Origin of the sequence: Streptomyces sp. GESEQ-4 (assembly GCF_017948455.1) — a bacterium.
Lineage (GTDB): Bacteria > Actinomycetota > Actinomycetes > Streptomycetales > Streptomycetaceae > Streptomyces.
Genome location: NZ_JAFFSU010000026.1, coordinates 1 through 112,539 on the forward strand (window position 1 = coordinate 1; position 112,539 = coordinate 112,539).

A 112,539-nucleotide genomic window follows, 5' to 3' on the forward strand; every position below is an offset into this window, starting at 1 on the left:
GGGGTCGGGGACGCGGGCGTGGGTGGTCGCCCGGCGGGGGGGGGGGCGGGGCGGGGCGGGCGGGGGGGGGGTGGGGGGCGGGGGGGTCGGTCGGCGGTGAGTCCGGTCCGGCGGGCGCTGTCATGGGGGGTGCATGCTGGGTCCGGGGGCGCGGCGGCGCTGCGGAACCGTTCACCCTCACCGAGGGTGACATCCCCTTGTCGGCGCACGTCACCGGGCTGATACCGTCCCCGCCAACGGCCGATTTCTCTCCTGGTCCGCCAATTTTGTTCCGTCGCTGAGAGGTTGGAGCATGCCGGACGACGTCGCAGCACGAGCCGCCGCCGAAGAGGAGTCGGCCTTCTCGCACCCGCCCGTCGACCCCGACGCCACCGCGGCCTACGGCGACCACCCCGACCAGGTGATCGACTTCTACGCCCCGCGCACACCCGAACCGGCCATCCCGGGCGTCCTCGCGCCGCTGATCGTCATCCTGCACGGCGGCGCCTGGCGGGCACCCTACGACCGCCGCCACATGACCCCGTTCGCGGACTTCCTGACCCACCGGGGCTTCGCCGTGGCCAATGTCGAGTACCGGCGCGGAGGGCGGGAGACGGAGGGGGGCGCCGATGCGGGCGCGGGCGTGCAGGGCGGTCAGGTCGCGGGGGAGCCGGGGGGCCCCGTCGCGGGTCGCTGGCCGGAGACCTTCGACGACGTGGCGGCCGCGGTGGACGCGCTCCCCGCGCTCGTACGGGAGATCCTCCCGCAGGCCGACGCGCGCCGCATGGTCGTCACGGGTCATTCCGCGGGCGGTCACCTGGCCCTGTGGGTGGCGGCCCGTCACCTCCTGCCGACTGACGCCCCCTGGTACACGGCCCGCCCCGCGCCGCTGCGCGGTGTCGTCGCCCTCGCCCCGATCGCCGACTTCGCGGTCGCCGAGAAGCTGGACGTCTGCGGTGGGGCGGTACGTCAACTCCTGGGCGACGAGGAAGAGTTCGCGACCCGCCAGCCATACGCCGACCCGGCGCTCCTCCTCCCCACCGGCATCGCCACCACCCTCGTCCAGGGCCGTACCGACATCGACGTCCCGCAGGCGGTCGCCGAGTCCTACGCGGACGCGGCGGCGAAGGCGGGCGAGGTGGTGGGCCTGACGCTCCTCGAGGACGTCGGCCACTTCCCCCTGATCGACCCGGCGGCGGACGCGTGCGCGGTGGTGGCGGAGGAGATCGCGCAACTGGCCTGGTGACACCAGCCTTTCGGGGCCGCGGAAGTCCGAGTCTGAGCGAGCACTGCGTGCCTACGGTGCCTACGGTGCCTACGGCACCCACGCGAAGCGCCGCGTGGCCGGCGGCCCCTTCATACCCGTAATACCTGAGAGCTACGTCGCAGGTGAGCTCCCTGGTGTGACGCGGACGACAACCTCTGATCCGTAACTTCCCATCCAGACAGGCCCGATGGCCGGGCGGAACTGGAAGGGGAGTCGACCATGGGGCGGGACGAGAGGGCGGCGACGGAGAGCGGCCGCAGCGGTTCAGGGGACCGGCGGCCCCGCACTCGGCGGCACCTCGTCCTCAGATGGCGTCGCGCCGTCCTGGCCGCTCTCATCACCGCCGCCGTGGTCTTCCCCCTCTCCGGCGCCGCGCAACCCGAGATCCCCGCGCCGCGGCCCGCGGCCATCGCCTCGGTGACCGCGGGCACGCTGGGCGAGGTGTACGGGGCGAACCGGGCGAACGCGGTGGAGGCGTCCCGGATGGCGGCCGCCCACGGGGACACCGGTCGCGCCGCGGCGGACCGCTCCCTCGCCGCCCCCTCCCGCCACCTCCTCGCCTTCGACGGCCGTGGGGCGGGCCGGGCGACGGAGGTCTTCGGCGACCTGGCCCACGCCGACCGCATAGCGGTGCTGGTCCCGGGCTCGGACACCTCCCTCGACACTTACGGCCGCTTCCGCGCGACGGCCCTCGCGCTGCGGCACCGACTCGCCCAGGACGCCCCGACCGGCCCCCGCACCGCGGTCGTGGCCTGGCTCGGCTACGAGACGCCCGGCACGGTGAGCGCGACGGTCGCCACGACCGGCCGAGCCGAGGAAGCGGCCCCGGAACTGCGGGAGTTCATACGGCAGTTGCGCGGCGTCGTCGGTCGTGACGCGCAGGTGTCCCTGGTCTGCCACTCGTACGGCTCCGTGGTCTGCGGCCGGGCCGCCGCCGGCCTGGACGTCGACGACATCGCCCTCGTCGGCAGCCCGGGTACGGGCGCCGGCACCGCCGCCGACCTGCGCACACGCGCCCGTGTGTGGGCGGCGCGCGGCGCGGACGACTGGGTGGCGAACGTTCCGCACGTCAGCACTGACCTGTTCGGCACCACCGTCGGCTTCGGCACCGACCCGGTGTCCCCGGCCTTCGGCGCCCGTGTCTTCGCGGCGGGCGACGGCGGCCACAGCGACTACTTCGCACCGGGCTCGGCCTCCCTGGCCAACCTGGCCCGGATCGTCCTCGGAGAGGCTTCGGAGGTGACCCGTGCGTGAGCTGAAGCTGCGCGGCCCGGGCGAGCGCATACGCAAGGACATCGAGCGCATACGCGCGGATATAGGGACGAACATACGCACGGATAAAGGGACGGACGGAGGCACGGACATACGCACGGCCATAGGGACGGACATGTGGAAGGAGATGCACAAGGGCGCCGCCCAAGTCGACGCCGCGACCCCCGCGGACCGGGACCGCGCGGTCGACGCCCTGCGCGCCTTCGCGATCCTCGGCATAGTGCTCGGCCACTGGCTGGTGACGGCCCTGGTCGCGCACGACGGCTCGCTGCGCGCCGCCAGCCCGCTGCAGCACATGCCCTGGCTGGCCCCGATCTCCTGGGCCTTCCAGACGCTCGCCGTGTTCTTCCTGGTCGGCGGTCATGTGGCGACCCGTGGCTACGCCTCGGCACGCGCCCGCGGTACGACCTACGGACAGTGGCTGAGCGCCCGACTGTCCCGGCTGTTCAAACCGGTGGCGGCCGTCCTCACCCTGTGGACGGTGGCCGCGGTCGCCCTCCTCCTGACGGGCGCGGAGTTCGGGACGGTCCGCACGCTGGTCAAGTTGGCGCTGTCCCCGCTGTGGTTCCTGGTGGTCTTCGCGGTGCTGACTGCGGCGACACCTCTGCTGACGCGGCTCAACCCGCTCTGGCCGCTGGCCGTCGTCCTCCATGTGGACCTACTGCGCTTCGGCCTCGGCGGCCCGTCCTGGCTCGGCTGGGTGAACGTGGCGGCGGGCTGGCTCGTCCCGTACACCCTGGGCGCCGCCTGGACCCGAGGCGAGCTGGACCGTCGCCGGGCCGGCTGGATCCTCCTCACCGGCGGCGCGGCGGCGACGGCGGCGCTCATCGCCTGGGCGGGCTACCCGGCGTCGATGGTGGGCGTGCCGGGAGCCGGCATCTCGAACCTCAACCCGCCCACCCTGGCCGCCGTCACCTTCGGCCTGGCCCAGTGCGGCCTGGCCCTGCTCCTGCGCGACCCGCTGCGCCGCACGATGCGCCGCCCCCTGACCTGGGCAGCCGTGGCCCTGGTCAACCTCTCCGCCATGACGATCTTCCTCTGGCACCAGACGGCCCTCATGGCGACCACTGCCACGACCCTCCTGGCCGGCCACCTCCCCGGCCTCCACACCCGCCCCGACAACCTGACCTGGATCGCCTACCGTTGCGCCTGGCTCCCCGTCTTCGCCCTGGCCCTGACCGCTTGCTGGACGGCCTTCCGCGCGTACGAACAGCCCTCGGGCCGCCGACGCCGCCCCCGACCCCGCCCGTCCCGAGTGATCCGTTCCCACCGCCACTCCCGGACCCCGCAAACAAAGGCCCCTCACCGTGCCTAGGGTTGACGACGTGAACGGCGAGGAGAACGACCCACTGACAAAGGAGCCACAGCACTCACCCGAACCCGTCCCCGCACCCACCCGCGTGCACCGCCTCCGCAAAGCCCTAGGCACGTCCCCCTCCCGGACTTCCCCCCACCTGCCCAAGTACCGCTGGCTGCGCTGGCTCACCTACCTCCTCGTCTTCTGGATCGCTCTGGGTATCTCCCTGGCCGGCGGCGCCGATATCAGCGACAACTACGGCCTGTCCACGGGACAGGGACTGGTGCTCGGCCTCACGCAAGGCGCGGCAGTCGTACTGGCCTTGTGGCGCCCGACGCCCGCCTGGGCCCTGTCCCTCGCCGCCACCGTCACCACCGCCCTGACCGTCGGCCCGCACCTGGCCGATGCCAAAGGCCCTGACCCCAGCTGGCCGTGGAGCACCCCCGCTGTCCTCGCCCACTCCCTCGTGTTCCTCCTGCTCGCTCTGCGCGTACCCGCGCGCAAGGTGATCGCGGCCCTGGTGGTGACGGGCCTGGCCACCGTGGTTCTCCAGCTGGGCGTGTGGCGCGTCGACGCGACCGCCGGGTACTCCAGCACGGGCACGGTGGCGATCGCGCTCTTCGCCGTGGCCGTCGTGGTCGGCATGGCGCTGCGCGGCAGGCGCGAGGCCCGCACCCGACTCGTGGAGCAGGAGACGAGAACCGCGGAGGAGCGGGCCCGCCGCACGCTGCTGGAGGAGCGCAGCCGTATCGCCCGTGAACTGCACGACGTGGTCGCGCACCACATGTCGGTGATCTCCATCCAGGCCCAGGTCGCCCCGCACCTCGTCGAGAACCCGTCCGAGGAGCTGAAGGAGAACCTCGACGGCATCCGGCACAACGCCCTGGAGGCCCTCACCGAACTCCGCCGAGTCCTGGGCGTCCTGCGCTCCGAGAACCCCGACGACCCCTACGGCCTGGGCGAACCCGGCACCGGCTCGGCCCCGCAGTCCCCGCAGCCCACGCTCGACCGCCTGGACGCCCTGATCGAGAACACACGTGCCGCCGGGCTGAGGGTCGCCACCGACATCAGGGGCACGGCACCTCCGTATCCGCCCGGCGTGGAGCTGTCGGCGTACCGGATCATCCAGGAGGCGCTGAGCAACGCGTTGCGGCACGCCCCGGGCTCGGCGGTGCGCGTCGAGATCACCCACTTCCCCCGCGGCCTGTACCTCGGTGTGATCAACTCCCGTCCGGAGCACCCGGTCCCGCCCTCACCGGGCACGGGCCACGGCTTGCTCGGCATGCGTGAGCGCGCCACGATGCTCGGCGGCCACGTCACCGCCACCCCGACCCTGCACGGCGGTTTCTCGGTCTCGGCGTTCCTCCCGAGAGACGGCACCGCGGACCCCGACGACAGGGAGCCCGTCGAGCCGGACGGCTCCGTCACGCCTGTGTTCGGCCCCGGCGTCTTCGAGACCGAGGCACCCAGACCCACGACCGGAGAAGAGAACCCATGACGAGCGGCACCATCCGCGTACTCATCGCCGACGACCAGCAGATGGTCCGGCAGGGCTTCACCGTGCTGCTCAACACCCAGCCCGACATCGACGTCATCGGGCAGGCGGTGGACGGCATGGACGCGGTCGCCAAGGTCGCCGAACTCGCCCCGGACGTCGTCCTCATGGACATCCGCATGCCCGAACTGAGCGGCATCGAGGCCACCCGCCGCATCGTCGGCGTGACCCCGCACATCAAGGTGCTCGTGCTGACCACCTTCGACCTGGACGAGTACGTGTACGAGGCGCTGCGTGCCGGCGCGTCCGGGTTCCTGCTGAAGGACGCCTCCGCCGACAAGCTCGCCGAGGCGATCCGGGTGGTGGCGGCCGGCGACGCGCTGCTCGCGCCCGGTATCACCCGGCGGCTGATCGCCGAGTTCTCCCGTCTCGGCGACAAGCCGCGCGCCCCGCTCAAGACCCGCGTCGGCGAGCTGACCGAGCGGGAGACGGAAGTGCTGGCGCTGATCGCGCAGGGTCTGTCGAACGCGGAGATCGCCGAGCGCCTGGTCGTCGCCGAGCAGACCGTGAAGACCCACGTTGGCCGCATCCTGGTGAAGCTGGGACTGCGCGACCGTACGCAGGCGGCCGTGTTCGCGTACGAGTCGGGGCTGGTGAGGCCCTCGGGGTACTGACCGACGTCCGCCGGCCGCTACACCCCCCGGAACTGGGCGTACCCGTAATACCTGAGATGGACGCCGAAGGACCCCTCTCACTGGTGACGCCCGAGACCCCCGTTGACCTCTACCGTCTTATACGTGACCGAGACGACCCAGACACCGACGCCGCCGGGCGGCGAGTTCGATGCGTACAAGGCCCGCAGCCCGGAGTTCCGACTGGCCGTGGACGCCCTGCGCGGGCTGCGCCAGGATCTGATTCACGACGCGTTCGCCTACCGCCCACTGCCCCGCAGGAGCGAGGGCGGCCCGATCGTCCGGCGACTGCCCGGCCGTATGCGGGAGTACGCGGGCTGGCTGCCGCACGCCCTGATCACCGGCGCCGGGCTGATAGCAATGCTCGTCGGCACGGCCGACAGCAACCCGCTCGTGGGCCTGTGCGTGCTGGCCCCGGTCCTGCTGACCATGGCCCGGCCGGTCGGCGCGTTCTGGCTGTCCATGGCCGTGACCCCGGTCACCGCCGTGCTCGGCCAGACCGGGGACGGCTGGCCGTGGCAGCCCGGCAGCTTCATCTGCCATGTCGTGGTGCTGTACGTCGTCGCGTTGCGCACCCGGCCGCGTACGGCCGCCTGGATGTGGCTGCTGACCGCCCTGTACGGGCTGATGGCGGAGAGCGTCGGCGGCGGGCCATACGGATACAGCGGCTCGGACCTCATGCCGATGCTGTTCTTCACCGCCCTGCTCCTGCTGGGCGTCACCGTCTGGCACATCCGCCGTGAGGCCCGTCAGGAGGTGACCGCCCAGCAGACGGTGACCGCGCACGAGCGCTCCAAGCGCACGCTGCTGGAGGAGCGCACGACGATCGCCCGCGAGCTGCACGACGTGGTCGCCCACCACATGTCCGTCGTCGCCATCCAGGCGGAGGCCGCCCCCTACCGGGTGGAGAACCCGCCGCCGGAGCTGGAGCGCGCCTTCGCCACCATCAGGGAGAACGCGGTGGCGGCCCTCACCGAACTCCGCCGCGTCCTGGGCGTCGTCCGGGCGGAGGGCTACGAGGCCCCGGACGCCCCGCAGCCCACCCTCGGCGACCTCGACGCACTGCTGGCGAACGTGCGGGACACGGGCCTGAGCGTGGAGAAGACGGTGATCGGCGCGGTGCGCGAACTCCCGCAGGGCGTCGAGTTGTCGGCGTACCGAATAGTCCAGGAGGCGCTGAGCAACTCACTCAGACACGCCCCCGGCGCGAGCGCCCGCGTAGAGATCGCCTACGTCCTCGGTGGCCTGGGCCTGCGCATAGTCAACGGTCCCCCGCCGGCCCCCGCCCTCGTCAAGCCCTCACCCGGCGCCGGCCACGGCATCACCGGGATGCGGGAGCGCGTCTCCATGCTGAACGGCGAGATGACGGCGAGCAGCACGGACGACGGCGGCTATGAGGTGTCGGTGTTCCTGCCGGTCACCGCGGTGATCGAAGGTGACGCATGACCATCCGCGTGCTGATCGCGGACGACCAGATGATGGTCCGCGAGGGCTTCTCGGTCCTGCTGAACGCGATGCCGGACATCGAGGTCGTCGGCGAGGCCGTCAACGGCAGGGAGGCGGTGGACCGCGTCCGCGAACTGTCCCCGGACGTCGTGCTGATGGACATCCGCATGCCCGAGCTGAACGGCATCGAGGCGACCCGGGAGATCGTCGCGGCGGACGACGCGGCCAAGGTCCTGGTGCTGACCACCTTCGACCTGGACGAATACGTCTACCAGGCGCTGCGCGCAGGAGCCTCCGGCTTCCTCCTCAAGGACGCCTCGGCCCGCCAACTCGCCGATGGCGTACGGGTGGTGGCGTCCGGTGAGGCGCTCCTCGCCCCCTCCGTCACCAAGCGCCTGATCACCGAGTTCTCGAAGCTGTCGGAGGCCCCGCGCGCCATGTCCACCGCCCACGCGGCGTACGGCGAACTGACCGAACGGGAGACGGAGGTCCTGGTCCTGATCGCACAGGGCCTGTCCAACGCGGAGATCGCCGAGCGCCTGGTGGTGGCTGAGTCGACCATAAAGACCCACGTCAGCCGAATCCTGGTGAAGCTCGGCCTCAGGGACCGCACACAGGCAGCGGTGTTCGCGTACGAGGCACGCCTGGTGACGCCGGGCTAGGCAGCGCGCCCCGAAGGGGCGCGGGGCTGTATCGATATGCGGCTCCGCCGCGTGGGCGCGACCAGCCACGACGAAGCCGCACACGAACGACGGCCCATCCCGGCACTTCAAGCGGCGGAGCGCCCCGCGTCAGCCCGTGTACTGATACGCCGGGTAGGTCAGGTAACCCGAGTCACCACCCTGGTAGAACGTGCCTTCGTCGACGGGGGCGATCGGGAGCCCCGTGCGGAGGCGTTCGACCAGGTCGGGGTTGGCGATGAAAGCGCGGCCGAAGCTGATGAGTTCGGCTCCCAGCCCGAGCCAGCGGTCGGCCTCGGCCCGGCCGGTCTGCTTCGGTCCCATCGGAAGCACCGGATTCATGATGAGGGTGCCGGGCCACGCGCGGCGCAGTGCGACCAGTACGTCTTCATCGGCGGTGGCCTCGAGATGGATGTAGGCCAGCTCCAGGCGGGCCAGCTCGGGCAGCAACTCGGCGTAGAGATCGGCGACATCGGTCTCCTCGACTCCCCAGAAGGTCCCGCCCGGGGAGAGACGGATGCCGGTCCTGGCCGCGCCGACGGCCTCGACGGTCGCCGATACCGCCTCGACGGCGAACCGGATCCGGTTGGCAGTCGAGCCTCCGTAGCGGTCCGTGCGCAGGTTGGCGTTGGTGGAGAGGAACTGCGAGATCAGGTAGCCGTTGGCGCCGTGCAGCTCGACGCCGTCGAAGCCGGCGTCGATGGCGCGGCGAGCGGCCTGGGCGTACGACTGGGCGTGCTCGGGCACCTCGGCGGTCGTCAAGGCACGCGGTATCGGCGCGGGCTGGGGCCCGGTCGGGGTGAACACGTCGCCGACGGCGGGGACGGCCGAGGGCCCGACGGGCTGCATCCCGGTGGTGTCGGGATGGGAGACCCGTCCGCCGTGCATGAGCTGGGCGAAGAGCCGTCCGCCGTTGGCATGCACGGCGGCGGTCACCTGGCGCCACGCGGTGACCTGTTCATCGGTGTGCAGTCCCGGGGTGCCCGGATTGGACTGTCCGATCAGGCTCGGCTGCACGCCCTCGGTCACGATCAGTCCGGCCGTCGCACGCTGGGCGTAGTAGGACGCCATCGAGGGCGTCGCCAGACCGTCGGCAGCGGCGCGGACCCGCGTCATCGGGGCCATCACCACCCGGTTGGGCAGCGTCAGGTCACCGAGCTGATGGCTGTCGAAAAGGGTCGTCACGTCGGGACTCCATCGTGATCTGCGGTACCCGGGTCTCGGGCACGGCAGTTACGCTAAAACCTCACATCCATGTGAGAGGCAAGGGCTGTGTCGCAGGTCACAGCGGGGAGGGCGGCATGCGCATCGGTGAGCTCGCGTCACGGGCCGGAGTCAGCGTCCGGTCCCTGCGGTACTACGAAGAACAGGGACTGCTCGCCAGCGTCCGCAGCCCCAGCGGGCAGCGGCACTACACCGAGGATCACGTCGATCGGGTCATGTTCATCCAGCGGTTGTACGCCGCGGGCCTGTCCAGCCGCACCATCGCGGAACTGCTGCCGTGCCGCTATGCGCCCAGCGAGAAGAACTCCGACGCCGCACTGGAGCGGATGGCCCAGGAGCGCGACCGGCTCTCCGAGCACATCGCCGACCTCGTCCGCACCCGGGACGCACTGGACGGGCTGATCGTCACCGCCCGAGCGCATCGAGAGAGACTGCGGGCACCCTTGGCCGGCTGAACGTACCGTGAGGGCATGGAACAGCGCATCACGTTGATCACGCTGGGTGTTTCCGATCTCCCACGGGCCAAGGCCTTCTACGAGGCGCTGGGCTGGCGGGGCCAAGAGGTCGAGGAGACGGTCTTCTTCCAGGCCGGCGGCCTCGGGCTGGTCCTGTGGGACCGGGACAAACTGGCGCGGGACTGCGGGTTGGAGCCGGGACCGAGCACCGGATTCGGCGGCATCGCGCTCGCGCACAACGTCCGCTCCGACGCGGAGGTCGACACGCTGCTCGGACTCGTGGAGCGATCCGGCGGCACGATCACCAAGCCCGCCGCCATGAACCCCATCGGCTTCTACTCCGGCGCCTTCACCGACCCGGACGGCCACGCCTGGGAAGTAGCCCACAACCCCGCGTTCCCCTTGGCCGAGGACGGCTCGCTCACCATCCCGGACTTCGGCGGTAAGTGAGAGCGCCCCAAAGGGGCGCGGGGAACTGCGCGACCAGCCACAACGCACCCGCAGACAAAACACGACCTGTTGCGGCCCGCCCCGCAGAGCGCTTAGCGTCCGCTCATGCCAGCTGCCTCCGACCTCCCCTTCGACCCATGGGACCCGGCGTTCCTAGCCGACCCGTACCCCGCCTACGCCGACCTGCGTGCGCGGGGCCGGGTGGTCCGTTACGAGCCCACCGACCAGTGGCTGGTCCCGCACCACGCGGACGTCAGCGCGCTGCTGCGGGACCGGCGGCTGGGCCGCACGTACCAGCACCGCTTCACGCACGAGGACTTCGGGCGGACGGCACCGCCGCCGGAGCACGAGCCGTTCCATGTGCTGAACGACCACGGGATGCTGGACCTCGAACCCCCGGACCACACCCGGATCCGGCGCCTGGTGTCGAAGGCGTTCACACCACGTACGGTCGAGCAGCTCAAGCCGTATGTGGCCAACCTCGCCGGGGAGTTGGTCGACGCGCTGGTGGAGCGCGGCGGCGGTGATCTGCTCGCGGATGTGGCCGAGCCGCTCCCCGTGGCCGTCATCGCCGAGATGCTGGGCATCCCGGAGCCGGACCGCGCCCCGCTGCGCCCCTGGTCGGCGGACATCTGCGGGATGTACGAGCTGAACCCGTCCCAGGAGACGGCGGCGAAGGCGGTCCGGGCGTCGGTCGAGTTCACGGAGTACCTGCGCGAACTGATCGCGGCCCGCCGCAAGGAGCCCCGCGACGACCTCATCTCCGGCCTCATCGAAGCCCACGACGAGGGCGACCGGCTCACCGAACAGGAGATGATCTCGACCGCCGTCCTCCTCCTGAACGCCGGCCACGAGGCGACGGTGAACGCCACGGTCAACGGCTGGTGGGCCCTGTTCCGCAACCCCGGCCAGCTGGCGGCCCTCCGAGCCGACCACTCCCTCGTCCCGACGGCCGTCGAAGAACTGATGCGCTACGACACCCCGCTCCAGCTCTTCGAACGCTGGGTCCTGGACGAGATCGAGATCGACGGCACGACGATCCCCAGGGGCGCGGAGATCGCCATGCTCTTCGGCTCCGCCAACCACGACCCCGAGGTGTTCGCGGACCCCGACCGCCTGGACCTCACCCGCAAGGACAACCCCCACATCTCCTTCAGCGCCGGCATCCACTACTGCATCGGCGCGCCCCTGGCCCGTATCGAACTGGCCGCATCCATGACGGCACTGCTGGAGAAGGCCCCGACGCTGCGTCTCGCGGCGGAGCCGGAGCGGAAGCCGAACTTTGTGATCCGGGGGTTGGAGGGGCTGAGCGTGGAGGTGGGCTGATCACCCGTTCGGATGATCATCGAGTGAAGCCCGTCGGTGGTCGCGAGCCAGCGGTCACGCTGGTGTCTGCCTGCGAAGGGAGGCACCATGACGGTTATGGCAGAGCGCGCGTTGCAGACGCCCCAGATGTCGGTGGAAGAGTTCGAGAGGATCGCCGCGTTCGCGGCCAAGGAGACCGACGACACCGTCAGGTTGGAGTTCATCAACGGACGGATCGGGGTCAAGATGTCGGGCGATGGCGATCACAACAGCGTTGTCGCGTGGCTGAGCAAGCGCTGCATGCGGGCGAGGCCTGATCTGGATGTGTACCAAGGGCAAGGGCTGATCGTGGAGCAGTACCGCGAGGGCCGGGCCATTCCCGATGCGGTGATCGCGCCCGAGGGCCACTTCGCCGGGCATGGTCAGTGGGCCGATGTGAGCGGTGTGCTCCTGGTACTGGAGGTCACGTCCTACGACTCCGACACCGACCGGCGCGACCGCCAGGAGAAGCCCGATGCGTACGGTGCCGCAGGCATCCCGTTCTACCTGTTGATCGACCGGGACGCGGGCACGGTCAAACTCTTCAGCGATCCGGAACAGGTCGGGTACGGCAACTGCCGCAGAGTACATTTCGGGAACCCGCTTGTACTCCCCGAGCCCCTCGGCATCGAACTCGACACCGAGAAGCTCAAGCAGTACGTCGACTGACTCCCACCGTCACGTACTCATGTCCCGCCTCCGCAACCCCACCAGCCCCGCGACCACCAGCACCCCCGCGACCCCCGCAAGAACCCCCACCGGCCCCCAGGCCATCTCCCCACCCGGCAACTTCGGTAGATGTCCGAACGGTGACACGTCCAGCACGGCCTGCGGGAGGTCGAGCGCAGGGCCGATCCACCCCAGGAAGAGCACGACCCCCGCCGCACCCCACGCGGCCGGAGCGACCTGCGGGGACAGCCCGTACAGCAGGACCGTCAGTCCGCCCAGTGCCCAGACGGCCGGTACCTGGACCAGACAGGCTCCGAGGATCGGGCCGAAGTCGGCGCCGTAGCCGAGGGCCAGGCCCACCGCCGCCAGGAGCATCAGCAGCACCGTCCCGCCGAACGCGACCACCAGGTGCCCGGCGGCCCACCGCAGCCGTCCGACCGCGCCCGCCAGCACCGGCTCGGCCCGCTGGGAGGTCTCCTCGCCGTGCAGGCGTAGCACGGAGGAGACGATGTACAGCGCGGCGACCAGGCCGAACATGCCGACCATGGTGGACAGGAACGCGTCCGTGATGCCGGACTGGCCGCCCATCCGCTCGATGATCTCGCGGGTGTTGTCGTTGTCGCCGACCAGGTCCGCCGCTCCCTTGGTGACCCCGCCGAACGCGGCCCCGCCCGCGAGGAACCCGAGCCCCCAGCCGAGCACGCTGCCCCGCTGCAGCCGCCAGGCCAGCGCGCCCGCCGTGCCCAGCCGCCCCTCGGCCGGCCCGGGCCGGGTCGGTACGAAGCCGCTGCCGACGTCACGCCGCCCGGCGAGCTCGTAGGCCACGGCCCCCTGGATCACCGTCGCGGCGGCGAACAGGAGCAGCACCCACCACCGTTCGTCGGCGAAGGCCCGCAGGTTCTCCAGCCAGCCGATCGGGGAGATCCAGGTGAGCGCCGAAGACCCGTCCGTGGTGGCCGAGTCGCCCGCCGCCCGCAGCACGAACGCCGCCCCGATCAGCCCGCCGGTCAGCCCCTTCGCGAGCCGCCCGCTCTCGGTGAGCTGCGCGACGATCGCGGCCATCGTGGCGAACACCATCCCGACGCCCGCGATACCGAGCCCGAACGCCAGCGCCCCGGATGCGCCCTGTCCGGCGAGGCCGCCCGCGACCAGCAGCGCGACCACGCCGTTGGCGACGAGGGCCGTCAGCAGGGCCGCCGTCAGCGGGGCACGCCGGCCCACCATCGCCGACGAGACGATCTCCTGACGCCCGCTCTCCTCCTCGTCACGGGTGTGCCGTACGACGATGATCAGGCTCATGATCCCGGCGAGTACGGCTGCGTAGACGCCGATGCGCCAGGCGGTGAGGCCGCCGAGCGAGTCGTCGAAGAGCGGGCCGTACATCGCGCGCAGCGAGTTGTTCGTCAGCAACTGCTGGGCGATGTCGGCGCGTTCGGCGGGCGTGGAGTAGACGGCCTTGAGCGAGTTCGGCATGGAGACGACCATCAACGCCGTCACGGCCACCCAGAGCGGGACGGTGACGCGGTCGCGCCGCAGGTTGAAGCGCAACAGGGCGCCGGTGCCCGCCAGTTGACGTTTTCCGCCGACCCGCGGCGCGAAGCGGCGGCGGTCGGCCACGAGCGTGGTCATCGGGCCACCGCCTCCTCACCTGCGAGGTCCTCCTGGTAGTGGCGGAGGAACAGCTCCTCCAGCGTGGGCGGTGTCGAGGTCAGGGACCGTACGCCCGACTCGCTCAGCGAGCGCAGTACGGCGTCCAGCTTGTCGGTGTCGACCTGGAGCCTGACCCGCCGTCCCTGTACGTCGAGGTCGTGGACGCCGGGGAGGTGGGACAACCCGTTGGGGGCGTCCGCGAGTTCGGCCGTCACGCTCGTCCGTGTCAGATGCCGCAGATCGGCGAGCGAGCCGCTCTCCACGGTCTGTCCCTTGCGGATGATGCTCACCCGGTCACACAGCTCCTCGACCTCGCTCAGGATGTGCGAGGACAGCAGGACGGTCCGGCCGCGCTCCCGCTCCTCCTCCACACACCGCTGGAAGACCTCCTCCATCAGCGGGTCCAGTCCGGAGGTCGGCTCGTCCAGGATCAGGAGGTCCACGTCGGAAGCGAACGCGGCGACCAGGGCGACCTTCTGCCGATTGCCCTTCGAGTACGTCCGTCCCTTCTTCGTCGGATCCAGTTCGAACCGTTCGATCAGGTCGGCGCGGCGCTTCTTGTCGAGGCCTCCGCGGAGCTTGCCGTAGAGGTCGATGACCTCGCCGCCGGAGAGGTTGCGCCACAGGGTCACGTCGCCGGGGACGTACGCGATCCGGCCGTGCACCTCGACCGCGTCCGTCCACGGATCGCGGCCGAGCACCTGCGCGGCGCCCGCTTCGGCGCGCAGCAGGCCGAGCAGGACGCGGATGGTGGTGGACTTGCCGGCGCCGTTGGGGCCGAGGAAGCCGTGGACCTCACCGGTCTCGACGTCCAGGTCGAGACCGTCGAGCGCATGGGTCTTGCCGAACGACTTGTGCAGTCCGGAGACGGTGATTGCCTTCGTCATGCTTCAGAACGTACGCTTTCTTCAGAAATTTGTGAAGTTAAGGAAGCGTCAAAACCGCCTCCGATAGGATGTTGACCATGACGGAATCAACGGAACCAGTGGAGGGTGGTCGCGACGCGGAAGCCGTGTCGAAGTTCGTCGAGTCCTTCGCGGCGCAGCTCGTCGAGGCCGGGATGCAGCGCATGGCCGCCCGGGTCTTCGCGGCGCTGCTCTCCTCCGACTCCGGGGTGATGACCTCCGCCGAACTGAGCGAGCAGCTGCAGATCAGCCCCGCCGCGGTCTCCGGCGCGGTGCGCTACCTGGCCCAGACGCACATGGTGTCGCGCGAGCGGGAGCCCGGTTCGCGCCGGGAGCGCTACCGGGTGCACGGCGACCAGTGGTACGAGGCCCTCACCAACCGCGAGGCCATCATCAAGCGCTGGGAAGGCGCCCTCCGCGAAGGCGTCGACAGCCTCGGCGCCGACACCCCGGCCGGCCGCCGCATGGCCGAGACGCTGGCCTTCTTCGAGTTCATCGAGGGCGAGATCCTGAGCATGATGGAACGCTGGCGGGAGCACCGCGAGAAGACGTTCGGCCCGGGGTGACACACGGCGCGCGCCGAGGTTCGGGGAGCGCGCGCATCGCCTCTGTTCCCCGCGAGCAGACCCCTCGTACACTCGGAGTGCGTGCTCAACTCCGTTGCGGGACAGGGGGATTCGTGCCGGACAGCAGTGCGGGGCCCATCGCGGCGACCACCTCGGCCGACGCGCGGCTGGCAGCCCTGTGTGCCGAGGTGGACAAGGTCATCAGCGAGGCGCAGATCGGGGCCCGGCGCGCGCAGCGCCGCGCCAAGCTGTGGCATGCGACGTACCTCGGCCTCGGCTTTCCCGGAGCCGTGCTGGCCGGCATCTCGGGCTCCGTCGGGCTCGCCTCCGCCGGCGCGCGCGTGCCGGCGGCGGTCCTCGCCCTGCTGGCGGCCGGTTTCTCGGCGGGTTCGACGTTCCTGCGCGCCGACGCACGGCACTCGACGAACCTGCGCAGGCGGTACGCCTGGCAGAACCTCGAGTGGCGAGCGCGGCTGGTCAAGGCGTACGACGCGCACGAGAGCGCGGAGCGCCTGTATGCCGCGATCCTGGAGCTCTACGAACTCCGGGCGGCCGTACCCTCCAGCGCGCTGGTCCTGGTGGAGTCACAGCCGTCGCCCGCCTTCCAGCCGCCGGTCCCCCCGGCGGGCCAGCCGCCCATGATCCAGCCCGCACCGGCTCCCGCCGATCCCGGCGCCTGACCCGAAGCGGTGCCGCTCCGCCGGATCCGCGGTTCGTTCGCTGCGGGCCGGTGGGGGCTGGTCGCGCCCACGCGGCGGCAGCCGCAAATCGACACAGCCCCGCGCCCCTTTGGGGCTGCCGTTACCGCTCCTTTGTCTCCTCCAGCACCGTCCGCCCGAGAAGCGCGTACCGCGCGGGATCCCGCCGCTTGAGGTACTGCGCGTACCCGATGCCCGCCGCCGCGATCAGCGCGACGATCCACGGGGTCCCCTTCAGCACCAGCGAACCGGACTCGGTGCCGGCCGCCACGCCCATGTTGGACACCAGCAGGACGACCACCGCGAGCATGGCCAGCCCACCGACCAGCGGGGCGGTGAAGGTCTTGAACCAGTGCCGGCTCTCGGGGTGGTGGGTGCGGAAGTAGGCCAGCACCGCGAACGAACACACGGCCTGGACGACGAGGATCGACATCGTGCCGAGGATGGCGAGAAGGACGTACAGACCGGCGTACGGGTCCTTGCCCGCGATCCAGAACGCGGCGATCAGCACCGCGCTGACGATGGTCTGGACGAGGCCCGCGATGTGCGGGGAGCCGTGCCGCTCGTGGGTGCGGCCGACCGTGTTCTTCAGGGACGGCAGGACGCCCTCGCGGCCGAGCGCGTACATGTAACGGGCGGCGCAGTTGTGGAAGGCCATGCCGCAGGCGAGCGAGCCGGTGATCATCAGCCACTGCATGACCACGACCGCCCAGTGGCCGACGTACTGCTCGGTGGGGTTGAAGAACAGGGCGAGGGGGTTCGCGGAGGAGGCCGCCGCCACGGCTTCCTTCTCGCCGTTGCCGGTGATGGCCATCCAGGAGACGAAGACGTAGAAGACGCCGACGCCGAGGACCGAGATCATCGTCGCCTTGGGGATGATCTTCTTCGGGTCGCGGGACTCCTCGCCGTACATCGCGGTCGACTCGAAGCCGACCCACGACCAGAAGGCGAAGAAGAGACCGAGCCCGGCGCTGGTGCCCTGGAAGGCGTTGACCGGGTTGACCGGGCCGAAGGTGAAGCCGTCGGGGCCGCCGCCGTGCAGGGCGACCGAGATCGCCATCGCGGCGAGGATCGTCACCTCGGTGGCCAGGAGGACCACGAGCAGCTTCTCGGCGACCGACACACCGAACCAGGTGCCCATCGCGTTGACGGCGAGCATCAGGACCGCGAAGCCCCACCACGGGATGTGAAGTCCCGTCTGGTCCTCGAGAGTTGTCGTCGCGAAGACCGAGAAGATGCCGATGAGGGCCGGCTCGAAGACGACGTACGCGAAGGTGGCGAGGAGCCCGGAGGCGAGGCCGACCGAGCGTCCGAGGCCGTACGAGATGAAGCCGTAGAAGGCGCCGGTGGACGTGATGTGCTTCGCCATCGACGTGAAGCCGACGGAAAAGATTGCCAGTACGACCATTGCGACGAGGTAGCTCGCCGGGGCGCCGATGCCATTGCCGGACGACACCATGAAGGGCACGTTGCCCGTCATCGCGGTGATCGGCGCGGCGGTCGCGACGGCCATGAAGACCACGCCGAGCAGGCCGATGGCGTTGGGCTTCAGCCGGTGAACCGTGCCGTCTTCGCTTGCTTTCGCCGCTGGGGCGACTCCCTCGTCCACTGCCATCGGGCTGGCCCCTCTCCTGCTGTTCGGCTGGTGCGCTGGACCGGAACTCTGCAGCTCGAATGAGTCGGGCAAGGATGTCGGGATGTTAAATACTTGTCAATCAGACCTTTAGAAATCTGGCGGCAACAAGTGGCTCGTACGGTCGACCGCCATGAGCGCCTACACCTCCACCCGCAGCGGCGAGCGCTACCGCTTCGACTCCCTCGCCCGCCTCCTCGCCGCCGCGAGCCCCGAGCGCTCCGGCGACCGGCTGGCCGGTCTCGCCGCCCGGAGCGCCCAGGAGCGGGTGGCGGCGCGCTGGGCGCTGGCGGATGTGCCGCTCGCGGAGTTTCTCGCCGAGCCGGTGATTCCGTACGAGACCGATGACGTCACCCGGCTGATCATGGACGGCCACGACGCCGCGGCCTTCGCGCCGGTGGCCGGCCTGACGGTCGGCGAGTTCCGGGAGTGGCTGCTGTCCCAGGCGGCGGACGCGGGGACGCTGGCCGCGCTGGCGCCCGGGCTGACACCGGAGATGGTCGCGGCCGTGTCCAAGCTCATGGGCAACGCCGACCTGGTCGCGGTGGCCAGGAAGGTGCGGGTGGTGACGGCGTTCCGGTCGACGATCGGGCTGCCGGGACGCCTGGCGACCCGTCTCCAGCCCAACCACCCCACCGACGACCCGGCCGGTGTCGCCGCCGCCCTCCTCGACGGCCTGCTCCTCGGCTCCGGCGACGCGGTGATCGGCATCAACCCCGCGACGGACAGCCCGAAGGCGGTACGGGACCTGCTGGAGCTGCTCGACTCAGTGATCGGCCGGTACGCCATCCCCACCCAGTCGTGCGTGCTCTGCCACGTCACCACCAGCGTGGACCTGATGGAGCGCGGCGCCCCGGTCGACCTGGTCTTCCAGTCCATCGCGGGGACACAGGCGGCGAACGCGTCCTTCGGTGTGACGCTCGGCCTGCTGGACGAGGCGCATGAGGCGGCGCGGGCACTGGACCGGGGCACGGTCGGCCGGAACGTCATGTACTTCGAGACGGGCCAGGGCAGCGCCCTCTCCGCAGACGCGCACCACGGTGTCGACCAGCAGACGGTGGAGGCCAGGGCCTACGCGGTGGCCCGCCGCTACGACCCGCTCCTGGTGAACACGGTGGTCGGCTTCATCGGCCCGGAGTACCTGTACGACGGCCGGCAGATCCTCCGTGCCGCCCTGGAGGACCACTTCTGCGGCAAGCTGCTCGGCCTGCCGATGGGTCTGGACATCTGCTACACGAACCACGCGGACGCGGACGACGACGATGTGGCGACCATGCTCACGATGCTGGGCGTGGCCGGGGCGTCCTTCGTGATCTGCACGCCCGGCGGCGACGACATCATGCTCAACTACCAATCGGCCTCGTACCACGACGCGTTGTACCTGCGCGAGGTGCTGGGACTGCGCCCGGCGCCGGAGTTCGAGGCCTGGCTCGGATCGATCGGTCTGCTGGACGAACGCGGCGCGATCCGGGACGTGTCCGGTACGGGACACCCGCTGACGGCCATCGGAAGGGAACTGGCGGCATGACGGACGGTCAGATACAGCCGCCGACAGGCGACTTGGCCTTGTGGTCGGCGCTACGACGCCACACCCAGGCCCGCATCGGCCTCGGCCGCTCGGGCTCCGCACTGCCGACCCGCCACCGCCTGGAACTCCAGTCCGCGCACGCGGCGGCCCGGGACGCGGTGCACTCGCCGTTCGACCCGGGGGCGGTGGCGGCACAGCTGCTGGGCATGGAGACGGTACGGGTGCGCAGCGCGGCCCCCGACCGGCTGACGTACCTCCAGCGACCGGACCTGGGACGACAGCTGGACGCGACGGACCGGGCGCACCTTCCGGTGGGGGAGTGGGACGTGGTGTTCGTCGTGGCGGACGGGCTGTCCAGCCGGGCGGTGCACGAGCATGCGGCGGCGGTGGTGCGGGAGACGGTGGTGCGTGTGCCCACCTTCCGGATCGCTCCCGTCATCCTCGCCGAACAGGCTCGTGTCGCCCTGGGCGACGACATCGCGGCGGCCATCGGCGCGTCGATGGTGGTCGTCCTGGTGGGAGAACGCCCGGGGATGTCGGCCGCCGATTCCCTCGGCGCGTACCTGACGTACCGCCCCAAGCCGGGCGTCACGACAGACGCCGACCGCAACTGCCTCTCCAACATCCGGCCACCGCTGGGGCAGACGTACGAGGGAGCGGCGGGGAAGCTGGCGGGACTGATGGGGAGGGCGCGGGAGCTGGGGCTGACGGGGGTGGGGCTGAAGGACGAGTCGGACGCGTTGCCCAGGTAGGGATCAGCGGGCCATGGCTCGCTCCAGCTCCCGGGCCCGTACGCGAGCCGCTCCCGCCCAGTCCTGCTGCGGGGGCGCCGGCACCTGGATGTCCGTCCGGCCCTCGAGGCCGACGCGGGGTTCCGGCCACGGCCGGTGGCAGATTAGCCGCGGCGTCGAGGGGCAGGCACCCGGATTATCCGCGGCACTCGGATTACCCGCGACCCGTCCCCCTCCCCGTCACCGGCAGCGTCAGCCCCCAAGCCCCCTCCAGCACCGTCCACGTCCGTGTCCGTACCGGGCCGCTCACCACCGCGTCCGCCCGGTAGCGGAAATCCGGCCCGGACACGGTCACCGCGCGCCCGGCCGCACGCAACGGTGACGCCTCCGCGCCCACCGAGGCGGGACGTACCTCCACCTCGGCCGAACCCGCGCGGCCCGGCATGACGGAGACGGCCTCCACCGGCTGGTCGAGATCGACCAGCGTGACCCCGTCGACCTCCACGCGCAGCCGCGCGGGCCCGGCGGTGGGGGCGGACGGGATCGTCCGGCCCGGGCGGGTGGCCAGGGTCCGTACGAAGGACTGGCAGGTCCGCAGCCAGGGATGCGCGGAGGACACGGCGGACGCCCCCGTCGAATGCTCCCGGGGATCGCGGGGCTCCCGCAGGGCCAGCGGCGGGATCCGCAGCGTGCCGAGCACCACCCCGTCGCTGTCGTCGACGAGCAGATCCAGCCGCCGCTCCGCCCCGTCCAGCACGGCCCGCGCCGCCGCCACCGCCCCCGTGGGCACTCCGAGCGACCGGGCCAGCGACAGCCCACCGCCCACCGGAACCACCGACAGCGCACATCCGCCCAGCTCCCGCTGCCGGTGCAGCAGGGACACCGTCCGCAGCAGCGCCCGGTCGTCCCCGACGACCACGAGCCGCCGCGACCCCCGCCGCGCCATCGCCCGGGCGAATTCCTCCGGCCCCTCCGGCAGACACACCTTGGTCGTGGCACCCGCGCTGAGCACGTCTTTCGCGATCCGTACGGACTCTCCGTCCGTCCGACGGGCGATCGGGTCGACCACCACCAGCAGCTGTGCGGACGTCGGAGAAGTCGCCACCTCGGTCATGCCTCGCTTCCTCGGGTAGCATCTTTGTGCAAGAGCCCCTTGCGCTATTGCGCCAGGGGCTTCGTCTATTCCGGGGCATCCGGTCCGACGGGTCGCGGCCAACGAAGGCCGCCGGTGTACGAAACAGGCTGTGCGACGCACAGTCAATGTCGCGTACGCCTCTGACCTTGGACATGCCCCGCCCGGAAGGGGTGTACGCGCGTGCCCGCACTTGTGCTGCTCGGTGCTCAGTGGGGTGACGAAGGCAAGGGAAAGGCGACGGACCTGCTAGGCGGGTCGGTCGACTACGTAGTGCGCTACCAAGGCGGCAACAACGCCGGCCACACGGTAGTCGTGGGCGACCAGAAGTACGCCCTGCACCTCCTACCTTCCGGAATCCTGTCCCCGGGGTGCACCCCGGTCATCGGCAACGGCGTCGTCGTCGACCCGTCGGTCCTGCTCTCCGAGCTGAGCGGGCTGAACGAGCGAGGCGTCGACACGTCCAAGCTCCTGCTCAGCGGCAACGCTCACATCATCACGCCGTACAACGTCACCGTCGACAAGGTGACGGAACGCTTCCTCGGCAAGCGGAAGATCGGCACCACCGGCCGCGGCATCGGCCCCACCTACGCCGACAAGATCAACCGCGTCGGCATCCGCGTCCAGGACCTCTACGACGAGTCGATCCTCACCCAGAAGGTCGAAGCGGCCCTCGACGTCAAGAACCAGATCCTCACCAAGCTGTACAACCGGCGCGCGATCGCCGTCGACCAGGTGGTCGAGGAGCTGCTGACCTACGCCGACAAGCTCGCGCCGTACGTCACCGACACGGTCCTGGTCCTCAACCAGGCCCTTGAGGACGACAAGGTCGTCCTCTTCGAGGGCGGCCAGGGCACGCTGCTGGACATCGACCACGGCACGTACCCCTTCGTCACCTCGTCCAACCCGACCGCGGGCGGCGCCTGCACGGGCGCCGGCGTCGGCCCGACGAAGATCAGCCGCGTCATCGGCATCCTGAAGGCGTACACGACCCGCGTCGGCGCGGGCCCGTTCCCGACCGAGCTCTTCGACGAGGACGGCGAGGCGCTGCGCCGCATCGGCGGCGAGCGGGGCGTCACGACCGGCCGTGACCGCCGCTGCGGCTGGTTCGACGCGGTGATCGCCCGCTACGCCACCCGCGTCAACGGCCTGACGGACTTCTTCCTCACCAAGCTGGACGTCCTCACCGGCTGGGAGCAGATCCCCGTCTGCGTGGCGTACGAGATCGACGGCCGCCGCGTCGAGGAACTCCCGTACTCCCAGTCCGACTTCCACCACGCCAAACCCGTCTACGAAATGCTGCCCGGCTGGTCGGAGGACATCTCCAAGGCCAAGACCTTCGCCGACCTCCCGAAGAACGCGCAGGACTACGTCAAGGCCCTGGAGGAGATGTCCGGCGCCCCGATCTCCGCGATCGGCGTGGGCCCGGGCCGCGACGAGACGATCGAGATCAACTCGTTCCTGTAGACCGGCCCTTCCCTACCCGTGAGCCCCGGCCCGACGGCGGCTCACGGGTAGCAGTCGCCTGTCTGCCCGACATCGGAGGAAGTCCGTGGACCCGATTGCACCTGCACTACTGATGGCCCTCGCGGGGGGTACCGCAGGGGCGGCGGGACAGCAGATCTGGGTGTCCCTGAGGGAGTTGGTCGGACGTCGGCCACAGGGTGAAGCACCAGTCGGCGAAGGCGAGTTGACAGCCCTGGCCGAAGCGTCGGACGACGAGCGCCGGGCCAGAGAACTGGCCGAGGCATTCGTGCTGCGCGCCCGCCAGGACCCGGCGTTCGCGCAAGCGCTTGAGTCCTGGCGGCGGAAGGCCGAGGCGCTGGACCGCACACCAACCGGCTCGGGTGACGTCCACAACGAGATCTCAGGTGGGACGGTCCACGGCAACGTCGTCCAGGCGCGGGACATCCACGGGTCCATCCACTTCGGGAATTAGGGATCCCCCATGATTCAGGCGACCGTTCGCGAATGGGACGACGAACAGGGCCGCATTACTCCGCCGTGGAGATGCCGGGGGCCGATGCGGTATACCGCAGGTATACTGCCGTCATGGCTGACACCACCGTCAAGGTCGACCCCGCTGTCCGCGACCGCCTCATGGTGCTCGCCCGCGAGCGGGGGATGACCATGCGTGATCTGATCGCCGAGCTGGCGGGGGCCACCCCCACCAAGGAGGAGCTGCGCAAGCGGTACGAGGAGACGAAGGCGTACTGCGAGACGCATTTCGGCGTGACGTTTACTGACGAGGATCACGACCGGGTCGAGAAGGTCTGGCGGGACCTCGAGGCCGGCCGACCGGTGGAGAGCCTGTGAGCGCCATGGCGGCCGGTTCCACCGGCGTCGTCTTCGATGAGTCGGCCTTGCTCGCGCTGGGTTCGGGGAACTCGCTCGCCTCGCAGTTCGTGGCGAACACCGAGCACGGGCCGACGCGGCATGTGTACGTTCCCGCGCTCTGCCTGGCCGCCGCCGACGGTATGCGCAAGGGGCTCGCCGAGCACGTCGGCGCCCTCCCTGCCGTCGAGATCGTCGAGTTGGACTTCCCGGGTGCGTGCAGTGTGGGCTCGCTGCTGCGTGACGGGGTGGAATGGCGGCTCGGTCAGGCCGTTCATCTGTCCAGGCCGACGCCCGACTGGCCGGACGGTCGCCACGTCGTGACCGTAGACCCGGACCTGTACGCGGACATGCCTCTCGTCCGCACGATCAGGCTGCCGCGTCAGCGCTGATGCTCTCCGGCCGGGGTCGGTACGAACAACTGCCGCCCCGGCCGATCCGCCCCAGCCGATCCACCCGGCAGCCCGGAATGCGGCATATAGGCATATTCTGAGGCGGGGGCCGTTCAGAAGAAGGTGAGTGCGATGCGCGTTCTGTTCAAGGCACGACTCGACACGGAGCGGTCGAACGAGGCCATCCGGAACGGGACCCTGTCGAAGCTGGTCCAGTCGTCGATGGAGCAGGTCAAGCCGGAGGCGGCCTACTTCACCACGGACAACGGCCACCGCACCTGCTACATGGTGTTCGACATGAAGGACAGCTCGGAGATGCCGTCGATCGCCGAGCCGTTCTTCCTGGAGCTCGGTGCCGACGTCACGTACACGCCGGTGATGAACCCCGAGGACCTGCAGAAGGGGCTGTCCGCGCTGGGGCGCTGACGCCGGCGCTCAGCTGAAGACGATCATCGAGCCCTGCGCCAGACTCCGTGTCGCCGCCGCGTGCAGGCCGAGCCAGACGTGCCGCTCGCGGGCGAAGGGGCTGGGGTCGTAGGGGGCGGGGACCGCGGGTTCCTCCAGCTCGGTGGGGGCCAGTGGGGGCTGAGGTGGTGCCGGGGGGTTGGCCGGGTCGATGCCGATCACCGGCGCTACGAGTTCCAGCTCGCGCAGAAGGGCCTGCGAGGAGCCCAACGGGCCGCCTCCGGCGAGGAGTTCGTCGTTGGCGAGGGGGTGCGGGAAGTCCACTGGGACGTATGCGCCCGCATGGTCGTAGTGCCAGACCAGGTGTGACTGCTGGGCCGTCGTCTCGAACATCTCCAGGAGTTGTTCGTAGTCGCCGCCGAGTGCGTCGACCGGCGTCACCGGCAGACCGCAGACCTGGAGCAGGTACGCGCGGCGCAGGAAGTGCAGCGCGTCGTAGTCGAAGCCGGCCACCGGGGCCACGTCGCCGGACAGGCCCGGCATGTACTGGTACACCGGCACCGGGGGCAGCCCGGCCTCGGCCAGCACCTTGTTGTATTGCGCGAGTTCCTCGGCGAACGGGTTGTCGGGCGTGTGGCACAACACGTCGACGAGCGGTACCAGCCACAGGTCACAGGCCAAAAGAGGTCTCCTCGTCACGACTAGAAACGACCAGAACTGAGTAACTAGCGACTTCTGAAACGACTAGGACAGTAGTCGGTGTGGTGCCCATCAGCTCCCCGCGTGCAGATCCCATACCCACACCCCGCCGGTCCATTTACCAGGGCTGCCCACCAGCTTCTCCACCGTCTCGCGCAGCTTGTCGTCGTTCTGCTGCGGCGCCAGGACCAGCACACCCGCCTTCCAGAAGGCGAGGTCGTGCCGGGCCAGCGTCCGCCAGTTCGCACCGATCTCCGGAATCTTGCCCGTATAGCGCACCTCCCGCAGGAGGTTGGAGGTGTCGCGGGGGGAGGCGCCGTAGATGCCGACGCGCTCCTCGCCGTAGGGGCCGTTGAAGTAGCCGCCGGGGAGCTTGAAGCCCATGCCGGCCTCCGTCTGCCAGTGCAGGGCCTCCGCGTCGCCGGGGTCCGGCAGCGGGACCGGGACGAGCGACTCGCCCTTTCCGACGTACGACTTCCAGCTCCCGTCCGCGATGAACGCGGGTACCTCCGCGCGGTCCACCGCCTTCAGCGGGGCGGGGACGAGGGGGAGCAGGGCGAGGCAGATGCCGAGGAAGCCGGCGAACTGCGTGCCCACGGAGCGGGTGGCGGCCAGCCGGTCCACCGCCAGCGCCACCAGCATGCCCAGCGCCGGTGCGCACACCATCGCCACGCGGCTCTCGATGACCGACTCGAACAACGGCTTCTCGGCGAGCAGCGCCCAGGGGCCGGGGAGGACGACATCCGTCAGCGGGATGCGGAACTCCGGGCCCAGGGAGAGGAAGGCCGCCGCGACCGCCGTGAACGCCAGCGCCTTGACCAGGGCGTGCTCCCACAGCCGTATGACGATCGCGAAGGCGAGGGCGACCAGGGGCCAGCCGTAGAAGGCGTTCTGTTCGGTGGGGTTGAGGGAGAGGGCGTTCGCGGTGTCCGCGTCGCCCGCGATGAGTGAGCGTTCGGCGAAGGAGAGCAGGGCCAGCGGGCTGTTGCCGGCGTTGTCGCCGTGCAGGACGCTGTGGTAGCTCTGCGGGCCGTAGAACTGCCAGGCCAGGGCGTAGACGACCAGGGGGAGGCAGGTCGCGGCGCCGATCAGCACGCCCTTGCCGAGCGGGCGCCAGGACGCCTTCGCCACATCCCGTCGTACGACTCCATAGGCGGCGGCGAACAGCAGCATCCCCATCGCCGCGAGGAGGAGAGGCTCCTCGCCGAGGTAGATCTGGTACGCCGCCATCAGGCCCAGCACGATGCCGTCCCGGGTGACCCGGGTGCCGGCGCAGAGCCGCAGCGCGCGGTCGATGATCAGCGGGATCATGAACAGGATGATGAAGTTCGGGTGCGCGTGGGCGTGGCTGACCATCGGCGGGGCGAAGGCCGCGAGGGACGCGCCGACGAAGGCCGCGGCGCGCTGCCGTACGACCCGTTTCACGATCAGCCAGTACCAGGCGGCGGCGGTGGCCGCGAGGCCCAGCGTCATGACGACGCTCAGGGAGATCGCCGGGCCCGCGAGCAGGGTCAGCGGCGTGAAGGGGACGGACAGGCCGAGCATGACCGTGTTGGCCATGAGGTTCACGCCGTCGGGGAAGCCCTGGAGGTCGGTGAAGAGGGGGTTGCGGAGGTGGGCGACGTTGTCGGCCGTCACCGCGAAGAACCACTCCCACTGGTTCTGGTCCCGGAGCGAATCCGGCAGATAGCGGTTGCTCGGGTCGATCAGGCGGCCCGAGTAGAGGGCGACCGACATGAGGAGGAAGAGGGCGACGGCCAGGAGGTCCGCCGGGCGCAGCGCGCGGGCCTTGAGGCGGGCGAGTTCGGCGAGGACGCGGCCGTAGTCGAGGGGGCCGACCTTCGAGCCGCTCTGGTGCGACCAGCGGACCGGGACCTCGGCGAGCGGCCAGTCGGCGCGGCGGAAGTGCTGGAGGACCTCGACGTCGATGCCCCAGCCGTCGAGGCGGGAGTCGGCGAAGGCCTCGCGGGCGCGGTCGCCGTCGAAGAGCTTGAAGCCGCACTGGGTGTCGCGGATGCCGGGGACAGCGGTCCTGCGTATGAGGACGTTGCCCGCGCGGCCGAGCAGTTCGCGTACCGGGTGCTGGCGGTCGCCGATCGTCGCGCCGGGCACGGAACGGGAGCCGATCGCGGCGGCATATCCCTCGCTGAGCGCCTTGTCGAGCCGCTCCAACTCCTCGATGGGCGCGGCCAGATCGGCGTCGGTGACCAGCACCCGGCGGCCACGGGTGGCGGCGACGCCGAGGCGGAGGGCGGCGCCCTTGCCGCGGTTGCGGTCGGCGGTGACGAGGCGGATGCGGGTGTCGCGCGCGTCGGTCCCCGCGGTCTTCTCGGTCTTTTCGGCGCCCGCGGTCTTTTCGGCGCGCTCGGTCCGTTCGGTGACGAGGTCGCGGGTGCCGTCGGTGGAGCCGTCGTCGGCGACGATTATCTCCCAGTCGCCCCAGCGGCCCTCGTCCTCGCCGAGATAGTCGGCGATGGCGTCGAGGGTGGGGCCGAGACGCCCTTCTTCGTTGTAGGCGGGGATGACGACGGAGAGGTCCACGGCCGTTTCAGGGCCCTTCATCCGGCCGCCAGGCGTTCGATGAGGGCCAGGGAGTCAGCGTTGTACGAGGCGACGATCGCGCGTGCCTCCGTCGTGTCGCGTCGGGCCAGTGCGTCGACCAACTCGGTGTGGCAGGACCAGAGGTGGCCGCGCAGGTCGGTCACCCGGCGCAGGTGCTGGACCGCGCAGACCCAGGACTGGACGCGCAGCCGGTGCAGGAAGTCGGCGAGGTAGGGGTTGCCGAAGAGGTTGCCGAGTTCCTTCCAGAAGCGCAGGTCGTAGCCGATCAGGACGGTGAGGTCGCCCGCGGCTGCCGCGCGCTGTGCCTCCTCGCCGCGGCGGCGCACTCCGGCGAGGCCGGCGGCGAAACGGGCGTCCGTGGGGTTCTGGTAGCCGCGGTGATTGCCGTCCAGTGCCTGGAACATGCCCGCGATGACCAGGCTGCGGGCCTCCAGGATGCGGCGGTAGTCCGCTACGGAGTACTCGTGGACGTGGAAGCCGCGGTGCTGGTCGGCGTCGAGGAGGCCCTGCGCGGAGAGATCGACCAGGGCCTCGCGTACGGGGGTGGCGGAGACGCCGTACTGCTCGGCGATCTCCTTCACCGTGAACTCCTGACCCGGCTGCAGCCGTCCCGCCAGCACCTCGTCGCGAAGCGCTTCGGCGATCTGCTGCCGCAGGGTGCTGCGGGTCACGGCGCCGTTGCCGCTGGTGCCGGGCATGGTCGGGGCGTCTCCCTACGTCGCGATGGGGTGGCGTGCTCGCATATGTCTACGAGCACGCCACCTTACGCGTTCGGCTTGCAGGGGTCGCCGTCCCGGCGGGGGAGCGGGAAGGCGGTTGTTCTCGCCCCCGCCGCCCCTACCCGTCCCATCCTGAAGGGGCTCCGCCCCTTCGACCCCGTTCCGGGGGCCAGCCCCCGGACCCCCGCTCCTCAAACGCCGGAGGGGCTGAATTGTGCGGACCGGCGCCGTAGCCTGCGGGCATGCGTGCCGCCTGGGGCGGCACGGGTGGGCGCAGGCGGCACCCCGCCAGCGCCGGGCTGCGCGGCCAACCCCCCCCCCGCAGCTACTCCGCGAACTCGTCAGCCACGGTCAGCGCGGCGTCCAATGCCGCGAGCCCCTCCTTCAGTTCCGCCTCCGTGACGTTGCACGGCGGGACGACATGTGTCCGGTTCATGTTGATGAACGGCCAGATGCCGTTGGCCTTCGCGGCGGAGCCGAGCGCGGTCATGGGGGCGTTCGCAGGGCCGGACGCGTTGTACGGGACCAGCGGCTCGCGGGTCTCCTTGTTCTTGACCAGCTCGAGCGCCCAGAACATGCCGACGCCCCGCACCTCGCCGACGCACGCGTGCCGCTCGGCCAGCTCTCGCAGCGCCGGTTCCACCACCTCCGCGCCGAGCCTCGCCGCGTTCTCGACGATGCCCTCCTCGGCCATGACGTTGATCGTCGCGACGGCGGCGGCGCAGGCCAGGGGATGGCCGGAGTAGGTCAGTCCGCCCGGATAGGCCCGCTGAGCGAACGTCTCCGCGATCGCCCCGGAGATCGCGACCCCGCCCAGCGGCACATACCCGGAGTTCACGCCCTTCGCGAAGGTCAGCAGGTCCGGTACGACGCCGAACAGGTCCGCCGCGAACCACTCGCCCGTCCGCCCGAACCCGGCCATGACCTCGTCCAGCACGAAGACGATCCCGTACTTGTCGCAGATCTCACGGACGCCCGCCAGATAGCCCGGCGGCGGCACCATGATCCCCGCGGTCCCCGGAATCGTCTCGAGAACGATCGCGGCGACGGTCGACGGCCCCTCGAAGGCGATCGTCGTCTCCAGGTGCTCGAGAGCCCGCGCACACTCCTGCTCCTCCGTCTCCGCGTAGAAGCGGGAGCGGTAGAGGAAGGGTGCCCAGAAGTGCACCACACCGGCGGAACCGCTGTCCGATGCCCAGCGGCGCGGGTCACCCGTGATGTTCACCGCCTGCTGCGTACCACCGTGGTAGGAGCGGTACGCCGACAGCACCTTCGGCCGGCCCGTGTGCAGCCGCGCCATCCGCGCCGCGTGCTCGACCGCGTCCGCCCCGCCGTTGGTGAAGAAGATCTTGTCCAGGTCACCCGGCGTCCGCTCGGCGATCAGCCGCGCCGCCTCCGACCGCGCCTCGATCGCGAACGCGGGCGCGAAGGTCGTCATCCTCCCGGCCTGCTCCTGGATCGCGGCGACGACCTTCGGGTGCTGGTAGCCGATGTTCGTGTAGACGAGCCCGCTGGTGAAGTCGAGGTAGCGCTTGCCGTCGTAGTCCCAGAAGTACGACCCCTCCGCGCCGGCGACGGCGAGCGGGTCGATGAGCTCCTGCGCGGACCAGGAGTGGAACACATGCGCACGGTCCGCGGCCTTCACGGCGGCGCCGACCTCGGGATCTGGCTGAGGGGTCATGCGGGCGAGCGTAAGTGTCCGCGATACGGAAGCGGTATCGGCGTCCTGTCTGTGGGACGACGCTTTCCGCGACAGGTTGTCGACAGCCAGGGATCCCGCTCTGATCCCGCCCAAGATATTGACAGCATGCTGTCGTGAATGACAGGATGCTGTCATCGCTTCGAAGGGTCCAGGAGGAGCCAGCCATGAACCACAAGCCCGTACACCTCGCCGTCTACAACACCCTCGCCGACTGGGAGACCGGTCACGCGACCGCCCATCTCGCCCGCGCCGGGTACCCGATCCGCACCGCCGGCCCCACCCGCGACCCCGTCACCAGCATCGGCGGGCTCCGCATCCAGCCCGACCTCGCCCTGGACGACGTACGCCCCGAAGACAGCTCGCTGCTGATCCTGCCGGGCGCCGACCTGTGGGACACGAGCGACGATCTCGCGCCGTTCGCCCGCAAGGCGCGGGAGTTCCTCGACGTCGGCGTCCCCGTCGCCGCGATCTGCGGAGCCACCGCGGGACTCGCCCGCGAGGGACTGCTCGACGACCGCGACCACACCAGCGCCGTCTCCTTCTATCTCGCGGCCACCGGATACAAGGGCGGTGACCGGTACGTCGACGCGGACGCCGTGACCGACGGCAACCTCGTCACCGCCGGCCCCACCGAGCCCGTCGCCTTCGCGCGGGAGATCTTCCGGCTGCTCGGGGTGTACGAGGGCGAGGTGCTCGACGCCTGGTACCGGCTGTTCCACGACTCGGACGCGGAGGCGTACGCCGTCCTTCAGGGGGCGGCCAAGTGAGCGGGGAGCGTCAGGATCTGCTCAGCCGCAGCGCCCTCGGAGTCTTCCGGCTGAACGGCCAATTCCTCGCCGTGGCAGAGGAGTTGGCGCGGCCTGCCGGACTCACCGCCGCCTGGTGGCAGGTGCTCGGCGCCGTGCTGCGGGAGCCGTTGCCGGTCTCCGGGATCGCGCGGGAGATGGGCATCACGCGGCAGAGCGTCCAGCGGATCGCCGATCTGCTGGTGGAGCGCGGACTCGCCGAGTACCGCCCCAACCCCGCCCACCGCCGCGCCAAACTCCTCGCACCGACGGAGGAGGGGCTCGCGGCGGTCCGCCGGATCAATCCCGGGCACACCGTCTTCGCGGACCGGCTCGCGGAGGCCTTCGGGGAGGACGAACTCGCGGACGCCGTGCGGCTCCTGGAACGGCTGTCGAAGGTACTCGAGCAAGTGGGCCCACCTGTTACGGAACCTTGAAGTGCTCTGTCAGGGATCGTCGGGGCTGCTCGCGAGGGATCCGCCTATCCAGAAGGGCAGTGCCTTTTGGTCTTTGCTCAGTGACCGTCGTATGGCGTTGACCAACTGCATCTGCGCTTGGGCGGGTGCTCTACTGGCCTGGGCGAACTCCTCCGCGCTCAACGGATTGTGCAACGGGTCGCGTGCCGGGTCACGCGCGACCTGGTCCAGGAACACGCCGATGGCCTTACCGAAGTTGTCGATCTCCGCCGCGACGGCGGCGGGGGCGACCAGACTGGCACGGGTCAGGGCCGCGCTCCACTCGCTCCAGTCGTAGTCCCATCCCTGTCGGCCGGCATGGGCACGGCTGATGGTCATCGTGAACTTGGCGTAGTGGCTGATCAGTTCCTGGTAGGCGATCAGTTGCTTGTCCCGCAGCCACTGACGGTCCTGGGCACGGTGGGTGACGATGCCCCCGACCAGGACCCCGATCGTGGCGGCCAGCGCCCCCGCGGCCGTTGTCACCAGTGTGTCCAGCAGTGCCACCCGAGGCCCCGCATCCCCTGTCGCTCGAACGCCAGCGGCTCGAACCTACTGGTGACCAGCCTCCGGTGACAATGCTCAACTGCCGTGGCACAGGCAGCCGTCGCGGCGCGCCTTTTGATCTTTTGGGGACGGGCTCGTGTCCGATGCACCGGAGTTCGGATCTCCGGTTCGGGGCCACCGCGCTCACCTCCCCCTTCCCCGCCGTATCCTCGATCCATTGCACAGCGCGTATCGGGGGAGGGCGGCGCGGCGATGGAGAAACTGGGGGCCGGGGATCCACCGCGGATCGGGGCGTATCGGCTGCTGGCGCGGCTGGGTGCGGGTGGGATGGGGCAGGTGTTCGTGGCCCGGTCCGACCGGGGGCGGACCGTCGCGGTCAAGCTGGTGCGGGAGGAGCTGGCCGCGCAGGAGGAGTTCCGGGCGCGGTTCCGGCAGGAGGTGCAGGCCGCACGGCAGGTCGGCGGGGACTGGACCGCGCCGGTGCTGGACGCCGACACCGAGGCCGCCGTGCCCTGGGTCGCCACCGGGTATGTCGCCGGGCCCAGCCTGCAGCAGGTCGTCGGCCGTGATCACGGGGCGTTGCCCGAGCGGTCGGTGCGCATTCTCGCGGCCGGGCTCGCGTATGCGCTGAAGGACATTCACGCGGCCGGGATCATCCACCGGGATCTGAAGCCGTCCAATGTGCTGGTCACCATCGACGGGCCCCGGGTCATCGACTTCGGGATCGCCCGTGCCCTGGAGACCGTGACCGACGGCGGGCTCACCCGCACCGGCGCGCTGGTCGGCTCGCCCGGCTTCATGGCGCCCGAGCAGGTGCGCGGCGACCGGATCACCCCGGCGTGCGACGTCTTCTGCCTCGGCTCCGTCCTCGCCTACGCCGCCACCGGCAACCTCCCCTTCGGCGCGACCAACAGCGGGGTCCACGCCCTGATGTTCCGCATCGCCCAGGAGGAACCCGACCTGGAGGGCGTGCCGGAGGGGGTCGCCGACCTCGTACGGCACTGTCTGCGCAAGGACCCGGCGGCGCGGCCGACGCTCGACGAGATCCTGGAGCGTACGGGCGCCGACGCGACCGTCTCGGACGGGCGCTCCCGGGATCCGTGGCTGCCCGGCACGCTGGTGGCCCAACTCGGGCGGCACGCCGTGCAGTTGCTGGAGACGGAAGACCCTGAGGACGCAGCGGCCGTCGAGGCGTCCCCGGAGCATGCGCCGGTCGCGGACGACGACGCTCCTACGGCCGTACAGGCGCCGGTGCCTCCTCCGCCCGGACAGCCGGGTGGCGGCGCCCCCTTGAACCATCTGCCCACCATGATCTCGGGCCAAGGCCCCCAGGCCCCGCCGCCCGCCCCGGCGCCGCACCCGGCGTACGGCTATCCCCAGCAGCACCCGCAGCCCGCGGGGTACGGGTACCCGCAGCAGCCGGGTGCAGGGGCGCCGCCGCCGTACGGCCAGCCGTACAACCCGAACCCGTACGGCAGCCTCGGTGCGACCCCGCCGTACGGGCCCGGCGCTCCCCAGGAGCCGCCGCGCCAGAGCGGCCGTTCCACGGTGCTGCTCGTCGTGATCGCGCTGGTCGTGGCGCTGGCCGCCGGCGGTTCGGTGTACGCGCTCATGAACGGCTCGGGGGACGAGAAGAACGACGGCAAGGGTGACGGCACGTCCACCGCGTCGCCGAGCGCGAGCGCCCCCGCCACGTCCGGGCCGACGACGGCGCCGGAGTCGTCCCCGGCCACCTCGGCGCCCGCCGGCGGTGCCATTCCGACGTCGTTCCTGGGCACGTGGTCCGCGACCATCTCCAACGACGCCGGGAGCCACAGCCGTCGACTCACCCTCCAGCAGGGCGAGGTGGGTGACACGGTGCTCTCGCTCGTGGCCGACGGCCCGGACTACCACTGTGTGTTCCAGGCGCAGCTGGCCGAAGAGCCGGGCACGGAGGGCCCGTTGAAGATCGGCCCGTCTACCGTGACCGTAGGCGAGCCGGCCTCCTCCTGTACGCCGGGCGCCGCCACCGAGCTGACACTGCTGCCGGACGGCAGTCTGGAGCGGGTGAACGCGAGCAGCGGGGAGAAGCTGGCCTACACCCGGCAGTGACCAAGTCCCCCTGTGTGCACGCCGGTTGAAGACCCCGCGCGGCAGTTGAATCTCAAGCGAACATCTGCGGACGGAAACGGAGTATCACAGCCCGCGACCCTAAAGTGACCGGACACTATCGGGTTCTGGGAGTTGCGGGGGCACCCAGTGGAGTGGCTGAGCGCTGAGAACGTCATCGCCGTCGCGACGGCGTCCATCGGCATCGCGGCCTCGGTCGCCATGGTGTGGTACGAGCGCCACATTCCGCGGCGTAAGCGGATCGGTTACCGCGTCCAGATGGACAACCCGATAGGAGACGACGTCCAGTCGGGCCGCCCGAACGTCCGGCTCGGTTCGTTCGACGCGCCCAACATGGCCAACGGGACGCTCGTCCTGCTGCGCATCGAGAACGACGGCTCGGAGAGCATCGGCCTCGACGACTACACGAGCCGTGAACTCAACGGTCTCACCGTGGAGTTCACCGACCGGACCATCCACGGTGTGTCGGTCACCCAGCCGCAAGGCACCGACCACCTGATGAGCCACTTCACCCCGCACTCGGGCTTCGGCTACGACGACGACGGCAACAAGCTGCGCCTCCCGCGCGTCCCGCTCAACCGCGGTGAGTACTTCAAGCTGCTGGTGCTGCTGTCCGGCGGTGACGTGGGCCGTGAGATCAAGCTCGTCGGCGGCATCCGGGACGGCGTGGTGCGTCCCAACCGCGGCGCGCTGCCGGACGACAAGCCGCCGCTGTTCAGCCGGGCGGCCCGGGTGATCACCATCGTGCTCACCGCCTCCGTCCTCACCCTCGCCACCATCATCATCGCCCGCGACGACAATCCGCCCCCGCTGGGCTGCGAGAAGGGCAAGCTCACGGTCACCGGCTCCACCGCCTTCGCGCCCGTGGTGCGGGACCTGGCGAAGGAGTACGAGAAGGACTGCGAGGGCTCCGACATCGTGGTGGACGCCCGGGGCAGTACGGCGGGTGTCGGCGAACTGGCCGATCTGAAGGGCGAGTCGGCGAAGTCCAGGGCGTCCATGATCGCCTTCTCCGACGGCCGCAGCACCCGCGCCGACGCCGCACTGGAGGCCGAGTCCGTCGCCCTGTCCGTCTTCACGCTGGTCGCCAACAGCGGCCTCGACCTCCCGCAGGGCCTGACCCTCACCCAGGTCCGCCGCCTCTACTCCGGGGAGATCGGGCACTGGGACGAGCTCGACCCGTCCCTCCCGCACCGGCGGGTCGTCCTGGTCAGCCGGGACGCCGACTCCGGTACCCGGCAGGTCTTCCAGGACCGGGTGCTCGACGGGAGGTGGGAGGGCGTGCCCAGCACCTCACTGGACTGCGATCTCGCGGTCGACAGGTCCGCCCCGGTGCGCTGCGAGCTCAACTCCACGGAGGACGTGCTGAAGAAGGTCGCCTCGACCCCGGGCGCCATCGGCTTCAGCGAACTCAACCAGGCGAACGGCGAGAAGGGCGTCAAGCTCGTCGCCCTCAACGGCGACATCGCCGACGTCGACGCCATCGAGAACGACGGCAACCCCTACCCGTACCGCGGCGTGGAGTACGCCTACACCTACGGCGCCCCGCCCGCCGGCTCCCTCGCCGGGAGCTTCCTCGACTACATCCGGAACAACGGCCAGAACGTCATCCGCAGCCACGGCCATGTGCCGTGCTCGACGGAGGCGGGGGGCCAGCTCTGCCGCGACGACGACTGAAGCGCTCTCAACTCCACGTATCGCAGGACCCCTTGCGCTGATCTTGACGCGTCCACAACCATGGGTGACGGTTCGTTCGAATCGGCCACGGGAGACGACATGCGCCCCAGCCCCTCCAGAAGAACGGTCCTCACCGCTACGGCGGCGAGCGCGGCGGTGGTGGGGACGGGGGCCGGAGCGGACGCGGCGACGACAGGGGAAGAGCGCGGCCCGGCGACGGCCCAGCGCCCGAGCCGCGAACTGCGTGCCCTGCTACGGGAGATATCCGAGTCCCGCATCGAGGCGACGGTCCGCAAACTGGTGTCCTTCGGCACCCGCCACACCCTCTCCACCCAGGACGACCCGAATCGCGGCATCGGCGCCGCCCGGGACTGGATCGCGGCTCAGCTGCGCACGTACGCCGAGACGTCGGGCGGCCGTATGACCGTGGAGCTGCAGTCGTACGTCCAGGAACCGGCATCCCGCATCCCGGTCGCGACCCGCATCACCAACGTGGTGGCGACGCTGCGCGGCTCGGTGACGCCGGAGCGCGTGTACGTCGTCTCCGGCCACTACGACTCCCGCGTCACGGACGTCATGGACGCCACCTCGGACTCGCCGGGCGCGGACGACGACGCGTCGGGTGTCGCGGTGGCGATGGAACTGGCCCGGGTGATGGCGAAGCGCAGGCCCGCCGCGACGATCGCGTTCGCCGCGGTGGCGGGGGAGGAGCAGGGGCTGTACGGGGCGGCGCACATGGCGCAGCGGTACCGGGCGGCCGGGACGGATGTGCAGGGCATGTTCACCAACGACATCGTCGGCAGCCCCAAGGCGGACGACGGCACGGTGGACCCGTACACCATCCGCCTCTTCGCGGAGGGCGTGCCGTCCTCGGAGACGCCGGAACAGGCGGCGACACGGCGCTCGGTGGGCGGCGAGAACGACTCCGCGACCCGTCAGCTGGCCCGCTTCGTGCGGGACGTGGCGCAGAACGACGCGACGGGCATGCGGGTCCGCGTCATCTACCGCCGGGACCGCTACCGCCGCGGCGGCGACCACATCCCCTTCCTCGAACGCGCCTATCCCGCCGCCCGCTTCACCGAACCGACCGAGGACTACGCCCATCAGCACCAGGACGTACGCATCGACGAAACAGGCAAGCAGTACGGCGACCTGCCCGAGTTCTGCGACTTCCCCTTCATCACGAGGGTGGCCAAGGTGAACGCGGCGACCCTCTGGACCCTGGCCCAGGCCCCGGGCACCCCCCGAGACGCCAAGATCATCACCTCCACCCTGACCAACTCGACCGAGCTTGTGTGGACGAAGGGCCCAGAACCCGACCTCGCCGGCTACGAGATCGTCTGGCGCGAGACGACCTCCCCGGAGTGGACCCACGTGATCCCGGTCGGCGACGTGACGACCTACGAGGTCGACCTGTCGAAGGACAACGTGTTCTTCGGGGTGAGAGCGGTGAACAGAGCGGGGCTCCGGAGCCCGGTGGCATTCCCGGCCCCGCAGGCCTAGCCGCTCAGCTGCGGGCATGCGTGCCGCGAGGGCGGCGCCCACCCAGCAGGCGGCGGCCACCGTCCCGCCCAAGCTGCGGGCATGCGTGCCGCCTGGGGCGGCACGGGTGGGCGCAGGCGGCACCCCGTCAGCGCCGGGCTGCGCGACCCACCCCACCCCAGCCCCAATCCCGGGTCACCTTGGCTCCGGCGGCCGCTGCCGAGGCATGTTCGGCCGCGCACCACCAGCCCCCGGCGACATAGGAAACCGCCCCTGCACCACAGCCCCCTCCCCCCGCGTCCCTCCAGCAACAGCCGACTGAATCCCCATCGGCGCGGACCCCGTCCGGAACTCCACCATCCAGTCCGCCGTCTCCGCCCGCACCAACTCCGTCACGTCCTCGGAGAACCTCCGCAGCACCCCCAGACACCGCTCCGCAGCCTCACTCGCCGTCCCCTCCGCAGGACCCAGCACCTCCCGCACACTCTCCGAGGCCCAGTCGAACTGCAGCACCTGAAGCCGCCGCTGCACAGCCTGCGCGGTCGCGACGTCCCTTATCCACCCGGACGTCACCCCGAAGCACCGGTCGACCGCCACACACGCCGCCCCGAGCAACAGCGCCAGATACCCCCACGCGGCCGCCCCGACCAGCACCCCCGTCAGATCCAGCAACGGCAGCGCACCCCCCGCCCCCGCCCCCCCCGCCGCCCCCGCCCCCCGCCCCCCCCCCCCCCGCCGCTTCCACACCCGGTCGGCGAGATACCAGGACGCGGTGTCCAGCGCCCCGCGCTCCACCCACCGGTACAGCTCGTTCAGCCGCTCCGCCGGCTCCGCCCAGTCCCCGAGCGGAAACGTCCGCCCGGCCAGATCGCCCGGCCGCAGCCCGGCGGCCTCCTTGCCGCGCCCGTCCTGAGGCCGACCCTCGGGCTGCATCTCCGGCTGACCCACCCGGCACTCCCTACTGATCACGGTGCGTGACGCCTGCCTGGCGCTCACGTGAGACCTGATGCTGACGCGCCGCATCCTTCCTACCGCCCAATGGGTGGCGAAGACCCGGTTTTCGTCTCTTTTCCGCCCGGAAGTGGGCCTTGATCAGGTATAGGACTCACGACCGCCTCACTCGAAAGAGTGCTGGGGCGACGGCTGCGCGGACCACGTAGGCTCGTGCCGAGCGGGAAAAACGAGCGGGAGAAACCCGTACCCGAAGAGGAGCTGATCGTGATCCCCGGTGGTGGCCAGCCCAATATGCAGCAGCTGCTGCAGCAGGCCCAGAAGATGCAGCAGGACCTGGCGCAGGCGCAGGAAGAACTGGCGCAGACGGAGGTCGACGGCCAGGCCGGCGGCGGCCTGGTGACGGCCACTGTCACCGGCGCCGGTGAGCTGCGCGCCCTCAAGATCGACCCGAAGGCGGTGGACCCCGAAGACACCGAGACGCTCGCCGACCTGGTCATCGCGGCCGTCCACGCGGCCAACGAGAACGCGCAGACGCTCCAGCAGCAGAAGCTGGGTCCGCTGGCGCAGGGTCTGGGCGGCGGCAGCGGTATCCCCGGCCTGCCGTTCTGACACCTGTTCTGTGACCGGCCCTGTCTTACTGCGGCGGGCGTCCGGCAACTACCGTACGAAACGAGAGAACACCAGGAAGGCGGGCAGTCCGTGTACGAAGGCGTGGTCCAGGACCTCATCGACGAACTGGGGCGGCTCCCCGGCGTCGGTCCCAAGAGCGCGCAGCGGATCGCCTTCCACATCCTCCAGGCCGAACCGACCGATGTCCGGCGCCTTGCGCAGGCCCTCATGGAGGTCAAGGCCAAGGTCCGCTTCTGCGCGATCTGCGGGAACGTCGCGCAGGAGGAGAACTGCAACATCTGCCGCGACACCCGCCGCGACCCCGCCGTCATCTGCGTGGTCGAGGAGCCGAAGGACGTCGTCGCGATCGAGCGCACGCGCGAGTTCCGCGGCCGCTACCACGTCCTCGGCGGCGCGATCAGCCCGATCGAGGGTGTCGGTCCGGACGACCTGCGTATACGAGAACTTCTCGCGCGGTTGGCCGACGGGTCGGTGACGGAACTGATCCTGGCCACGGACCCGAATCTGGAAGGCGAGGCCACGGCCACGTACCTCGCCCGCATGATCAAGCCCATGGGCCTCAAGGTCACCCGCCTGGCCAGCGGCCTCCCGGTGGGTGGCGACCTGGAATACGCGGACGAGGTGACCCTCGGCCGCGCCTTCGAGGGGAGACGACTCCTAGATGTCTGACGCCACGCTGCACGCGACCACACAGGACCCGGACGACTTCGCGGTCCAGATCGCGGACCAGGTAGAGAGCTTCCTCGTTGCGGTCACCGAGGTGGCGAAGGGCGACGAGCCGGAATCGGCGATCCCCTTCCTCCTGCTGGAGGTCTCCCAGCTGCTGCTCGCCGGGGGCCGCCTCGGCGCGCACGAGGACCTGGTGCCCGAGGATCGCTACGAGCCCGACCCCGGCCCCGAGCCGGACGTGGACGACCTTCGCGAGAACCTCGCCCGGCTTCTCGAACCGGTCGACGTCTACTCGGAGGTCTTCGACCCGTACGAGCCCCGCAAGGCGCCGGTGCCCGCGCGTATCTCCGACGACCTCACCGACGTCATCACCGACCTCCGCCACGGCATGGCCCACTACCGCGCGGGCCGCACCACCGAGGCCATGTGGTGGTGGCAGTTCTCCTACTTCTCCAACTGGGGCGCCACGGCTTCGGCGACCCTGCGGGCCCTGCAGTCCGTCCTGGCACACGTGCGCTTGAACCAGCCCCTCGAGGAACTCGACGGCCTCGACACGGACCAGGCCATGGGCGACGAAACGCTCGAGTTCGAGGCCGGGAAGGTCATGGCGGAGGAGATCGCGGGCCCGCTGGGCCTGAGTTCGACCAAGGCCAAGTCCGAGTCGAACTCCCAGTAGCGGGCCTCACCTCACTGCTGGGCGGGGATGCGTACGGCGGCACCGGTGACGCCGATGCCGCTGCCGGGGGCGTCCGGCACCGACACCCAGATCGTGCTCGGCCGCCCCATGTCCACACCCTGGTGGATCGTCAAGGCGGCCGGTACGGCGATGAGTTGCAGCTCCCTGAGATACCCGCCGAACGCGGCAGCGGCCGCCCCGGTGGCGGGGTCCTCGACGACACCGCCCGGCGGGAAGGGATTGCGGGCGTGGAACACCGTGGGCGACTCGCGCCAGACCAGGTCCACGGTGGTCCAGTCCTTCCGGCGCATGAGCGCGCCGAGCGCGGACATGTCGTAGTCCAGCTCGGCCAGCCGGCTCCGGGCACCGGCCGCGATCACCGGATGCCAGGCCCCGGCATAGGCCACCCGCGGCGGCAGCGCCGGATCGAGATCCTCGGCCGACCAGCGCAGGGCGTCGAGCAGTTCGGCCCGATCGGCGTCGGACAAGTCCGCCGTACGAGGCGCAACACTGGTCAGCGAGGCGACGACAGAACCGGCTTCCCCCCGTTCCGCCGTGACAGGCACCGCCCCCGCCTTGGTGCGCAACACCAAGGACCCCGGCCCATGCCGCTCCGCATACGCGACCGCCGTCGCGATCGTCGCATGCCCGCAGAACGGCACCTCGGCGAGCGGACTGAAGTACCGCACATCCAGCCCACCATCGCCGTCCGGCACCACGAACGCCGTCTCCGAATACCCCACTTCAGCCGCCACCGCCAGCATCGTCGCGTCGTCGACCCCGGTGGCATCGAGGACGACACCGGCGGGGTTGCCGCCGGTCGGGTCGGTGGTGAACGCGGTATAACGCAAGATCTCCATTTGGCCGACCGTAACGAGACGCGCTACCGAAGGCCACCCCCGAGTACGCTGCGGCACGACGTGTGTGCAGGGATGAGGGGGTGCGTGCCCGGTGGCGGACGAGGCATGGGTGGGGCTGGCCGAGGCGATCGGAGCGATCCGGGCGGAGCTTCAGCAGGCGATGCGGGACGGAGCGGGACAGGAGATCCAGTTCCGGACGGGTGCGGTCGAGGTCGAGTTCTCCGTGGACGTGAGGAAGGACGGAGAGGCGCGGGCGAAAGTGCTGGTGCTGCCGTTCAGTGCCGAGGCGAAGGCCGCCCGGTCCAAGGGCACGACGAACCGCGTGACGATCACGCTCCAGCCGGTCGACGCCGAGGGCACGGATCTGCGTATCACGGATGAGTCCGGCGAACGTCCCAAGTAACTGGGAGCACGGGGGTGTTGGCCTGTGGATGTGCGGCGGGTCGTCGAGGTGTGGAACCCGGTCGGGAAGTGTTCCGGCACCGGATATCTGGTCGCGGAGCGACTGGTCCTGACGGCACTTCACAATGTCCTGGGCTGTGGCGGGTTGGAAGTCCGGCAGCTCGGTGCGCAGCAGCCGAAGTGGATCGCCGCCGAGGTGCTGTGGCCGCAGGTGCCGCCCGATCTGGAGCGGGAGCCGCAGGCGGACGGCGCGTTGGTCAGGATCACGGATCCCGGCTGGGTGCCGCCGACGGGCGCCGAACCCGTCCGATGGGGCCGGATCGACGCGCCGGTGGTCCGGGAGGAGCGGCTCGGGTGCGTGGCGGTCGGGTTTCCCCGGTCGGAGGTGCGCGACGGCGGCCGCGACACGAAGGAGATCCGCGGCCACATCGAGACGCTGACCGGGCTCAGGTCCCAGGGACTGATCACGGCGTACGTCGACCAGGTCGCCGTTCCCAGCAAGCCGGACGAGAAGTCGCGGTGGGCGGGGGCGTCGGGGGCGGCGTTGTTCGTACGGGGGCGGCTGGTCGGGGTCGTGACGACGGACCGGCAACGGGATTACCACGGGGATCAGTTGACGGCGGTCTCGGTGGTATCGCTGGCGGCGCGTCCCGGGTTCGCCACCGCCGTAGGGGAGCTGGTCCCGGAGGACGTCACGGCCGCTGACCGTGGAGGGGTGCCGAGTACGGCGTACGACGTCGAAGTGCCGCCGGGCATGAACAACTTGCCGGAGCTGCCGTCGCCGATCTTCGTCGGCAGGACGGAGGTGATGGCCGAGCTGGAGCGGGCCCTCTCGGCGGAGTCCCAGACGATCACGCAGACGCTGCACGGGCTGGGCGGTGTCGGGAAGACGACGCTGGCCCTGCACTACGCGCATGACCATGCCAGGGCGTACCGGCTGGTGTGGTGGATCCGCTCGGACACCCCTGAGCTGATCGAGGCGGGCTTAGCGGCCCTCACCGTCCGCCTGCGGGGCGAAGAGGCATCCGGCCTCACCACCGCTCAGGCCGCCGAGTGGGCAGTGGGGTGGTTGCAGACGCACCCCGGGTGGCTCCTCGTCTTCGACAACGCGGAGAAGCCGGAGGACGTACATGCCTGGACGGGCCAACTCCGCTCGTCCGGACGCCTCTTGATCACCAGCCGCTACCGGCGCGGCTGGATCTGCGACCCGATCGCGCTGCCCGTACTGGACGACGACGCCTCGCTGGCCCTGCTGTCGAGCCTTGTCGGTGACGGCGACGCGGCCGAGGCCCACGCACTGGCGGACGACCTCGGCCATCTGCCTCTCGCCCTGGAACAGGCGGGGGCCTTCATCGCGCAGACCGGGATCACGATCGCCGAGTACCAGGCCTTGTGGCGGCAGTATCCGGAACGCGCCACGGATGCGGCGCCGGGTGGTTCGGACCCCACACGGACGGTCGCGCGGATCTGGCGCATCACGCTGGACGCCCTCCAGGAGCGGGATCCCAGGGCTGTGGACCTCCTGCGGATCGCCGCCTGGTACGCCCCGACGGGCATCCCACGCTCCCTGTTCGCGCCGCTGGCCGACGATCCGGTCGACCTTGCCCAGCTCTTGGGTCTTCTGGCCGACTACAACATGATCACGCTCGACCGGGAGGGGATCGGCGTCCACCGTCTGGTGCAGAGGGTGGCACGTACGCCGTCGGCGGAGGACCCGCATCGCGATCAGGCGCGTGTCGGGGAGGCGCGTGACCGTGCTGTGAAGTTGATGCTCGACGAGCTTCCCGCTAGGCCTATTGAGAACGTTGCGGGCTGGCCCACGTGGAGAGTTCTGATCCCACACGTCGAAGCCCTCCGCAGGGCGTGCGATCCGGTTGAGCACACCGCTGACTTCAGCCGGGTCCTCAATATGGCAGGGCAGTTCTTGGAAGAGCAAGGACAGCTGAGTCAGGCCACCGGTTACTTCGAGCACTGTCTCGCAAGGGATGTCCGGCTGTTCGGCGAGGATCATCCGTACACGCTGGCGACGTGGAACAACCTGGCTCACGTGTACAAGTCGGCGGGGGATCTGGAGCGGGCGATCCCGTTGTACGAGCGGGCGTTGGAAGGTCGTGTGCGGGTGTCGGGTGAGGACCACCCGTCAACGCTGACGGCGCGGAACAACCTGGCTCGCGGGTATGACTCGGCGGGAGATCTGGAGCGGGCGATCCCGTTGTACGAGCGGACGTTGGAGGATCGTGTGCGGGTGTTGGGTGAGGATCACCCGCACACGCTGGTGTCGCGGAACAACCTGGCTCACGCGTACAGGGCGGCCGGGGATTTCGGGCGGGCGATCCCGTTGTACGAGCGGACGTTGGAGGATCGCGTGCGGGTGTTGGGTGAGGACCACCCGAACACGCTGTTGTCGAGAAACAACCTGGCTGCCGTGTACGAGCGGGCGGGAGATTCTGGGCGGGCGGTCCCGTTGTTCGAGCGGGCGTTGGAGGATCGTGTGCGTGTGTTGGGTGAGGATCACCCGGACACGCTGATGTCGCGGAACAACCTGGCTTGCGCGTACGGGTCTGCGGGGGATTTGGAGCGGGCAGTCCCGTTGTACGAGCAGGCGCTGTCCGGTCTCCGTCGGGTACTGGGCGAGGACCACCCGACGACAAAGCTCGTCCGCGGGAACCTGTCCGCCGCCCGTGCCCAAGAGCCCCGACCTACACCCCCGCCACCAACCGCCCCGCCTCCACAAACGGCGCCGTAGCCGTCGGCTCGCTGTACCAGCGCAGTGGCCAGGTGTTCCCGTCCAGTGCCGGGATGCCGATGTACGTGATGGCGAGCGTGCTCTTCCCGCCGAACTGCTGCACGCCGAGCGGCCAGTCGTGCTTGCGGACCTCGCCGGGGGCCAGCAGGAAGTACATCCACCGGAAGCCGATGGCCTCGCACACGATGGGCCCCGCGTCCCCGTCCGTGGCCTCGATGAGCTGCGTGGCGACGACCTCCCCACGGCCTCCTTCGATGCGTACGACGTCGAAGTGCACGCCGGCCACCCGGAGTTGATTTCCCGAGGCCGGGATCCAGTCGGGGCGGTGAATTGCGTTCGTCATGGTCACACAGTGGCTCCCACCCGGCTACGCTCGGTAGTGACTGAGGTGATACACGCCGGGCTGTATCCATCGGAGGTGCGCGCTGTGTCGGGCCAGTACAACTCCAACTCCCAGCCCCCTGTGGCCTGGCGTTACAGCGGCAACCAGATGAAGCGCTGGCGCACAAAGGCGAACGTCAGTCGCGAGGAGCTCGCCGCCGCCTCCAACTACTCGCCTGACACGATCAAGTCCATGGAGCAGGGCGTACGGATGCCGACGCCGCGTGCGCTCGATGTGGCGGACGAGTTGTGCCGGGCGGAGGGGTTGCTGAGCGCGGCCAAGGAGTACTTGCGGCGGGAGAAGTTTCCTGCGCGGGCGCAGGACTTCATGGAGCGGGAGAGGGAGGCGATCAGCCACCTGTCGTACGAAGTCACGTTGATCCCCGGGCTGTTGCAGACGAAGCAGTACGCACGGCAGCTGATCGAGAACCGCGTTCCGCCCCTGGATGAGGAGACGGTGGAGGAGCGGATCGCGGCACGTATGGAACGGCAGGCCATTCTCACGGACCGCAAGCCGCCGGTGGCCTTGAGCTTCGTGCTCCACGAGGCGGCGTTGCGCAGCCCTCAGGTGGACGCTGAGCAGTTGCACCGGTTGCTGGAGGTGTCCCGCCTGCGGAACGTCACGCTGCAAGTACTCCCTTTCGAACGGGCCATCCCCGCTGCACTCATGGGGCCGATGGTGCTGTTGGAGACGCGCGATCACGAGCGGCTCGCTTTCACGGAAGGGCCGTTCGCGAGCGAGCTGTCGGCCGGTCCGGAGGTTGTCAGCCGCGTGACCGAGCGGCTTAGCTTGATCCGTGCGCAGGCGCTCAGCCCTGCCGAGTCGGCCCGTTTCATCGAGCGGATGGTGGATCAGCCATGAGCGACCAGCTGAAGTGGTTCAAGTCGAGTTACAGCGACGACGAGGGCGGCAACTGCGTCGAAGTAGCCCTCTCCACCACCATCCACATCCGCGATTCCAAGGTCCCCGCCAGCCCCCACCTCCACCTCACCGCCCCCGCCTGGACGGCATTTCTCTCCGCCGTTTCCGCGGAAAGGTAGGCGTGACCGGGCGGTGACCCTGCGTAGGTTGCACGGGTCTTGGTCGTCCCCTGTACGTCGGCTGCATGGGTGCTAACCGGCGGAAAGCGAGTCTGGAGTCACTTCCACCGCGGCGAACGCGGAGGGAGGCACAAGGCCCCTGACACGCACTGGAGTTGCGATGACCCGCAAGACCCGTATACGCGCCGCCGTCGTCACTGCCGCCGCTGTCGTCGCCGCAGGCACCTTCGCCGCCGGCGCCGCGACGGCCGGGCCCGCGCAGGCCGGCAAGCCCAGCAAGGCGCAGGTCGCCTCGCTGTTCGACACGTGGAACGCCGCGCTGCAGACCGGTGACGCGCAGAAGGTCGCCGACCTGTACGCCGAGGACGCCGTCCTGCTCCCCACCGTCTCCAACAAGATCCGTATCGACCGGGAAGGCCGCGTCGACTACTTCGAGCACTTCCTGGAGAACAAGCCGGTCGGCACGAAGATCCAGACCGTGGTCAACGTCCTCGACGCCAACTCGGCGATTGACACCGGGACTTACAAGTTCGACCTGACCGACCCCGAGACCGGTGAGAAGCGTGTCGTCGAGGCCCGCTACACGTACGAGTACGAGAAGCGCAACGGCGAGTGGAAGATCGTCAACCACCACTCTTCTGCGATGCCCGAAGGCTGATCTCGACGCTCAGCCCGCCCCCGGGCGCGTCCTTCAGGGTCACCGTGCCGCCGTCGTCCGTCACCAGTTGTTTGACGACGGCGAGGCCGAGGCCCGACCCCGCGCGCCCGGTGAGGCCCTGGCCCCGCCAGAAGCGGTCGAAGGCGCGGGACTTCTCCGCGTCCGACATGCCGGGGCCCTCGTCCGACACGGACAGCACCACTTCGTCGCCCCGCTGCTCCACCCGTACGGTGATCGTGCCGCCGTCCGGTGAGACCTCCAGGGCGTTCGAGAGCACGTTGTCCAGGACCTGGTCCAGATGGCCGGGACTGGACAGGACGAGCAGCCGGTCGTCGGCACTCCCCCTGAGCGCGATGGTGACTCCGCGCTCGTCGGCGGCCGGCCTCCACACCGAGAGGCGTTCCCGGACGATGTCCCACAGGGGCAGCGGTTCGGCCGCCGACACCTTCGCCTCAGCCCGGGCCAGGACCAGCAGGCCGTTCACCAGGCGGCTCATGCGGACGACTTCGGCGGTGGCCTGCTCCACGTCCTCCCTTACGAAGTCGTCGTCCACGCCGTCCGCGATGTTGTCCAGGGACAGGCGCAAGGCCGTGAGGGGGGTGCGGAGTTGGTGGGAGGCGTCGGCCACGAAGATGCGTTGCGAGGCGATGAGGGTGTCGAGGCGCTCACCTGCCTGATTGAGGGTGCGCGCCAGTGTCTGTGTCTCCGACGGGCCCGTCACCGTCGACCGCGCCGTCAGGTCGCCGTCGCTGAACTTGCGCGCCATGTCGTTGAGTTGGCGCAGGGGGCGGGTGATGCGCCGTGCCGCCGCGGCGCCGATCACGGCCGCCACGACGAGGACGGCGACCGCGAGGCCCGCGCGGAAGCCCCAGATCTGCCACAGGCGACTGGTCAGGGAGTCGGTCTGGTACACGATGCGTACGGCGCCGATGACCTCGCCCCTGTTGCGCCCGTCACCGGGCACCGCGCTCTCCTGCGCGGGCACCGTGATCACCAGCTCCGGGCCCCAGATGAAGGAGGAGCCCCAGTTGGTCGCGGGCTCGCCCGTCTTCAGGACCTTGGCCAGGTTCGCGTCCCGGGCCGGTTTCGGCAGACCCGTCTCGGCGCAGCTCCCGGTCACCTCGACCTCGCCGTCGGTCTGGCCGGCGTACGCCGCCGCCATCTCGCCCAGTGCCGCGCACGACGGGGCGTCTCCGTTGCCGAGCAGCAGGGCCATGGTGTCGGCCTCACGCCGGACCGAGTCGGCGGTGTCGCCCCGCAGCTGGTCCGTGAGCGTGAAGGCCACCGGCACGGTGAACAGGGCGATGGCGACGGCGGTGAGACCGACGTAACTGCGGATGAGCTGACGGATCATGGTGCGCTGGTACCGCCGTCCACGATCTCCAGCCGGAAGCCGACGCCCCGTACCGCCTCGATCGTGATCGCGCCCGCGAGTTTCCGCCGCAGCGCCGCCACATGCACGTCGAGTGTCTTGGTCGGGCCGAACCAGTTCGCGTCCCAGACGGCCTCCATGATCTGCTCGCGCGACATCAGCGCGCCCGGTTCTTCGGTGAGAAAGGCCAGCAGGTCGTACTCCTTGGGGGCGAGGGGCACCTCCTCGCCGTCCAGCCGGACGCGGGCGGCCTTGCGGTCGATCGTCAGGCGCGGGCCGTAGCGGTCGGGGCCGGACTCCGCGGCCGTACGGGGCTGGAAGCGCCGCATGACCGCTCGTATCCGCGCGATGACCTCCCGTACCCCGAACGGCTTGGACACATAGTCGTCGGCGCCCAGTTCCAGGCCGACCACGCGGTCCGTCTCGTCGCTGCGTGCGCTGATCACGATGATCGGCACGTCGCCGCGCTCGCGGAGCGCCTTGCAGACGTCGAGGCCGTCGGTGTCGGGCAGACCGAGGTCGAGGAGGACGACGTCGTACGGCCCCTCGTACGCGAGTGCCGCGCCGCCCGTGGTCACCCACTCCACTTCGAAGCCGTAGCGGATCAGGCCGCGCCGGAGGGACTCGGCCACCGGCTCATCGTCTTCCACCAGAAGTACGTGCACAGGCGGAACCTTAGTGCTTGAAAATTGATGCACAGCGGTCGCTGAGCGGTCGCTTGTGACCCGTGGCACTTTTCCGCGTGCGTGCGCCGTATGCAGGGCATGTGCAGTCCGAGAAGGAGCGCCCGGAGATCTCACCATGCGGTATTCCGGAGGGGAAATTCGGACGCTCGGTAAACTGAGCCGACACACACGGACTGAGCGAGGAGCGCACGTGGGCCTTGTCGTGCAGAAGTACGGAGGCTCCTCCGTAGCCGATGCCGAGGGCATCAAGCGCGTCGCCAAGCGGATCGTGGAAGCGAAGAAGAACGGCCACCAGGTGGTCGTCGTCGTTTCCGCGATGGGCGACACGACGGACGAGCTGATCGATCTCGCCGGAGAGGTATCACCGATGCCTGCCGGGCGTGAGTTCGACATGCTGCTGACCGCCGGAGAGCGGATCTCCATGGCACTGCTGGCCATGGCGATCAAAAACCTGGGGCACGAGGCCCAGTCGTTCACCGGCAGCCAGGCAGGCGTCATCACCGACTCGGTCCACAACAAAGCCCGGATCATCGACGTCACGCCGGGCCGTATCCGGACCGCGCTGGACGAGGGCAACATCGCCATCGTGGCCGGGTTCCAGGGTGTCTCCCAGGACAAGAAGGACATCACCACGCTGGGCCGCGGTGGGTCCGACACGACGGCCGTCGCCCTCGCCGCCGCCCTCGACGCCGAGGTGTGCGAGATCTACACCGACGTCGACGGCGTGTTCACCGCCGACCCGCGCGTGGTGAAGAAGGCGAAGAAGATCGACTGGATCTCCTTCGAGGACATGCTGGAGCTGGCCGCGTCCGGCTCGAAGGTGCTGCTCCACCGCTGTGTGGAGTACGCCCGCCGCTACAACATCCCGATCCATGTCCGGTCCAGCTTCAGCGGACTGCAGGGCACGTGGGTCAGCAGCGAGCCGATCAATCAAGGGGACAAAAAGGTGGAGCAGGCCATCATCTCCGGTGTCGCACACGACACCTCCGAGGCCAAGATCACGGTGGTCGGCGTGCCGGACAAGCCGGGTGAGGCCGCCGCGATCTTCCGCACGATCTCGGACGCCGAGATCAACATCGACATGATCGTGCAGAACGTGTCCGCGGCCTCCACCGGCCTGACGGACATCTCGTTCACGCTCCCCAAGACCGACGGCCGCAAGGCCATCGACGCCCTGGAGAAGAACAAGCACGGCATCGGCTACGAATCGCTGCGCTACGACGACCAGATCGGCAAGATCTCGCTCGTCGGCGCCGGCATGAAGACCAACCCGGGCGTCACGGCCGACTTCTTCACCGCCCTGTCCGACGCCGGCGTGAACATCGAGCTGATCTCGACCTCCGAGATCCGTATCTCGGTGGTCACCCGCGCCGACGACGTCAAGGAGGCCGTGACCGCCGTGCACACCGCCTTCGGGCTCGACTCCGACAGCGACGAGGCCGTCGTCTACGGAGGCACCGGCCGATGACCGTACGACCGACGCTCGCGGTCGTGGGTGCGACCGGAGCCGTCGGCACGGTCATGCTCAAGATCCTGTCCCAGCACGCGGACATCTGGGGCGAGATCCGTCTGATCGCCTCGCCGCGCTCGGCCGGCCGCAAGCTGGCCGTGCGCGGCGAGGAGGTCGAGGTGGTGGCGCTCACCGAGGAGGCCTTCGACGGCGTCGACGTCGCCATGTTCGATGTACCGGACGAGGTCGCGGCGCAGTGGGCTCCCGTCGCCGCCGCCAAGGGCGCCGTGGTGGTGGACAATTCGGGCGCCTTCCGGATGGACCCCGATGTGCCGCTCGTCGTGCCCGAGGTCAATCCGCACGCGGCGCGGGTCCGGCCGCGCGGGATCATCGCCAACCCGAACTGCACGACGCTGTCGATGATCGTGGCCCTGGGCGCGCTGCATGCCGAGTACGGGCTGCGCGAGCTGGTGGTGTCGTCGTACCAGGCCGTCAGCGGGGCCGGGCGGACCGGCGTCGAGACGCTGCGCCGGCAGCTGTCCCTGGTGGCGGGTACGGAGCTGGGGACCAGCCCCGGTGATGTACGGCGGGCCGTCGGCGACGACACCGGGCCGTTCCCGGAGCCGGTCGCGCTGAACGTCGTACCGTGGGCCGGGTCGCTGCGTGAGGACGGCTGGTCGTCGGAGGAGATGAAGGTGCGGGACGAGTCCCGCAAGATCCTCGGACTGCCGCGGCTGCCCGTCGCCGTGACCTGCGTCCGGGTGCCGGTGATCACCACGCACGCCCTGACCGTGCACGCCCGCTTCGAGGGCGAGGTCACCGTCGAGGGCGTCCGCGAGCTTCTGGCCACGGCGCCCGGTGTCGTGCTCTTCGACAACCCGGCCGCGGGGGAGTTCCCCACGCCCGCCGATGTGGTCGGCACCGATCCGACCTGGGTGGGGCGGGTGCGGCGGGCGCTGGACGATCCCACGGCGCTCGAACTCTTCGTGTGCGGGGACAATCTGCGCAAGGGTGCCGCGCTGAACACCGCGCAGATCGCCGAGCTGGTGGCGGCGGAGTTGCGCTGAGTTCTTCCGCTCACAGGAAAAAGCTCCGGCATAGTAGAAAGCGTTTGTAGAATCTATGTACGACATGTGAGCTGGATGATGGTCCGGACCACTTGTACCGGGCCTCTTCGGCGTTCGAAGATTTCCTCCCCGCCCTCCGCAACCGTGCGGAGGGCGGGGAGCGTCTTTGCGGTCGCCCTCCCTTGGGGCGTGGAGACGCGATGTGGTCGGCGTGGGGACGCCGTGAGCCGAGCGTGGGGACGTTCGGTTCATATGGGACATAGGGGAAGAGCGGGACGCATGAGGGCTTGTGAGGCACCTTCAGCAGGGCTGCCCGAGGAGAGAACGGCGCCGGGCGGGAACGTGACGCCCGGCACGTACAACCCTCATGGGGGGACGCGTGTCCAACTGGCGTGGCAGAGGTACTCGATTTCACCGCGACGACGCACGGCACAGTCCTGCGTCCCCGCCGACCCCGCATGCCCGGCACGCCCGGCGGCATGCCGGTGATCGCGCCCATGCCCGCAGCGCGGCCCGCCCGCATACCCAGCCCGCGTGACGGGGACGAAGTCGACACAGTGGCCGCCGGTACCACCGTCGACCACCTCACCGAGACCTACCGCGCCCACTACCGCTCCCTGCTGGGCCTCGCGGCGCTCCTCCTCGACGACACCGCCTCCTGCGAGGACGTCGTCCAGGAGGCCTTCATCCGCGTCCACTCGGCACGCAAACGCGTCCGCGACCCGGAGAAGACCCTCGCCTATCTGCGGCAGACGGTCGTCAACCTCTCGCGCTCCGCCCTGCGCCGCCGCATCCTCGGCCTGAAGCTGCTGTCGAAGCCGATGCCCGACATGGCGAGCGCCGAAGAGGGCGCGTACGACCAGCTGGAGCGGGACTCGCTGATCAAGGCGATGAAGGGCCTCCAGCGCCGGCAGCGCGAGGTCCTCGTCCTGCGCTACTTCGCCGACATGACCGAGGCGCAGGTCGCCGCGACGCTCGGCATATCGCTGGGCTCCGTGAAGGCCTACGGCTCGCGCGGCATCGCGGCGCTGCGCATCGCCATGGAGGCGCCCGCATGACGGACGGAAAACCGCACGAGCCCTATGAGTGGCACGAGCCGACAGAGTCGGCCGACCCGCACGACCCGAAGCAATCGCACGCTGGGAACGGAACTGTGAACCACGGCCCCGACGACCAGAGCCTCCCCGGGCTCGACTCGGACGAGCTGGCACTGCGCAGGATGCTGCACGACGCGGTCCAGGAGATGGAGCCGCGCGACGGCACGCTGGACCACCTGCGGCGGGCGGTGCCCGCACGGCGGGTCCGCAAGCGCCAGGCCCTTGTCGGGATGGCCGCGGCCGCCCTGTTCATCGGCACCGCGGTCCCCGCCGCCCTGCACGTCTCCAACGCCACCGGCTCCGCCACCAACACCTCCAACGCCGGTCACGCGTCCCAGGCTCAGGGCGGCGCGGGACAGGACAAGGGCCCGGACGCCGGTCCGGGCACCTCCGGCGGCACCGGCGGCCAGTCCGCGGAACAGGGCGAGGGCGACACGAAGGAGGGCGAGAAGGGCAACAGCACCGGGCCCGGCTCCACCGGCGCCACCGCAGGCGCCGACCCCACGGCCACGACCTCGGTGGGCGCCCCCCTGTGCACCGCCGCGCAGCTCGGCGCCGACACCCCGATCACCGCCGCCGCCGACACCGTCGGCGCGGTCTACGGCAGCTTCCGCGTCACCAACGTCTCCACCACCGACTGCACGGTCACCAGCCCCGGCACGGTCGGCACGACCCCGCAGGGCGCCGCCGACGCCACCAAGATATCCATCCTGCGGCACGTCGCCGGGGACGAGGCGGCCTCCCTGCCCGACCCGTCCCTCGAGGCCCCCGAGCTGCTGCTGAAGCCGGGCGCGGCCTACGAGGTCAAGTTCGCCTGGGTGCCCTCGGAAACCTGCCCGCCCGCCGGCGACAGCAGCGGCGGCAACACGGGCGAACCGACGCCCGACCCGACGAACTCCGCGGACACCAGCGGTTCGACCACGGGAACCACCGGCACCGACTCCGGCACGTCGACCCAGCTGATGACGGAGGACGGCACGGCGGACGGCAGCGTGGTCGTGTCCTACACGGCAGAGCCTGCGGCACCCACGGCGTCTGCGACCGTGTCGGGCGCGTGTGCGGGGAAGGTGTACTGGACGGGGTTGCTGGCGGCGTCGTAGCCGCTGAACTCTTCAGGGCCAGGCTTCAGAGGGCTCGGGGCTACACGGATACGGGGTCGCGGTCTTCCGCGTCCACCAGCCCCAGCTGCGCGTCCCGTATGGACTCCACCTCGCGGCGCAGCAGCCGGAACCACATGAAGACCACGAACCCGGCGAAGACGAACCACTCGCCGGTGTAGCCGAGGTTCTGGAAGGCCTTCAGGTCCAGCCCGGTGTCCTGCGGGGCGGTCGCCGGCACCGTCTTCATCCCGGCGTCACCGGAGTTGAGGGTGACCCAGGCGTCGTACACGTCGTACGACACGAGGTTGATCAGCGAGGCCGCACTGATCGCCGCGGTCTGCCCGGCCGGCAGCCCGCCCCGCGCACTGACCCCGTTGTCCCCGGGCGTCTCGGACGCCTGGAGCGCACCGGTGACGGTGACCTCGCCGGAGGGCGCGGCGGGCGCCTTCGCGGCGTCGGCTTCGCCCGGCAGCCAGCCCCGCACGACGGGCAGGGCCTTGCCGTCGTCGGTGCGCAGCAGCGTCAGCACATAGAAGCCGCGCTTGCCGTCCAGCTCACGGTCCGGCACCAGCAGTTGCTTGCCGTACCGCCCGGTCGCGGTGGCCTGCTCGCCGGAGGTCTCCTTGTTCACGGGCAGCAACTCGGTCAGCGGCCGGGCCGCCTGCTGCTTGTCCGAGGCCGCCTTGTTCTCCGCGACCTGGTGGCTGTCCACCCGCTCCTCGAACCGGCTCAGCTGCCAGGACCCCATGTAGATGCAGAAGGGGATGGCGAGCAGCACGAAGACGTTGATTCCCCACCAGCGGGGGGTCAGCAGGAACCGGTACACGCCCTCAACGGTACGGGGCGGGCGCGGCGGGCAGGGGCGCGGGGTCAGTACCTCCGGTGGAGCGATGGTGGAGTTATCCACAGGCTGGGGAGCTGGCCAGCGGATTGTCACAGGGAGCGGGCAGTATGGAGCCATGACTGAGAGCAACGGGTCCGACTCTCCGGAGCGGAAAGAAGAGATGCCGGACTGGGAGAAGCGCTTCCGGGCGCCCCGGGTGTCGCTGCCCGACTGGGCGGAGGACGCACCGGACCGTTCCCTGTTCGTGTCGAACGCGACGGGGACGTACGAGTTGTACGCCTGGGACCGTGCGACGGGCGAGCAGCGCCAGGTCACCGACCGGCCGAACGGCACGACGGACGGTGTGCTCTCCCCGGACGGCGCGTGGATCTGGTGGTTCGACGACAAGGACGGCGACGAGTTCGGCGTCTGGCGCCGCCAGCCGTTCAGCGGCGGAGCGGACGAGACCGCCGTCCCCGGCCTGGAGCCGTCCTACCCGTCGGGCCTCGCCCTCGGCCGGGACGGGCGTACGGCGGTCGTGGGCCGCTCCACCGACGAGGACGGTACGACGATCCATCTCGCGCGCGCGGGCGAGGACCCGGTGGAGATCTACCGGCACCGCGAGTCGGCGGGCGTCGGCGACCTCTCCCACGACGGCTCACTGATCGCCGTCGAGCACACCGAGCACGGCGACGCGATGCACTCGGCGCTGCGTGTGGTGCGCCCGGACGGCACGGCGGTCGCCGAGCTCGACGACACCAAGGGCGGCACCGTCGAACTGGGCCTGGAGGTACTGGGCTTCGCGCCGGTCGAGGGTGACACGCGGCTGCTCATCGGGCATCAGCGGCGCGGTCGCTGGGAGCCGCTGGTGTGGGACGTCGCGAGCGGTATCGAGTCCGATCTGGCGCTCGACCTGCCCGGTGACGTGAGCGCCGAGTGGTATCCGGACGGCTCCGCGCTGCTCATCGTGCACAGCTTCGAGGCCCGCAGCGAGCTGTTCCGCTACGACCTCGCCTCCCGCGCGCTGCAGCAGCTCCCCACCCCGGCGGGCTCCGTCTCCGGCGCGACCGCCCGCCCGGACGGCACCGTGGAGTTCCTGTGGTCGTCGGCCGCCGAGCCGTCCACCGTCCGCTCCACGACGGGCGGCGTCGTCCTGGACCCGCCCGGCATGCGGTCCCCGGGATCAGTGCCAGTGGAGGACGTGTGGGTGGACGGTCCGGGCGGCCGTATCCACGCCCTGATCCAGAAGCCGGCGGGTGTCTCCGGCCCCCTCCCCACCGTCTTCGACATCCACGGCGGCCCGACCTGGCACGACAGCGACTCCTTCGCCGCCGGCCCGGCCGCCTGGGTCGACCACGGATACGCGGTCGTCCGCGTCAACTACCGCGGCTCCACCGGCTACGGGCGCGCATGGACCGACGCCCTCAAGCACCGGATCGGTCTCATCGAGCTGGAGGACATCGCGGCGGTCCGCGAATGGGCGGTCGCCTCCGGGCTCGCCGACCCCGACCGGCTGATCCTCACCGGCGGCTCCTGGGGCGGCTACCTCACCCTCCTCGGCCTCGGCACCCAGCCCGAAGCCTGGACGATGGGCCTCGCCGCGGTGCCGGTCGCCGACTACGTCACGGCGTACCACGACGAGATGGAAGCCCTGAAGGCCATGGACCGCACCCTCCTAGGCGGCACCCCCGAAGAGGTCCCCGAACGCTTCGAAGCATCCTCACCCATCACCTACGTCGACCAGGTCAAGGCCCCCGTCTACATCTCCGCAGGCGTCAACGACCCCCGCTGCCCCATCCGCCAGATCGACAACTACGTCAAACGCCTCGAAACCCGCGGCGCCGTCCACGAGGTCTACCGCTACGACGCGGGCCACGGCTCCCTGGTCGTGGACGAACGGATCAAACAGGTCCGGCTGGAACTGGACTTCGCGCGGCGGCACTTGGGGGGCTGAGGGGGGAGGGAGACGGCGGCCCGCGCCCCTAAGGGGCGCGGGGCTGTATCGATATGCGGCTCCGCCGCGTGGGCGCGACCAGCCACGATGGCGCCGCAGCGAATCGACGGGCCCAGCGGAACGCTACGGCGATGGGAGCCGTACGACCGCGACCCCGCCGTCCAGATCCACCCGCGTCCGGTTCGGCGGCGCCCCGTCCTCCTCGTCGTCCCGCATCACCAGCGACGACTGCCGTTGCTTCAACTCGTGCTGCTTGCCGGGGGAGAGCGCCCCGTGCAACTGCTCGAAGCCGGTCGCGGAGACCTGCCCGACCCGCGCGCTGTTCCGCCAGGGCAGCAGCCCGGCTCGCCCCATACGCAGCAGGAACTGGTCGACGAAGGCGATCACGGTGAGCAGGATCACCAGGCCGGGAAGGGTCACGAAGACGGCGAACTCCATGCGGCCAGTGTCGCCCGACACCCACCGGAACCGATACCCCCGTTCCACGTCTCGTCCCTCCGCCATGTCGCGATATAGCGTTGGCCTTCCACTCGCGCCGCTGCCGCTGCCTGCATAGCGCGGAGACGTTCGACAGGACCAGGACGGAAGCATGTCGGGAGAGATATCGCCCACCGGGAAGCACTCCGGCCCCGGCTCGTCGCCCGAGCTGCGCGCCTCGCATGCGGACCGGGACCGGGTCGTGGATGTGCTGCGTATCGCGGCGGGGGAAGGCCTGCTGAACGCGGACGAGTTGGACGAGCGCCTGGAAGCCGCCCTCTCCGCACGGACCCTGAGCGAACTGGCCGCCCTCACCGCTGACCTGCCGCCCGTATCGGCCACGGCCGGCGCGATCGTCGCAGAGGTCAAGGACGTGGTCCGGATCGAGCAGGTCTTCAGCGGCACGATCGAGCGCGTGGGCCGCTGGGTGGTACCGCGCAGACTCGAGCTCGCGGTGACGTACTGCGATGTGACGCTCGACTTCACCGACGCGGTGATCACGCACGACACCCTGCAGATCGACGTGGCCATGGCGGGCAAGACCCTGAAGCTGATCACGCGACCGGGCATCGAGATCGACACCGACGCTCTGCAACTGGTGCACTGCAAGCTCAAGAACCGTCGCAGTCCGACCACTCCCGATACGCCGGTCACCCTGCGAGTGGAGCTGGTCGGCCAGAAGGCCCACGGCCGCGTGGTGGTACGGCCCCCGCGCCGGACGTTCACGCAGTGGCTGCTGCGCAGGCCCAGGTCGCGCTGAGCTCTTGATGCTCTTCGAGCAGGCTCAAGCGTCCAGCCGCGCGCGAATCAGCGTGTCGAGTCGCTGCCACGCCGGGGACGAGGCGTTGACGGTGCTCTGGATGAGGGCGGGGATCTCGGAGGCCGCGTCCAACTCGGGCCGTGCGTCAGGTCCGTAGCGGTGCCGGGTCGCCTCGACGATGCGGTCGGCGAGGGTGTCGATGCGGGGATCGTCGGGAGCGAGGTCGTGGGCGTGGTCGTAGTCGAGGAAGAGCTGCCGTAGCGCCGGGTCGGCCAGGATGTCGGCCTGGTCGCGGAACAGGGTGAGCGCGCGGTCCGGGTGGGTGGCGAACACGAGGATCCACAGGTCGCGTTGGAGGTCCACCCAGCGAGGGGTGAACCCCCAGCCGGCCAGGTGCTCCAGATGGTCACCGACCTCGCTGGGCAGCGGTGCCAGATCCCCGTCGGCGAGCCGGCGCAGGCGGCTCTGCGTCGCCCGCAGGCCACGGATACGGGCGGTGAGCTCGTCGTCGATCTCGTGCAGCGCCTGCCGGAAGTCCTCGTCGGCCGCGGATCTCAGGTCCCGGATACGCGCCAGCGGAACGCCGGCTTCGGCGAGGGTACGGATCTTGATCAGTTCGATGGCGTCGTTCGCGCTGTACCGCCGGTAGCCCGACGCATCGCGGTCGGGCTCCGGGAGCAGGCCCTTGTCGTGGTAGACGCGAATGGTCTTGGTCGACACTCCGATGTACGCCGCCAGCTGCCCGATCGTGATCACTCGGCCATCGTCGCACTTGACCTTTCCCCAGGGGCAGGGCCGCACCATGGCGTCATGGCGAAAACGAACATCGATCAGGAGACCCTGCGCGCGCTGGCCGACGAGGGCAACGAGACAGCTCTGGACCTGCTGGCCGACCTCGCCGACGAAGCGGGCGCCCTCAGTGAACTGAGCGAGCTGCTGGACGAGGGATCCATGCGTGCCGGGTTCCTGCTGACTCGACGCGCGGCAGGAACCGGCGACCTGCGCGATCTGCAACGGATCTCCGACGCGGGATACGAGGAGGCGGGGAAGGAGCTGGACCGGCTGCTGAAGGCAGCGGTCGGCGAGCAGGGCGACTGATCACGCCGGTCTGCTCAGCGCCCCGAAGGGGCGCGGGGCTGTGTCTATATGCGGCTCCGCCGCGTGGGCGCGACAAGCCCCCACCGGCCCGCAGAGTAAGTACCGCACTACCCGCGGAGCGCTACGTCCCCGCCGCCTCCCGCCGCCTCCGCCCCAACAGCTCCGCCAGCCCCCTGCGAGTCGCCGCCAGCACCACCCGGTCTCCGGCCTGGAGCACGTACCCCTCGTGCAGGTCCCAGACGAGCCCTGACGGCCGTACGTCCCCGTTGTCGTTGTCCGGCGACGGCGGGAGGGCGAGGTCGGGCTGGCGTTCGTCGGGGGTGGCCGTGTCCAGGGCCAGCACCCGCCACGCCCCCGGCCGGAACGCCTCGGCGACCGTCTTGCCCTCCAGGCGCGGATGCCCGGCCACGTCGACGGCGGCGAACAGCAGTACGCGCCGCTCGACAGGGATGGCGCCCAGGATCTGGCGGCCCATCATCGCGCCGGCGAAGGAGGGCGCGGCCAGGTGCGTCACGCTGCGGCTGCGGGTGGAGGCGCCCGGGTGGGCGGCGCGCAGGGTGCGGTAGACGGCGGTCGCGAAGTCGTCGTCGTACAGGCGCAGGACGACGCGCAGGTCGGGCCGTACGGAACGGGCGTACAGCGCGGCTTCCAGGTTGGTCGTGTCCGCGCTGGTCACCGCGAGGAGCGCGTTCGCGCGGTGGATCTTGGCGGACTCCAGGACGCCCTCCTGGGTGACGTCCCCGAGGATCACCGGCACCCGCAGCCGCCGCGCGGTCGCGACGCCGCGCGCCTCCGGGTCGGCCTCGACGCACACCACCGGGATCTTCAGCTCGTGCAGCCGGGTCAGCACGCGGGTGCCGATCTTGCCGAGGCCGAGCAGGACGACGTGCCCGCCGAGCCCGCGCGATGGCTTGCGCAGGGCGGAGGCGCTGCGGAAGGTGCCCAGCGCCTCCAGTACGGCGGCCAGCAGGACGGGCAGCAGCAGCAACCCCAGCAGCCCGGACAGGAGTTGGAGGATCTGTCGGCCGAGCGGCTGGTGGAGGGCGGGCTCGTTGATGGCGAAGAGATCGAGCAGGGTCTCGTACGTCGCGTACAGCGGATGGTCCCCGGTGACCACCGTCAGCGCGACCGCGAGCGCCAGCACACACCCGACCAGACCCGCGAGCGACCACCGCAGCCGCCGCGAGAACAGCGACGCGAAGGCCGGTGCGACGCCGACCGCGCGCCCGGCCGGCAGCGAAGGACCCGAGTACGAGACCTGTTCCAGGACGACCGCCCCGCGCCCGGTGGCTGCCCGTACCGCGGCGTCGTCGGGCAGGAGCTGCGGTCCTTGCTCGTCGGTGTCCGTCGAGTCGTTGTTCGTGGGGGACAGCAGGGCCAGCGTGGCCAGCCCCGGATCGGGGATCCGGCCCCGCCACGGCTGCCGCTCGACCGCCCGCAGCAGCAGCCCGTCCGTCTGTACGACCTTGCTGGTCCCGGCGAGCGCGGTTGCGGCCAGCGCCGGTGCGGCCGTGTCGGCGTCGGACAGCACGGTCGTGGACGCGTCGGCGCCGATGTCGTCGATCCCGGTCGCCAACGCGGCCGCCTGGTCGAGGAGTTCCTCGATGTGCTGCCCCAGCCGCCGGTTGTAGAGCCGCAGGACGAGCCGCAGCCGGGGGTTGATCCGGCGGGCGGTGAGGGCGGCGCGGATGTTGGTCTCGTCGTCGTCGTACACGAGCGCCAGCGCGGCGGCCCGGTCCACACCGGCATCGGCCAGCACGGCCTCGGTGATCTCGGGCGCCTCCACGACCCGCCCGTTCCCGGCCGGCTCCCCATTGGCCCGGCTGACCCACCGGTCCAGCAGCGCCACCGAGACCGCCCGCGCCCGCCCGACCACCGGTGGCCGCGCGGTGGTCACCGAGGGCGGCACGACAAGCGTGACCTGCTCCCCGTACACCCCCCGCAGCTCGGCGGCGAGCCGGTGCGCGAGACCGTCGTCCCCGCACACCACCATGTGCGCCGACGACGTACCGCCCGGCTGACCCTGATTCGGAACGCTGCTGCCCACGAGGGGACAGACTGCCTCAAGGAGACGCGTGGTTCCAACAACGGGTTGAACGCCCGACCCTGTTCGCCCGTACTGAAGGGGAGGGGGTCCAGAGCGCCCCGTAAGGGGCGCGGGGCTGTATCGATATGCGGCTCCGCCGCCCCGCACCCGACGAAACCGCGGAGGTACCCCACCCGTGGCCATCACCAAGCCACCCCCGGCCACGCCCGTGGAAACCCCGGAGGAACCACAGGGCAGGCACCTCAATTCCCCCCTCGTCCTGACCATGGTGCTGGTCCTCGCCGTACTCGCCCAGGGCCCCATCCGCCGCATGCTCGCCGTACCGGTGATGCAGAGCTGGATGACGGTGTTCGTCGCCGTCCTCGTACAGGCCCTGCCGTTTCTCGTGCTCGGCGTACTGCTGTCCGCGGCGATCGCGGTGTTCGTGCCGCCGTCGTTCTTCGCCCGCGCCCTGCCGAAGCGCCCCGCGCTAGCCGTGCCGGTGGCCGGAGCGGCGGGGGCCGTGCTGCCGGGGTGCGAGTGCGCGTCCGTGCCGGTCGCGGGCGCGCTCGTGCGCCGGGGGGTGACTCCGGCCGCGGCGCTGGCGTTTCTGCTCTCCGCCCCGGCGATCAACCCGATCGTCCTGACCGCGACGGCCGTGGCCTTCCCCGGCAACCCCGAGATGGTCCTCGCCCGTCTCGTCGCGAGCCTGCTGGTGGCGTGTGCGATGGGCTGGTTGTGGCTGCGGCTCGGCCGCGCCGACTGGCTGCGCCCGCCGGCCCGTTCGTCGTACGACGGTCAGAGCAAGGGCGCGGCGTTCTGGGGGTCGGTCCGGCACGACGTCATGCACGCGGGGGGTTTCCTGGTCCTCGGCGCGATGGCCGCCGCCACGCTGAAGGCGGTGGTGCCGGAGACCTGGCTGCGTGCGGCGGCCGACAACCCGGTGATCGCCGTGCTGGCCCTCGCCGCACTCGCCGTCCTGCTGTCGATCTGCTCGGAGGCGGACGCGTTCGTGGCGGCCTCGCTGACGCAGTTCTCGCTCACGGCCCGGCTGGCGTTCCTGGTCGTCGGGCCGATGGTCGACCTGAAGCTGTTCGCGATGCAGGCGGGCACCTTCGGCCGCGACTTCGCCCTGCGCTTCGCGCCCGCGACCTTCGTGCTGGCGGTACTGGTGTCGGTGCTGACCGGGGCGGTGCTGCTGTGAACCGGCAAGCTCAGGCGGCCGTACTCTTCCTGCTCGGCGCGAGCCTGCTGCACGCGAGCCTGACCGATCTGTACCTGCGGTACGTCAAGGAGGGCCTGCGCCCGCTGGTGCTGCTGTCCGGCGCGGTGCTGATCGCGGCGGCGCTGGCGACGGTCTGGTACGAGCGGCGCAGGTCCGACGGACACGCCGGGCATCACGAACCCCGCGTCTCCTGGCTGCTCGCCCTCCCCGTCCTCGCCCTGATCCTGGTCGCGCCGCCGGCCCTCGGCTCGTACAGCGCCGTACGCACGGGGACGGCCCTGCAAGAGCCGTACGGATTCTCGAAGCTGCCGGAGAGCGGCCCCCTGCGCCTGGCCCTCGCCGACTACGCGGGCCGCGCGGTCTACGACGACGGCCGCTCCCTCCGCGACCGCCAACTGAAGATCACCGGCTTCCTCGCCCTGGACCGCGACGGCACGCCCTACCTCGTCCGCATGACCCTCAACTGCTGTGCGGCAGACGCCCAGCCGGTCAAGGTCGGCCTGACCGGACACATCCCGCCGGTGCTGCAACCGGACACCTGGCTGGAGGTCACCGGCACCTACACCGACCACCGGACCCACGACCCGGTCAACGACGGCCCCATCCCGTTCATCGAGGTCAGCGAGGCCCGGCCGGTGGCTCAGCCGCGGGACCCGTACGACGAGACATGGAACTCCTGAGAGGCCGTCCCAACCGGACGGGAACCCCGGGTGAGTAGAGGACGCTGATGGGAGCGCCGACCGGGGTAGGCAGCCCGGCGGCGGCGACCAGGTCCTCCTGGCAGTGGATCAGCTCGGCGCGGTGGAGCGGCCAACGGGGGTGGTCGTTGGGGAGGTAGGCGGCGCCCGCGGAGAACTGGTTGTGCATGCCCCAGCGGGCGGTGAGGAAGTACTCCAACTCGCTTGGCTGCTCTATGGGTTCACCGGCCCGCACGACGATACGGCTGTAGGCGCCGCGCGGCCCGGGCCAGCGGCGGACACTCTCGTACGAGACGGTGTCGCCGTCCGTGCCGTCCGTGCGCACGCTCATCCGGGACCAGAGATACGGCAGCCGGAAGCCGAGGCGCCCCATCACCACCGGCAGCAGCCGCGAGGCGTCCATCGACCGGAACACCACACCGCGCCGCCCGTCCGCGCCGACCGAGTACAGCCGCACGTTCGTCTCCGGGAACGACCCGAAGTACGGCACCCCCGGCAGCCGCAGCCACCCCACCTTGTCCATCCGGAACGCGACCAGCCCGACGTACGTCATCCCGTCGTAAGTGTCGGGCACGGTCCCTGTCGGCAACAGCGGTGCGACCACGTCCGGTTCGACGGCCCAGTGGATGAAACAGAGGTCGAGCCAGTGCTGGGTGAGCAGGGGGTCGGGTATCGGGACGGGGGCGTCGGGGGTGACGGGGGTGGGATTCGGCACGGAGCAAGGATGTCAGGGGGTTGGCGGACGTGTTGAGTAGGAGTACTCATGTGCGCCGGGACACGCGCTGGCACGCTTCGGGCATGACGCGTGGCAGAGGGACGCTGACGGCTCTGCATCTCCTCCTGGTCTGGGCGACGATGGCGGCCGCGGTGCCGGTGCTCGGCTTCGGGGTGGTGGTGACGGGCTGGAGCGGTGGGGCCGGTGCGACTGTGTTGCTCTTCTTGTTGGCTGTGCCGCTGACGGTGGGTTTGCTGGCCACGGCGGGCATACCGGCCCGGACTGTGGTGCCGCTGTGCGACTCCGCGCCCCGGCGGCTCGGCTGGGCGGTCCTGGTCTTCGCCCTCGGGACGCTCGGCGTCCTGGCGGGCGTGGGTGCCTACGGTGGGGACGTCGACCTGGGGAGCGCCGGTACGCGAGTCGCGCTGACGGGGGTGCCGTACGCCGTGGTGGCGGCGTTCTTCGTGCCGGGCCGGTGGGTGCGGGTGGGGGCGGTGGCCGCGCTGGCGGCCGGTGTGGTCTATGGGGGCTTCGTCGGCCCGGCGCAGGCGCAGCAGCGCCGGCACGCGGCGGAGGTGGCGCGGTACCGGGAGCATCCGGAGCTGCTGTACGTGATCGCTACGCCGTCCGGCATGCGAGTAGCCCGTGCCGTGGTCGGCCCTGCCTCCTTCAGCATTGAGTACCACTCCGTTCAGCAGGACGGGTATGTGGCCCTCACGGTGCGCCGGCCGCTCACGCCGACACCGCGGTGCCCCGAGTTCTTGGGGAAGGACGCGACCTGCACGGTGGACACGGACGGCGATATGCGCGTGATCGACGGCATCCCCGGCGGCACCCGCGACATCACCCTCACCCGCCGCCACCGCGACGCGGAGGTCCAGGTCTCCAGCAAGTCCCTCGACGAACCCGGCCTGCGCCGTCTGCTGGACACCCTCCACCCGCTGTCGGACAAGGAGTTGGAGGGGCTGATGCGGGAAAAGGTGATCGACGAGGGCTTCTGAGCTGTCGGATCGCTGCGAAAGTCTGTTGAGTTGCTGCCGTACGTTGGGGAGGGTCTGGGGCATGGAGTACTTCTGCTACCACCGCGACCGGCCCGGATCTGCCACGCTGCGCCACGCGTTGCTGGAAGAGCACTGGTCGTACATGGACCGGTATGCGAAGCAACTGATCGCGCGCGGCCCGACCTTCGCCGACGACGGCGAAACGCCCACCGGCAGCGTGCACATCGTCGACCTGCCGGATGCCGCTGCCGCCCGCGCGTTCGCCTTCGACGAGCCCAACTACCAGGCCGGCGCGTACCGGGACGTGTTGCTGCGCCGGTGGCGCAACCTGTTGGGGCGCACCATGTGGGACTTCACCGGTGACCCGAGCGACGGCAATCGGTACCTGGTGCTCGGCTTGGGCTCAGGGCCGGCCGCCGATGTCGCCCTACCGCCCGACCGGGACGAGCTGATCGCGTACGGGCCACTGCTCTCCGACGACGGCGCGACCTGGCTGGGTACGGCCGTGCTGCTCAGGGCACCGGACCCGGCCGCGGCACGGGCCGTCCTGACGGCGGAACGGTATGCCGACGTCGAGGTGCACGACTGGGTATTCGGCGGGCGGCGATGAACGCTCATCGCAGGAAGGGCAGTACGACGTCGGCCATCTCGGCGGGTACCTCTTCGGCGAGGTCGTGTCCGGCGTTGAAGACGTGGCCGGTGACGTCGTGGGCGAACTGGCGCAGCTGGGACTCGTTGCGGTCGCCGATGAAGGCGGAGCCGCCGAGGGCGAGTACGGGGATGTCCAGCTTCTTCCGGGCGGCTTGCCGGTTCTGCTCGGCGTCGACGAGCATCGCCCGGTAGATCGACAGCATCGCGCGGATGCCGCCGGGCATGGAGTAGCAGCGGACGTACTCGTCGATCGCGTCGGGGGTCGCGGTGTCCGGGTGGCTGCGCTCGTTTTTGATCATGTAGGTGATCAGCTCGCGTTCGTGTCCGGCGATGAGCATCTCGGGCACGTCCGGCTGGAAGTAGAAGCCCAGGTGCCACAGGTGCATGCCGCTCGCGACGTTGTCGTGGGTGAGCGCGGTGTGGTCCTCGAAGCCGAACCCGGGGAACAGGGCCTCGGCGAAGACCAGGGCGCTCACGTGATCGCGGTGCCGGGCGGCGAGCTGGTAGCCGATCACCGCTCCCCAGTCCTCGCCGATCACGCTGTAGGTGTCGTGCCCGAGGTGGTGCATCAGCGCGGCGATGTCGTCGCTCATCGTGGCGGAGTCGTAGCCGTCGGCGGGGCGTGCGGAGTCGCCGAGGCCACGGAGGTCGGGCGCTACGACGGTGTGGTGCGGCGTCAGCTTCGGGACGAGGTGCCGCCAGTGGTAGCTGGTCTTCGGCACGCCGTGCAGGAGCACCACTGCCGGGCCGGACCCGGCTGTCCGGTAGTGGAGGCTCGTGCCGTTGACGTTGGCGCGGCCTGTGCGGACGGGGTCGTCGTGATGGTCGAGGAGCATGCGTTCACCTCACTGTGTGGATCGCTTATCTGGATCGCCTTATCTGGATCGTCCGATACAGATTCAGGCAATGAAAAGTCAGTCGAGTAGGGCATGAAAAGTCAGTCGAGCGTGGTCAGCGCGACCTCCACGAGGGGTTCGAGGGCGCGCGCGTCCGGCGTGATCTTCGAGGCCACCAGGAGGCCGTTGAGGAAGGTGACGAGGAAGGCGGCGAGGGTGTGCGGGTCGTGCCGCGCCGAGATCTCGCCGCGCTCGGACGCCGCGCGCAGCAGGTCGGTGAGCGCGTCCTGGTTGGCGCCCAGCACGTCCCGCACGGTGCGCCGGGTCGGCTGGTCCTCCGGCAGGCGCTCGGTGGCGGCATTGACCAACAGGCAGCCCCTGCCGCCGTGTTCGACGGCGATCCGGATCCGCTCGACCAGCAGCGCACGGATCGCCGACCGGGCGTCCGTCCCCTCGTCGAGACTGCGCAGGGCCGCCGCCGCGAACGTGGTGCGGTAGTGCTCCAGCGCGGCCCGGTACAGGCCGTCCTTGCCGCCGAACGCGGCATACAGCGACCCCTGCCCGATCCCGAGATGCTGAGTCAGATCGCGCACCGACGTCGCCTCGTACCCGTGCGCCCAGAACAGCTCCATCGCACGGCTCACCGCCGCCTCGGTGTCGAACTCCCGGGTCCTCGCCATGCGCTCACCGTAACTTATCTGGATCGCTCGCTCAAGAATGGGACCTACAGAGCCGACCGAGCGACTGAACCCACGAGCTGAGCGGCGTGTCCGGGCGGGCGGGGCTTGCGGCCCGGAGCAGGGTGGTCGGCACTGTCATCGCCGAGGAGGAATCGTGAAGCGTCGTGTCCGCGCCGTCCTGGCCGTTGCCCTCGCCGGGCTGATGCTGCTCGCGGTTCCGGCCGCGGCCAAAGACGGCTACGGCAACGTCGAGAGAAACGAATGGAACGTCCCCCTCATCGGCGTCCGCCTGCTGTAGCGCCGCGACCGTACGGCCTGGGATAACGTCCCTCTCCGGACAGGTGAGAGGAACGGTGTGCGGGTTCAGGTACGGGGGCGGGGTGCTCGCCGGTGGATCGCGTTCGGGGTGATCGCGTTCGGGTCGCTGTTCTTGGTCGTCGGGTTGATCCTCGCGGGGGTGTCGGTCTCGTTCCTGGCGGATGCCGAGCGTGCCCGGGGCACGGTGGTGGCGCTGGAGTGGCGGAACGACCACAGCGGCGCGACCCGCAAGCAGCGGCAGAACGACCAGCCCACGGCCTACCCGGTGGTGGAGTTCACGTCGGCGGACGGCACGCCGAGGACGTTCCGGGAATCCACGGGTTCCAACCCGCCCTCGTACGAGGAGGGTGAGCGGGTCGAGGTGCTGTACCGCGCCGATGCCCCCGAGGATGCGCGGATCAACGGGTTCGCCTCGCTGTGGCTGCTGCCGCTGATCTTCGGTGGGATCGGGCTGGTGATCGTGGGGATCGGGACGGCCGTCGCGATGGTGGGGTGCAGGCGTTCCTAGGTCGCGTGGGCGATGTCCTTCGATGTCCTTACGGCTACGACCTATCCGAAGAGCCCCAGCGCCGCGTCCACCGACCACGACTGCCACCCCATCGCGAACAGGGTGACCAGTGAGATCAGCGCCATCATGAGGTTCTGCCCCTGCTCGGCCCAGTCGTGGATCATCAGGACGAGATAGATCAGGTTGAGCAGGAGGCCGGCGACCAGGGCGATCGGCGTGAGGAAGCCGACGACGAGCCCGAGGCCGAGCGCGAGTTCCGCGTACGCGACGACGTACGCCATGAGGCGCGGGCGGGGTTTGACGATGCGGTCGAAGCCCTGCCGGACGAAGCCCCAGCGGTGTTCCGCCGCGATGCCGGCCGCCCACTTGATGCCGCCGCCGGCGAACCAGTCCCGCTTGTCCTTGTGCCGCCAGCTCTCCAGCCACCACAGGCCGAGGCCGACTCGGAGGACGGCGAGCCACTCGGCGCCGCTCAGCCAGATGCTCTGCATATGGACCTCCCCGGGGTCGGGCGCCGGTTCCCGTGCCGCCATTCCCTTGCTGCCGTGAGAAGGCTGCCCTAACCTCTGAATCTGATGGATCGTCAGATTAGGGGTACAGCGTGAGCGATACCAGGGATCTGCCCAAGGTCATCAGCGTGGACGATCACGTGATCGAGCCGGCGCACCTCTTCGAGACGTGGCTCCCGGCCAAGTACCGGGACAAGGGGCCGCAGCCCTTCACCGCCGGCATCGGCGAACTCGCCTACGTCGGCGGGAAGTACCGGTTCACCACGGATCCGGACGGCCAGATCACCGACTGGTGGGAGTACGAGGGCGAGCTGTTCCCGTACAAGCGCATCATCGCGGCCGTCGGCTTCTCCCGGGACGAGATGACGCTCGACGGGATCACCCGGGAGCAGATGCGGCGCGGCTGCTGGGATCCGAAGGCGCGGCTGGAGGACATGGACATCAACCATGTCGAAGCCTCGCTCTGCTTCCCGACCTTCCCCCGCTTCTGCGGGCAGACCTTCGCCGAGGCCAAGGACAAGGAGGTCGGCCTCGCGTGCGTGCGCGCCTACAACGACTGGATGGTCGAGGAGTGGTGCGGGGACAGCGGCGGCCGGCTGATCCCGCTGTGCCTGATCCCCCTGTGGGACATCGAGCTGGCCGTCGCGGAGATCCACCGCAACGCCGCCCGGGGCGTCCGCGCCGTCACCTTCAGCGAGATCCCGACCTATCTCGGGCTGCCCTCCATCCACTCCGGCTACTGGGACCCCTTCTTCGCGGCCTGCGAGGAGACCGGGACGGTGGTCAACATGCACATCGGGTCGTCCTCGCAGATGCCGGCCGCCTCTCCCGACGCTCCCCCCGCCGTCCAGGCCTCCCTCAGCTTCAACAACGCCATGGCGTCGATGATGGACTTCCTGTTCAGCGGCGTGCTGGTGAAGTTCCCCCGGCTCAAACTCGCGTACAGCGAAGGGCAGATGGGCTGGATCCCGTACGCCCTCGAGCGCGCGGACGACGTGTGGGAGGAGCACCGGGCGTGGGGCGGCGTCAAGGATCTGATTCCGGAGCCGCCGTCGACGTACTACTACCGGCAGATCTTCTGCTGCTTCTTCCGTGACCGGCACGGCATCGAGGCCATCGAGACCGTCGGCGTGGACAACGCGACCTTCGAGACGGACTACCCGCACGTCGACTCGACCTGGCCGGAGACGAAGAAGGTGGCGGCCGAGCATATGGCCGGTCTCTCCGACGAGGTGACGTACAAGCTGCTGCGGGGGAACGCCATCCGGATGCTGGAGCTGCCCTTCGACCGGTAGCGGCGGGCTCGATTCACGGGGTCGTCCGGCGGGAACGGGAAGGGACATGAAGGTCTCCGTCGACCCCGACCGCTGTTACGGCTCCGGCGATTGCGTGTACCGGGTGCCGTCCGTCTTCACCGCGGAGGGCGGCTTCGGTGCGGTGATACCGGGCCGTGAGGACACCGGCGACGATCCGCGGGTGCGGGAAGCGGCGGAGAGGTGTCCTTCGCAGGCCATCACGATCGCGGACTAACCGGACAGTTCCTCGGCATCCATGCGGGAGAAGACCAGCTCGGTCTCACCGACGATCGGTCCCCGCCACCGCACCGGTGGCGACGGGCTACGCAGGGCGTGGGGGTAGCTCTCCGGTTTGTAGCTGTTGGGGAGGCGGTAGGTGTGGAAGCCGTGGGCGCGCATGGTCTCCAGCAACTCCTCCACTGAATCGCCTAGTTGGGCCATTCGGTCCGGCGTGACCTCTACGGCGATCTCCACGTCGTCCCTGAGCCGGTCGAGGACGGGGGCCAGACCTCGTACGACGCTGCCCTCCGCTCCCTCCACGTCGATCTTGATCACGCGGGCGCGGGCGAGGTCGGCCGGGTCGAGGAGTTCGGCGAGCGGCTGGGCCTCGGCCTCGAAGGTGGACTCGGCCGGGCCGTCGTACGGGACGATGGAGTTCGCGCCCATGTTGCGGGAGCTGGCCAGGACGAAGGTGAGCGTCTTGTGGCCGTCGGAGACCGCGGCGTTCACGGTGCGGACGTTGGTGCAGTTGTTGAGGGTGAGCTGCCGGCGCATCCGGTCGTGGAAGGCGGGGGACGCCTCCACGGCCACGACCCGGCCCGTGTCGCCGACGAGCCGGGAGCCGAGGACCGCGAAGTAGCCCACGTTGGCGCCGACGTCGACGAAGGTGTCGCCGGGGCGCAGCCGGCCGCGGAGCCAGGCCGTCATGTGGGGCTCCCAGACGCCGAACAGATAGACGTAGCGCTGGATGAGGTCCTGTGTGTCGACCGCGAACCGGGCGCCGAACCGGGTCTCCACGACCCGCCGCCTCGGATGCTCCCGCAGATGGGAGTTGAGGTAACGCGCGGCCAGTGGTGCCTTGCCGAGCGGCACCGGGGCGTCGCGCACGTACCGGCGGCCCAGGGTGATCAGGGCCTCGGTGATGCCGGTACTCATCGCGCGCCTCCGGTGCGGCTCTCGACATGATCGACAAGTCTCAGTGAGTGATCAACGGGTGATCAACTGCTGGGCATTGTTGTACATGATGTCTTCCTGGACGGACGCATCCAGCCCTTCCATCAGCTTCCAGTATTCCGCCGGCGCCGCGACGCCCTCCGCGTGCGGGTAGTCCGAGCCCATGACCAGCGACTCGTGGTAGCCGAGGCGTGCGACCAGACTCGGGATGTCGTCCTCCGGATAGGGCACCACGCGGACGTGCTTGCGGAAGACCTTGCTGGGGCGCTCCTCGAGCTTTCCGCCGATCCAGGGACCGTTGCGGCCCATGCCCCGGCTCTTGTCCATGTGCCGGACGAAGTGCGGCACCCACTCCGCGCCGAACTCCGACACCAGGATGTTGATGTCGGGGAAGCGGCCGAAGAGGTTGTCGAAGATGAGCGCGGAGAGCGTCTCCTCGATCGGGCGCTGACCGTACGTGTTCATCCACTGCCACGCCGACATCCGGAAGTGGATCGGGTTCGGCTCGAAGCCCCAGGCGGGCGCCACCTGCGAGTTGTAGTAGAACTCGCTGATGTGGTAGCAGACGCTCGCCTTGGCCTCGTTGACCAGTTTCCAGAACGGGTCGAAGTACGGGTCGCCCGGCGAGCGGCCGTACACCGGCCCGGTGGGCAGCAGGATGAAGCGGGCGCCCTGCTCCAGGACGTACTCCAGCTCCTTGACCGCGCTGTCGAGGTCACGCAGTGACAGCAGGGCGGGGGCGTAGATACGGCCCTTGTGGTCGAAGCCCCAGACCTCGTTCATGTACCGGTTGAACGAGTGGACGTTGGCGTACAGCGCCTCGGACGATTTCACGTACTCCTCGGCGACCAGCGCCCAGCCGCCCGGATACATGATCGTCTGGTCGACGCCCTGCTCGTCCATGAGCGTCAGCCGGGCGTCGCGGTTCTGGTAGGCCTCGTGCATCGGCTCGAACTGGTACGTCTCCTCGGGGTTGCCCGAGGCCATCGCCTTGAGCATCTCCTTGAGCGAGCCGGGCCGGTAGACCTGGCCGAACTCCGGCTCCAGGCATACGACGATCCGGTCGCCGGCGAGGATCACCTCACGGCCGTCCGGCAGGGTGATCGGGGCGACCGCCGTGCCGAGGAACTCCTTGGGGAGGTAGCGGGTGAAGGAGTCCCGCTCCTCGTACATGTGCTGGTCGCAGTCGAAGATCCGCTTGCGCTGATCGGTCATCGCCATCGCCTCCCGGCGCGTTGGGTTACGGGGTGGAGATCAGGAGTTGGTGTGCCGGCGGGCGAGCCGCAGCCCTTCTTCGCGGCTGGGGGCGACGACCTCCCAGCGCTCGCAGGAACAGGCGCAGATGTAGCTGCCGTCGTCCCGCGGGATCACCGACTGGGCCATACAGCGGTTGCCGGAGCTGGCGACCTCGTGCAGGAACTCGGTCGGCGAGTCGTACATGACGTTGTCGGACATGGCGGCCTCAGGCGGCGTTCGCGCCGGCGGGCAGCGGCGGCACCTCGGGGAAGAGTTCGGCGAAGGCGCCCACCGTGATGCGCTCGCGCAGGGCCGGGTCCACTCCGTCGAAGAGACCGTGCAGGGTCTCCTGGGTGTGGCCGAAGGTGCCCTCCATGTGCGGGTAGTCGCTGCCCCACATGACGTTGCGGTAGCCCATCGAGGAGGCGGCGGCCACCGCGGTGGCGTCGTGCTGGAAGGACGCGTACACCTGGGAGTAGATGATCTCGCGGGGTGAGCGCTTGAGCTTGGGGCGGACCATCTGGTGGTGCTGCCGGTAGCCCTCCTCGATCCGGTCGGCGATGAACGGCACCCAGGTCGCGCCGCCCTCGGCGACCAGGACCTTCAGGTCCGGGTGCCGGTCCAGTGCGCCGGAGGCGACCATCTTGGTCACCGCGCGCTGGCCGCCGTACGTCGTCTCGGTGTAGTTGAGCACCGCGCCGCCGGGGCCGCGGAAGACGACGCCGATCTGGCCGCCGGTGGTCAGATCGACCGGGTCGGTGCCGATGTGGAAGGCGAGCACGACGTTCGCCTCCTCGGCGAGCGCCCAGAAGGGCTCCCACACGTCGTGGTTGTAGTCCTTCTGCTTGGGGTGCGGGGCGGTCGGCAGGAAGACCGCGCGGTAGCCCATGGCGGCGACCCGCTCCAGCTCGTGCACGGCGTCGTCGACGTCCAGGGTGGACACCTGTGCGGCCGGTACGAGACGGGGAGTGGCCTGCGCGATGGTCTCCCAGGCCCAGTCGTTGCTGACGCGCAGCGCCTCGCGGAGGGCCTCGGGGGTGCGGAAGGACGAGGACCACATGCCCAGCGACGGGAAGACCAGCTCACCCCAGACGCCCTCGTTGTCGAGGTCCTTCATCCGCAGGCCGATGTCCCGGGCGCCCGGCGCGCGATGCGTGGCCTCCATGAACTCCTGAACCTTGACCGGGGGCGTTGCACGGCGGAACGACATCCCGTCGATGTGGACCGTCTCCCACGCGCCGTCGGGGTCTTTCTCCGAGCGCGGCATCAGCTCGGCCAAGTGCTTGGGCAGGTTGCTGACCCATAGGTCGTCCGGCTCCAGGAAGTGTGAGTCGGCCGAGTTGGCCCAGATCTTCTCCATCGTCGTTCTCCTTCGATCGACACGCCTGGAGGTGGTGAGGTGGTGCGGGGTGATGAGGTGGTGAGGCAGGTGAAAATGGCGTTTTCATAGTTGGCTCGGCTGGGAACGCATGTCAATAGGTGCGCGGGTTAGAACGGGGGAGAACCGGGAAGCGCATCCATCGCTAGACTGGTGGCGCACGAGATCGTGATTTTCGTTCTTCGGCAGAGAGTGGGGCGATGGCGGAGCAGGATCAGCGCGCGGAGCGGGCGCGCATCATCGAGGCGGCGCATCGCTGCCTGGCCTCGACGGGCGGGGCATCCGTCTCGGTGAGCGACATCCTCGCGGAGACCGGCCTGGGCACCCGTGCCTTCTACCGGCACTTCGACTCCAAGGACGACCTGCTGCTCGCGATGTTCCGCCGCGACCACGACCGGGTCACCGCGGAGCTGCAGACGGCCATCGCGTCGGCACAGGGCCCCGAGGACGCGCTACGGCGCTATGTGCAGAGCCGGATGCGTCTGGTCTCGGAGAAGCGCCGACGGCAGCGCGTCCTCGTGCTGACCTCGGAGGAGGTGCGCCGGGCCCGCGGCTACGACGCCGAGCTGAACCGTGCGGCGGAGGGGGCGGAGGCCATCCTCGCCCTCATCGTGGAGCAGGGGCGCGACAGCGGGGACTTTCCCCTGGTCAACGACGTCCGGGCGGACGCGCGAGCGATCGCGGCGGTGCTGCAACGCGCCTTCGACGAACAGATCCTCCGGCCCAGCGCCCAGAGCGCCGAAGAGGCGAGCGAGCAGGTCATCGACTTCGCGCTGCGTGCACTCGGGGCGCCGACGAGAGGCACCTCCACCTCCGGCGGAACGGGCCGGAGGGGAGCGGCGGTGGGTGAGCGGCGGGGGTGAGTGGGGGCGGCGGGGGAGTCGCTGGCCCCGCCCCATCTGCGGGCAGTCGTGCCGCCTGGGGCGGCATGGGTGGGCGCAGGCCGCACCCCGCAAGCGCCGGGCTGCGCGGTGGGCGGCGGGCGGCGACGGGGGCGGGATCTCTCGCGGTGCCTGCATCACGGTGGAGCAGCGGTGGGTGATCGGCGGGGGTGAGTGGGGAGATGGGGGTGCCTTCGCGCGAGCGGGTCCGAGTGCGTGGGGGACGGTGACGGCGGGGTGGGTGGCGGTGCAGGCCCTGCGTTTGCGGCATATCCACTGACAGGCGCCGGGTGGCGGGGTGCGGCGGGGACGGAGGCTCTCGCGGAGCCCGAATCGCCGTGAAGTGGGAAAATTGTCCGGAGCCCTGTGGTGTCGAGGGGGCTCCTGACGGAACTGTGGTGTCGAGAGGCCCCCAATGGATCTGGACGCTGTCGCCGACGAGCTGTACGGACTGCGGCCGGAGGACTTCACCGCCGTCCGCGCCGCCCGTGTCGCGGCTGCCCGTACGGCTGGGGACCGCGCCCTCGCCGAGCGGATCGGCAAGCTGCGCCGCCCGAGCCTGTCGGCGTGGGCCAGCAACCTCCTCGTACGCGAACAGCCCGAGCAGATCGAGCCGCTGCTCACGCTGGGGGAAGCCCTACGGCAGGCGCACCAGGATCTGGACGGGGCGCAGTTGAGGGCCCGCAGCCGGCAGCAGCGGCGCCTGATCAGCGCGTTGTCGCGGCAGGCGGGGCAGTTGGCCGCGAACGCCGGTCACCCCCTCAGCGAGGGCGCGCAGCGCGAGATCGAAAGCACCCTGCACACGGTCCTCGCCGATCCGGAGGCCGCCCGCGAATGGGCCACCGGCCGACTGGCCAAACCCCTCACCGCCACGGTCGGTTTCCCCGCGGCCGCCCTCCCGGTCAAGCCGCGCGCCGCCCCTGCCGGCAGGCCGCGTGCCGCCCCCGCCGCCGAGCCGCGCCCCGCCCGCAGCGCCAAGCCACGCACCGCCCCCGCCAATCCGCCGCCCACCAGAGCCGACAAGCAGCGTCGCGAACGCCTGGACCGAGCCCGGCAGGAAGCCGACGAAGCCGACGCCGAACTGCGCGCCCGCCGGAAGGAGGCCGCAAACGCCACCCGCGACGTCGACCAGGCGCGGAAACTGGCGGAGCAGCTCCGGCGGCACATGGACGAACTCTCCGCCGAGCTGAAACGCACCGAGGGCGAGTACGAGGAGGCACGGGCCGCCGAGCGCAAGGCGCACGAGGATCTACGACGCACCGAGCGCCGCATCCGCGAGGCCAGACGCCGGGCCGAGACCGCCGCCGCGAAGGTGGAACGGCTGGCTCAGTCGGCGCCCGGATAGGACCCCGCAGTCCTGCCAACGCCCGCACCCGCGGCGAACGGCTAGCTCCACCCCAGTTCCGTTCCGCCAACGCCCGCCCCCGCGGTGGAACAGCCGGCTCAGCCAGCGCCCGGATAGCTCCATCCCAACCCCACCAACGCCCGTGCCCGCGCCTCCACCACCGCCATCCGTGCCTCCCGTTCGCCGGGATCGACATGGGATGCCTGGCCGGTGACCTGCCCCTCCCACTTGCGGTACAGCAGCCCCACCTCCGCCGAGAACCAGCCGCGGCTCACGGAGTTGAGGGCGAGCAGCAGGCCGGTGTCCTCGGAGGCGGGGAGGGCCATCCAGCCGCCGAGCGCCAGCAGCAGGTCCCGGCGTACGCACAGCGTGGCCGGGTGGACCTGGGCGCGGAAGTCGTTGGCCTTCCAGAAGTTCAGTACGGTCCCGCGCTCTACGGGGCCGTTTCCGGGATCGCCGGGGAAGCCGATCGTCGAGCCGTCCGGCAACAGGTCCAGCGCCCGCGACGTCGCCCAGCCGATCGTCGGGTCGGCCTCAAGTGCCGCCAGGTCGCGGGCGAGTGCGCCGCGGGTGAGCTGGTCGTCGGCGTCGAGGATCTTCACGTAGTCGCCGTCGGCGTGCGCGAGGGCGATCGTGCGGGCGACACCGGGGCCGCCCGGGCGCCCCTGACGGAAGGTCACGCGGTCGTCGTCGGGGACGTACGGAGCGACGGCATCGGTCGTGCCGTCCTCCTGGATCAGCCAGCGCCACTCCCAGCCGGCGGGCAACTCCTGTGCGCACAGCGACTTGTGGGCGTCCGCCAGGAACGCGGCCGAGGGCGCGTGCACGGCGGTGACGACGACGACGCGCCCGCTCACGGCAGCGCTCACCACCTTTCCAGGGTCGTGGTGAAGACGAGTTCCGTACGGTCGCCGGGCAGCGTGACGTGGGAGATGTCGACGACGCGGTCATGGATGTCGTACGACGTCTTGCGCAGCAGGATCACCGCCGTACCGGCCGGCAGCTCCAGCTCTCGCGCCTCCTGAGGCGTCGGTGGACGGGCGGTGAAGCGTTCCTCGACGCGGTCCACCTCGATGCCGACCGTGGAGAGCTGGTGCTGGGTGCCGCCGGGCCAGGGTTCCTTGCTGTCGTCCAGGACGTCGGGGTTGGCCGCGATCATGTCGTGGACCAGGTAGGAGGTGACCAGGCTGAAGGGGGCCGTCCCGGTCGCGCAGCGGGTGCGGTACGTCCGCTCCAGGAGCAGCGTTCCCGCCGGGACGCCGAACGCGTCTGCGAGGGCCTTCGGCGCCTCGATCGTGCGGTACTCGGCGTAGAAGACGAGGTCGTCGCGGTGCAGTCCGGTCTCGTGTTCCGTGGCGCCGGTCCCGGCCCGCGTGCGCAGCGGACGGCGGGCGCGGTCCTTCTCCCACTGGTGCCGCGCGTTGTCGCGGACGGCGCGGGGGCGCGGATGGCGGAGGTCGTCCTCGATCTCTTCGTACGCTTTCGGCACAGCCTCAGCCTAAGACGAAAGCCTGAGACGAAAGGCTAAGACAAAAGACCCGATCGCTGGCGACGGGGGATGCACCAGCGATCGGGCTATGGCCAAGGCTAACAAGGCCGCGAGTGCTGTGGGAGGCGACTGCTCAGCCACATCATCGCGTTGTGATCGGGATCACTGACGGCACGGCGGCTCGTACGACAAACGGGGCAGGTACTCCTGCCATTGCTCCCGCGTCAGTACGCCGTGCGTGGCCGCGCAGATCCGGCTGATCGCCTGGTCGACGTCGAGGTTCCACAGCCGTACGGTGTCGGAGCCGCTGGACACCCCGAGCATGTGGCCCGTGGGGCTGAACGACAGGAAGTTGCCCGTCTTGGCGTTGGGGCTCATCGACTGGCCGATGGGGCCGGCGTCGGCGGGGTCGGCGACGTCCCACAGGCGGACCGTGTTGTCGTTGCCGCCGCTGGCCAGGGTGCGGCCGTCGTGGCTGAAGGTGAGCGACACCAGCGCCTCGGTGTGGCCGGTGAGGGGACGGCCCAGGAGGGTCGCTCCGGCGGGGTCGGTGACGTTCCACAGGCGGACCGTGTTGTCGTCGCTGCCGCTGGCCAGGGTGCGGCCGTCCGGGGTGTAGGCGAGGGCGTTGATGGGGCCGAGGTGCCCGGTGAGGGGCTTGCCGAGCGGGGTCGCGTGGCGCAGGTCGGCGACGTTCCAGAGCCGGATCGTGAGGTCGGCGCTGCCGCTGGCGAGGGTGCGGCCGTCGGGGCTGAAGGCGAGGGCGTTGACGTAGCCCTTGTGACCGGTGAGCGGCTTGCCGAGCGGGACGAGGCGGGCCGGGTCGGCGGCGTTCCACAGCTGGATGGTGCGATCGTCGTAGGCGCTGGCGAGGGTGCGGCCGTCAGGGCTGAAGGCGAGGGAGTCGGGGCCCGAATACCGCGTGTCCAGCAGGACCGGTTTGCCGTACGCGACGGGGTGGGCGGGGTCGGAGATGTTCCACAGCTGCACCGTGTTGCGGATGCCGGTGAGGATGGCGAGGGTGCGGCCGTCCGGCGAGAACGCCAGCAGCCGGATGTCCCGTTCCCCGGTCGTGAACGGCTTGCCCAGCGCCACGGGCCGGCCGGGACTGGCCACGTTCCACAGCCGGATCTTGCTGTCGCCGCTGCCCGTGGCGAGGATCTTCCCGTCCCGGCGGAACGCCCCGATCCGGCCGATCATGTCCGACCTCGGGATCGACCAGAGCCGGGCCTTGCCGTCACCGGTGCCGGTGGCGAGGGTGCGGCCGTCGGGGCTGAAGCCGATGGCGTACATCTCCCCGCTGCTGCCCGAGAGCGGCATGCCGACCTGCGAGGGGTAGGCCGGATTGCGGACGTTCCACAGACTCGCCGTACTGTCCGCGCTGCCCGCGGCGAGCATGCTGCCGTCCGGGCTGAAGGCCACGGACCAGATGGGGCCGGTGTGCCCGGTCAGCGGCGCGCCGAGCGCGGTCGGGCGGCCGCGGTCGGTGACGTCCCACAGCCGGATGGTGTTGTCCGAGCTGCCGCTGGCGAGCGTGCGGCCGTCGGGGCTGAAGGCCACGGAGTGCACGGTGTCGGTGTGGCCGGTCAGCGGCGTACCGATCCGATCCGGACGGCGCGGATCGTCCATGTCCCACAGCGTGACCGTGTTGTCGTCGCCGCCCGCCGCCAGTGTCTGCCCGTCGGGGCTGAACGCCACCGAGCGCACGGGTGCGGTGTGGCCGGTCAGCGTCTCGAGCGTCCTCGGCCGCCGCACGTCGCGCACATCCCAGAGACGTACGTTCCGTTTCTCGTCGGCGGTGGCCAGCGTGTGCCCGTCCGGGCTGAAGGCGACCAGGTAGATCGTGCCGTCGTGCCCGGTCAGCGGCGGGCCGAGCGACCGCGGACGGCTCGGATCGCGTACGTCCCACAGCCGGAGCGTGCCGTCGTCCCCCGCGCTGGCCAGGGTCTTCCCGTCGGGGCTGAAGACCGCGCTGCTCACCCAACTGGTGTGCCCGGTCAGGGGTTTGCCGACGGCCTTGGGCCGGGTCGGGTCCGATACGTCCCACAGGCGTACGGTCCGGTCGTAGCTGGCGGTGGCCAGCAGCCGGCCGTCCGGGCTGAACGTGGTGAGGTAGACGGCGCCGGTGTGGCCGAGCAGGGGTGTGGCCAGCGGGGCGTTGACGATCGAGATCAGCCGGTTGTTGGCGTCCGCGTCGTCCGGCCGCAGCCGATGCGCCACCAGGCCGAGCTGCGCGGACAGCGACGGATCCGTGGACTGCACGCGATCGGACTCGGCGAGCACCTGCGCGAACACCGCGTCGTCCCGCTGCTGCATCGCGACCACCGCCGCACCGACGGCCACGACCGCCAGGACCATCAGCGCCGCGACCGCGCTCCGGCTGATCCAGACCACGCGCCGGCGCAAGCGCACCGACGCGGCCAGGAACTCCACCGCGCTGCGGGTCAGGAAGGTGTCCCCGGCGGACTTGGCCCAGTTGTGGGCCTGTTCCAGCCGGGAACCCCGGTACAGCAGCGCCGTATCGCGGTTCGAGGTCTCCCAGGACCTGCTGTCCTCCTCCAGCCGCTGGCGCAGCAGATGGTCGCTGCGGCCCTCGTCGATCCAGTCGCGCAGCCGCGGCCAGGCGTGCAGCAGCGCCTCATGGGTGATCTCCACGCTCTCCGCGTCGAGCGTCACCAACCGGGCCCTGACCAGCGCCTCCAGCGACTCCTCCGTCTTGCCGGGGTCGGTGGACTCCTCCGCGAGCTGCCGCCGGGTCCCGCGCCGCCGCGTGGCCTGGGTGTCCTCGCCCAGCCGGACCAGCCTGAGCAGCAGCAGCCGCGCGGCCGTACGCGCCGCCGGGTCGAGGCCGGACCAGGCCCGCTCCGCGGTCGCCGCCACCGCGCCCTGGATGCCGCCCGCCGCCCGGAAACCGGCCAGCGTCAGCCGGCCCGCCTTGCGGCGCTGCCAGGTGGCGAGCAGGGCGTGGGAGAGCAGCGGCAGCACACCGGCGTCGTGCGCCCCGCGCGGGCTGTCGGCGCTCACCTCACGGACGATCAGTTCCGCGAGACCCGGCTCCAGTTCGAGGCCCACGGCTTTGGCGGGACCGGTCACCGCCTCGCGCAACTCGGCCGTGGTCAGCGGCCCGAGCACCATGTGCCGGTGCTGCAGCGCGTCGGCCAGCTCGGGATGGGCGAGGCACTGCTCGTAGAAGTCGGCGCGTATGCCAAGGACCACGAGGACGGGGGCGGGGCCGTCGGATGCGGGGGCGCACGCGGCGTGCAGGAGCTGGATGAACGTACGCCGGTCCGCCTCGTCGGTGCAGAGGGTGAAGGCCTCTTCGAACTGGTCGACGATGAGGACGGGGCGGGCGGGGGAGGAGGGCCGCGCCCAGGTGGCGACGGCTTCCCGCGCCGCGCTCGTGTCCACATCCGAGGTGTCGACCAGGGGCGCGAGCTCGGGGATCCGTTCGGTCAGCTCGGCGAGCGGACGGGCGCCCGGCACGAGCTGCACCACCTCCCGCGCGTCCTGCTCAAGGGCGGGCACCAGACCGGCGTTGAGCAGGGAGGACTTGCCCGCACCCGAGGCGCCCACGAGCATGACCAGGCCGCCGGTCTTCTCCGCCGCGCGGAGCTGCGTCATGAGGGCGTCGGTGCTCCGCTCCCGGCCGAAGAACCACCGCGCGTCCTGCTGCCGATAGGAGGCGAGCCCCCGGTACGGACACACACCACCGGGTACGGCCGGAGCGTCGCCCGCGGACCGCGCCCCCTCTTCCCCTTCTCCTTCCCCGGAGACGGCGGCACGCTCCCCGATGGGATCGGCCACTGCCTGCTCCCAGATGCGCTGCCACTGAGCCAGGTCGTACAGGCCGGCCGACACCGGCGTGGGCCGCGCGCGCCGCGCCTGCGGGATCAGGATGTGCAGCACCGCCGCGAGGGCGGTGAACTGTGCCGGTACGTTCTTCGCCCGCCGCCAGTCGCTGATCCGCTGCGCGGACACTCGTACGGGCCGCCCCCGCTCGTCGACCCGCTGCAGCTGTACGACCGCCTCGGCCACGCGCTTGAGGGGAGGGTTGCCGGCCTCCCGGTACAGCAGCGCGAGGCGCTCCGCGAAGGCTGTGCGCGCCCCTGAGTCGGAACTCAAGGCCTCCACCCCTTTACTTCCCTCGCAGCTGGCATCCGGACCGGAAAACTCACCTTATACGGCTGACCTGCGAGGAAGGGCTGGACCGGATACCGGAACCTCCTCGTTGTGGCCCTCAGATGGCAGGATCACGATGCAGTAGCGAACCGACTGCACGCCGTTATGACAGGCCACCAGCCCAGTGCTCGGAGACGCAGCCTATGACGCCGTTCGTTCTCGGCCAGCTTCCGCCTCAGTCACCTCAGCTGCCGGACGGTGGTGACGCACCCGTCCAGAGGGCCTGAGAGATCCGTGGAGACGGTCCCATCCGGACCGCTCGACGCCGACCACGGATCGCGCCCCGCCACGGTCCGCGCCGTATCAGCGCGAACCGAGGCTACGCGCGTCGTACGGAACCGGTCCCCACGTGGGGAGGGACCGGTTCCGCACGACGCTGCGAAGGCGAGGGCGCGCGAAGTCGATCGTTCGGACGCGAACCAGCCTCTGGGCGGCGGGCGACTCAACGGGAGTCTCCGTAGCGGGCGGCCAGCGTGGCGGCGCGGTCGCGCAGGGACGTGCGCAACGACTGCGGGGACAGGGCTTCCGCGTCCGTGCCGAGCTGCCACAGCGCCCATTCGGCGTGGCGTGAATCCTGGAAGGTCACTTCCAGCCGCAACCGGCCGTCCGCGTCGGGTTCTTCCGCACGGACGGCCAGCACGGTGTCCAGCAGTTCCTCCCGCCGCGCCGGGTTCACCTGTAGCAGCACGGTGATGTGGTCGCCGTCGGAGAGAAACCGCGCGGAGCGTTCCCGCCAGATCCGGTCCAGATCGACCCGGTTCGGTCGCTCCGCCGCTTCCGGCAGCTCCTCGGCCGCCAGCACCCGCGACAGCCGGTAAGTGCGGTCCGCGCCGGATCGCCTGGCCAGCAAGTAGCCCCGGTCGCGCACGGTGACCAGGCCGATCGGGTCCACCGTGCGCCACCGCGGTGCCTGGCCCGTGGCCGCGTAGTGGATACGCAGCTTGTGTCCGGCGAGCACCGCGCGCCGGACCTCGACCATGACGGCGCCGGCCACCTCCTCGGTGACCGGCCGACGCGAGAGCAGGTCGGTCTCCGGCTCGACGAGAATGCGCTGCGCCGCGTCGCTCGCCGTGACCCGGTGCCCTTCGGGCAGCGCGTCGACCACCTTCCGCATCGCCGAAGCCAGCGCCGAGCCGAGCCCGAACACCTGCTCGCCGCGCCCCGATCCGGCAGCCAGCAGAGCAAGGGCCTCGTCGTGGTTCAGACCCGTGAGCTCGGTCCGGAAACCGGGCGACAACACGAAACCACCGTGCCGCCCGCGTTCGGCGTAGACCGGGACCCCGGCCGCGGACAGCGCCTCGATGTCACGCAGCACGGTACGGGTGGACACCTCCAGCTCCCGGGCCAGCGTGTCCGCGGTCAGCCGACCGCGCTGACGCAACAGCAGCACGAGCGAGACCAAGCGATCGGCGCGCATAAGAGAACTCTACGGAGATACATGACTGAGGGTGTCATGTATTGCTGCGAGGCTCGTCGCGGGACGTCAAAGCCGGCCCCCTGAATTGAATGGAGCTGACGTGGCAATGGAACGAACGGCGGTCAACCCGGTGACGTGGTCGGCGGAGTTGGGCTTCAACCAGGGCGAGGTCGTCTCCGGACACACCCGGACCCTCTACATCTCGGGGCAGACCGCGATGAACGCCGACGGCAAGCCCCAGCATGACGGCGACATGGCAGCCCAGTTGGCGCTGACCCTCGACAACCTGGAGGCCGTTCTCGCCGAGGCCGGCATGTCCCTGGCCCACCTCATCCGGCTCAACGTCTACACCACCGACGTCGATCTCCTCTTCCAGCACTACGGCGTGCTGGCGGCGAGGCTGGGCGCCGCCGGGGTGGCACCGACCACCACGATGCTCGGGGTGACGCGGCTGGCGATCCCCGGCCAGCTGGTCGAGCTGGAGGGGACCGCGGTCGCGTGACGGGACGCCGCCGGCTCTGCGACTAGGCGCCGGGCAGGGCGCGGCGGGGCGGGAGGGGTCCCGTTCGTGGCGCGCTTCAATGGCGACCATGATGCGTAGAACGCCATCCACCGCCGCTGTCGCCGTCGTTGCGGCTGCCATGTTCGCCGCTCTCACGTCGTGTTCTTCGGATTCTTCGGATTCCTCGGATTCTTCGGACGGGTCCCCCGCCGAGAGCCGGCCCAGCGGATCCCGCTCCGGGACACCGGCGTCCGACCCCACAAAGACACCCACGCCCCCGCCGTCACCCTCGCCGACCGGGCCCTGCGCCGACGGGACGTGCGAGATCAAGGTCGCCGTGGGGGACGTCATCACCGTGCCGGAGACGTACGGCCTCGGGCCCATCGAGGTGAAGGCGATCAACGGCAACGAGGTCGAGCTCGTCGCCCCGCTGACAGGATCGGGCTACAGCGTCTCAGGCTGCTCCGGTGGCGGCAGCGTGTCATCGAACGGCACCGGCGGCGTCGGCCTCACCTGCACCGAGGGCCCCGCCGCGACCCTCAACGACGTCATGAGCCTGAAGGTCGTAAAGACCCTCGACTCCACGGCTGTCCTCCGCATCGAACCCACCGGGTGACGTGCGGGCGCTCCAAAAGCCCCAGAGTGATGAGAGCCCGGTCAGGTAGGGCGGTCGACGCGTCTGTCCTGGCGAGGACCCGTGGTCACACCTTCTTGACGACGATCGTGTCCGGGGCCAGCCTCTCCAGGTCGTCGACGTCCGAGGTGAAGACGGTGACCTGTCCCTTCTGCTGTCGCGCGATCACGGCCAGCACGGCGTCGATCGCGTACTTGTGGCCGTGCAACTCGGCGTCGGCCAGGAGCCGGCGTGCCTGGCGGGCCTCGTCCTTCCCGATGTCGGCGACCTGGAGCCGGGACAGTACCCAGTCCCAGCGCTGTCCGGTCGTTCTGCCGTCGTACGCCTCGACCAGAGTCATCGGCGACGTCACCACTTCGGCCTCCCCGCCCGCCGCGAGGTCGAGCCAGGCGATCATCCTCCGATCACCGCGCACGGCCAGGGAGAGAGCTTCACAGTCCAGGACGAAGACACGGAGCGGCCTCTGCCCGTGCTCACCGACGCTCGTCCTCAGTCACGGGGCCATGTTCTTCCTGCAGCCAGTCGACCAGTTCCAGGAGCTGGTCCCGGTCTCGCTTGAACCGCAGCGCCTCGGTGAGGTACGCCGACAGGCCCCGCTCTGTCGCGTCCGCGCGGATCTCGTCCAGGAGATCCGCGGGAATCGTCACGGTTACCTTCTTCGTCGCCATACAAGAGGCCATGCTCTTGGTGTCACGCGCCTTACCAGTGGGGTCCGGTCAACGATTCGACGGTCAGGCGGCCGTGGCAGGGCGTGGGCTGCCGTGGAAGACCTGGCTGGTGTGCCAGGAGCGGTGGTTCGCGGCAACGGGGTGGGCGCCCGGTTGAGGCCCGATGAGCGGGCGGCCGGCCAGCGCTATGACGTGCTCGCGAGAGGAGGCGCTGTGGCCGACGAAGCGCTGGGAGACCAGGATTCGATGGCCCTCGCCGACACCGAGGACGCCCTTGTCGAAGAGCTTGTGGTGCAGCGAGCACAGGCACAGTCCGTTGTCGACGTCGTCCGGTCCGTCGAACGCCCACCAGCGCACATGCGCCGCCTCCAGTCCGACCGGCACCGCGCCGATCCTGCCGTCGTAGCCGCAGAAGGCGCACCGGTACTCGTACGCCGTCAGGACCCGCTCGCGCATACGCGGATCACGCCGCCTCCGCACGGCGGCCGAGAGCTCTCCGGTCTCCGCCGGCTCCAGCTCCAGGCCGACAGATTCGCACAGGTCGCCGTGGAGCGAAGGCGGGAAGTGCAGGTCGAGCAGGACCCGTGCCATCCGGCCGAGTAGCTCCGGCTCGCGCCGCAGCGCCGCCCGCAGTTCCGGCGCCAGCCGCCCTGCGGCCCCCGCGGCCCGCAACTCCCGCACTCCACTGCCGGGGCTGCCCGGTCCGCGATCGGTACGCACCTCCCACACGCCGTCGCTCACCAGGTGGTGGAACGGGTAGGCCGGAGTCGTCCTGTTCGGCGGACCGTACTCGGTCAGCAGCCGCTGCAGATCCTCCTCCACCGCGCTGTACCGCAGTTCGCCGGAGGCATCCTGCTGGAACCGACCGAGGGCGTACAGCAACAACAACGGCTTGTGCGGAGCGCGGCTCCCGCTTCTGCTCCACTGCCTCAGTTTCGCGGTGCGCTCCAGCCAGTCCATGACCGGCGATCGTAGCCGCGCCTCGTTGACCAGCGATCTGCGCATGCGCGGAAGCCCAACGAGTCGTGGCGAGGTGATGGCGACGTGTCGTAAACAGGGGGCGCCACGGTTCGCGGGTCTGTGGTGCTCCGTCGATCCACCGTGCTCGCTCGGTGCACTCGGGAAGCGGAAGACCGGCCATGAAGTGTGCGACGTCGACGTAGTAGGCGTACTCACCGCTCTGCGTGAGTTCGCGCAGGCGGGTGATCGCGGTGACGAGGTCGTACTGGGCGTCGAGGACGGCGTGGTGGAAGCACAGTGTCATCGAAGGTGCCCAGCAGGATCACGGGTAGTGGGCCCTTGTCGGCCGGGAGTTGGGCCAGGTCCCAGGCGAGGAGGTCCGGGTAGAGATTTCTCCAGGAGAGCCCCGCACAACGAATCAGGGCCACGTCCTCACGTGAGGATGTGGCCCTGACCTAGTGTTTCAGCTGTCGGGGTGGCGGGATTTGAACCCACGACCTCTTCGTCCCGAATAAGGTCAGGGCATGATCTGTAACTGATGCGCGACGGACATGAGCAGGTCAGAGCCTTGGCCTGAGTTGGCCTGACGTGGCACGGGGAGGGCGTCGGGAGAAGATCTTCTCCCAGGTTTCTCCCAGCCGCTCGTGATCTTGGCGGGCTCAGGTAGTGAATGGGCTAGCCACAGCCCGTCAGGTCATCGTAAAAGACTTCCATCTTGCCGCCCTGCTGGGTGTTCAGGATGTTGGTGCCAGGGGGGTTATGGAAGGCCTCATCCGCGGCGTTCGGATTTGGATGCCTCTTTGCCACCCGGTCCCGGTCAGTCTCCCACCAGTCTCCCGAGACGCGGAGGGTGAGGGTGTAGTTCTCTGGGTGCACGTAGAGGTCATGCGTGGTGTCGGGCAGCTGAACCCTTACCCGCGAGCAGGGCATCAAGGTGTGGATCACGTAGTGAGTACCCTTGCCGTGCAATATCGTCTTGTAGCCGGAAAATAGACTATGGTTCTCGACCCTCAGCTCCGGCTTCCCTTTCTTGATCTTGTACGGGAACCAGGAGATCTTGTCCACCGTGGCGAGACGGTAGGACTCGTCCTCAGCGCTGACCGCCTTGTTGCAACTCACGATCGAGATGGCGAGGCCCGAGACGGCGGCGAGCGCCACCGCCAATTCCAACCAGAATTTGGGCTCCCGCCGCTGCGGCACGCTCCATCTCATGATCACTCCCTCCGCGCACAGAGAGTTCCATATCCAGCTCCAGCCGCGAGCGCACGCCAGCTGCCGTCTTTCCACCTATCAGGCAGCACTTCTGTGCTCGCATGGAGCCGCCGCGGATGGTCGCCTGCGTCGTTTCGGCTCGCTGTCGCCTCGAGTCTGTAGCCGAGAGCCCACCAGGAATGCGTCAGCGCTGCACAACCTCTTCGTCCCGAACGCGATCAGACCCCTTGGGGCCTGTACCCGAGGTCGCTGATCTGCTGGTTCGACTCCGATGTAGTCCATTACCGTCCAAGACTGTCTGTGCGCGGCTGGTTCGTTTGGCCCCCTGTTTTGGGCTCGGTTAGCCGCCTGCCCGATGCGGATTCGAGCAGGTCACGACTGTGGTAGCGGCTGGGGCAGCCGTGGTCGACATGCGCTGCTGTGCGCATGGCGACTGCCTCCCGCGCTCGCGCGGCATGTGCGGGCTGTGCCTCATCACCGAAGAACAGCGCGCCGCCTGACCGCTACCAGATGTCCAGGAATTCCGAGACAGCCTCCACGATTCGGTTCCTGCGGCGGTGTGCTTTGCTGCAAAAACGCCGCCTTCGCCAGCGGCTCTCCGGCTGCTGCACCGGCTTGCCGCACCAATTGCACGGCCGCGTCCGAAACTCAGATTCCCCCATGCCACCCCCCGTAGCACCGCCGTGCGGGGTCCGTCCGCCCACCTCCTACAGCGACGGCCGGACCCCGCCCTGCCTCCCATTGGAAGGAACTTCTCAAGTGAAGCACCCCGACGACAGCAACGAGCTGTTCAACCGACTCGAAGCGGAGATGTCCGCCGACTCCGCTGGCGAGGTGGTCGACATCGACAAGGCACGGTCGGCCCGTGCTGAGTCGGCTGACTCCGACCCGGTCCAGTCGGCCGACGGCACGATCTATGTGACCGACTCGCAGGGCTCGCGCGACCTCGAAGCGTTCCGCGACCAGTCGGGCGACCCGACCGTACGCGTGATGGTCGACCAGCTGACCCCGACCGCGCTCGGTCCGGGCTACCTGGGTCGGCTGCGCGGTGCCCGCCGCCGTGCGGTCGTTCAGGTCTGGTTGAAGTCCGTGGCGGAGCTGCGGACCGCCGCGGCGTGGGTGGCCCGCCACTACGCGCATGCGGTCGGCTATCACGCGCTGCGTGCTCCGGTCTACGCCGGACGCCTCACCCTGCAAGCCCCGACCGGCGCCGCCCGGTTCGTCGGCCGAGTCATGCGGTGGGTGGCCGACCGCGGCGAGCCGGTCCGCCTCGCCGCGGTCCGCCGCGAGGACGCAGTCGAGTACCTGAAGCTGTCGCGGCAGCGCGACGGACGGGTCCGGCTGCGCACCCTCGTCGCCGTGCTCGCGATGTTCGTCGGCCTCGGTGCCGCGCTCGCCATGTACGTGCTCGCCCCCGGCTGGCTTCAGGGTGTGTCGGTGAGCGCGGTCATGATGGCGTGTCCAACGTCCTCAATCGACCGGATGCCGTAGCCGAAGCAACCAGGGCCCGCGTACGGGAAGCCATCGACGCTCTCGGCTTCACCCGCGGCGGAGGTGCTGTCGACCAAGCCGAGCACTGGCGGCGGAACGGGTTCGCCACGTGCCTCTTCACACCGGCTGTTTCTGGCTGGTACCCGAAGAAGGCGCCGCAGGAAGCGCGTCCGGTGCCCGTGCTCGCCGAGCCCTGGCCCGGTGTGCCGGCGCGGAGGAGGGGTGCACAGGCGAGGGCGGATAACTGCTGGGTGCCGATCGCGAAGGGGCTCACGCCCCACGGGTTGCGCCACACCCACAAGACGCGCATGGAGGGGTTCCGCACTCCACCCAAGCTCATGGATGAGCGCATGGGGCACATTGACGGCTCGGTGCAGGCGCGCTACACGCACATCACCCGAGAGATGCGTCAGGAGCTGTTGGCGAACCTCACTGCGGAGTGGGAGGCCTCCCTCGACTTCTGGCTCGCGATGTGCCACACGTCGCCGGTCGCCGTGCTCAACGAGCTCTTGCGGGAGCGTCTGAGAGCGCGTCGGTAGGTGCCGTCTGGGAGACGAAATTCCAAGATCTTCTCCCAGGGAGGCCCCACACAACGAATCAGAGGCACCTACCAAAGTTGGTATGTGCCTCTGACCCGGTGTTTCAGCTGTCGGGGTGGCGGGATTTGAACCCACGACCTCTTCGTCCCGAACGAAGCGCGCTGCCAAGCTGCGCTACACCCCGATCGTCGCTGCTCGTGGCGGCGACGTCGTTTACTTTAGCCCACTGGTGGCTGGAGACGAAATCCGGTTTTCGTGCGGTGACGGGGGCGATGGCGGAGGGGGTTCGGGCGGATGTGGTCGAGGGCTGTCAGGAGGACGGCCAGGGCGTAGATGGCGAGGCCGAGGAGGAGGGCGTTGCCGAGGACGCTCTTGTAGCCGTGGTGGTCGACGTCGAGGAAGGGGTAGAGGTAGCGGGCCGGCATGCCGGGCAGGATCAGCTCGCCCCGGGTGAGGGAGAACGCCAGGTAGGCGAGGGGGTAGAGGAGCCACGTCGCCGCCTGGCGCAGGTGCAGGTGGCCGGGTGCCGTCAGCAGCAGCCAGTCCAGGACCGCCGCGATCGGCGTCACCGTGTGCAGGACCTGGTTGGTGATCGCCTGTATGCCCGTCGGCGTTGCCATCTCGTCGGTCATCGAGAACGGGCTCGCGGCGTTCACCAGCAGCAGGTGGTGGACGAGGCCGGTGACCGCGACGTAGAGGAGTGTCGCGCCGGTCAGGGCCGACGGCAGCGGGCGGCGGGCGGTCCAGGAGCGGCGGGCCGCGAGGGTGAGGACCAGGGCCAGCAGGATGTTGCTCTGGATCGTGAAGTAGCTCAGGACCCGGACCGGGCTGCCCAGGGACAGGTCGACAGCCACGGCTCCGGCCGCAGTCAGGGCGACCAGCAGCCGGAACACGGCGGCCACCGGGCGCCGTACGGGAGGCACCACCGCTGTCGCGGGGACGTGCGAGGGCAGCAGCGCGGGTGCTCCGGGAATCGCGGGCAGGTCCGGGATGTCCCTGGGTATCGGGGCGGTCATGCCCTCACGCTAAGGAGCGTGGACAAAACGGGCGATGCGGGTGGGCTGTGTGGGTTACCCGGCCATCGCCGCCGTCACCGCTGCTGCTCCCGTCCTACTCCTGCCTCCTGCTCCCGGTCCTGATCCCGTCCTGCTCCCGCCTCCTGCCCCGCCCTACTCCCGCCCCACCAGCGTCAACAACGTCGCCTCCGGCGGGCACGCGAACCGTACCGGCGCGTACCTGCTCGTCCCGCACCCCGCCGACACATGCAGATACGCGGTACGGCCCTCCGCCTGATGCGTGGACAGCCCCTTCACGCGCTCCGTGTCCAGGTCGCAGTTGGTGACCAGGGCGCCGTAGAAGGGGATGCACAGCTGGCCGCCGTGTGTGTGGCCCGCGAGGATCAGGGGGTAGCCGTCCGCCGCGAACGCGTCCAGCGTGCGCAGATACGGTGCGTGTACCACGCCCATCGAGAAGTCGGCGTCGCCGGAAGGGCCGCCGGCCACCCGCTCGTACCGGTCCCGCTTGATGTGCGGGTCGTCCAGTCCCGTCAGCTCGACCGCCGCGCCCTCGATCTTCAGCGTGCCGCGCGTGTTCGTCAGGTTCAGCCAGCCGGCCGCGTCGAAGCCGTCCCGGATGTCCTCCCACGGGTTGTGGACGGCGCCCACGACCGGCGGGTTGCCGTTGAGGCCGTGCTTGCCCCGGAGCTTCTCGGTCAAGTACCGGCCGGGGTTGCGGAGTGTGGGGCCGTAGTAGTCGTTGGAGCCGAAGACGTACGCACCCGGGAACTCCATCAGCGGGCCCAGCGCGTCCAGCACCTCGGGGACGCCCTCCGGGTCGGACAGGTTGTCACCCGTGTTGAGGACGAAGTCGGGGCGCAGACCGGCCAGCGAGCGCAGCCAGCGCTGCTTCTTGCGCTGGCCCCTCACCATGTGGATGTCGGAGACCTGGAGCATGCGCAGCGGCCGCATCCCGGCAGGCAGGACCGGGACGGTCACCCGCCTCAGGCGGAAGGAGCGGGTCTCGACACCCGCCGCATAGACCAGACCGGCGGCACCAGCCGCCGCGATTCCCAAGGGGACTCCGTATCGCGCGCGCATACAACCATCGTGTCAGACCACGGCGGTTCCCTGCGCCGGGCCCTCGGCCGCCCGCGCCCGCCCTCCCGCTAAATCGACGGGCGTCGGTCGTCCCGTACCTGCGACAATCAAACGCATGACCAACCTCAAGTCGAAGCTCCAGGACGACCTCAACACCGCGATCAAGGCGCGCGACGAGCTCCGCTCCTCGACGCTCCGGCTGACGCTCTCCGCGATCACCAAGGAGGAGGTCGCGGGCAAGGAGAAGCGCGAGCTCTCCGACGACGAGGTGCAGAAGGTGATCACCCGCGAGGCGAAGAAGCGGCGCGAGGCCGCCGACGCCTTCGCACAGGGCGGTCGCCCCGAGCAGGCCGAGCGGGAGAAGGCGGAGGGCGAGGTGCTCGCTGCGTACCTGCCCAAGCAGCTCGGCGACGCGGAGCTGGAGCAGATCGTCGCGCAGGCCGTCGAGGAGGCCAGGGCGGCGGGCGCCGAGGGGCCGCGTGCCATGGGCGCCGTGATGAAGATCGTGAACCCGAAGGTCGCTGGGCAGGCGGAGGGCGGCCGGGTCGCCGCCGCGGTCAAGAAGCTGCTCGCGGGCTGACAGCGGCCGCTCCTGCGGCGACAGGTCGACAGCCGTCCCGGCGGCCTTACGACAGTGGGGGCGCCCCTTCGAAAAGGGGCGCCCCCACTGTCGTAAGGGAACTTCCGGAACCACCGACCCGTCAGGGCCAGTTCCCCCCGTTGCCGTTCCCGTTGTTCCCGCCGTCCTGCCCCTCGAAGAAGTTCTCCGGGATGGAGAAGGAGGGCGTCGGTTCGGCGTTGCCGCCGCCGTCGCCGCCGCCGTTGCCGCCACCGATCAGACCGCCGATGAGGCCGCCGTTCTCGTCGCCGTTGTCACCGTCTTCGTTGCCGTTCCCATCGCCGTTTCCGTCGCCGTCGCCGTCCCCGCGGCCCGTGTCGGCCTCAGGGATGTCGACGAGGTTGAACGGGGGCGCTTCCTTGTCCGCCAGCGCGCCGGTCATCATGTCGCGCCAGATGGGGCCGGGTACCTGACCACCGAACACCTTGTCGTGCTTGACGCCGCCGATGCTGATGTCGGTCATCCGCCGGTCGTGCGCGGGGTCGCCGACCCAGACGGCACCGGCCATGTTGGGCGTGTAGCCCACGAACCAGGCGGCGTAACGCTCGTCCGTCGTACCGGTCTTGCCGGCGCTCGGGCGGCTGCCGAGTCCGGCCTGGGTACCCGTACCGTCCTCGACCACGCCTTTCAGCAGCGTGTTGATGGTGTCGGCCGTGTTCTCGGACATGGCGCGCGAGCAGGTCGACTTCGGGACGTCGAGCGACTTGGTCTTTCCGCCGATCCGCTGGCTGATGGACTCGATGGCGACCGGCGTGCAGTACATCCCGCGCGAGGCGAAGGTCGCGTAACCGGCGGCCATGGTCAGCGGGGACATCTCCTGGGTGCCCAGCGCGATCGCCGGACCCTGGTCCATCTTCGAGCCGTCCGCCCGCTGGACGCCCATCTTCTTGGCCATCTCGACCACCGGGCAGGTGCCGATGTCGGCGATCATCTCCACGTAGTAGGTGTTGACGGACTTCGCCGTCGCCTCCTCCATGGAGTACGGGCCCACCTCGGTCTCGTTCTCGTTGGTGAGCTTGACCGGGTCGGGCCCGTCGTTGCGGTAGACCTTGCCGTCGCACTGCTGGATCGGGCTCGGGTAGCTCATCTCGTACGGCGACGCATACGTCTTGTTCGCCGGCATACCGCCCTCCAGCGCGGCCGCCGCCACGATCGGCTTGAACGTCGAACCGGGCTGATAGCCCGCGCCGCCGCCCATCCCCCGGTTCACGGAGAGGTTGATCTGCGTCTCGTTCTTGCCGAAGCCGTACGGACGCGACTGGCCCATCGCCAGGATCTTGCCGGTGCCCGGCTCGACGATGGTGGCGGCGGTCGCCACTTCGTCGGTCTTGTACACGTGATCCTTGATCGACTGCTGGGTCGACTCCTGGGCCTGCGGGTCGAGCGTCGTGCGGATCGTCAGACCGCCCTGGTTCCAGACCTTCGCCCGGGCCTCCTTGGTCTTGCCGAAGGTCTTCTCGCTCAGGAACACCTCGCGCACGTAGTCGCAGAAGAAGCCGGCGCCCTTGACCGCCGTGATGCACCCGTTCTTCGGCTTGCTGACCTTCAGCCCCAGCGGTGCCTCCTTGGCCTTGTCGGCCTCCGCCTGGGAGACGTCGCCGACGTCGGCCATGCGCTGCAGCACCGTGTTGCGCCGCTTGGTGGCCTCGGCCTCGTCGTTGACCGGGTCGTACCGGCTGGGGGACTGGACGATGCCGGCGAGGAGGGCCGACTCCTGGAGGTTGAGGTCCTTGGCGGACTTGGAGAAGTACCGCCGGGCGGCCGCCTCGACGCCGTACGCCTGCTGGCCGAAGAACGTGATGTTCAGGTAGTTCTCGAGGATCTTCTTCTTGCCTAGCTCCTCCTCGACCTGGATCGCGTACTGCAGCTCCTTGATCTTGCGGCCGAGGGTCTGCTGGGTGGCCTGGGCGACCTTCGTCGGGTCGTCGCCGGCCTCCTCCACGAAGACGTTCTTCACATACTGCTGGGTGAGCGTGGACGCGCCCTCGGCGACGCCGCCGCTCTGTGCGTTCCGGTTCAGCGCGCGCAGGACGCCCTTGAGGTCGACCGCGCCGTGCTTGTAGAAGCGCGAGTCCTCGATCGCGACGATCGCCTTCTGCATGTACGGCGAGATGCCCTTGAGGTCGACCACCGTGCGGTCACGGGAGTAGACCGTGGCCATCTGGTCGCCGTTGGCGTCGAGGATGGTGGTGCGCTGGCTCAGCGGTGGCTGCTTGAGGTTGGCCGGGATCTTGTCGAACCCCTCGACCGATTCCTTCGCGGCCAGTCCCAGCGCGCCGAACGCCGGCAGCGCGATGCCGGCCAGCACGGCTCCCGCGAGCACACTGACACCGAGGAACTTCGCGGCCTCCTGCGTGGGCGACAGCCCACCACCCGAGCGCTTCTTTCGCATGAGGGCAGCCTAATCCGTACTTGAGTCCGATCCGAGGGACCGGTGGGTCCAGGGAGGTTCGAACCCGTCACATACAGGAGGACACAGGTGTCCCGAGCCCGTCCGGATCACGGCATGGCAACGCCGACCGCCTACCTTCTCATTCGCCGGACACACCGACAGGCCTTGGCCTAAGCTGCTCTCAACTGTCACAGCAGTGAGGTCACGTATCAATACGTCCGGCGACCCCGAATCGTTCCGGAAGTAGCCCAACTTTTTTGTAGGCGCGTGCCCGAATCCGCCTTGTGTGTCACTCGGCGTCCGTTGTGACTCAGGAGAACTGTCCCGGTTTGCCGGGATGGTCACGCATGTCGCCACCTCACTCCCCCGGGTGATCTGCCGCTTACCCATAGTCCGTTCGGGCCATTCAAGATTGGGCCCGCTGGGGGTGTTGCGCTGTGCCCACCTTCCGTAACGTCCTCAACTGGCGGCGGTGAATATGCCGCTGCCGCCGTGGGGGAGCCTCGATTCGGGAGAGGACGGCGCCGGTATGGGCTGGGTAACCGACTGGAGTGCGCAGGCGGCCTGTCGCACTACCGATCCGGACGAACTGTTCGTTCAAGGAGCAGCGCAGAACAGGGCCAAGGCGGTGTGCACCGGATGTCCGGTGCGGACCGAGTGCCTGGCTGACGCGCTGGACAACCGCGTCGAGTTCGGCGTGTGGGGAGGAATGACCGAGCGGGAGCGCCGCGCGCTGCTGCGCAGGCGGCCCACCGTGACCTCCTGGCGCCGACTGCTGGAGACAGCGCGGACGGAGTACGAGCGGGGGGCCGGCATCCTGCCCCTCGACGACGACGAGGTGTACGAGAACTACGCGGCCGTGAGCTGAGGTCTCCCCCTTCAGGGGGTTCCCTCAGTCACTCACTGCTCGGCAGCTCCGGCCGGTTGGCCGCGAGCCGGTTCCCGATGTCCCGCAGCCCCGCGAGGTCGTGTACGTCGCCGGGCAGCGCGGCCACTTCGGCCATCGCCACCTCGGGGTGGAGTGCGGTGAAGCGATCACGCGTGCGCTGCTCGCGGGAGAGCAGCCGCATACGCTCGGCGTGCAGCCTCAACAGGCCTGCGGTGAGCTGGTCGACGGAGCGCTCCGGGTCCTGGTCGGCGGTGTCGGCGGGGGAGCCTTCGGCCGGCGCTGGTGTTGCGGGAGCGGGAGATTCTGAACTGCCGTACGTGTCGGGAGAGTTACGAAGTCCAGCTTTCCCGTCCTCCTGATCGACAATGCGGGGCTCTTCAAGATTTTCCGCGGCGGGGTCACCCACGGGCTCGCCCACGAGATCGAGATTTTCCGCGGCGGCGAGCGCCCGCTCGGCCGACAGCCGGGTGGCGCCGCTGCCGTGGACCCGGTTGAGCACCAGACCCGCCAGCGGCATGTCCTCCGCGGCCAGCCGCTCCACGAAGTACGCCGCCTCCCGCAGCGCGTCCCGCTCCGGCGCCGCGACCACCAGGAACGCCGTCCCAGGCGCCTGCAGCAGCTTGAACGTCGCGTCCGCGCGCGTACGGAAGCCGCCGAAGGTCGTGTCCATCGCGGCCACGAACGTCTGTACGTCCTTCAGCAGTTGACCGCCGAGCAGCTTGCCGAGAGTGCCGGTCATCATCGACATGCCGACGTTCAGGAACTTCATCCCGGCGCGCCCGCCCAGCTTCGCCGGCGCCGTCAGCAGCCGGATCAGCCGGCCGTCCAGGAAGGAGCCGAGCCGCTTGGGCGCGTCCAGGAAGTCCAGCGCGGAACGGGACGGGGGCGTGTCGACGACGATCAGGTCCCACTCGTCCTTCGCCCGCAGCTGCCCCAGCTTCTCCATCGCCATGTACTCCTGCGTGCCCGCGAAGCCCGCCGAGAGCGACTGGTAGAAGGGGTTGCCCAGAATCGCGGCCGCCCGCTCGGGATCCGCGTGCGCCTCGACGATCTCGTCGAAGGTGCGCTTCATGTCGAGCATCATGGCGTGCAGTTCACCCTCGCCGTCCACGCCCTTCACCCGGCGCGGGACGTTGTCGAGGGAGTCGATGCCCATGGACTGGGCGAGCCGGCGGGCCGGGTCGATGGTGAGGACGACCACCTTCCGGCCGCGCTCGGCGGCACGCAGCCCCAGCGCCGCCGCCGTGGTCGTCTTGCCGACCCCGCCCGCGCCGCAGCACACCACGATGCGGGTCTTCGGATCGTCGATCAGCGGATCGACGTCGAGCATGCGCGCGGGGGAGAGGTGGTGGCGGGCGGTGTCGTGCGTGTGGGCCGAGTGGTCCGGACTCATGACATCCCCTGTTCCCGCAACTCGGTGGCCAGTTCGTACAGGCCCGCCAGGTCCATGCCCTCGGCGAGCAGCGGCAGTTCGTGCAGCGGCAGGCCCAGTTCGCTCAGGACGGCCCGCTGTTCGTGCTCCAGCGTGTACCGCTCGGCGTACTCCTCGGCCTGCGTCAGCAGCGGATCGACCAGCTTCTCGGCGTTCCCGCCGCGTCGCGCGCCGCCGAGTCCGGCCGCGGACAGCGACCTGGCGACCGAGGTCCGCGGCACGGCTCGTACGAGATCCAGGTCGGTCGCGTCCAGTACCTCGGGCCGCACCATGTTGACCATGATGCGCCCCACCGGCAGCCGCGCTCCCCGCAGCTCGGAGATCCCGTCCACGGTCTCCTGTACGGGCATCTCCTCGAGCAGCGTCACCAGGTGGACCGCCGTCTCCTTGGACTTCAGCACCCGCATCACGGCCTGCGCCTGATTGTGTATCGGGCCGATCTTCGCGAGCCCGGCCACCTCGTCGTTGACGTTCAGGAAGCGGGTGATGCGCCCGGTGGGCGGCGCGTCCATGACGACGTAGTCGTAGACGAACCGTCCGGCCTTGTCCTTCCTGCGCACGGCCTCGCACGCCTTGCCGGTCAGGAGTACGTCCCTCAGGCCCGGTGCGATGGTGGTGGCGAAGTCGATGGCGCCGAGCTTCTTCAGGGCCCGGCCCGCGCCGCCCAGCTTGTAGAACATCTGGAGGTAGTCCAGCAGGGCCAGTTCGGGGTCGATGGCGAGTGCGTACACCTCCCCGCCCCCGGGAGCGACGGCGATCTTGCGCTCCTCGTACGGGAGCGCCTCCGCCTCGAAGAGCTGTGCGATGCCCTGCCGACCCTCGACCTCGACGAGAAGCGTGCGCTTCCCCTCGGTGGCGAGGGCCAACGCGAGTGCGGCGGCCACCGTGGTCTTACCGGTTCCGCCCTTGCCGCTGACGACCTGGAGCCTGCTCACATATTCGAGCCTAACCAAACGGCCACCGGAACGCCGGAGGCTGTGGACAACGTGCGCGCGAGGCCTCGCGCGGCAGCGGATACAGTCGGCCCCATGACCAAGTGGGAATACGCAACCGTGCCACTGCTCGTCCACGCCACGAAGCAGATTCTGGACACCTGGGGCGAGGACGGCTGGGAGCTCGTCCAGGTCGTGCCCGGGCCGAACAACCCCGAGCAGCTGGTGGCCTACCTGAAGCGGGAGAAGCAGTGAGCGAGGTCGAGACGAAGCTGGCCGAGCTCGGCCTGAGCCTGCCGGAGGTCGTCCCGCCGCTCGCCGCGTACCAGCCGGCCGTGCTCAGCGGTGTGTACGTCTACACCGCCGGCCAGCTCCCGATGGTGGACGGCAAGCTTCCGGTCACCGGCAAGGTGGGTGCGGAGGTCACGCCCGAGGAGGCCAAGGAGCTCGCCCGCACCTGTGCGCTGAACGCCCTCGCGGCGGTCAAGTCCGTCGTGGGTGACCTGGACCGCATCGCGCGTGTGGTGAAGGTCGTCGGCTTCGTCGCCTCGGCCTCGGACTTCACCGGCCAGCCGGGCGTCCTCAACGGCGCGAGCGAACTCCTGGGCGCGGTCCTGGGCGACAAGGGCGTGCACGCGCGCAGCGCGGTGGGCGTGGCGGTGCTGCCGCTGGACGCGCCGGTGGAGGTCGAGGTCCAGGTGGAGCTGGTGCCGTAACGGCACCGGGTACATCTCGAACATCAGCCCACCCCGGGATACCCTCCGCCCATGGCAAACGGGCAGTGGTATCCCCAGGAGTGGCCGGCCCTGATCCGCGCCCTCGCGGAAGGAACCCTCACCCCGGTCACCCCGAGGCGCGCGGCCACCGTCATGCTCCTGAAGGACACCGACGCCGGCCCTGTCGTCCACATGCTGCGCAGACGCGCCTCCATGGCCTTCGCCGGGGGCGCGTACGCCTATCCGGGCGGCGGTGTCGACCCGCGCGACGACGACCACCACATCCGCTGGGCGGGCCCCACGCGCGCGTGGTGGGCGGACAGACTCGGTGTCGACGAGACGACGGCGGCCCAGGCGATCGTCTGCGCGGCGGTACGGGAGACGTACGAGGAGGCAGGCGTCCTTCTCGCGGGCCCCACGCCCGACTCGGTCGTCGGTGACACCACCGGCGACGACTGGGAGGCGGACCGTGCCGCCCTGGTCGCCCGGGACCTGTCCTTCGCGGAGTTTCTGGAGCGCCGTGGCCTGGTCCTGCGCTCGGATCTGCTGGGCGCCTGGACCCGCTGGATCACCCCGGAGTTCGAACCCCGCCGCTATGACACCTGGTTCTTCGTGGCGGCCCTCCCCGAGGGCCAGCGCACCCGGAACGTCTCCACGGAGGCCGACCGCACGGTGTGGACGTCACCGGCCGACGCCGCCGCGTCGTACGACAAGGGCGAGCTGCTGATGATGCCGCCCACCATCGCGACCCTGCGTCAGCTGTCCCCGTACGCCACGGCCGCCGCGGCGCTCGCCGCCGCCCCCGGCCGCGACATGACCCCTGTCCTGGCCGAGGCCCGCCTCGAGGACGACGAGATCGTGCTGTCCTGGCCGGGCCACGACGAGTTCACGAAGCACATCCCCACGGGCGGGGCCTGAAGCATGACCCACGCCGCAGCCCCACCCCCGAACCGGACCGCCGCCCCGTACGCCCCGGAGGATCCCCTCGCATGACGGACGCAGCCGCCCTCCCCGGCCAGCCGAGGGGTGGGGACCCCATTCCTCGTGCGCCCCTCGCACTGCTCCGCAGGCTTCGGGACGCTGCGCCGGCCTCCGACCGGCGACCTGACGTGCTGCCCAGCCTGACGGGAGGAACCTCCGCATGACCGACGCAGCCGCCCTCCCCGGCCAGCCGAGGGGTGGGGTTCCTTCGGGGCCCGCCACCCCGCGGGCCGTCAACGTCCTTGCGCCCAACGCCTCGGCGATGACCCTGGACGGCACCAACACGTGGGTCCTGTCGGAGCCCGATTCCGAGCTGGCCGTGGTGGTCGACCCGGGGCCACTGGACGAGAGCCACCTGCGCGCCGTCGTCGACGCCGCCGAGAAGGCCGGCAAGCGCATCGCGCTGACGCTGCTGACGCACGGTCACCCCGATCATGCCGAAGGCGCCGCCCGCTTCGCCGAGCTGACGGGCACGAAGGTGCGGGCTCTGGACCCGGCGCTGCGGCTGGGCGACGAGGGGCTGGCGGCCGGGGACGCGGTGACGGTCGGCGGCCTGGAGCTGAGGGTCGTACCTACGCCCGGGCACACCTCGGACTCCCTGTGCTTCCATCTCCCGGCCGACCGGGCGGTCGTGACCGGCGACACGATCCTGGGCCGCGGTACGACGGTCGTGGCGCACCCCGACGGCCGTCTGGGCGACTATCTGGACTCCCTGCGGCGGCTCAGGTCCCTCACCGTCGACGACGGCGTCCACACCGTCCTGCCGGGCCATGGACCGGTCCTGGAGGACGCCCAGGGCGCCGTGGAGTTCTATCTCGCCCACCGGGCCCACCGTCTCGCCCAGATCGAGACGGCCGTGGAGAACGGCTACCGCACGCCGTCGGAGGTCGTCGCCCATGTGTACGCGGACGTGGACCGGTCGCTGTGGCCCGCGGCGGAGCTGTCGGTACGGGCCCAGTTGGACTACCTGGAGGAGCACGGCCTCATCTAGGAGTTGGGGCGGGGCGCTTTGACGCCGTGCACGCGCGCGTACTCCTCGGCGAGCCACGGCCCGAGGTCGTCGACGTACGACGTGAGGATGTCCGGGTCGCCGGTCGGCTCGCAGCCGAGGACGGCGGCGGCCCGCATCTGCTCCCCGCGCGCGGGGTAGTACGCGGCGAACGCCTCGGCCATGTCGGCCAGATCACTCGTCCAGCCGTTCCAGCGCGGCATCACGAGCGTGCTGTGCTTTCTGGGGGACACCCCCAGACCCCCGGCGGTGCGGACGAGGCGGCGGGACATGAAGCGTACGAGGGGCCGCCGGGCCTCGTCGGCGGAGTCGACCGCGGTGATCCGCTCGCGCCAGCGGGGGAGGAGCAGGGCGAGGTCGCCATTGGTCTCGCGGGCGAGCAGCGAGTCGGGCCGGTAGCGCGGCAGGTACTCGGCGAGATCCTCACCGAGCAGCGGCGTGCACAGGCACGCGACGAACCACCCCAGGTCGTACCGCTCCGGCTCGCTCAGTACCTGTGCCCGGCTGACCAGCAGGATCCCGACCCCGTCGACCTGCCCAAACTCCTTGTCGACCGCCTCACCCAGCGCCCGCGCGCCCTCCCGGTCCGCCACGCCGGGCTCCTCGCGCAGCACGGCGAGCAGATCCAGGTCGCTGCGCCTCACGCGCGCGGTGCCGCGCGGAATCGACCCGTAGAGGTACGCGCTGTCCAGCCGCGCGCCGAAGAGATCGAGCACGCGGTCCCGGGTGACGGCGACGACGGGACGGAAGGCGGGCGGGACCTGCCCGAGAGAGCCCTCACGCTCGATGAAGCCGAGGGAGTCAAGCCCTCTTGACGCCGTCAACGAGGTGGCTACCGCGAGCGCTTGGCGAGCCGCTCCACGTCCAGCAGGATCACCGCGCGTGCCTCGAGACGGAGCCATCCGCGCTGGGCGAAGTCGGCGAGCGCCTTGTTGACCGTCTCCCGGGAGGCGCCGACCAGCTGGGCCAGCTCCTCCTGCGTGAGGTCGTGGACGACGTGGATGCCCTCCTCGGACTGCACGCCGAAGCGGCGGGAGAGGTCCAGCAGGGCGCGCGCGACACGGCCGGGGACGTCGGAGAAGACCAGGTCGGACATCTGGTCGTTGGTCTTGCGCAGCCGGCGGGCGACGGCGCGCAGCAGCGCGGTGGCCACCTCAGGGCGGGCGTTCAGCCAGGGCTGGAGGTCGCCGTGGCCCAGGCCCAGCAGCTTGACCTCGGTCAGCGCGGTGGCGGTCGCCGTGCGCGGGCCCGGGTCGAAGAGCGACAGTTCGCCGATGAGCTCGCCGGGACCGACGACGGCCAGCATGTTCTCGCGGCCGTCGGGCGAGGTGCGGTGGAGCTTGACCTTGCCCTCGGTGACGACGTAGAGCCGGTCGCCCGGGTCGCCCTCGTGGAACAGGGAGTCGCCACGTGCGAGGGTCGCCTCACTCATGGAGGCGCGCAGCTCCGCGGACTGCTCGTCATCGAGCGCCGCGAAGAGCGGATTGCGCCGCAGAACGTCGTCCACGAGTTCTCTCCTTGTCGACCTGCTCAGGGGATCACTCCCCCACGTACCAGGGGACCGTGCTCCCCATTTTGCCGGACGGTCCAAACAGTGTGATCTGTCACAAGGATGCCGCACAGGTCTGCGGAGGTACGCGGCAGGGGTCCAATCGGGGGCCGATCTCCCGGGTCCGGGGCGGATGTCAGTGCCGGGCTTTAGGCTGGCCGGGTGTCCAAATCGCCGGTGAGAGCACAGGCCAAGGGGGCTGGACGGGTGGTTGCACGTCGGGATTCTGCTGTGGGCGAACAGATCCCCACCGGCGGAAAGAAAGCGGCAAAAGTGACGAAGGAGCCTGTGAGGAAGCCTGTGAAAAACACGGCCGCGGTGAAGAAGGCGGCTTCTAAGCCTCCGAAGGACGAGTCCCGCACCGCTCTCGTCCGCCGGGCCCGCCGGATCAACCGCGAGCTCGCCGAGGTCTATCCGTACGCCCACCCGGAGCTGGACTTCGAGAACCCCTTCCAACTGCTGGTGGCCACCGTGCTGTCCGCCCAGACCACCGACCTCCGCGTCAACCAGACCACCCCGGCGCTCTTCACCAAGTACCCGACGCCCGAGGACCTGGCCGCCGCCGACCCCGAGGAGGTCGAGGAGATCCTCCGCCCGACCGGCTTCTTCCGGGCCAAGACCAAGTCGGTGATGGGGCTGTCGAAGGCCCTCGTGGCGGACTTCGGCGGCGAGGTCCCCGGCAGGCTCGAAGACCTCGTCAAGCTCCCCGGCGTGGGCCGCAAGACCGCGTTCGTCGTGCTGGGCAACGCCTTCGGCCGCCCCGGCCTCACCGTGGACACGCACTTCCAGCGGCTGGTGCGGCGCTGGCGGTGGACCGACGCGACCGAGCCGGACAAGATCGAGGCCGCTGTCGCCGCGCTCTTCCCCAAGAGCGACTGGACGATGCTCTCGCACCATGTGATCTTCCACGGCCGCCGCATCTGCCACGCCCGCAAGCCCGCCTGCGGCGCCTGCCCCATCGCCCCGCTCTGCCCGGCGTACGGCGAGGGCGAGACGGACCCGGAGAAGGCGAAGAAGCTGCTCAAGTACGAGAAGGGCGGCTTCCCGGGACAGCGCCTGAAGCCTCCGCAGGCCTATCTGGACGCGGGCGGCAAGCCGGCGCCGCCGCTGGGGGCCGGATGAGCCCTCAGGAACGATCTCGGTGCCGTCCCGCGTTGGGCAGTGCAGGACGACGGGGGTGGCGATGACGCGCGCAAGCGATACACAGGGCGGCCCGGTGGCGCTCAGCAAGGAGGGCCTGCCCGGCTGGCTCGATCCGGTGGTGCACGCGGTGGAGACGGTGCAGCCGCTCCAGCTGAGCCGCTTCCTGCCGCCGGAGAACGGCGCGGGGCGGCAGTCCGCCGTACTGATCCTGTTCGGTGAGGGCGAGCGCGGTCCCGAGCTGCTGCTGATGGAGCGGGCGAGTTCGCTGCGCTCGCACGCCGGGCAGCCGTCCTTCCCGGGCGGTGCCCTCGACCCCGAGGACGGCGACCCGAAGGCCGACGGGCCGTTGCGGGCCGCTCTCCGTGAGGCCGAGGAGGAGACCGGCCTCGACCCGGCCGGTGTCCAGCTCTTCGGCGTGCTGCCCAAGCTGTACATCCCGGTCAGCAGCTTCGTCGTCACCCCGGTGCTGGGCTGGTGGCGCGAGCCGACCCCGGTCGGGGTGGTCGATCCGAACGAGACCGCGCGCGTCTTCACCGTTCCCGTGGCGGATCTCACGGATCCCGCCCACCGCGCCACCACCGTTCACCCCAGCGGCCACCGAGGTCCGGCATTTCTGGTCCAATCGGCCCTGGTGTGGGGGTTCACGGCGGGGATCATCGACCGCCTGCTGCACTACGCGGGCTGGGAGCGGCCATGGGACCGCGAGAAGCAGGTCCCGCTCGACTGGCGCTCATGACAAGGTGGGCGCCGTGTTGTGTCTACCCGGGGGGAACGCTGTGTTCGATCGCCGCTGCGCGGCAGGGTGGACCCCCGAGGCCGACTGTGGGGACCGCGAAGTGACGAGGCGAGGCTAGAAGCGGTGAACGTGCTGGACATCCTGTTGCTGGTCGCCGCCGTGTGGTTCGCGATCGTCGGCTATCGCCAGGGCTTCGTCGTCGGCATCCTGTCGGTGATCGGCTTCCTGGGCGGCGGTCTCGTCGCGGTCTATGTGCTGCCCGTCATCTGGGACGCGCTGACCGACAACTCCGAGGTCGGCACCGCCGCCGCCGTCGTCGCGGTCGTCGTCGTCATCGTCTGCGCCTCCGTCGGCCAGGCGCTCACCACCCACCTCGGCAGCAAGCTGCGCCGGTACATCACCTGGTCCCCGGCCCGCGCCCTGGACGCGACCGGCGGCGCGCTCGTCAACGTCGTGGCGATGCTCCTGGTCGCGTGGCTCATCGGCTCCGCCCTCGCGCAGACCACGCTGCCCACGCTGGGCAAGGAGGTCCGCAACTCCAAGGTGCTGCTGGGGGTGTCGGAGGCGCTGCCCACCCAGGCCGACACCTGGTTCGAGGACTTCACCTCGGTCCTCGCGCAGAACGGCTTCCCGCAGGTCTTCAGCCCGTTCTCGAACGAGCCGATCAAGGAGGTCGCGCCTCCGGACCCGGCCCTCGCGGGCAGCGCCGTCGCCGAGCGGGCCCAGCGCTCCATCGTCAAGGTCACGGGCACCGCCGAGAGTTGCGGCAAGGTCCTCGAAGGCACCGGCTTCGTGTTCTCCGACCGCCGGGTCATGACCAACGCGCATGTCGTCGGCGGCGTCGACGAGCCCACCATCCAGATAGGCGGCGAGGGCAGGAAGTACGACGCGACGGTCGTCCTCTACGACTGGGAGCGCGACATCGCCGTACTCGACGTACCCGATCTGGACGCTCCGGCGCTCCAGTTCACCACCGAGGACGCCGGCACCGGGGACAGCGCGATCGTCGCCGGCTTCCCGGAGAACGGGGCGTACGACGTGCGGTCCGCGCGGGTCCGCGGGCGCATCACGGCCAGCGGGGCGGACATCTACCACCGCGGCACCGTCAACCGCGACGTCTACTCCCTGTACGCGACCGTCCGCCAGGGCAACTCCGGCGGCCCGCTGCTCACGCCTGAAGGCCAGGTGTACGGCGTGGTCTTCGCCAAGTCCCTCGACGACGCCGAGACGGGGTACGCGCTCACCGCGGACGAGATCCAGCAGGACATCGCCAAGGGGCGCACCGCGAACCAGCGGGTGGACAGCGACGAGTGCGCTCTGTAGACCGTACGGAGCTCAGTCGCGCGTATGACGCAGCCGGACGGAGACCCAGCGGGCCCGGCGGCGCAGGATGTGCGGGATGCCCACGCGAAGGTCGGTGCCCGGCAGCTGCGGGGTGCCTCGCTGGTGAGAGCTCAAGGCGTTGCCCGAGCGTCGATTGCGTGCTGCGTCACTGTAGTCGTGCGTCCAGCCCATACCCGGACGTGTGCCCCTGCCCCAAGGTCGATAACCGCCCCCACGCCCCCCAATTGGCCTATGCGCCAGGCATTTGGCTGTTCGTAGGACGGTTGTTCCGAACGAGCGACACGGCACGCGTCGACCCCGTCACCGGTCGGGTTCGGGATCCTTCAGCCAGTTGACCAGCTCTGCCGAAAACGCGACCGGATCCTCCTCGTGCGGGCTGTGTCTTCCCGGGGGATAACCCCCGGACCCCCAGCCGGGCGCAGCTGAGGCACGCTTCATCGGTCCGGCTCGGGATCCTTCAGCCAGTTGACCAGCTCTGCCGAAAACGCGACCGGATCCTCCTCGTGCGGGAAGTGGCCGAGACCGTCGAACAGGCGCCAGCGGTACGGTGCTTCGACGTATTCTCCGGAGCCGGCGGCGCTGCGGGTTCGCATCACCGGGTCCAGGGAGCCGTGGAGATGGAGGGTCGGTACCCGCACGGGTCGCTTCATCCGCCGGTTGAACTGGACGCCGTCCAGGCGGGCGAGGGACCGCACCATCCACCGGTACGGCTCGATCGAGCAGTGCGCGGTCGACGGGATGCACATGGCGCGCTGGTACGTGTCCACCGCCTTGTCGTCCGGCAGGCTCGGCCCGGACCAGTCCCGCATCAGCCGGGCGACGAGCGCCCCGTCGTCCGCGATGAGCTGCCGCTCCGGGATCCAGGGCCGCTGGAACCCCCAGATGTAGGAGCCCGCGGCCGTCTGCCTGACGTCGGAGAGCATCGCGGCCCGCCAGCGCCGCGGATGGGGCATCGAGGTGACCGCGAGCCGCCGTACGAGCTTGGGGCGCATCACGGCCGCCGTCCACGCGATATAGCCGCCCAGGTCGTGCCCGACGAGCGCGGCGTCCGGCTCGCCGAGCGACCGTACGACGCCCGTGACGTCGAGGGCGAGGTTGCCGGGGTCGTACCCCCGGGGCGTACGGTCGCTGCCGCCGACGCCCCGCAGGTCCATCGCGACGGCCCGGAACCCGGCGTCGGCGAGGGCGACCAGCTGGTGCCGCCAGGTCCACCAGAACTGCGGGAAGCCGTGCAGCAACAGCACCAGCGGCCCGTCGCCCATCTCGGCGATGTGGAAGCGCGCGCCATTGGCGGCCACTTCCCTGTGTGTCCAGGGACCGTCCGGCCGTACGACAGAGGCGGGCTGCGCCGAAGGGTCGGTCATGACGACGAGCGTGCCACAGCTTCGATGGCCTCCGGGACCCGGTCCTGCGGCAGTTCTTCCGCACGCGGGTGCGGCTTGGCCTTCTGCAGGACGACCGCCGTCTCCTTCACGGAGGCCGCGACCTTCTGCGGGCCCTTGCCCTTCTTGGCCTTCTTCGCGAACACGACGCCGATGAGGGCCAGCACGAGCGCGATCAGCACGTTCGCCGCGAAGGACAGCAGGAAGCAGATCGCGAGATTCCAGTCGCTCCAGGTCCGGATGCCGTACGCCAGCGCGAAGTTCAGCATCGGCAGCGAGAACACCAGCACGCCGGCGGCCACCGAGAACGCGCCGCCGCTCATCGCCCCGCGCTTGACGTCCTGCTTGAGCTGCGCCTTGGCCAGCGCGATCTCGTCGTGCACCAGCGCGGACATCTCGGTGGTCGCCGAGGCGAACAGCTGGCCGATGCTGCGTTCGGTACCGACCGGGCTGCCGTCGGGTGCGCTCATCGCGGTCTCCCTCTCCTGCCTGACTTCTTTTCGACGGTCATTTTGTACCGTCCCGTCAGATCATGCCGGACCGTCGTCCCCGTCGCCTGCCCCGGTGGTCACTTCGGCATGCCCGTGCCGTTATCCGCGGTCATCAACTCGGCGATCCGGCGGTGCTCGGCGGCCTTACGCTCGTAGATGCCGGCCATCCGCAGGTGGTACGCCGGGTCGTCCTCCTCGTAGATGTCCGGGATGCCGTCGAGGTCGTCGTCGCGCTCCTCGTCCGCGCACATCTTGCGGTACTTGGCGTTCCGTACCTTCAGCAGGGCGGTCGCCAGAGCCGCCGAGATGAGCGAGCCCATCAGCACCGCGGCCTTGATCTCGCCGGTCAGCGCCGCGTCGCCGTCGAAGGCGAGCTCGCCGATCAGCAGCGAGACGGTGAACCCGATCCCGGCGAGCGACGCCACCGCGAACACGTCAGGCCAGGCGAGGTCGTCGCTGAGCGACGCCCTGGTGAAACGTGCCGTCAGCCACGTACCCCCGAAGATGCCGACCGCCTTGCCGACGACCAGACCCAGCACCACGCCGAGCGTCTCCGGCTGGCTGAATACGTCGCCCAGGGCGCCCCCCGAAAGGGAGACACCGGCGCTGAACAGCGCGAACAGCGGCACAGCGAGGCCCGCCGACAGCGGCCGTACGAGATGCTCGATGCGCTCGCCGGGGGAGTGGTCCTCGCCCTCGTGGCGGTGGCAGCGCAGCATCAGGCCCATCGCGACGCCTGCGATGGTGGCGTGGATGCCGCTGTTGTACATCAGCCCCCAGATGACGAGGGCGAGCGGGACGTAGAGGTACCAGCCGCGGACGCCCTTGCGCAGCAGCAGCCAGAAGACGAGCAGGCCGACGACGGCGCCGCCGAGCGCGGCGAAGTCGATGGTGTCGGTGAAGAAGACCGCGATGATCAGGATCGCGAACAGGTCGTCGACGACGGCGAGGGTGAGCAGGAAGGCGCGCAGGGCGCTCGGCAGGGACGTACCGATGACCGCGAGCACCGCCAGCGCGAAGGCGATGTCGGTGGCGGTGGGCACGGCCCAGCCGGCCAGTGAGCCGCCGCCGGTGACGTTGGTGAGGGTGTAGACGAGCGCCGGTACGGCCATCCCGCACAGGGCCGCGACGACGGGCAGCACGGCGGCCTTGGGGTCGCGCAGGTCACCGGCGACCAGCTCACGCTTGAGTTCGATGCCGGCGACGAAGAAGAAGATCGCGAGCAGTCCGTCGGCCGCCCAGTGCTCGATCGACAGGTTCAGGCCGAGCGCCTCGGGGCCGAGGTGGTAGTGGCTGACGCTCTCGTAGCTGTCGTGCAGCGCGGGGATGTTCGCCCAGATCAGCGCGGCGATCGCGGCGAGGAGCAGCAGGACACCGCCGACCGTCTCGGCGCGCAGCGCGTCCGCCACGAAGGTTCGCTCGGGCAGGGACAGGCGTCCGAAAACCTTGCGGGTGCTGGCGTTTTCCCTGTTGCGGGCGGGCGCGGCCACGAGGAGACCTCCGGTCGGTGGGCAGGACGGAACACATGCCGACCAGACTTCCCGGCGCACCTTGATTCGTTGTTACGTTCTTGACGGTTTGCTTAGCTTACCTAAGATGCGGCCGGGCTCGTCGGGGGGATCTTCACGCTAAACGCAAAAGGGGCACCCGGCGCGCTTGTCGCCGGGTGCCCCTGAGGGCCTTGCTCAGTCCTCAGTCCTCGCTCGGCGCCGCCGGAAGCTTCGCCTGGATGAGGTCCATGACCGTCGAGTCGGTCAGCGTGGTGACATCGCCGAGCTGACGGTTCTCCGCCACGTCCCGCAGCAGGCGGCGCATGATCTTGCCGGAGCGGGTCTTCGGCAGCTCCGCGACCGGCAGGATCCGCTTCGGCTTGGCGATGGGGCCGAGGGCGGCGCTGACGTGGCCCTGCAGGTCGGCGACGAGGTGCTCGGTCTCGGACGCCGTGCCACGCAGGATCACGAACGCGACGATGGCCTGGCCGGTCGTCTCGTCGGCCGCACCGACGACGGCCGCCTCGGCGACCGACGGGTGCGAGACGAGCGCCGACTCCACCTCGGTCGTGGAGATGTTGTGCCCGGACACGAGCATGACGTCGTCCACCCGGCCGAGCAGCCAGATGTCACCGTCGTCGTCCTTCTTCGCCCCGTCACCGGCGAAGTACTTGCCCTCGAACCGCGACCAGTACGTGTCGAGGAACCTCTGGTCGTCCCCCCAGATGGTGCGCAGCATCGACGGCCACGGCTCGGTGAGCACCAGATAGCCACCGCCGCCGTTGGGCACCTCCCGCGCCTCGTCGTCGACGACGGTCGCGGAGATACCGGGCAGCGGGACCTGAGCGGAACCCGGCTTGGTCTCCGTGACGCCCGGCAGCGGCGAGATCATCATCGCGCCGGTCTCGGTCTGCCACCAGGTGTCCACGATCGGCGTCCGGTCGGCCCCGATGTGCTTGCGGTACCAGATCCAGGCCTCGGGGTTGATGGGCTCACCGACCGAGCCGAGGACACGGAGGGAGGAGAGATCGAACTTCGCGGGGATGTCGTCGCCCCACTTCATGAACGTACGGATCGCGGTCGGCGCCGTGTACAGGATCGTCACCCCGTACTTCTGCACGATCTCCCAGAACCGCCCCTGGTGCGGGGTGTCCGGCGTGCCCTCGTACATCACCTGCGTCGCGCCGTTGGCCAGCGGCCCGTAGACGATGTACGAGTGCCCGGTGACCCAGCCGACGTCGGCCGTGCACCAGTACACGTCCGTCTCCGGCTTGAGGTCGAAGACGGCGTGGTGGGTGTACGCGGCCTGGGTGAGATAGCCGCCCGAGGTGTGCAGGATGCCCTTCGGCTTACCCGTCGTCCCGGACGTGTAGAGGATGAACAGCGGCTGCTCGGCCTCGAAGGGTTCCGGTGTGTGCTCGGCGGACTGCCGGTCGACGATCTCGTGCCACCACACGTCCAACTCGTCGTTCCAGGCGACCTCCTGGCCGGTGCGGCGGACCACGAGGACATGCTCGACGTTGCCCGCCTTGGTGACCGCCTCGTCGACGGCCGGCTTCAGCGCGGACGGCTTGCCGCGCCGGTAGCCGCCGTCGGACGTGATGACGACCTTGGCGTCCGCGTCCTGGATACGGGTCGCGAGCGCGTCCGCCGAGAAGCCACCGAAGACCACGGAGTGCGCGGCGCCGATCCGGGCGCACGCCAGCATCGCGATCGCGGTCTCAGGGATCATCGGCATATAGACGGCGACCCGGTCGCCCTTGCGCACACCCAGCTCCAGCAGGGCGCCCGCGGCCTTGGAGACCTCGTCCTTCAGCTCGGCGTAGGTGATGGTGCGGCTGTCGCCGGGCTCCCCCTCGAAGTGGATGGCGACCCGGTCGCCGTGCCCCGCCTCGACATGCCGGTCGACGCAGTTGTACGCGACGTTCAGCTCGCCGTCCTTGAACCACTTGGCGAACGGCGGGTTCGACCAGTCCAGTGTCTCGGTCGGCTCCTTGGCCCAGGTCAGCCGCCGGGCCTGCGTGGCCCAGAAGCCGAGCCGGTCAGCCTTGGCCTGTTCGTACGCCTCCGCCGTGACATTGGCGTTCGCGGCCAGGTCAGCGGGCGGCGCGAAGCGTCGCTCCTCTTTCAAGAGGTTGGCCAGGCTTTCGTTGCTCACGACATCTCCCTTTCCCAGGGTGTCCGTTGTGTCCCAGGCCACAGCTCATCAGACCGGGGGGCCGGATGACAAGGGTCGACCGGAAATTGGTGTAGACCTATCAGCCCGGTCCCGTAGCGGCTTTCCGATGGCCGGGTTCATCCCTTCCCACGGACGGCGGAGCCGGCGAGTTCAGATGGTGTAACGCCTCTCACATCCCTGGTCACGCCGGTACGTCCGCCGCCCCCACCCAGTCGAACACCTCGCCCCCGTCCGCCTCGGAGAGCAGGTACGCCTGCGCCTCGCCCACGTGGAAGTACATCCCGTGCAACTCCAGCGAGCCCTCGCGCAGCGCGCGGCTCACCGACTCGTGGGCGCGCAGGTGCTCCAGCTGCTGGACCACATTGGTCAGGCAGAGCTGCTCGACCGCGTCGGCGGGCCGGCGTCCAGCCAGCCGGGCCCGGGGGCGGCTGTCGTCGGCCATCCGCTCCAGGCTGGGTACCCCGTGCCGCAGCCACCGCTTGAGCGGCGTCTGGACGGCACCGGCCTCGGAGGAGAGCAGCGCCTGCATGGCTCCGCACCCGGAGTGCCCGCACACCGTGATGGACCGCACTTTCAGCACCTCCACCGCGTACTCGATCGCCGCGGCCACCGAGTCGTCCCCGCTCTCCTCACCGGGGGGCGGCACGAGGTTGCCCACATTGCGCACCACGAACAGATCGCCCGGACCACTGGAGGTGATCATCGACGTGACCAGCCGTGAGTCGGCGCAGGTGAGGAAGAGCTGAACTGGCTGCTGTCCCTCGCGCGCCAGCCGGGCCAGCTCGCCCCGCACCAGGGGCGCGGTGTTGCGGTGGAACGCGTCGATGCCACGGGCCAGTTCATGGCCGCTGGGCCCGATCTCGACCGTTTCGGCGAGGCCGGTCGGCTGCCCGTCGGGCGTCGCCTTGGATCGCGGGGGTTCGCACTGGTGGTTGCGCCACGGTGTCCAGGGACGGCAACGGCAGCCGGCGTGCTCACCGCTGCCGACGGGCTCGGCGATCCGGACCCCGGTGCGACGGCCGGTCACCTCGACGGTGCCGCCGTGCGCGGTGTGCGCGTTCTGCCAGTCCTGCAGGGACTCGTACGCCGCATGGTCCATGAAGGAGCCGTTCAACTCGACGACGGCATGGACCCCTTCGGGCACGAGATGCAGGGCGCGGCTGAGCCGCGGCACCGCGAGGAACGTCAACTGCCCTCGAACATGGACGTGATGGACTCCTTCCTTCTCTTCGTGCGTGATGCGTGTGCGGGTGAGGCGGTGCAGGGCGACGGCGACGGCCATGGCGATCCCCAGTGCCACGCCCTCCAGGACGCCGAGGAGCACCACGCCGAGTGTGGTGACGGCGTACACCAGCACTTCTCGGTGGCGGGTCACCGTGCGGATGTGGTGCAGGGACACCATCTGGATGCCGACGGCCATCACCAGGGCGGCGAGCGAGGCGAGCGGGATGAGCTCCAGGATCGGGACCATCAGCAGCGCGGCGACTACTACGTAAACGCCGTGCAGCAGCGTGGAGTTCCGGCTCACGGCACCGGATCGGACATTCGCCGTGCTGCGCACCGCGACTCCGGTGACCGGCAGTCCGCCGAGCGCGCCGGAGACGATATTGGCGGCGCCCTGGCCGCGCAGCTCCCGGTCGAGGTCGGCGCGCGGCACGGGCGGTGACTGAGTCCGGGCTGCGGCCAGCTTGTCCACGGCCACCGCGGACAGCAGCGACTCCACTCCGCCGACCAGGGTGATGGTCAGGACGGCGGCGACGATCCCGAGCACCGGGCCTTCCGACAGCCCGGCCAGGGCGTGACTGCTCCACGAGGGCAGGTCGACCCGGGGCAGCCGCAACCCGGCGAGAGCGGCCACCGCCGTCGCCGTCGCCACCGCGGCCAGGGGCGCCGGCAGCAGTCGTACGACTCGGCCCGCCCGGCCCGGAATCCGCGGCCAGATCAGCAGCACGGCCAGGGTCACGGCGCTCATGGACAGGGCGCTGGGATGCGGGTCGGCCAGTTGGGAGGGCAGTTCGCGCACGTTGTCGACGACCGAGCTGTGCGGGCTCCCGCCGAGGACGATGTGCAGTTGGGCGACGGCGATGGTGGCGCCGATGCCGGCGAGCATGCCGTGCACGATGGCGGGGCTCACGGCGAGCGCGGAGCGCGCCACGCGCAGGAAGCCCAGGCCGAGTTGGGCGAGACCGGCGAGCACGGTGATGGCGCAGGTCGTACGCCAGCCGTAGCGCTGGATGAGATCGGCGGTGACCACCGTCAGACCGGCCGCGGGGCCGCTGACCATGAGTGGGGCGCCACCGAGGCGTCCGGCGACGAGCCCGCCCACGGCGGCGGCGACCAGTCCGGCCTGGAGGGGCGCGCCGGTGGCAAGGGCGATGCCGAGGGACAGGGGCAGAGCGATCAGGAAGACCGCGATCGAGGCCGACACATCGGCGCCCGCGATACGGAAGCGGCGCCGGGGCGGCGGAGGGCTGTGGGGCTCGTGCTCGGGTCGGGGGGAATCGGATGGGCGGGTGGGGACGCAGGCTGACATGGTTCCCGTCTCCTCCGGGGCAGCGCGGTCGCGGATCTGGTGGTCCTCCGCTCGGTGGCGGGGGGTCGGGTCGCGGCCGTGGGTCACGGCGTGCAGCGGCGGGATGAAATCAACGCTCGGTAAATGGATCGTAATGGAGAGTAAAGGGCGAGCATAGTTTTTTCGAGCAAATGGGCTAATGCATAACTCTCATGAGGGAAGCAGGCTTTTTATCGGCTTGTCGTATTAATTCCTTCTCTGCCTCGTGCGACCTTGGCGCCACTGTCGGCCCTTCCCGGCACATCACCCGAGTTCGGTTCATCAGCGTTGGCCTGAGAGAAGGAAAGGTGGGCGGAGTATGGCCGCCACCCAGAGGATCGCCGCCGGCGCCGTGGCCGCCGCGGCCTGTGCCGCGTCCCTCGCCGGTTGCACGGCGGGGGACACAGGTTCCCAGGGCCCGGAACAAGGAGCCCCCGGCCCGCAGAAGCCGGCGGCGGCGCCCAAGAGCGTGGTCCGTCTGATCGGTGACGGCTCCACCGCGTACACCGGAGCCCAGCCGCATCTGCCCAGGCCCGAACGGCTGAAGTCCGGTCAGAAACCCCCGCAGTTCGTGGTGTTCTCCTGGGACGGCGCCGGAGAGGACAGCCAGAGGCTGTTCTCCCACTTCCGCCAGGTCGCCAAGAGGAACAACGCGACGATGACGTACTTCCTGAGCGGCGTGTACATGCTGCCCGAGGGAAAGCGCGACCTCTACCGACCGCCGCAGCACGCGCCCGGCCGCTCCGACATCGGCTTCAACGACGACCGCGGCATCGCCGACACCGCCAAGCAGCTGCGCCTGGCATGGCTGGAGGGCAATGAGGTCGGCACCCACTTCAACGGCCATTTCTGCGGCCGCGGCGGGGTCGGCGAGTGGTCGGTCGAGGAGTGGAAGGACGAGATCGCCCAGGCGAAACGATTCGTGAAGTCCTGGAAGACCAACACCGGCATGAGAAAGGCGGCCCCGCTGCCCTTCGACTACGACAAGGAACTCATCGGCGCCCGCACGCCCTGTCTGGAAGGCCAGGAGAACTTCATGAAGGCGGCCCGCGACCTGGGCTTCCGCTATGACACCAGCGGCGTCAACGACCAGGTCTGGCCGAAGAAGAAGCTGGGCCTGTGGGATCTGTCGATGCAGCTCGTGCCGTTCCCCGGGCACACCTACGAGCAGCTCACCATGGACTACAACTTCATGGTCAA

At 70.1% G+C, this 112,539-nt stretch carries 110 protein-coding genes, 1 tRNA gene and 2 pseudogenes (1 of these 113 only partly in view); 64 read left to right on the plus strand and 49 right to left on the minus strand.

Annotated features, from left to right (window positions below):
* Positions 1–292: 292 nt before the first annotated feature.
* From KCH48_RS34145 to KCH48_RS34175, 7 genes are all read left to right on the plus strand, one after another.
* Positions 293–1,225: an alpha/beta hydrolase gene (locus KCH48_RS34145; RefSeq protein ID WP_210580556.1), complete on the plus strand. Its 933-nt coding sequence runs from the start codon at positions 293–295 to the stop codon at positions 1,223–1,225.
* 240 nt (positions 1,226–1,465) lie between these two features.
* The gene (locus KCH48_RS34150; RefSeq protein ID WP_210580558.1) at positions 1,466–2,500 is read left to right on the plus strand and encodes an alpha/beta hydrolase; all 1,035 of its coding nucleotides are present in this window, start codon (positions 1,466–1,468) and stop codon (positions 2,498–2,500) included.
* Positions 2,501–2,645: 145 nt separating this feature from the next.
* Positions 2,646–3,833 carry an acyltransferase gene (locus KCH48_RS34155; RefSeq protein WP_210580754.1) on the plus strand — a complete coding sequence of 396 codons (1,188 nt, stop codon included), beginning with the start codon at positions 2,646–2,648 and terminating at the stop codon, positions 3,831–3,833.
* Positions 3,834–3,918: 85 nt separating this feature from the next.
* Positions 3,919–5,313: a histidine kinase gene (locus tag KCH48_RS34160; protein ID WP_374104741.1), complete on the plus strand. Its 1,395-nt coding sequence runs from the start codon at positions 3,919–3,921 to the stop codon at positions 5,311–5,313.
* Positions 5,310–5,984 carry a response regulator transcription factor gene (locus KCH48_RS34165; protein WP_210580563.1) on the plus strand — a complete coding sequence of 225 codons (675 nt, stop codon included), beginning with the start codon at positions 5,310–5,312 and terminating at the stop codon, positions 5,982–5,984. Before KCH48_RS34160 ends, KCH48_RS34165 begins: the two co-directional genes overlap by 4 nt.
* Positions 5,985–6,107: 123 nt before the next feature.
* Positions 6,108–7,448, plus strand: a complete 1,341-nt coding sequence (locus KCH48_RS34170) for a sensor histidine kinase (RefSeq protein WP_210580564.1) — start codon at positions 6,108–6,110, stop codon at positions 7,446–7,448.
* Entirely contained in the window at positions 7,445–8,110 is a 666-nt protein-coding gene (locus KCH48_RS34175; protein ID WP_210580566.1) for a response regulator transcription factor, read from the plus strand. The genes KCH48_RS34170 and KCH48_RS34175 overlap by 4 nt, the downstream gene beginning before the upstream one ends.
* A 129-nt stretch (positions 8,111–8,239) precedes the next feature.
* Here KCH48_RS34175 and KCH48_RS34180 read toward each other — a convergent pair whose 3' ends face one another.
* Entirely contained in the window at positions 8,240–9,313 is a 1,074-nt protein-coding gene (locus tag KCH48_RS34180; protein ID WP_210580569.1) for an alkene reductase, read from the minus strand.
* A 116-nt stretch (positions 9,314–9,429) separates the two neighbouring features.
* Between KCH48_RS34180 and KCH48_RS34185 the strand changes: the two genes are divergently transcribed.
* From KCH48_RS34185 to KCH48_RS34200, 4 genes are all read left to right on the plus strand, one after another.
* Positions 9,430–9,807 carry a MerR family transcriptional regulator gene (locus KCH48_RS34185; RefSeq protein WP_210580571.1) on the plus strand — a complete coding sequence of 126 codons (378 nt, stop codon included), beginning with the start codon at positions 9,430–9,432 and terminating at the stop codon, positions 9,805–9,807.
* A 15-nt stretch (positions 9,808–9,822) separates the two neighbouring features.
* Positions 9,823–10,257: a VOC family protein gene (locus tag KCH48_RS34190; RefSeq protein ID WP_210580573.1), complete on the plus strand. Its 435-nt coding sequence runs from the start codon at positions 9,823–9,825 to the stop codon at positions 10,255–10,257.
* Between the two features lie 105 nt (positions 10,258–10,362).
* Positions 10,363–11,583: a cytochrome P450 gene (locus KCH48_RS34195; RefSeq protein ID WP_210580575.1), complete on the plus strand. Its 1,221-nt coding sequence runs from the start codon at positions 10,363–10,365 to the stop codon at positions 11,581–11,583.
* Positions 11,584–11,670: 87 nt separating this feature from the next.
* Positions 11,671–12,270: a Uma2 family endonuclease gene (locus tag KCH48_RS34200; protein WP_210580577.1), complete on the plus strand. Its 600-nt coding sequence runs from the start codon at positions 11,671–11,673 to the stop codon at positions 12,268–12,270.
* Positions 12,271–12,279: 9 nt separating this feature from the next.
* On the opposite strand, the gene KCH48_RS34205 is transcribed toward KCH48_RS34200, so the two are convergent.
* A complete protein-coding gene (locus KCH48_RS34205) occupies positions 12,280–13,899 on the minus strand; it encodes an ABC transporter permease (protein WP_210580579.1) in 1,620 nt (539 codons plus the stop codon).
* A complete protein-coding gene (locus tag KCH48_RS34210) occupies positions 13,896–14,807 on the minus strand; it encodes an ABC transporter ATP-binding protein (protein WP_210580580.1) in 912 nt (303 codons plus the stop codon). Before KCH48_RS34210 ends, KCH48_RS34205 begins: the two co-directional genes overlap by 4 nt.
* Before the next feature lie 77 nt (positions 14,808–14,884).
* Here KCH48_RS34210 and KCH48_RS34215 point away from each other — a divergent pair, with 77 nt between their 5' ends.
* Positions 14,885–15,391, plus strand: coding sequence for a GbsR/MarR family transcriptional regulator (locus KCH48_RS34215; RefSeq protein WP_210580583.1), 507 nt, complete (start codon positions 14,885–14,887; stop codon positions 15,389–15,391).
* A 113-nt stretch (positions 15,392–15,504) separates the two neighbouring features.
* A complete protein-coding gene (locus KCH48_RS34220; protein ID WP_210580585.1) occupies positions 15,505–16,071 on the plus strand; it encodes a hypothetical protein in 567 nt (188 codons plus the stop codon).
* Positions 16,072–16,192: 121 nt separating this feature from the next.
* Here KCH48_RS34220 and KCH48_RS34225 read toward each other — a convergent pair whose 3' ends face one another.
* Positions 16,193–17,704: an APC family permease gene (locus KCH48_RS34225; RefSeq protein ID WP_210580587.1), complete on the minus strand. Its 1,512-nt coding sequence runs from the start codon at positions 17,702–17,704 to the stop codon at positions 16,193–16,195.
* Positions 17,705–17,855: 151 nt separating this feature from the next.
* Between KCH48_RS34225 and KCH48_RS34230 the strand changes: the two genes are divergently transcribed.
* Together KCH48_RS34230 and eutC are read left to right on the plus strand one after the other, a co-directional pair.
* Positions 17,856–19,250 (plus strand): ethanolamine ammonia-lyase subunit EutB, encoded by a 1,395-nt coding sequence (locus KCH48_RS34230; RefSeq protein WP_210580589.1) that lies wholly within the window; start codon positions 17,856–17,858, stop codon positions 19,248–19,250.
* Entirely contained in the window at positions 19,247–20,002 is a 756-nt protein-coding gene (gene eutC, locus KCH48_RS34235) for an ethanolamine ammonia-lyase subunit EutC (RefSeq protein WP_210580590.1), read from the plus strand. The genes KCH48_RS34230 and eutC overlap by 4 nt, the downstream gene beginning before the upstream one ends.
* 193 nt (positions 20,003–20,195) lie before the next feature.
* On the opposite strand, the gene KCH48_RS34240 is transcribed toward eutC, so the two are convergent.
* A complete protein-coding gene (locus tag KCH48_RS34240) occupies positions 20,196–21,095 on the minus strand; it encodes a diacylglycerol kinase family protein (protein ID WP_210580593.1) in 900 nt (299 codons plus the stop codon).
* A gap of 201 nt (positions 21,096–21,296) precedes the next feature.
* Between KCH48_RS34240 and KCH48_RS34245 the strand changes: the two genes are divergently transcribed.
* The 5 genes from KCH48_RS34245 to KCH48_RS34265 all read left to right on the plus strand — a co-directional run bounded on the left by KCH48_RS34245 (position 21,297) and on the right by KCH48_RS34265 (position 24,265).
* Complete coding sequence (locus KCH48_RS34245) at positions 21,297–22,580, plus strand: adenylosuccinate synthase (RefSeq protein ID WP_210580594.1); 1,284 nt, start codon at positions 21,297–21,299, stop codon at positions 22,578–22,580.
* 223 nt (positions 22,581–22,803) lie between these two features.
* Complete coding sequence (locus tag KCH48_RS42575; RefSeq protein WP_246886304.1) at positions 22,804–23,052, plus strand: hypothetical protein; 249 nt, start codon at positions 22,804–22,806, stop codon at positions 23,050–23,052.
* Positions 23,053–23,165: 113 nt separating this feature from the next.
* Positions 23,166–23,429, plus strand: a complete 264-nt coding sequence (locus KCH48_RS34255; RefSeq protein WP_246886305.1) for a hypothetical protein — start codon at positions 23,166–23,168, stop codon at positions 23,427–23,429.
* A gap of 5 nt (positions 23,430–23,434) precedes the next feature.
* Positions 23,435–23,839, plus strand: a complete 405-nt coding sequence (locus KCH48_RS34260) for a hypothetical protein (protein WP_246886314.1) — start codon at positions 23,435–23,437, stop codon at positions 23,837–23,839.
* Positions 23,840–23,971: 132 nt separating this feature from the next.
* Positions 23,972–24,265 (plus strand): DUF3303 family protein, encoded by a 294-nt coding sequence (locus tag KCH48_RS34265; protein WP_210580601.1) that lies wholly within the window; start codon positions 23,972–23,974, stop codon positions 24,263–24,265.
* Between the two features lie 9 nt (positions 24,266–24,274).
* Here KCH48_RS34265 and KCH48_RS34270 read toward each other — a convergent pair whose 3' ends face one another.
* The 4 genes from KCH48_RS34270 to KCH48_RS34285 form a co-directional block, all read right to left on the minus strand.
* A complete protein-coding gene (locus KCH48_RS34270) occupies positions 24,275–24,925 on the minus strand; it encodes a hypothetical protein (RefSeq protein ID WP_210580603.1) in 651 nt (216 codons plus the stop codon).
* Between the two features lie 90 nt (positions 24,926–25,015).
* Positions 25,016–27,505, minus strand: coding sequence for a dolichyl-phosphate beta-glucosyltransferase (locus KCH48_RS34275; RefSeq protein ID WP_210580604.1), 2,490 nt, complete (start codon positions 27,503–27,505; stop codon positions 25,016–25,018).
* On the minus strand, positions 27,502–28,203 hold the full coding sequence (locus tag KCH48_RS34280) for a GntR family transcriptional regulator (protein WP_210580606.1): 702 nt from the start codon (positions 28,201–28,203) through the stop codon (positions 27,502–27,504). Before KCH48_RS34280 ends, KCH48_RS34275 begins: the two co-directional genes overlap by 4 nt.
* A 346-nt stretch (positions 28,204–28,549) precedes the next feature.
* Positions 28,550–29,905, minus strand: a complete 1,356-nt coding sequence (locus tag KCH48_RS34285; RefSeq protein ID WP_210580608.1) for an aspartate aminotransferase family protein — start codon at positions 29,903–29,905, stop codon at positions 28,550–28,552.
* A gap of 185 nt (positions 29,906–30,090) precedes the next feature.
* Between KCH48_RS34285 and KCH48_RS34290 the strand changes: the two genes are divergently transcribed.
* Entirely contained in the window at positions 30,091–30,693 is a 603-nt protein-coding gene (locus tag KCH48_RS34290; protein ID WP_210580610.1) for a type 1 glutamine amidotransferase family protein, read from the plus strand.
* Positions 30,690–31,148 carry a MarR family winged helix-turn-helix transcriptional regulator gene (locus KCH48_RS34295; RefSeq protein WP_210580612.1) on the plus strand — a complete coding sequence of 153 codons (459 nt, stop codon included), beginning with the start codon at positions 30,690–30,692 and terminating at the stop codon, positions 31,146–31,148. Before KCH48_RS34290 ends, KCH48_RS34295 begins: the two co-directional genes overlap by 4 nt.
* A 9-nt stretch (positions 31,149–31,157) precedes the next feature.
* On the opposite strand, the gene KCH48_RS34300 is transcribed toward KCH48_RS34295, so the two are convergent.
* Positions 31,158–31,673 (minus strand): hypothetical protein, encoded by a 516-nt coding sequence (locus tag KCH48_RS34300; protein WP_210580614.1) that lies wholly within the window; start codon positions 31,671–31,673, stop codon positions 31,158–31,160.
* Positions 31,674–31,925: 252 nt separating this feature from the next.
* Between KCH48_RS34300 and KCH48_RS34305 the strand changes: the two genes are divergently transcribed.
* From KCH48_RS34305 to KCH48_RS34315, 3 genes are all read left to right on the plus strand, one after another.
* Positions 31,926–33,764: a serine/threonine-protein kinase gene (locus KCH48_RS34305; RefSeq protein ID WP_210580615.1), complete on the plus strand. Its 1,839-nt coding sequence runs from the start codon at positions 31,926–31,928 to the stop codon at positions 33,762–33,764.
* Positions 33,765–33,911: 147 nt separating this feature from the next.
* Positions 33,912–35,459, plus strand: a complete 1,548-nt coding sequence (locus KCH48_RS34310; RefSeq protein ID WP_210580617.1) for a PstS family phosphate ABC transporter substrate-binding protein — start codon at positions 33,912–33,914, stop codon at positions 35,457–35,459.
* Positions 35,460–35,558: 99 nt separating this feature from the next.
* Positions 35,559–36,962 carry a M20/M25/M40 family metallo-hydrolase gene (locus tag KCH48_RS34315; protein WP_210580619.1) on the plus strand — a complete coding sequence of 468 codons (1,404 nt, stop codon included), beginning with the start codon at positions 35,559–35,561 and terminating at the stop codon, positions 36,960–36,962.
* A 174-nt stretch (positions 36,963–37,136) separates the two neighbouring features.
* On the opposite strand, the gene KCH48_RS34320 is transcribed toward KCH48_RS34315, so the two are convergent.
* Positions 37,137–37,889, minus strand: a complete 753-nt coding sequence (locus KCH48_RS34320; RefSeq protein WP_210580621.1) for an SLATT domain-containing protein — start codon at positions 37,887–37,889, stop codon at positions 37,137–37,139.
* 270 nt (positions 37,890–38,159) lie between these two features.
* On the opposite strand from KCH48_RS34320, the gene KCH48_RS34325 reads away from it, so the two are divergent.
* From KCH48_RS34325 to KCH48_RS34335, 3 genes are all read left to right on the plus strand, one after another.
* Positions 38,160–38,504: a YbaB/EbfC family nucleoid-associated protein gene (locus tag KCH48_RS34325; RefSeq protein ID WP_210580757.1), complete on the plus strand. Its 345-nt coding sequence runs from the start codon at positions 38,160–38,162 to the stop codon at positions 38,502–38,504.
* A gap of 90 nt (positions 38,505–38,594) precedes the next feature.
* Complete coding sequence (recR, locus tag KCH48_RS34330) at positions 38,595–39,194, plus strand: recombination mediator RecR (protein ID WP_210580623.1); 600 nt, start codon at positions 38,595–38,597, stop codon at positions 39,192–39,194.
* Complete coding sequence (locus KCH48_RS34335) at positions 39,187–39,870, plus strand: DUF5063 domain-containing protein (protein WP_210580625.1); 684 nt, start codon at positions 39,187–39,189, stop codon at positions 39,868–39,870. The genes recR and KCH48_RS34335 overlap by 8 nt, the downstream gene beginning before the upstream one ends.
* 11 nt (positions 39,871–39,881) lie before the next feature.
* Here the strand turns inward: KCH48_RS34335 and KCH48_RS34340 are convergent, their stop codons facing one another.
* The gene (locus tag KCH48_RS34340; protein ID WP_210580628.1) at positions 39,882–40,730 is read right to left on the minus strand and encodes a PhzF family phenazine biosynthesis protein; all 849 of its coding nucleotides are present in this window, start codon (positions 40,728–40,730) and stop codon (positions 39,882–39,884) included.
* 91 nt (positions 40,731–40,821) lie between these two features.
* On the opposite strand from KCH48_RS34340, the gene KCH48_RS34345 reads away from it, so the two are divergent.
* Positions 40,822–41,133, plus strand: a complete 312-nt coding sequence (locus tag KCH48_RS34345) for a trypco2 family protein (RefSeq protein ID WP_307841028.1) — start codon at positions 40,822–40,824, stop codon at positions 41,131–41,133.
* 24 nt (positions 41,134–41,157) lie between these two features.
* Positions 41,158–43,878, plus strand: coding sequence for a tetratricopeptide repeat protein (locus KCH48_RS34350; RefSeq protein ID WP_210580630.1), 2,721 nt, complete (start codon positions 41,158–41,160; stop codon positions 43,876–43,878).
* Here the strand turns inward: KCH48_RS34350 and KCH48_RS34355 are convergent.
* Entirely contained in the window at positions 43,832–44,227 is a 396-nt protein-coding gene (locus KCH48_RS34355) for a hypothetical protein (RefSeq protein ID WP_210580632.1), read from the minus strand. The two genes, KCH48_RS34350 and KCH48_RS34355, sit on opposite strands and share 47 nt — an antisense overlap.
* A 141-nt stretch (positions 44,228–44,368) precedes the next feature.
* Here KCH48_RS34355 and KCH48_RS34360 point away from each other — a divergent pair, with 141 nt between their 5' ends.
* From KCH48_RS34360 to KCH48_RS34370, 3 genes are all read left to right on the plus strand, one after another.
* A complete protein-coding gene (locus KCH48_RS34360) occupies positions 44,369–45,121 on the plus strand; it encodes a helix-turn-helix transcriptional regulator (protein ID WP_210580761.1) in 753 nt (250 codons plus the stop codon).
* Positions 45,118–45,300 (plus strand): DUF397 domain-containing protein, encoded by a 183-nt coding sequence (locus KCH48_RS34365; protein WP_210580634.1) that lies wholly within the window; start codon positions 45,118–45,120, stop codon positions 45,298–45,300. The genes KCH48_RS34360 and KCH48_RS34365 overlap by 4 nt, the downstream gene beginning before the upstream one ends.
* Before the next feature lie 160 nt (positions 45,301–45,460).
* The gene (locus tag KCH48_RS34370; RefSeq protein WP_210580636.1) at positions 45,461–45,958 is read left to right on the plus strand and encodes an SgcJ/EcaC family oxidoreductase; all 498 of its coding nucleotides are present in this window, start codon (positions 45,461–45,463) and stop codon (positions 45,956–45,958) included.
* Here the strand turns inward: KCH48_RS34370 and KCH48_RS34375 are convergent.
* Complete coding sequence (locus KCH48_RS34375) at positions 45,924–47,312, minus strand: HAMP domain-containing sensor histidine kinase (RefSeq protein WP_210580638.1); 1,389 nt, start codon at positions 47,310–47,312, stop codon at positions 45,924–45,926. The genes KCH48_RS34370 and KCH48_RS34375 overlap by 35 nt on opposite strands.
* Positions 47,309–47,995 carry a response regulator transcription factor gene (locus KCH48_RS34380; RefSeq protein WP_210580640.1) on the minus strand — a complete coding sequence of 229 codons (687 nt, stop codon included), beginning with the start codon at positions 47,993–47,995 and terminating at the stop codon, positions 47,309–47,311. The genes KCH48_RS34375 and KCH48_RS34380 overlap by 4 nt, the downstream gene beginning before the upstream one ends.
* 211 nt (positions 47,996–48,206) lie before the next feature.
* Between KCH48_RS34380 and KCH48_RS34385 the strand changes: the two genes are divergently transcribed.
* The 4 genes from KCH48_RS34385 (at position 48,207) to KCH48_RS34400 (ending at position 52,730) form a co-directional block, all read left to right on the plus strand.
* A complete protein-coding gene (locus KCH48_RS34385) occupies positions 48,207–49,484 on the plus strand; it encodes an aspartate kinase (protein ID WP_210580642.1) in 1,278 nt (425 codons plus the stop codon).
* The gene (locus tag KCH48_RS34390; protein WP_210580644.1) at positions 49,481–50,533 is read left to right on the plus strand and encodes an aspartate-semialdehyde dehydrogenase; all 1,053 of its coding nucleotides are present in this window, start codon (positions 49,481–49,483) and stop codon (positions 50,531–50,533) included. The genes KCH48_RS34385 and KCH48_RS34390 overlap by 4 nt, the downstream gene beginning before the upstream one ends.
* Before the next feature lie 392 nt (positions 50,534–50,925).
* The gene (locus KCH48_RS34395) at positions 50,926–51,591 is read left to right on the plus strand and encodes a SigE family RNA polymerase sigma factor (RefSeq protein ID WP_374104739.1); all 666 of its coding nucleotides are present in this window, start codon (positions 50,926–50,928) and stop codon (positions 51,589–51,591) included.
* Positions 51,588–52,730 (plus strand): hypothetical protein, encoded by a 1,143-nt coding sequence (locus KCH48_RS34400; RefSeq protein ID WP_246886307.1) that lies wholly within the window; start codon positions 51,588–51,590, stop codon positions 52,728–52,730. Before KCH48_RS34395 ends, KCH48_RS34400 begins: the two co-directional genes overlap by 4 nt.
* A 40-nt stretch (positions 52,731–52,770) precedes the next feature.
* On the opposite strand, the gene KCH48_RS34405 is transcribed toward KCH48_RS34400, so the two are convergent.
* Entirely contained in the window at positions 52,771–53,556 is a 786-nt protein-coding gene (locus tag KCH48_RS34405; RefSeq protein WP_307841030.1) for an SURF1 family protein, read from the minus strand.
* Positions 53,557–53,689: 133 nt separating this feature from the next.
* Here KCH48_RS34405 and KCH48_RS34410 point away from each other — a divergent pair, with 133 nt between their 5' ends.
* Positions 53,690–55,507 (plus strand): prolyl oligopeptidase family serine peptidase, encoded by a 1,818-nt coding sequence (locus KCH48_RS34410; RefSeq protein ID WP_210580648.1) that lies wholly within the window; start codon positions 53,690–53,692, stop codon positions 55,505–55,507.
* A gap of 123 nt (positions 55,508–55,630) precedes the next feature.
* Here the strand turns inward: KCH48_RS34410 and KCH48_RS34415 are convergent, their stop codons facing one another.
* Positions 55,631–55,945 carry a DUF6191 domain-containing protein gene (locus tag KCH48_RS34415; RefSeq protein WP_210580650.1) on the minus strand — a complete coding sequence of 105 codons (315 nt, stop codon included), beginning with the start codon at positions 55,943–55,945 and terminating at the stop codon, positions 55,631–55,633.
* A gap of 151 nt (positions 55,946–56,096) precedes the next feature.
* On the opposite strand from KCH48_RS34415, the gene KCH48_RS34420 reads away from it, so the two are divergent.
* On the plus strand, positions 56,097–56,744 hold the full coding sequence (locus KCH48_RS34420; protein ID WP_210580653.1) for a DUF1707 domain-containing protein: 648 nt from the start codon (positions 56,097–56,099) through the stop codon (positions 56,742–56,744).
* Positions 56,745–56,768: 24 nt separating this feature from the next.
* Here KCH48_RS34420 and KCH48_RS34425 read toward each other — a convergent pair whose 3' ends face one another.
* Positions 56,769–57,500 (minus strand): MerR family transcriptional regulator, encoded by a 732-nt coding sequence (locus tag KCH48_RS34425; RefSeq protein ID WP_210580655.1) that lies wholly within the window; start codon positions 57,498–57,500, stop codon positions 56,769–56,771.
* A 54-nt stretch (positions 57,501–57,554) separates the two neighbouring features.
* On the opposite strand from KCH48_RS34425, the gene KCH48_RS34430 reads away from it, so the two are divergent.
* A complete protein-coding gene (locus KCH48_RS34430) occupies positions 57,555–57,842 on the plus strand; it encodes a hypothetical protein (protein WP_210580656.1) in 288 nt (95 codons plus the stop codon).
* Positions 57,843–57,963: 121 nt separating this feature from the next.
* Here the strand turns inward: KCH48_RS34430 and KCH48_RS34435 are convergent, their stop codons facing one another.
* On the minus strand, positions 57,964–59,835 hold the full coding sequence (locus KCH48_RS34435) for an NAD(P)-binding protein (protein ID WP_210580767.1): 1,872 nt from the start codon (positions 59,833–59,835) through the stop codon (positions 57,964–57,966).
* Between the two features lie 229 nt (positions 59,836–60,064).
* Between KCH48_RS34435 and KCH48_RS34440 the strand changes: the two genes are divergently transcribed.
* A complete protein-coding gene (locus KCH48_RS34440; RefSeq protein ID WP_307841031.1) occupies positions 60,065–61,072 on the plus strand; it encodes a permease in 1,008 nt (335 codons plus the stop codon).
* The gene (locus tag KCH48_RS34445) at positions 61,069–61,773 is read left to right on the plus strand and encodes a TIGR03943 family protein (RefSeq protein WP_210580658.1); all 705 of its coding nucleotides are present in this window, start codon (positions 61,069–61,071) and stop codon (positions 61,771–61,773) included. Before KCH48_RS34440 ends, KCH48_RS34445 begins: the two co-directional genes overlap by 4 nt.
* On the opposite strand, the gene KCH48_RS34450 is transcribed toward KCH48_RS34445, so the two are convergent.
* On the minus strand, positions 61,712–62,506 hold the full coding sequence (locus tag KCH48_RS34450) for a YqjF family protein (RefSeq protein ID WP_210580659.1): 795 nt from the start codon (positions 62,504–62,506) through the stop codon (positions 61,712–61,714). The genes KCH48_RS34445 and KCH48_RS34450 overlap by 62 nt on opposite strands.
* 83 nt (positions 62,507–62,589) lie before the next feature.
* On the opposite strand from KCH48_RS34450, the gene KCH48_RS34455 reads away from it, so the two are divergent.
* Together KCH48_RS34455 and KCH48_RS34460 are read left to right on the plus strand one after the other, a co-directional pair.
* The gene (locus KCH48_RS34455) at positions 62,590–63,507 is read left to right on the plus strand and encodes a hypothetical protein (RefSeq protein ID WP_210580661.1); all 918 of its coding nucleotides are present in this window, start codon (positions 62,590–62,592) and stop codon (positions 63,505–63,507) included.
* A gap of 61 nt (positions 63,508–63,568) precedes the next feature.
* On the plus strand, positions 63,569–64,117 hold the full coding sequence (locus KCH48_RS34460; protein WP_210580663.1) for a YciI family protein: 549 nt from the start codon (positions 63,569–63,571) through the stop codon (positions 64,115–64,117).
* A 4-nt stretch (positions 64,118–64,121) separates the two neighbouring features.
* On the opposite strand, the gene KCH48_RS34465 is transcribed toward KCH48_RS34460, so the two are convergent.
* Together KCH48_RS34465 and KCH48_RS34470 are read right to left on the minus strand one after the other, a co-directional pair.
* On the minus strand, positions 64,122–64,994 hold the full coding sequence (locus KCH48_RS34465; RefSeq protein ID WP_210580665.1) for an alpha/beta fold hydrolase: 873 nt from the start codon (positions 64,992–64,994) through the stop codon (positions 64,122–64,124).
* Positions 64,995–65,095: 101 nt separating this feature from the next.
* Positions 65,096–65,674 (minus strand): TetR/AcrR family transcriptional regulator, encoded by a 579-nt coding sequence (locus tag KCH48_RS34470; protein WP_210580667.1) that lies wholly within the window; start codon positions 65,672–65,674, stop codon positions 65,096–65,098.
* Positions 65,675–65,828: 154 nt separating this feature from the next.
* On the opposite strand from KCH48_RS34470, the gene KCH48_RS34475 reads away from it, so the two are divergent.
* Entirely contained in the window at positions 65,829–65,972 is a 144-nt protein-coding gene (locus KCH48_RS34475; RefSeq protein WP_210580669.1) for a hypothetical protein, read from the plus strand.
* A 57-nt stretch (positions 65,973–66,029) separates the two neighbouring features.
* On the plus strand, positions 66,030–66,500 hold the full coding sequence (locus KCH48_RS34480) for a DUF3592 domain-containing protein (protein ID WP_210580671.1): 471 nt from the start codon (positions 66,030–66,032) through the stop codon (positions 66,498–66,500).
* 41 nt (positions 66,501–66,541) lie between these two features.
* Here KCH48_RS34480 and KCH48_RS34485 read toward each other — a convergent pair whose 3' ends face one another.
* Complete coding sequence (locus KCH48_RS34485) at positions 66,542–66,991, minus strand: DoxX family membrane protein (protein WP_210580673.1); 450 nt, start codon at positions 66,989–66,991, stop codon at positions 66,542–66,544.
* 110 nt (positions 66,992–67,101) lie between these two features.
* Here KCH48_RS34485 and KCH48_RS34490 point away from each other — a divergent pair, with 110 nt between their 5' ends.
* Complete coding sequence (locus KCH48_RS34490; RefSeq protein WP_210580675.1) at positions 67,102–68,304, plus strand: amidohydrolase family protein; 1,203 nt, start codon at positions 67,102–67,104, stop codon at positions 68,302–68,304.
* 46 nt (positions 68,305–68,350) lie between these two features.
* Positions 68,351–68,539: a ferredoxin gene (locus tag KCH48_RS34495; protein WP_210580677.1), complete on the plus strand. Its 189-nt coding sequence runs from the start codon at positions 68,351–68,353 to the stop codon at positions 68,537–68,539.
* On the opposite strand, the gene KCH48_RS34500 is transcribed toward KCH48_RS34495, so the two are convergent.
* Genes KCH48_RS34500 through KCH48_RS34515 form a run of 4 tightly spaced genes read right to left on the minus strand, consistent with a single transcriptional unit; the run spans position 68,536 to position 72,073 of the window.
* Positions 68,536–69,459 (minus strand): FkbM family methyltransferase, encoded by a 924-nt coding sequence (locus tag KCH48_RS34500; RefSeq protein WP_210580679.1) that lies wholly within the window; start codon positions 69,457–69,459, stop codon positions 68,536–68,538. The genes KCH48_RS34495 and KCH48_RS34500 overlap by 4 nt on opposite strands.
* A gap of 51 nt (positions 69,460–69,510) precedes the next feature.
* Positions 69,511–70,692 carry an amidohydrolase family protein gene (locus KCH48_RS34505; RefSeq protein ID WP_210580682.1) on the minus strand — a complete coding sequence of 394 codons (1,182 nt, stop codon included), beginning with the start codon at positions 70,690–70,692 and terminating at the stop codon, positions 69,511–69,513.
* Positions 70,693–70,731: 39 nt separating this feature from the next.
* The gene (locus KCH48_RS34510) at positions 70,732–70,932 is read right to left on the minus strand and encodes a hypothetical protein (RefSeq protein WP_210580684.1); all 201 of its coding nucleotides are present in this window, start codon (positions 70,930–70,932) and stop codon (positions 70,732–70,734) included.
* Between the two features lie 7 nt (positions 70,933–70,939).
* Positions 70,940–72,073, minus strand: coding sequence for an amidohydrolase family protein (locus KCH48_RS34515; RefSeq protein ID WP_210580686.1), 1,134 nt, complete (start codon positions 72,071–72,073; stop codon positions 70,940–70,942).
* A 218-nt stretch (positions 72,074–72,291) separates the two neighbouring features.
* Here KCH48_RS34515 and KCH48_RS34520 point away from each other — a divergent pair, with 218 nt between their 5' ends.
* Both KCH48_RS34520 and KCH48_RS34525 read left to right on the plus strand, forming a co-directional pair.
* Positions 72,292–72,954: a TetR/AcrR family transcriptional regulator gene (locus KCH48_RS34520; RefSeq protein WP_210580688.1), complete on the plus strand. Its 663-nt coding sequence runs from the start codon at positions 72,292–72,294 to the stop codon at positions 72,952–72,954.
* A gap of 433 nt (positions 72,955–73,387) precedes the next feature.
* The gene (locus KCH48_RS34525) at positions 73,388–74,317 is read left to right on the plus strand and encodes a hypothetical protein (protein WP_210580689.1); all 930 of its coding nucleotides are present in this window, start codon (positions 73,388–73,390) and stop codon (positions 74,315–74,317) included.
* A gap of 98 nt (positions 74,318–74,415) precedes the next feature.
* On the opposite strand, the gene KCH48_RS34530 is transcribed toward KCH48_RS34525, so the two are convergent.
* The 4 genes from KCH48_RS34530 to KCH48_RS34545 all read right to left on the minus strand — a co-directional run bounded on the left by KCH48_RS34530 (position 74,416) and on the right by KCH48_RS34545 (position 81,402).
* Complete coding sequence (locus KCH48_RS34530) at positions 74,416–75,186, minus strand: glycosyltransferase (protein WP_307841032.1); 771 nt, start codon at positions 75,184–75,186, stop codon at positions 74,416–74,418.
* Complete coding sequence (locus KCH48_RS34535) at positions 75,183–75,806, minus strand: UTRA domain-containing protein (protein WP_210580691.1); 624 nt, start codon at positions 75,804–75,806, stop codon at positions 75,183–75,185. The genes KCH48_RS34530 and KCH48_RS34535 overlap by 4 nt, the downstream gene beginning before the upstream one ends.
* A 162-nt stretch (positions 75,807–75,968) precedes the next feature.
* Positions 75,969–79,937 (minus strand): WD40 repeat domain-containing protein, encoded by a 3,969-nt coding sequence (locus KCH48_RS34540; RefSeq protein ID WP_210580693.1) that lies wholly within the window; start codon positions 79,935–79,937, stop codon positions 75,969–75,971.
* Between the two features lie 490 nt (positions 79,938–80,427).
* Positions 80,428–81,402, minus strand: a complete 975-nt coding sequence (locus KCH48_RS34545; protein WP_210580695.1) for a YafY family protein — start codon at positions 81,400–81,402, stop codon at positions 80,428–80,430.
* 106 nt (positions 81,403–81,508) lie between these two features.
* Here KCH48_RS34545 and KCH48_RS34550 point away from each other — a divergent pair, with 106 nt between their 5' ends.
* Positions 81,509–81,904 carry a RidA family protein gene (locus KCH48_RS34550; protein WP_210580773.1) on the plus strand — a complete coding sequence of 132 codons (396 nt, stop codon included), beginning with the start codon at positions 81,509–81,511 and terminating at the stop codon, positions 81,902–81,904.
* 337 nt (positions 81,905–82,241) lie between these two features.
* On the plus strand, positions 82,242–82,520 hold the full coding sequence (locus KCH48_RS34555; protein ID WP_210580697.1) for a hypothetical protein: 279 nt from the start codon (positions 82,242–82,244) through the stop codon (positions 82,518–82,520).
* A gap of 85 nt (positions 82,521–82,605) precedes the next feature.
* Here KCH48_RS34555 and KCH48_RS34560 read toward each other — a convergent pair whose 3' ends face one another.
* From KCH48_RS34560 to KCH48_RS34575, 4 genes and pseudogenes are all read right to left on the minus strand, one after another.
* Complete coding sequence (locus tag KCH48_RS34560) at positions 82,606–83,031, minus strand: PIN domain-containing protein (protein ID WP_210580776.1); 426 nt, start codon at positions 83,029–83,031, stop codon at positions 82,606–82,608.
* Positions 83,018–83,206: pseudogene (locus tag KCH48_RS34565) on the minus strand (CopG family transcriptional regulator); the annotation flags it as partial. The gene KCH48_RS34560 and the pseudogene KCH48_RS34565, both read right to left, overlap by 14 nt.
* A 63-nt stretch (positions 83,207–83,269) precedes the next feature.
* Entirely contained in the window at positions 83,270–84,166 is an 897-nt protein-coding gene (locus KCH48_RS34570; protein ID WP_210580778.1) for a phosphorothioated DNA-binding restriction endonuclease, read from the minus strand.
* Positions 84,167–84,841: 675 nt separating this feature from the next.
* Entirely contained in the window at positions 84,842–85,378 is a 537-nt protein-coding gene (locus KCH48_RS34575; RefSeq protein WP_210580699.1) for a hypothetical protein, read from the minus strand.
* Positions 85,379–86,137: 759 nt separating this feature from the next.
* On the opposite strand from KCH48_RS34575, the gene KCH48_RS34580 reads away from it, so the two are divergent.
* Positions 86,138–86,869, plus strand: coding sequence for a hypothetical protein (locus KCH48_RS34580; protein ID WP_374104740.1), 732 nt, complete (start codon positions 86,138–86,140; stop codon positions 86,867–86,869).
* Positions 86,836–87,408: pseudogene (locus tag KCH48_RS34585) on the plus strand (LacI family transcriptional regulator); the annotation flags it as partial. The gene KCH48_RS34580 and the pseudogene KCH48_RS34585, both read left to right, overlap by 34 nt.
* A 110-nt stretch (positions 87,409–87,518) precedes the next feature.
* On the opposite strand, the gene KCH48_RS34590 reads toward KCH48_RS34585, so the two are convergent.
* The 3 genes from KCH48_RS34590 to KCH48_RS34600 all read right to left on the minus strand — a co-directional run bounded on the left by KCH48_RS34590 (position 87,519) and on the right by KCH48_RS34600 (position 89,504).
* Positions 87,519–87,592 (minus strand) — tRNA-Pro (locus KCH48_RS34590).
* A gap of 34 nt (positions 87,593–87,626) precedes the next feature.
* The gene (locus KCH48_RS34595; protein ID WP_210580701.1) at positions 87,627–88,424 is read right to left on the minus strand and encodes a Pr6Pr family membrane protein; all 798 of its coding nucleotides are present in this window, start codon (positions 88,422–88,424) and stop codon (positions 87,627–87,629) included.
* A 153-nt stretch (positions 88,425–88,577) separates the two neighbouring features.
* Entirely contained in the window at positions 88,578–89,504 is a 927-nt protein-coding gene (locus KCH48_RS34600) for a metallophosphoesterase (protein ID WP_210580703.1), read from the minus strand.
* Positions 89,505–89,619: 115 nt separating this feature from the next.
* On the opposite strand from KCH48_RS34600, the gene KCH48_RS34605 reads away from it, so the two are divergent.
* Complete coding sequence (locus tag KCH48_RS34605; RefSeq protein WP_210580705.1) at positions 89,620–90,084, plus strand: GatB/YqeY domain-containing protein; 465 nt, start codon at positions 89,620–89,622, stop codon at positions 90,082–90,084.
* Between the two features lie 121 nt (positions 90,085–90,205).
* Here KCH48_RS34605 and KCH48_RS34610 read toward each other — a convergent pair whose 3' ends face one another.
* Complete coding sequence (locus tag KCH48_RS34610) at positions 90,206–92,515, minus strand: transglycosylase domain-containing protein (protein WP_210580707.1); 2,310 nt, start codon at positions 92,513–92,515, stop codon at positions 90,206–90,208.
* A gap of 529 nt (positions 92,516–93,044) precedes the next feature.
* Between KCH48_RS34610 and wblA the strand changes: the two genes are divergently transcribed.
* Entirely contained in the window at positions 93,045–93,383 is a 339-nt protein-coding gene (gene wblA, locus KCH48_RS34615) for a transcriptional regulator WblA (protein ID WP_067033339.1), read from the plus strand.
* Between the two features lie 28 nt (positions 93,384–93,411).
* Here wblA and KCH48_RS34620 read toward each other — a convergent pair whose 3' ends face one another.
* Positions 93,412–94,797, minus strand: coding sequence for an ArsA family ATPase (locus tag KCH48_RS34620; RefSeq protein WP_210580710.1), 1,386 nt, complete (start codon positions 94,795–94,797; stop codon positions 93,412–93,414).
* On the minus strand, positions 94,794–95,771 hold the full coding sequence (locus KCH48_RS34625; protein WP_210580713.1) for an ArsA-related P-loop ATPase: 978 nt from the start codon (positions 95,769–95,771) through the stop codon (positions 94,794–94,796). The genes KCH48_RS34620 and KCH48_RS34625 overlap by 4 nt, the downstream gene beginning before the upstream one ends.
* Positions 95,772–95,864: 93 nt before the next feature.
* Here KCH48_RS34625 and KCH48_RS34630 point away from each other — a divergent pair, with 93 nt between their 5' ends.
* The 4 genes from KCH48_RS34630 to KCH48_RS34645 all read left to right on the plus strand — a co-directional run bounded on the left by KCH48_RS34630 (position 95,865) and on the right by KCH48_RS34645 (position 98,456).
* The gene (locus KCH48_RS34630; protein WP_003991873.1) at positions 95,865–96,023 is read left to right on the plus strand and encodes a DUF4177 domain-containing protein; all 159 of its coding nucleotides are present in this window, start codon (positions 95,865–95,867) and stop codon (positions 96,021–96,023) included.
* Positions 96,020–96,484, plus strand: a complete 465-nt coding sequence (locus KCH48_RS34635; protein WP_210580715.1) for a RidA family protein — start codon at positions 96,020–96,022, stop codon at positions 96,482–96,484. The genes KCH48_RS34630 and KCH48_RS34635 overlap by 4 nt, the downstream gene beginning before the upstream one ends.
* Before the next feature lie 51 nt (positions 96,485–96,535).
* Positions 96,536–97,402 (plus strand): NUDIX hydrolase, encoded by an 867-nt coding sequence (locus tag KCH48_RS34640; RefSeq protein WP_210580717.1) that lies wholly within the window; start codon positions 96,536–96,538, stop codon positions 97,400–97,402.
* A 223-nt stretch (positions 97,403–97,625) separates the two neighbouring features.
* Positions 97,626–98,456 carry an MBL fold metallo-hydrolase gene (locus KCH48_RS34645; protein ID WP_210580719.1) on the plus strand — a complete coding sequence of 277 codons (831 nt, stop codon included), beginning with the start codon at positions 97,626–97,628 and terminating at the stop codon, positions 98,454–98,456.
* Here KCH48_RS34645 and KCH48_RS34650 read toward each other — a convergent pair.
* Both KCH48_RS34650 and KCH48_RS34655 read right to left on the minus strand, forming a co-directional pair.
* Complete coding sequence (locus KCH48_RS34650; protein ID WP_210580721.1) at positions 98,453–99,298, minus strand: nucleotidyltransferase domain-containing protein; 846 nt, start codon at positions 99,296–99,298, stop codon at positions 98,453–98,455. The two genes, KCH48_RS34645 and KCH48_RS34650, sit on opposite strands and share 4 nt — an antisense overlap.
* Positions 99,299–99,306: 8 nt before the next feature.
* Positions 99,307–99,981, minus strand: coding sequence for a Crp/Fnr family transcriptional regulator (locus tag KCH48_RS34655; protein WP_210580722.1), 675 nt, complete (start codon positions 99,979–99,981; stop codon positions 99,307–99,309).
* 249 nt (positions 99,982–100,230) lie between these two features.
* On the opposite strand from KCH48_RS34655, the gene nth reads away from it, so the two are divergent.
* The 3 genes from nth to KCH48_RS34670 all read left to right on the plus strand — a co-directional run bounded on the left by nth (position 100,231) and on the right by KCH48_RS34670 (position 103,225).
* Complete coding sequence (nth, locus tag KCH48_RS34660; protein WP_210580725.1) at positions 100,231–101,145, plus strand: endonuclease III; 915 nt, start codon at positions 100,231–100,233, stop codon at positions 101,143–101,145.
* Between the two features lie 61 nt (positions 101,146–101,206).
* Complete coding sequence (locus KCH48_RS34665; protein ID WP_210580727.1) at positions 101,207–101,902, plus strand: CoA pyrophosphatase; 696 nt, start codon at positions 101,207–101,209, stop codon at positions 101,900–101,902.
* Positions 101,903–102,025: 123 nt separating this feature from the next.
* Positions 102,026–103,225 (plus strand): MarP family serine protease, encoded by a 1,200-nt coding sequence (locus KCH48_RS34670; protein ID WP_210580729.1) that lies wholly within the window; start codon positions 102,026–102,028, stop codon positions 103,223–103,225.
* Positions 103,226–103,237: 12 nt separating this feature from the next.
* On the opposite strand, the gene KCH48_RS34675 is transcribed toward KCH48_RS34670, so the two are convergent.
* The 6 genes from KCH48_RS34675 to KCH48_RS34700 all read right to left on the minus strand — a co-directional run bounded on the left by KCH48_RS34675 (position 103,238) and on the right by KCH48_RS34700 (position 111,321).
* The gene (locus KCH48_RS34675; protein WP_210580731.1) at positions 103,238–103,417 is read right to left on the minus strand and encodes a hypothetical protein; all 180 of its coding nucleotides are present in this window, start codon (positions 103,415–103,417) and stop codon (positions 103,238–103,240) included.
* Between the two features lie 263 nt (positions 103,418–103,680).
* Entirely contained in the window at positions 103,681–104,610 is a 930-nt protein-coding gene (locus KCH48_RS34680; RefSeq protein WP_210580733.1) for an alpha/beta fold hydrolase, read from the minus strand.
* Positions 104,607–105,098 carry a phage holin family protein gene (locus KCH48_RS34685; RefSeq protein WP_210580735.1) on the minus strand — a complete coding sequence of 164 codons (492 nt, stop codon included), beginning with the start codon at positions 105,096–105,098 and terminating at the stop codon, positions 104,607–104,609. Before KCH48_RS34685 ends, KCH48_RS34680 begins: the two co-directional genes overlap by 4 nt.
* Positions 105,099–105,196: 98 nt before the next feature.
* Positions 105,197–106,609 carry a Na+/H+ antiporter NhaA gene (gene nhaA / locus KCH48_RS34690; RefSeq protein WP_210580737.1) on the minus strand — a complete coding sequence of 471 codons (1,413 nt, stop codon included), beginning with the start codon at positions 106,607–106,609 and terminating at the stop codon, positions 105,197–105,199.
* 202 nt (positions 106,610–106,811) lie between these two features.
* On the minus strand, positions 106,812–108,767 hold the full coding sequence (acs, locus tag KCH48_RS34695) for an acetate--CoA ligase (protein ID WP_210580739.1): 1,956 nt from the start codon (positions 108,765–108,767) through the stop codon (positions 106,812–106,814).
* 202 nt (positions 108,768–108,969) lie between these two features.
* Positions 108,970–111,321, minus strand: a complete 2,352-nt coding sequence (locus KCH48_RS34700) for a SulP family inorganic anion transporter (RefSeq protein ID WP_210580740.1) — start codon at positions 111,319–111,321, stop codon at positions 108,970–108,972.
* Positions 111,322–111,658: 337 nt separating this feature from the next.
* On the opposite strand from KCH48_RS34700, the gene KCH48_RS34705 reads away from it, so the two are divergent.
* Positions 111,659–112,539, plus strand: partial view of a hypothetical protein gene (locus tag KCH48_RS34705; RefSeq protein WP_210580743.1) — the 5' portion only. 391 nt of this gene lie beyond the right edge of the window; 881 of the gene's 1,272 nt are visible here — the first part of the coding sequence; it begins with the start codon at positions 111,659–111,661; its stop codon lies off the right edge, out of view.

Bases quoted from the DNA above. Each gene is read 5' to 3' on its own strand.
- KCH48_RS34400 (WP_246886307.1), top strand. From the start codon at position 51,588: ATGACGGACGGAAAACCGCACGAGCCCTATGAGTGGCACGAGCCGACA.
- KCH48_RS34185 (WP_210580571.1), top strand. From the start codon at position 9,430: ATGCGCATCGGTGAGCTCGCGTCACGGGCCGGAGTCAGCGTCCGGTCC.
- KCH48_RS34675 (WP_210580731.1), bottom strand. From the start codon at position 103,417: ATGGGCTGGACGCACGACTACAGTGACGCAGCACGCAATCGACGCTCG.
- KCH48_RS34175 (WP_210580566.1), top strand. From the start codon at position 7,445: ATGACCATCCGCGTGCTGATCGCGGACGACCAGATGATGGTCCGCGAG.
- KCH48_RS34225 (WP_210580587.1), bottom strand. From the start codon at position 17,704: ATGGCAGTGGACGAGGGAGTCGCCCCAGCGGCGAAAGCAAGCGAAGAC.
- KCH48_RS34460 (WP_210580663.1), top strand. From the start codon at position 63,569: ATGGAGTACTTCTGCTACCACCGCGACCGGCCCGGATCTGCCACGCTG.
- KCH48_RS34190 (WP_210580573.1), top strand. From the start codon at position 9,823: ATGGAACAGCGCATCACGTTGATCACGCTGGGTGTTTCCGATCTCCCA.
- KCH48_RS34200 (WP_210580577.1), top strand. From the start codon at position 11,671: ATGACGGTTATGGCAGAGCGCGCGTTGCAGACGCCCCAGATGTCGGTG.
- KCH48_RS34680 (WP_210580733.1), bottom strand. From the start codon at position 104,610: ATGACCGACCCTTCGGCGCAGCCCGCCTCTGTCGTACGGCCGGACGGT.
- KCH48_RS34265 (WP_210580601.1), top strand. From the start codon at position 23,972: ATGCGCGTTCTGTTCAAGGCACGACTCGACACGGAGCGGTCGAACGAG.
- KCH48_RS34545 (WP_210580695.1), bottom strand. From the start codon at position 81,402: ATGCGCGCCGATCGCTTGGTCTCGCTCGTGCTGCTGTTGCGTCAGCGC.
- KCH48_RS34370 (WP_210580636.1), top strand. From the start codon at position 45,461: ATGACCCGCAAGACCCGTATACGCGCCGCCGTCGTCACTGCCGCCGCT.
- wblA (WP_067033339.1), top strand. From the start codon at position 93,045: ATGGGCTGGGTAACCGACTGGAGTGCGCAGGCGGCCTGTCGCACTACC.
- KCH48_RS34465 (WP_210580665.1), bottom strand. From the start codon at position 64,994: ATGCTCCTCGACCATCACGACGACCCCGTCCGCACAGGCCGCGCCAAC.
- KCH48_RS34420 (WP_210580653.1), top strand. From the start codon at position 56,097: ATGTCGGGAGAGATATCGCCCACCGGGAAGCACTCCGGCCCCGGCTCG.
- KCH48_RS34410 (WP_210580648.1), top strand. From the start codon at position 53,690: ATGACTGAGAGCAACGGGTCCGACTCTCCGGAGCGGAAAGAAGAGATG.
- KCH48_RS34505 (WP_210580682.1), bottom strand. From the start codon at position 70,692: ATGACCGATCAGCGCAAGCGGATCTTCGACTGCGACCAGCACATGTAC.
- KCH48_RS34430 (WP_210580656.1), top strand. From the start codon at position 57,555: ATGGCGAAAACGAACATCGATCAGGAGACCCTGCGCGCGCTGGCCGAC.
- KCH48_RS34550 (WP_210580773.1), top strand. From the start codon at position 81,509: ATGGAACGAACGGCGGTCAACCCGGTGACGTGGTCGGCGGAGTTGGGC.
- KCH48_RS34600 (WP_210580703.1), bottom strand. From the start codon at position 89,504: ATGCGCGCGCGATACGGAGTCCCCTTGGGAATCGCGGCGGCTGGTGCC.
- KCH48_RS34620 (WP_210580710.1), bottom strand. From the start codon at position 94,797: ATGAGTCCGGACCACTCGGCCCACACGCACGACACCGCCCGCCACCAC.
- KCH48_RS34665 (WP_210580727.1), top strand. From the start codon at position 101,207: ATGACGCGCGCAAGCGATACACAGGGCGGCCCGGTGGCGCTCAGCAAG.
- KCH48_RS34495 (WP_210580677.1), top strand. From the start codon at position 68,351: ATGAAGGTCTCCGTCGACCCCGACCGCTGTTACGGCTCCGGCGATTGC.
- KCH48_RS34315 (WP_210580619.1), top strand. From the start codon at position 35,559: ATGCGCCCCAGCCCCTCCAGAAGAACGGTCCTCACCGCTACGGCGGCG.
- KCH48_RS34375 (WP_210580638.1), bottom strand. From the start codon at position 47,312: ATGATCCGTCAGCTCATCCGCAGTTACGTCGGTCTCACCGCCGTCGCC.
- KCH48_RS34685 (WP_210580735.1), bottom strand. From the start codon at position 105,098: ATGAGCGCACCCGACGGCAGCCCGGTCGGTACCGAACGCAGCATCGGC.
- KCH48_RS34290 (WP_210580610.1), top strand. From the start codon at position 30,091: ATGAACCACAAGCCCGTACACCTCGCCGTCTACAACACCCTCGCCGAC.
- KCH48_RS34470 (WP_210580667.1), bottom strand. From the start codon at position 65,674: ATGGCGAGGACCCGGGAGTTCGACACCGAGGCGGCGGTGAGCCGTGCG.
- KCH48_RS34340 (WP_210580628.1), bottom strand. From the start codon at position 40,730: ATGGAGATCTTGCGTTATACCGCGTTCACCACCGACCCGACCGGCGGC.
- KCH48_RS34210 (WP_210580580.1), bottom strand. From the start codon at position 14,807: ATGACGAAGGCAATCACCGTCTCCGGACTGCACAAGTCGTTCGGCAAG.
- KCH48_RS34640 (WP_210580717.1), top strand. From the start codon at position 96,536: ATGGCAAACGGGCAGTGGTATCCCCAGGAGTGGCCGGCCCTGATCCGC.
- KCH48_RS34360 (WP_210580761.1), top strand. From the start codon at position 44,369: ATGAAGCGCTGGCGCACAAAGGCGAACGTCAGTCGCGAGGAGCTCGCC.
- KCH48_RS34485 (WP_210580673.1), bottom strand. From the start codon at position 66,991: ATGCAGAGCATCTGGCTGAGCGGCGCCGAGTGGCTCGCCGTCCTCCGA.
- KCH48_RS34240 (WP_210580593.1), bottom strand. From the start codon at position 21,095: ATGACCGAGGTGGCGACTTCTCCGACGTCCGCACAGCTGCTGGTGGTG.
- KCH48_RS34205 (WP_210580579.1), bottom strand. From the start codon at position 13,899: ATGACCACGCTCGTGGCCGACCGCCGCCGCTTCGCGCCGCGGGTCGGC.
- KCH48_RS34155 (WP_210580754.1), top strand. From the start codon at position 2,646: ATGCACAAGGGCGCCGCCCAAGTCGACGCCGCGACCCCCGCGGACCGG.
- KCH48_RS34455 (WP_210580661.1), top strand. From the start codon at position 62,590: ATGACGCGTGGCAGAGGGACGCTGACGGCTCTGCATCTCCTCCTGGTC.
- KCH48_RS34630 (WP_003991873.1), top strand. From the start codon at position 95,865: ATGACCAAGTGGGAATACGCAACCGTGCCACTGCTCGTCCACGCCACG.
- KCH48_RS34595 (WP_210580701.1), bottom strand. From the start codon at position 88,424: ATGACCGCCCCGATACCCAGGGACATCCCGGACCTGCCCGCGATTCCC.
- KCH48_RS34305 (WP_210580615.1), top strand. From the start codon at position 31,926: ATGGAGAAACTGGGGGCCGGGGATCCACCGCGGATCGGGGCGTATCGG.
- KCH48_RS34500 (WP_210580679.1), bottom strand. From the start codon at position 69,459: ATGAGTACCGGCATCACCGAGGCCCTGATCACCCTGGGCCGCCGGTAC.
- KCH48_RS34605 (WP_210580705.1), top strand. From the start codon at position 89,620: ATGACCAACCTCAAGTCGAAGCTCCAGGACGACCTCAACACCGCGATC.
- KCH48_RS34230 (WP_210580589.1), top strand. From the start codon at position 17,856: ATGAGCGCCTACACCTCCACCCGCAGCGGCGAGCGCTACCGCTTCGAC.
- KCH48_RS34575 (WP_210580699.1), bottom strand. From the start codon at position 85,378: ATGAGATGGAGCGTGCCGCAGCGGCGGGAGCCCAAATTCTGGTTGGAA.
- KCH48_RS34145 (WP_210580556.1), top strand. From the start codon at position 293: ATGCCGGACGACGTCGCAGCACGAGCCGCCGCCGAAGAGGAGTCGGCC.
- KCH48_RS34280 (WP_210580606.1), bottom strand. From the start codon at position 28,203: ATGCCCGGCACCAGCGGCAACGGCGCCGTGACCCGCAGCACCCTGCGG.
- KCH48_RS34610 (WP_210580707.1), bottom strand. From the start codon at position 92,515: ATGCGAAAGAAGCGCTCGGGTGGTGGGCTGTCGCCCACGCAGGAGGCC.
- KCH48_RS34335 (WP_210580625.1), top strand. From the start codon at position 39,187: ATGTCTGACGCCACGCTGCACGCGACCACACAGGACCCGGACGACTTC.
- KCH48_RS34150 (WP_210580558.1), top strand. From the start codon at position 1,466: ATGGGGCGGGACGAGAGGGCGGCGACGGAGAGCGGCCGCAGCGGTTCA.
- KCH48_RS34525 (WP_210580689.1), top strand. From the start codon at position 73,388: ATGGATCTGGACGCTGTCGCCGACGAGCTGTACGGACTGCGGCCGGAG.
- eutC (WP_210580590.1), top strand. From the start codon at position 19,247: ATGACGGACGGTCAGATACAGCCGCCGACAGGCGACTTGGCCTTGTGG.
- KCH48_RS34415 (WP_210580650.1), bottom strand. From the start codon at position 55,945: ATGGAGTTCGCCGTCTTCGTGACCCTTCCCGGCCTGGTGATCCTGCTC.
- KCH48_RS34570 (WP_210580778.1), bottom strand. From the start codon at position 84,166: ATGGACTGGCTGGAGCGCACCGCGAAACTGAGGCAGTGGAGCAGAAGC.
- KCH48_RS34195 (WP_210580575.1), top strand. From the start codon at position 10,363: ATGCCAGCTGCCTCCGACCTCCCCTTCGACCCATGGGACCCGGCGTTC.
- KCH48_RS34165 (WP_210580563.1), top strand. From the start codon at position 5,310: ATGACGAGCGGCACCATCCGCGTACTCATCGCCGACGACCAGCAGATG.
- KCH48_RS34645 (WP_210580719.1), top strand. From the start codon at position 97,626: ATGACCGACGCAGCCGCCCTCCCCGGCCAGCCGAGGGGTGGGGTTCCT.
- KCH48_RS34515 (WP_210580686.1), bottom strand. From the start codon at position 72,073: ATGGAGAAGATCTGGGCCAACTCGGCCGACTCACACTTCCTGGAGCCG.
- KCH48_RS34390 (WP_210580644.1), top strand. From the start codon at position 49,481: ATGACCGTACGACCGACGCTCGCGGTCGTGGGTGCGACCGGAGCCGTC.
- KCH48_RS34435 (WP_210580767.1), bottom strand. From the start codon at position 59,835: ATGGTGGTGTGCGGGGACGACGGTCTCGCGCACCGGCTCGCCGCCGAG.
- KCH48_RS34260 (WP_246886314.1), top strand. From the start codon at position 23,435: ATGGCGGCCGGTTCCACCGGCGTCGTCTTCGATGAGTCGGCCTTGCTC.
- KCH48_RS34285 (WP_210580608.1), bottom strand. From the start codon at position 29,905: ATGACCCCTCAGCCAGATCCCGAGGTCGGCGCCGCCGTGAAGGCCGCG.
- KCH48_RS34275 (WP_210580604.1), bottom strand. From the start codon at position 27,505: ATGAAGGGCCCTGAAACGGCCGTGGACCTCTCCGTCGTCATCCCCGCC.
- KCH48_RS34215 (WP_210580583.1), top strand. From the start codon at position 14,885: ATGACGGAATCAACGGAACCAGTGGAGGGTGGTCGCGACGCGGAAGCC.
- KCH48_RS34510 (WP_210580684.1), bottom strand. From the start codon at position 70,932: ATGTCCGACAACGTCATGTACGACTCGCCGACCGAGTTCCTGCACGAG.
- KCH48_RS34700 (WP_210580740.1), bottom strand. From the start codon at position 111,321: ATGTCAGCCTGCGTCCCCACCCGCCCATCCGATTCCCCCCGACCCGAG.
- KCH48_RS34520 (WP_210580688.1), top strand. From the start codon at position 72,292: ATGGCGGAGCAGGATCAGCGCGCGGAGCGGGCGCGCATCATCGAGGCG.
- KCH48_RS34255 (WP_246886305.1), top strand. From the start codon at position 23,166: ATGGCTGACACCACCGTCAAGGTCGACCCCGCTGTCCGCGACCGCCTC.
- KCH48_RS34365 (WP_210580634.1), top strand. From the start codon at position 45,118: ATGAGCGACCAGCTGAAGTGGTTCAAGTCGAGTTACAGCGACGACGAG.